The organism is Micromonospora sp. NRRL B-16802 (assembly GCF_001279555.1).
In the GTDB taxonomy this organism is placed as follows: Bacteria; Actinomycetota; Actinomycetes; order Mycobacteriales; family Micromonosporaceae; genus Micromonospora; species Micromonospora profundi.
On record NZ_LGEB01000086.1, the window covers coordinates 336,055 to 429,320 of the forward strand.

A 93,266-nucleotide genomic window follows, 5' to 3' on the forward strand; every position below is an offset into this window, starting at 1 on the left:
GCACCGAGCGGAACCCGGCGTACACGGTGGTGGCCGGCGCGGTCGGGTTGCTGCTCTACCTCTACCTGCTCAACCAGCTGGTGCTGTTCGGAGCGGCGCTCCTCGCCACCAGCCAGAAGGGACGGGTGATCGACCTGGCGGAGGGGCCGCCGCCGACGAACCTCGAAGAGGACACCGATCCGGGTACGCCGGGCGGTGGGGGTTGACGACGTGGAAGGTACGCAGGTGCTGATCTCGGTCGACCAGGATTCCCCGGTGCCACCGTACGAGCAGGTGCGCGGGCAACTCGCCGAGCTGATCGGCGACGGCCGGTTGCCGGTGGGCAGCCGACTGCCCACCGTCCGGCAGCTCGCCGCCGACCTGCGGCTGGCCGCGAACACGGTGGCCCGGGCGTACCGGGAGCTGGAAGCGGCGGGGCTGTTGGAGACCCGAGGGCGCAACGGTACGTTCGTCGCCCCCGGCCGGGACGACGCCCTGGACCGGCTGCAGCAGGCCGCCGCCGGGTACGCGGCCGAGGCACGGCGGCTGGGCGTCCCGCCGGACCGTGCCCTCGCCCTGGTCCGCGCCGCCCTCGACGCCATCCGCCACGACTGAGCGGGACGGGATCGCCCTTCGTTCCACCTCGCTCCACCTCGCCGCAACTGCGCCGATGCATCGAGCAGGTCCCGACGAGGCCGTCGGCGTGGCGGGTGATGATTGTGACGTCGTGGTCTCTTCCGGCCTGGTGTCGGTGGCCTGCTGGAACAGCGCGGCGGCGTCGCTGGCGCCCTGAAACGCCTGATGACTCTCAGGCATATTGATACCTCAGAGTCATCACGCTTATGGCCGACCGCCCCCCGCGGAGGGCGCGCCGGCGTGGCCATCGGTGCCGCCGGCGAACCACGTCGGTCCAGGTCGGCCACCCCGGCTACGTCGGCCATGTCGGCCACCCCGGCTACGTCGGCTACGTCTGCCACGTGGGCCCACGTCGGCCCACGTCGGCCCACCTCGGCCCACGTCCGACGTACGTTAAGGCGAATGACGCCCACCTTCCCGGCGGGAGCGGCAATGATGAGCCGGTGGGCGCACTCATGACACTTGACCTGCCGTCCGACTCGCCGATGCTCGGCCTGCCGTGGATCATCACCTTCGGTCCGCTCGGCGACCTCGACGAGTGGGAGCCGGTGGTCTGCGGGCCGTACGAGCGGCCGCACGCGCTGGCGCTGGCCGAGGCGGTGGTGGCCGACGAGCAGTTGATGGCCGTGGTGGAGCCGCTGCTGCCGGCGCTGTCGCCCGACGAGATCCGCAGTGAGATCGCCGCCGCCCAGGTCGCCGCCGAGGACGAGGCCCGGCAGGCCGAGGGAGCCGATCTGTACGGCGACTTCGAGGACGTGGTCGACGAGGAGTTGGACGCCGAGGCCGACGAGGCGGGCCACGGAGAGCCCACCGAACCGCCGGACGAGGCCGAGGTCCGCGCCGGCTTCACCCGGATCGCGGCGCTGCTCACCGCCAAGTGACAGTAAGGGTTCAGCGGGTCGGTTCGGAGTGCAGTACGCAGAACTCGTTGCCCTCCGGGTCGGCGAGCACTGTGAAACCCTCGGACCCGGTCTGCCCGACGTCCACGGGTCGCGCCCCGAGGCCCACCAACCGCCGTACCTCGGTCTGCGGGTCGGCGTCCGCGACAAGGTCGAGGTGCAGCCGGTTCTTGCCCCGCTTGGCGGTGCCCGAGCCCTGCAACCAGACGGTGGGCGCGGCCCCGGACAGCTGTCCCGACGGCCAGAGCTTCGCGCTGCCGTCGTCGCCCTGCAAGACCTCGTAGCCGAGCGCTGCCGACCAGAACGCGACCATCACGTCCAGGTCCTCGACGTCGATCGTGCACTGGGCGATCCGTACCACCATGAGGTCACCTCCGTCGCGACGGACACCGGCGCCACGCGGACGAATCCGCGTGGCGCCGGTGCACCTCACCCCCCACCACAAGGGGCCGGTACCCCAGTCGCCCGCCGGCGCGGGGCACGGCGGACGACCAGGTCCAGATCGGTTACCCGCTCAGCGCCGTTCCAACCAGGCGGTTGCGTCGACGGGCAGCAGTTGGCCGGAGCCCTGCCCGGTGAGCGGCTCGCTGGCGAGGATCGGCTCGCCGTACCCGTCGATGAGGACTGGTGCGCCGCTGAGGTTCACCACGCAGGTCAGCACTGTCGAGCCGGCGGTGCGGGAGAAGGCCAGCACACCTGGCTCACCTTCCAGCCAGGCGACCCCGCCGGCGTCCACGGCCAGCGCCGGGTGTTCGTGGCGGATCCGCAGGGCGGCCCGGTACAGCTCCAGCGTCGAGCCGGGCACGCCGGTCTGCGCGGCGACAGACAGGGCACGCCAGGTCGCCGGGGCGGGCAGCCAGCTCACCTCGCTGCCGGCTGGCCCGAAGCCGTACGGCGGCAGGTCGCCGCTCCACGGGATGGGCACCCGGCAGCCGTCGCGGCTCTCGCCGGTACGCAGGAATGCCGGGTCCTGCCGTAGCTCGTCGGGGAGGTCGAGGACCTCGGGCAGGCCCAGTTCCTCGCCCTGGTAGAGGTAGGCGGAGCCGGGCAGGGCGAGCATCAGCAGGCTGGCGGCGCGTGCCCGACGCAGCCCTTCGGCGCCGTCGCCGTAGCGGGTGACATGCCGCTGCTTGTCGTGGTTGGACAGCACCCAGGTGGTGGGCGCACCGACCACCTGCGACTCGGCAAGTGCGGTGTCGATCACCTTGCGGAACGAGTCGGCCGACCAGGTGGCGTCGAGGAAGTCGAAGCTGAACGCCTGGTGCAGCTCGTCCGGGCCGATGTAGCGGGCCAGCCGCTCGGGGGTCTCGGCCCACGCTTCGGCGACCGCCATCCGACCGCCCGGGTAGCTGTCCAGGACGGGCCGCCACGTGCGGTAGATCTCGTGGACCTCGTCCTGGTCGAAGTACGGCAGTCGGCCCTTGCCGAGCAGTTCGACCTGGCGCTGGCCTGTCGTCATCGTGCTGAAGCCGACGTCGGGCAGCCCTTCGGCCTTGATCATCCCGTGTGCCACGTCGATCCGGAAGCCGTCCACACCTCGGTCCAGCCAGAACCGCAGCACGTCGAGGAACTCGGCGCGGACCTCCGGGTGCCGCCAGTTCAGGTCCGGCTGGGTCGGGTCGAAGAGGTGCAGGTACCACTGGCCGTCCGCGACCCGGGTCCAGGCGGGGCCGCCGAAGATGCTCTCCCAGTCGTTCGGCGGCAACTCGCCGTGCGCGCCCTGACCGTCGGCGAAGAGGTAGCGCGCCCGCTCGGGCGAGCCGGGGCCCGCGGCGAGGGCGGCGGTGAACCACTGGTGCGCGCTGGAGGTGTGGTTGGGCACCAGGTCGACGATGATGCGCAGGTCGAGGGCGTGCGCGTCGGTGATCATCGCGTCGAAGTCGGCGAGCGTGCCGAACATCGGGTCGACGTCCCGGTAGTCGGCGACGTCGTACCCGCCGTCGACCATGGGGGAGGTGTAGAAGGGGGTCAACCAGAGCGCGTCCACGCCCAGGTCGCGCAGGTATGGCAGGCGCTGCCGGATGCCCTGGAGGTCCCCGACGCCGTCGCCGTTGCTGTCGGCGAAGCTGCGCACGTAGACCTGGTAGACGACAGCGGAGCGCCACCAGTCGTCGTCGGCGTGGGGCAGGGGGGCAGTCCTGATCATTCGAGCAATATGCCGGTCCCCTGCTGCAAGAGTCAAGCAGATCTTGCGTAAGAGAGTTGCGCGCCAGCCGGCGCGACAGCTGTCGAGCCGCGCACCACGAGTTCCGGGCGGAACAGGTATTCCGAGTGCGGGGCACCATGCCCGTTGATCTCGTCCACCAGGGCCCGGACCGCTGCCACCGCCATCGCGGCGACCGGCTGGCGCATCGTGGTCAACGGCGGGTCGGTGAAGGCCATCAGCGGCGAGTCGTCGTAGCCGACCACCGAGAGATCGCCGGGAACGGTCATGCCGCGCTGCCGCGCCGCCCGGACCGCGCCGAGCGCCATCAGGTCGGAACCGCAGACCACGCCTGTGACGCCCCGATCCAGCAGGCGACTGGCAGCCGCCTCGCCACCCTCCACACCGAACAGTGACAACTCGGCAAAGGATCCCAGGTCGGCCTCGGCGACGCCGGCCAGCCGGGTCATCGCCGCTCGCCAGCCAGCCACCTTGCGCTGCACCGGCACGAACCGGTCCGGGCCGGTGATCAGGCCGATCCGCCGGTGCCCGAGCGCCACGAGGTGGGCCACGGCCAGTTCGGCGGCTTCCCGGTCGTCGCAGGAGACGAATGGTGCGCCGATGCCGGGGACGTACCCATTGATCATCACGACGGGTAGCGGTCGGGCGAGCAGCGCCCGGTAGCGGTCATGGTTGGCGGCGGTGTCGGCGTGCAGGCCGGAGACGAAGACGATCCCGGAGACCTGCCTGTCCAGCAGCATCTCCACGTACTCGTCCTCGGTGACGCCGCCGGCGGTCTGCGTGCAGAGCACCGGTGTGAACCCGCTCTGCGCCAGGGTGGACTCGATGACCTGCGCAAACGCGGGGAAGATAGGGTTGTCCAGCTCCGGCACGACCAGGCCGACCAGCCCGGCGCTGCGCTTGCGCAGGCGGGCCGGGCGCTCGTAGCCGAGCACGTCCAGGGCGGTGAGAACGGCCTGCCGGGTCTCCGGAGCCACGCCGGGGCGGTCGTTGAGCACCCGCGACACCGTGGCCTCGCTGACTTCAGCCTGCTGGGCGATGTCGGACAGTCGAGCGCGCATGGCGGCACTTTAGCCCACCGGCAAGTTCTTGCGTGGGCCTCTGCAAGAGCTTCCATAATCTGCAACCTCTTGCTAACGTCCCGGCAACGTGAGAGCAGTGGCGCAGCATCGCTGTGCCGGTTGGCAAGAACTTCCAGAGTTCCCACTGGCGGAGCCGCCCTTCCCCCGGCGGACCCGCCATGACGACAGGAGTACCGATGCGCATCCGTACCGCGGGTGTGGTCGCCCTCTTCGCCCTGGCGCTCGCCGCCTCCGGGTGTGGCGGCGACAGCGACGAACCGGCCGCCAACGAATCCCCCAAGGCCGCCGGCGGCAAGCTGGTGATCTGGGCGGACGACAAGCGGACCGCCGCCCCTCAAGCCGTTCGCCGATGAGTTCGGCAAGGAGAACGGCGTGACCGTCGAGGTCCAGGCCGTCAGCAAGGACCTGCAGACCAACTTCGTCACCGCCTCCCAGCAGGGCAGCGGCCCGGACGTCGTGGTCGGCGCGCACGACTGGATCGGCAACCTGGTCCAGAACGGCGCCATCGACCCGGTGCAGCTCCCGGCCGAGCAGAAGAGCGGCTTCAACGAGACCGCGGTCAAGGCGGTCACCTTCAACGGCCAGCTCTACGGCGTGCCGTACGCCACCGAGAACGTGGCGCTGATCCGCAACACCGAGCTGGCCCCCGACGCGCCGAAGACCATTGAGGACCTGGTCGCCGCCGGCAAGAAGCTCAAGGCCGACAAGAAGGCCAGTGAGATCCTGTGCCTCCAGTCCGGCCAGAACGGCGACTCGTACCACATCTACCCGCTCTACACCTCGGGCGGCGGCTACCTGTTCGGCACGTCGGCCAACGGCGACTACGACCCGAAGGACCTGGGCGTGGGCAAGCCCGAGTCGATCGCGGCCTTCCAGAAGATCGCCAAGCTCGGCGAGAAGGGCGACGGGGCGCTGAAGCGCTCCATCACCCCGGAGAACGCGATCTCCACGTTCACCAGCAAGAAGTGCGCCTACCTGGTGTCCGGCCCGTGGGCCGTCGCCGACGCCAAGAAGGCGAACATCTCCTACGACATCTCCCCGGTCCCCGGCTTCGCCGGCGGCAAGGAAGCCCAGCCGTTCGTGGGCGTGCAGGCGTTCTACGTCGCCAGCAAGGGCAAGAACAAGGCGCTGGCCCAGGAGTTCGTCACCAACTACGTGACCAAGCCCGAGCTGGCCGTCGCGCTGTACAAGGCCGAGCCGCGCCCGCCGGCGCTGACCGCCGCTTTCGACCAGGTGAAGGGCGAGGACCCGGACCTGGCGAAGTTCTCCGAGGCCGGCAAGAACGGCCACGTGCTCCCGGCGATCCCGGCCATGGCCGCGATCTGGGACCCGTTCGGTAAGGCGGAGGCCGCCATCATCGGCGGTGCCGACCCGGCCACGACGATCACCGCCGCCGGCAAGACGATCCAGGGTCAGATCAAGTAATGAGCGCGCCGCTGTCCGGCCCGGGGTCCACGAGGACCCCGGGCCGGGAGCCCGTTCGCCCTGGGCTGTCCCGTACCGCGCGGCATCACGCGCCGATCACCGCGACCGGCCTCGTCGGCAAGGTGATCCTGCTCGGCCTGGTGGCCGGGATCGCGATCTGGGCGGCGTTCCCGCTCATCGAGGCCGAACCTGGATCGGGCTGGGCATCCTGGCGGCCACCACCGCCGGCCTGTACTACCTCTACCTGAGCCGCCGGCACATCCCTGCGAAGTATCTGGTGCCCGGCACGCTGTTCCTTATCGCCTTCCAGGTCGTCCCGGTGCTCTACACGGCGAGCACCGCGTTCACGAACTTCGGCGACGGCCATCGCGGCAGCAAGGACGACGCGATCGTCGCGATCCAGACCGCCTCGGTGAAGCAGGTCCCCGGCTCGACCGAGTACGCCCTCACCGTCGCCACCGACGGTGACCCGGCGACCGGCGCCCTTGTCTTCCTGCTCACCGACCCGAAGACCAAGGAGGTCTTCGCGGGAGACGCGGACGGGTTGCGCAAGCTCGACGCCGCCGACGTCACGGTCAGCAGCCTCAGCGGCAAGATCACCGCCGCGGACGGCTACACAGTGCTGAACATTGGGCAGGCCAGCGGGCGCAGCGACGCCGTCACCGCGCTCATCGTGCCCACCGACGACGGTGCGATCCGCTCCAACGGCCTCACCCGCGCTTACGAGGGCAAGGCCGCCCGGGCGTACGACGAGGCGTGCGACTGCGTCAGAGACAGCGAAACCGGCAGGACCTGGACCGCCGACGAGGAGTCCGGCTCCTTCGTCGCCGCCGACGGCGAGCGGCTCGCCCAGGGCTGGAAGGTCGACGTCGGGCTGAAGAACTTCAGCACAGTGCTCACCGACCCGAACATCTCCGGGCCGTTCTTCGGCACGCTGGCCTGGAACTTCGCCTTCGCGATCGCCTCCACGGGCCTCACGTTCCTGCTCGGCATGGCCATCGCGCTGGCGCTGCACTCGCCCCGGATGAAGGGCACCAACTTCTACCGGGTGCTGCTGATCCTGCCGTACGCGATGCCGTCGTTCGCGATGCTGCTGATCTGGCGGGACATGTTCAACACCGACTTCGGTCTGCTCAACAACCTGTTCGGACTGAACGTGGACTGGTTCGGCGGCACCTGGTCGGCCCGGATCGCTGTGGTGCTGGTGCAGCTCTGGCTCGGCTACCCGTACATGTTCCTTGTCGCCACCGGCGCGTTGCAGGCCATCCCGCGGGAGCTGACCGAGGCGACCTCGGTCGACGGCGCGTCGCCCTGGCAGTCGTTCCGGGCGGTCACCCTGCCGCTGCTGCTGGTGGCGCTCTCGCCGCTGCTCATCGCGTCGTTCGCGTTCAACTTCAACAACGTCAACGCGATCCTGTTCACCACCGAGGGCGGACCGTTCGCGCCGGACAACCCGACGAACGGCGCCACCGACCTGCTGATCACGTACACCTACCGGCTGGCGTTCGGCGCCCAGGGTGCCGAGTTCGGGCTGGCCGCCACTGTCTCGATCTTCATCTTCGCGATCGTGGCGACGGTGTCGGCGATCAGCTTCCGGCGGACCCGCAAACAGGAGGAGGTGTACTCGTGACAAGCACTGTGGACACTCCCACGGCCAACCGTGACCAGGCCGGTCGCAAGCCGGTCCGCCGGACGCGCAAGCGCTGGTTCGCCCAGGTGGGCTGGCGGCACCTGGTCGGCGTGCTGGCGGTGGCGTTCAGCCTCTTCCCGATCCTGTTCGTGATCTCGGCGGCGTTCAACCCACTCGGCACGCTCTCCTCCACCGAGCTGCTGCCCACCGGGGCGTCGCTGGAGAACTTCGTCAACCTGTTCGACCGGACCGCGTTCGGCCACTGGTTCCTCAACTCGCTGCTGCTGGCGGGCGTGGCCAGCTTCGCGTCGATCTTCCTGTCGTCGCTCGCCGCGTACGCGTTCTCCCGGATGCGTTTCTCCGGACGCCGGGTCGGCCTGCTCGCGCTGCTGCTGATCCAGATGTTCCCGCAGTTCCTGGCGATCGTGGCGATCTTCCTGATCTTCACCACGCTCACCGACCTCTACCCGTCGATCGGCTTCAACACCCCGTGGGGCCTGTTCCTGCTCTACATGGGTGGCGCGCTGGGCGCGAACACCTGGCTGATGAAGGGCTTCTTCGACACCCTGCCGAAGGAGCTGGACGAGTCGGCGACCATGGACGGCGCGTCGCACGTGCAGATCTTCTTCCGGATCATGCTGCCGCTGGTAGCCCCGATCCTGGCGGTGACCGGCCTGCTCGCGTTCATCGGGTCGATCAACGAGTTCATCATCGCCAACGTGTTCCTCACCGAACCCGAGTCGAAGACCCTCGCGGTCGGCATGTACGGCCTGGTGGCCGGCGAGCGCAACAACAACTTCGGGATGTTCGCGGCGGGCACGTTGCTCACCGCGATCCCCACGGTGCTGGTGTTCCAACTCCTCCAGCGCTACATCGTCTCCGGGCTCACCTCCGGGGCGGTAAAGGGCTGAGCCTCCTCGGCTCACGCTGCGGCAAGGGCGTCGTGTCGACGTACACCGGAGCGGTTCGGAGGGCGGGCCGCCGCGGTCGGGTGAACCGGCCGCGGCGGGTGACCGCCCCCCTTCCTGTCCGTACGACGCGAAAGGCAGCACCATGCCCCTCCAGGCGCACCACGACGGCTCCGCCACCTACGTCCCCGAGCAGGAGCCCGCGCTCGGGCAGACCGTTCCGGTCTTCGTCCGGGTACCGGCCGGCACCGGCGTCCGCCAGGTGCACGTGCGCACCACGGGCGACGGCGAGCCGCGCTTCTCCGAGGCCGAGATCGACCGCACCGAGGACGGTGACGTGTGGTGGCGGGCCGACGTCGAGGTCCGCAACCCGGTCAGCAACTACCGTTTCCTGCTCGACGGCGAGCACGGCACCCGCTGGCTGAACGCCGCCGGCCTGGCCGACCACGACGTGCCCGACAACGGCGACTTCAAGCTTGTCAGCTACGCCCCGCCGCCGGCCTGGGCGCGGGACGCGGTTATCTACCAGATCTTTCCGGACCGGTTCGCCCGCTCCGCCGCCGCCGACGGCCGCACCCTGCCGGACTGGGCCATCGGCTGCGACTGGGACACCCCGGTCATCGGCCGGGGACCGGAGACGCCCCGCCAGCTCTACGGCGGCGATCTCGACGGCGTCACCGAACACCTGGACCACCTGGACCGGCTCGGGGTCAACACCGTCTACCTCACGCCGGTCTTCCCGGCCCGCTCCAACCACAGGTACGACGCGGCGAGCTTCGACACCGTCGACCCGCTGCTGGGCGGGGACGCGGCGCTGGCCCGTCTCGCCGACGCGGTGCACGCCCGGGGCTGGCGGCTGCTCGGCGACATCACGAGCAACCACACCGGCGATGCCCACGCATGGTTCACCGCCGCCGTCTCCGACGTGAACGCCCCGGAACGCGACCTGTACTACTTCGACCTGCCCGGCGGGGATTTCGAGTCCTGGAACGGCGTCAAGTCGCTGCCGAAGCTCAACTGGGGCAGCACGGAGCTGCGCCGTCGCTTCGCCACCGCCGAGGATTCGCTGCTGCGTCGCTGGCTGCGCCCGCCGTACGGGCTGGACGGCTGGCGGGTCGACGTGGCGAACATGACCGGGCGGCGGGGCGCGGACGCGTACACCCACGAGGTGGCGCGGCTGCTGCGCGAGGTCGTGGCGCAGACCCGCCCGGACGCGCTGCTGCTCGCCGAGCACGGCCACGACCACACCGGCGACCTGGACGCCGACGGCTGGCACGGGACCATGAACTACGTCGGCTTCACCGACCCGGTGTGGTCCTGGCTGCGCCACGGCGACGACCCGGTGCCGAACTTCCTCGGCACCCCGGGCGGGGTACGGCGGCGTGACGCGGGCGCGGTACTCGCCACGATGAACGCCTACCGGTCGCTGGTGTCCTGGCGGTCGTACACCCACTCCTGGCAACTGCTCGGCTCGCACGACTCGGCCCGTATTCGCACGGTGGTCGGCGACGCGGCCAGGCAGGAGGTGGCCGCCGGTCTGCTCGCCACGATGCCCGGTACGCCTGTGGTGTTCGCAGGGGACGAGCTGGGCCTCACCGGCACGAACGGGGAGGGCTCGCGTACCCCGATGCCGTGGCACCGGCCGGAGAGCTGGGACCGGCGCACGTTCGACGCGTACCGGTCGTTGTTGACGCTGCGCCGCGACGAGCCGGCGCTGCGGCGCGGCGGCCTGCGCTGGGTGCACGCGGACGCGGACACGCTCGTCTTCCTGCGGGAGGCGCCGACCTCCACGGTGCTGGTGTTGGCCAGGCGCGGGCCCGGTGCCCCGGTGCGGCTGTCGGGCCTGAAGCCCGGCGACAACATCCAGGGCGGCGCGGCACCCCTGCGCCCCGACACCGAGGGCGCTGTGACCCTCCCCGCCGAAGGCCCCACCTTCCAGGTCTGGCGCCTGTCCTAGCTCCACCCGCTTGCAGCCCTCGCGATCTTGCAGTTTCGGTCGGCTTCTCGTGGTTGTTGTCCCGTATGTCGAGGCAGCAACTGCAAGATCGCGGGGGGAGGTGGGTCACGGTATGGCGGCGGCACGGCGGGGCGACTACTACAAAGCGTCGTTGTTGAGGGACAATGGCCCGCGTGGAAGCTCTTCGACTGATCCTTCTCTACGTCCATCTGATCGGCTTCGCGCTGCTGCTCGGCGGCGGGATCGCCCAATATGTCACCGGCCGGCTGCGGGTCAACGCCGCCATGCTCTGGGGGTCGGTGATCCAACTTGTCACAGGCATCGGACTGTCCGCGCCGCTGCGCGACGGCGACGAACCGGCCCCCGCGAAGCTTGTTACCAAGTTGGTGCTCGCACTGCTGATCTTTGTCATGGTCTTCTTCTCTCGTAAGCGGGAGAGCGTGAACCGTGGCCACTTTCTCGCGATCGTCGGGTTGACCCTGGTCAACGCGGCAGTAGCGGTGTTCTGGCGTTAGTTCGCCAGGCATTGGGGAACCACGGAGAAACGGACGTTCGCGACACCCGCATGGTCGCCGATCTGCACGAGAAGTGATTTGCCGCACCCCAGGGTTACGCCGGGGTAACGGACGTTCAACAGTCGTGCACGATTGGCGGCCGGTGGGTGGGCGCGGGCGTACGCTCCCGTCCGTAACGTGGGACGCCGGCGGCACACGCAGGCCGGCGCAAGGGCTGCCCACCGCGCATGACGCGGTGGGCAATGGGAAGGAGACGTCTTGCGCTCTGTGCGTGGGATGCGGATCGCCTCCGCCTTCGTGGCGGGTGGCCTCGTGCTGGGCGCTGCCGCTTGTGGTGAGGCTCCCGATGACGACAACAACGCCGGTAGTGGCGCCAAGAAGTTCAGCGCCTGCATGGTGACCGACGTCGGCGGCATCGACGACAAGTCGTTCAACACGTCGGCCTGGAAGGGTCTGCAGGAGGCCAAGGCCGCCAACGACAACATCGACATCAAGTACGTGGCGTCGAAGGCTGAGGCCGACTACGAGCCCAACCTGACGCAGTACGTCAACCAGAAGTGCGACTTCATCCTGGCCGTCGGTGGCCTGATGGAGACCGCCACCAAGAAGATCGCCGAGGCGAACCCGAACCAGCACTTCGGCATCGTCGACGGCAACCCGAAGGTGGACAACGTCTACCCGATGCAGTTCGACACCGCCCAGGCCGCGTTCCAGGCGGGCTACCTGGCCGCCGGGATGAGCAAGTCCGGCAAGGTGGGCACCTACGGTGGTCTGCCGATCCCGCCGGTGACCATCTTCATGGACGGCTTCGTCGACGGTGTGGCGTACTACAACACCACGAAGAAGAAGGACGTCCAGGCGCTCGGCTGGAACAAGGAGACCCAGAAGGGTTCCTTCTCCAACGCCTTCGACAAGCAGGACGAGGGCAAGAAGGTCTCCGACGCGCTTGTCGCCCAGGGTGCGGACATCATCATGCCGGTCGCCGGTGGCGCCGGTCTCGGCACCACGAGCGCGGCCAAGGCCTCGGGTGGCAAGTACAGCACCATCTGGGTGGACGTCGACGGCTGCGAGAGCACCCCGGACTGCTCCGCGATCATCACGACGGTCGTCAAGAACATCCCGGGCGCCGTCAAGGAGGCCGTGCTGAAGGCCGCCGGTGGCGACAAGCTGCCGGCCACGCCGGGCTTCGTCGGCACCCTTGCCAACGACGGTGTCTCGATCGCCCCGTACCACGACTTCGACAGCAAGGTTCCGGCCGAGCTGAAGGCCGAGGTCGACAAGATCAAGGCGGACATCGCCGCCGGGACCATCACGGTCAGCTCGAAGGCCCAGCCGGCCAAGTGACAACCGGCCGTCCCATGCGGTGAGATCATCGCAGGGGCGGCTGGACAGGTACGACAGATCCGGCCGCTCCGGCACCGCGGGTGACCACCCGTGGAGCCGGAGCGGCCGATCGTGCGCCACGGTGACCGTGTCGGTCCGACCCGGTCGACCGGCAGCTACGCTGCACCATCGCTCGCACTCCAGGAGGTTGCGCTGAGACTCGAACTGCGCGGCATCACCAAGCGGTTCGGTGATCTGGTCGCCAACGACCACATCGATCTGACGGTGGAGCCTGGAGAGATTCACGCCCTGCTCGGCGAGAACGGCGCGGGCAAGTCGACACTGATGAACGTCCTCTACGGGCTCTACCAGCCCGACGAGGGCGAGATCCTTGTCGACGGCAAGCCGTTGAAGCTGCGGGGCCCGTCCGACGCGATCGGCGCCGGGATCGGCATGGTGCACCAGCACTTCATGCTGGTGCCGGTCTTCACCGTGACGGAGAATGTCATGCTCGGCGCCGAGCAGGTCAGGGGCGGCATCGGCGGCTTCCTGGATCGGCGGCGGGCCCGGCGCGAGGTCACCGAGGTGTCCGAGCGCTACAACCTGCGGGTCGACCCGGACGCTGTGATCGAGGACCTGCCGGTCGGCATCCAGCAGCGCGTCGAGATCGTCAAGGCGCTCACCCGCGACGTCGACCTGCTCATCCTGGACGAGCCCACAGCGGTGCTCACCCCCCAGGAGACCGAGGAGTTGTTGACTGTCATGCGGGCGCTCAAGGCCGCCGGCAAGTCGATCGTCTTCATCACCCACAAGCTCGGCGAGGTAAAGGCGATCGCCGACCGGATCACGGTGATCCGGCGCGGCAAGACCGTCGGCACCGCCTCCCCGGAGGCCAGCCGGGACGAACTGGCCGCGCTGATGGTCGGCCGCAGCGTGCGCCTCACAGTCGACAAGTCGCCTGCCACACCGGGCGAGCCGGTGCTGGAGGTGGCCGGGCTGGTCGTTGACGACGACCGGCAGATCCGGGCCGTCGACGGTGTCGACCTGACCGTACGCGCGGGCGAGGTGCTCGGCGTAGCGGGCGTGCAGGGCAACGGCCAGACCGAGCTGATCGAGGCGATCATGGGCCTGCGCCCGGTGCTCGCCGGCACTGTGAGCCTGAGTGGCGACCGGATCGACGGCTGGACGACAAAGAAGGTGCTCCGCGCCGGCGTCGGCTACGTCCCCGAGGACCGCAGCGTGGACGGCCTGGTCAAGGAGTTCAGCGTCGCGGAGAACCTGGTGCTGGACATCTACGACCGGCCGCCGTTCGGCTCCGGGTTCGCTCTCCGGCCGGACGCGATCGCGTCCTCGGCGAAGGAGCGGATCGAGCAGTTCGACGTCCGTACCTCGTCGGCCGAAGCGTCGGTGGGCACCCTGTCCGGCGGCAACCAGCAGAAGGTGATCGTGGCCCGGGAGTTGTCCCGGCCGCTGAAGCTCTTCATCGCCGCCCAGCCGACCCGTGGCGTCGACGTCGGTTCGATCGAGTTCATCCACAGCCGGATCATCCGCGAGCGGGACGTCGGTACCGCCGTCCTGGTGGTCTCCAGCGAGCTCGACGAGGTGGTCGCGTTGGCCGACCGGATCGCGGTGATGTACCGCGGCCGGATCATCGGCGTCGTCGCCCCGGACACCCCGCGCGAGGAGATCGGCCTGTTGATGGCCGGCATCAGCCCGGACGCCGCCGCCGAGTCCGGCGCGGCACCCACCGCCGACGACCCCGGCACAGCAGGCAGGGGCCCGGCGAGCGCCGACGGCCCCGCGAGCGAGGACGAGGCATGAGCGACGTGAACCCGCAGTCGGGCTCACCGGACAAGGAACCGGCGAGCGAGGCGCAGGCGGCGCAGACCGCGCTCGGCAACACCGAGCAGGCCAGTACGGCAAACACGCCGAAGGTGTCCGAGCCGGAGCCGAAGCCGTCCCTTGGTCGCCTGTTCCTGGACAACCTGTGGGCGGCAAACACCTTCACTGTGACGCTCCTGTCGCTGGTGCTGGCGATCGTGGTCGGCGCGATCCTGATGATCATTTCTGATCCGGACGTGCTCTCCACCTACTCGTACATCACCTCCCGTCCCTCCGACGCGATCAATTCCAGTTGGACGCTTGTCAGCGAGGCGTACTCGAACCTGTTCAAGGGCGCGGTCTTCGACCCGGAGGCGTTCTCCGCCTGGGTCAGCGGCGACGGCGGGTGGCCGGCCGTGCTCGCGCCGATCTCCGAGACGCTCACCTACACCGCGCCGCTGGTCTTCACCGGCCTGTCGGTGGCGCTTGCCTTCCGGGGCGGCCTGTTCAACATCGGCGCCCAGGGTCAGGCCATGATCGGTGTGATCCTCGCGGCGGTGGCCGGCTTCCTGCTGCCGCTGCCGCCCGTGCTGCACCTGCTTGTGGCGGTGCTTGCCGGTGCCCTGGGTGGGGCGATCTGGGGTTTCATCCCCGGCATCCTCAAGGCCCGTGCCGGCGCGCACGAGGTGATCAACACGATCATGCTGAACTACGTGGCCACGTACTTCCTGGCCTGGATCATCGTGCAGAACGGTGTGCAGGACCCGGCCCGTGCGGACGCGATCAGCAGGGCTGTGGAAAGCTCCGCCCAGCTGCCCCGACTGTTCGGCGACAACCTGCGCGTGCACACCGGCATTCTGCTCGCCGTGCTTGCCACCTGGGCCGTCGCCTGGCTGCTCAACCGCTCCACGCTCGGCTTCGAGCTGCGCGCGGTCGGCGCCAACCCGGACGCCGCCCGGACGGCCGGCATCAGCGTCACCAAGACGTACGTCCTGATCATGGTCTTTGCCGGCATCCTGGCCGGTCTGGGCGGCGCGAACATGGTCCTGGGCTCCACCGCGAGCGCGTTGACCCCCCTGGTGATCGCGCAGATCGGCTTCGACGGCATCCTGGTGGCGCTGCTCGGCCGGGTGAAGCCCTGGGGAGTGCTGCTCGCCGCGCTGCTGTTCGGTGCGCTCCAGGCCGGCGGCAACCGGATGCAGTCGTACTCCGGCATCTCGCTGGAGCTGGTGACAGTGCTCCAGGCGCTGATCGTCATCTTCATCGCCGCCCCCGCCCTGGTGAAGGCGATCTTCCAGCTCCGGGCGGCGCGGGCCGCCCGGTTGCAGACGAGCCTGGCGAAGGGCTGGTAACGCATGTCCACCATGGCTGTCCCCGACGTCGCGGTCGCCGCGGTCGACGAGGGCTTCTGGACCCGCAACCGCAAGGTCGGCGCCGTGCTGCTGGCGCTCGGGCTGCTCTCGACAGTGCTCTTCGGCGCGCTCGCCACCGACCAGCAGGCCCGTTTCACGCTCAGCGACGACGCGGCCGGTGCCGCGTTGGAGATCAACGGGACGATCGGCGCGATCCTGTTCGGGATCATCACGATCGCCGCCGGGGCGGCCCTGCTCGCCGACAGGCTGCCGAAACGCTGGTTCCTGCCGGTGCTCGCCGTCGGGCTGCTCGGGTTCGTGCTGTCCTTCCTCTGCTGGCAGGTCTCGGCCGCGCCGGCCGGGCAGAACTTCATGCCGCTTGTCAACATCATCCGGGGCACCTTCATCCTGGCCCTGCCGCTGATCTTCGGCGCGCTCGCCGGGGTGCTGTGCGAGCGCTCCGGTGTGGTGAACGTGGCCATCGAGGGTCAGCTGCTGATGGGCGCGTTCAGCGGTGCGCTGTTCGGCAGCATCTCGGGCAGCGTCTGGGTGGGCCTCGTGGCCGCCGCGATCGGTGGCGCGTTCATCTCGCTGCTGCTTGCCGTCTTCGCCATCCGCTACCTGGTCGACCAGGTCGTCATCGGCATCGTGCTGAACCTGTTCGCGGTCGGCGTGACCGGCTTCCTCTACGAGCGGCTTATGCAGACCGACGCGGAGAGGTACAACAGCGCACCGCGCTTCAGCAACTGGGAGATCCCGCTGCTGAAGGACATCCCGGTGCTCGGGCCGGCGCTGTTCCGCGGCAACATCTTCCTCTACCTCGGCCTGCTCCTGGTCCTGGTGATCCACATCGCGCTGTTCCGGACCCGTTGGGGGCTGCGCACCCGGTCGGTCGGCGAACACCCGATCGCCGCCGACACCCTCGGCGTCAAGGTGCTGCGGGTGCGCTACCGCAACGTCCTGCTGGCCGGCGTGGTCGCGGGCATCGGCGGTGCGTCCTACACGCTGGCCCTCTACTCGTTCACCAAGAACATGATCGGCGGTAAGGGCTTCATCGCGCTCGCCGCGCTGATCTTCGGCCGGTGGAACCCGACAGGCGCGCTGCTCGCCGCGCTCTTCTTCGGCTTCGCCGACCAGCTCGCCACCTACCTCGGCGCGATCAACAGCGCTATCCCCAGTCAGTTCCTGGCCATGCTGCCCTACCTGGCGACGATCCTCGCGGTCGCAGGGCTGGTCGGTAAGGTCCGCGCGCCCGCCGCCGACGGCAAGCCGTACGTCAAGGGCTGAGCATGGCGGCTGCGCCCCTGCCGGCTTCCGGCCTGGGCTACTTCGGCAGAATGGTGACATGACCGACATTGACTGGGAGCTACTGCGCGCCGTCGCCACGGAGGCGATGCGGCACGCGTACGCCCCGTACTCGTCGTTCCCGGTCGGGGCTGCCGCCCTTGTCGACGACGGTCGCGTGGTGGTCGGCTGCAACGTGGAGAACGCCGGGTACGGGGTGACGCTCTGCGCCGAGTGCGGTGTCGTGTCCAGCCTGCACGCCACAGGTGGCGGTCGACTCGTGGCGCTCTCCTGCGTCGACGCCACGGGCGAGCCGTTGATGCCGTGCGGTCGGTGCCGGCAACTGCTGTGGGAACACGGCGGCCCGGAATGCCTCGTCGAGGCGAAGGGCGGCCCGCTGCGGATGGCCGAGCTGCTGCCGCACGCCTTCGGCGTGGAGGACCTGGAGGCGGTCACCGGTGAGACGCCGGTGCCTGTGGTTCCCGAGCGGCTGGCCGCCTGGCGTGGGCGCGGCACCGTCTTCGTACACGCGGACATGTCCGCCGGCCAGCAGGTCTGGACGGCGTACTGGGAGCGGTCGGCAGGCGACGACGCGGGCGCCGAGACCGGTGTGCTGGAGGAGGCGCCCAGCTGGGGCGACCCGGCGGAGGCCATCGCCTGGGGTGCGGCCCGCACCCCCCGGGTCGTGGTGGTGGACGCCACCGGCACGATCTTCTGGGCCGGCGAGGGTGAGCCGCCCGCGGAGATCCCGGTGCGCTGGTCTGCTGCTGGTTGAGCTTGGGGGCGGAGGCCGACCGTGCCCGGCTCCGGGCGGTCAGGCTTGATCCCTCCGCCGGGCACGGTCGGCCCCCGCCCCACATGGCCGGCGGCCGTCGGTCGGGATCTGCAACAGACTAGGGAAGATCTTCTGATGAGTAGTGGTTTTGCTGCTGTTGACGTCATTCGGGCCAAGCGGGACGGGGGCGTGCTGTCGGACGCCCAGATCGACTGGGTGGTCGACGCGTACACCCGGGGGGTGGTCGCCGACGAGCAGATGTCCGCGCTGGCCATGGCGATCCTGCTCAACGGCATGACCGGGCCGGAGATCGCCAGGTGGACCGCCGCGATGATCGCCAGCGGTGAGCGGCTCGACCTGTCGGCGGTACGCCGGCCGACAGTCGACAAGCACTCCACAGGCGGCGTCGGCGACAAGATCACCCTGCCGCTCACTCCGCTCGTGGCGGCGTGCGGCGCGGCCGTGCCGCAGCTCAGCGGCCGGGGCCTCGGGCACACCGGCGGCACGCTGGACAAGCTGGAGTCGGTCCCCGGCTGGCGGGCCGCGTTGAGCAACGACGAGTTCATCACCCAGCTCGGCGACGTCGGCGCGGTGATCTGCGCGGCCGGTGCCGGGCTCGCCCCCGCCGACCGCAAGCTGTACGCGCTGCGTGACGTGACAGGCACAGTGGAGGCGATCCCGCTGATCGCCAGCTCGATCATGAGCAAGAAGATCGCTGAGGGCACCGGCGCGCTGGTCCTGGACGTCAAGGTCGGCTCGGGCGCGTTCATGAAGTCCGTCGACCAGGCCCGCGAGCTGGCCCGCACGATGGTCGAGCTGGGTGGCGCGCACGGCGTACGGACGGTCGCCCTGCTCACCGACATGTCCACCCCGCTCGGCCTGGCGATCGGCAACGCCGTCGAGGTGACCGAGTCGGTCGAGGTGCTTGCCGGTGGGGGACCGGCCGACGTGGTGGAGCTGACGCTGGCCCTGGCCCGGGAGATGCTCGACGCCGCCGGTCTGTCGGACGCCGACCCGGCCGCCGCGCTGCGGGACGGCCGCGCCATGGACACCTGGCGGGCGATGATCCGCGCGCAGGGCGGCGACCCGGACGCCCCGATGCCGACCGCGCCGGAGGTCGAGGTGGTCCGCGCCGAGCAGGACGGGTACGTGGCGGCCGTCGACGCGTACGCCATGGGGGTTGCGGCCTGGCGTCTCGGCGCGGGCCGCGCCCGCAAGGAGGACCCGGTCAGCGTGCCGGCCGGGGTGGTGCTGCACAGGCGGCCGGGCGACGCGGTGCGGGCCGGCGACCCCCTCTACGAGTTGCGCGCCGACGACGCCACGCGGATCCCGGCGGCGCTTGCGGAGGCCGCCCGCGCGGTGCGGATCGCGCCCGCCGCGCCGGCCGCGACGCCGCTTGTCATCGAGCGGATCGGCTGACCCGGGCGGACGGCCGGGCCGGCATGGTGTCGGTCACCGGGGAGCGCTATTGTCGCAGGCCAAGGGGGGACGAGCGGCCCTGAGCCGTCGCGAGCAGACAGGATGATCCGCCGTGACCGTACCTGCCCCCGACCCACGTGAGGTGCGCGAGGCGAGCCTGGACGAGCTGTCCCGGCTCGGCCTGCCGTTGCCGCCGGCACAGTTCCCGCTCGTCTGGGAGCCGGGTGACGAGATCGAGCTACGCCCGACGGTGGAGATCGAGGCGCGGATCGCCGTGCTGCACCTGATCCTGGCCCGCTGCTTCGGGATGCCCCCGCAGGCGGCGATGAGTTGGCTGCTCGGTTCGCACCTGGTGGAGATGGTCACCCCGCCGGAGTGGCAGTTCGTCATGGGCGGCAAGGGCGACCACCGCTCGTTCGTGCTGCACCACGACGCGCTGTTCGCGCTGGCCTGGGTGCTGGGACTGAGCAAGCAGCTCGACCCGACCCTGGCCGTGGACGAGCGGCTTGTCGAGCGGCTGCCGCACATCGCCGACGGTGAGACGTTCTCCCACTGGCGGACGAGGATCCTTGCCGCTCCGCAGCATCCGGCCGACGCGGCAGCCCTGCTCGACCTGCACTACTGCCTGGACTGGGCTTACCTGGAGACCGAGCGGGGTGGCCAGCGTGCGCCGGGGCTCGTCGACGCGAACGCGATCGGCCAGCGGCGCTGGGCGCTGGAGTGGGCGGTGATCCTGCGCGGGCCGTACCACGACGAGCCGCCCGGCTGGGAAGAGGTCGACCTCTCCACCTGAGCCTGCGCTCAGCGGGGCCGGTGGGCGTCGAGGTGGACCGCCACTGTCACCCGGACCGGTTCGGGAAGCGCGGCCAGGCGGGCGGCCAACGCGCCCGGGTCGGTGTGCCAGGCGCTCGGCCCCATCCCGACCAGGGTGGCCACCTCGGTGCGGGTGAGCGTCAGCTCGGCACGGTGCACAGTCGAGCTGACCGGAGTGAAGTGCCCGCCCAGGCTGGCGGCCACCCGGTCGGCCTTGTCCGGGTCCACCCGCAGCAGGTCGAGGGCGTCCACCAGTTCGGTGAGGTGGTCGGCGGCGGGCGTGACCACCAGCAGCGTGCCGGCCGGGTCGAGCACCCGGTGGAACTCCGGCCCGTTGCGCGGCGCGAACACGTTAAGCAGCACGGCCGCCGAGGCGTCGGCGAGGGGCAGCCGCTGCCAGGTGTCGGCGAGCGCAGCGGCCGCCCGGGGGTGCGCGCGTGCCGCGCGGCGCAGCGCCGGCTTGGAGACGTCAAGGGCCAGACCCACGGCGTCCGGTAGCGCCGCCAGCACCGCGCCGAGATACCGGCCGGTGCCGGCGCCGGCATCCACCACAAGGGGGTACGCCCTGACGTCAGGCGCCGGCGCTTCGACCCGTACCCCTGTTGGTGTGTCCCCTGCTCTGCTTACCTCCGCGCAACAGATCTGCCCGGAAACCGGTGCGTGGGTTGAAGCAGAGCAAAGGGCGGACGGCGGGGTCGGTGCCAGCGGCGGCGTGGCCGTCGCACGGAGCCGGACCACAGCCTCCGTCGCGGCGGCGGCGAGTGCGTCCGAGATGACGTCGTAGTGGCCGGCGGCCTGGAAGTCGGCCCGGGCGGCGATCATCTCGGCGGTGTCCCCGACGTGCGGGGCGCGACCGGCGAGCAGGTTCACGTAACCCTGACGGGCGATGTCGAAGCTGTGCCGGCGCGGGCAGCGCAGCGCCCGGGCGGTGCCTGCGGTCACCTCGGCCAGCGGATCCCCGCACACCGGGCAGCGCAGCCGTTCGAGGATGCGGAGGTCCACGTCAGGCCGCCGAGCTGTATCCACGAACCGAGTCTAGGCCGGTCCTGTCCCGACCCAGGAGGGTCGCTGACTAGGGTCTGAGCATGGTCGCAACTATCCGGTACGAGGACATCGTCAAGGCTCCGAAGGCACTGCTGCACGACCACCTCGACGGTGGCCTGCGGCCGGCGACGATCGTCGAGCTGGCGGCGGAGGTCGGCCACGAGCTGCCCACCACCGACCCGGAGGCGCTCGGGCGCTGGTTCGTCGAGGCCGCCGACTCCGGCTCGCTGGAGCGCTATCTGGAGACGTTCGCGCACACAGTGGCGGTCATGCAGACCGCGCCGGCGCTGCGCCGGGTGGCCCGTGAGTGCGCGCTGGACCTGGCCGCCGACGGGGTGGTCTACGCCGAGGTGCGTTTCGCCCCGGAGCAGCACCTTGAGCAGGACCTGAGCCTCGACGAGGTGGTCGAGGCGGTCCTCGCCGGGTTCGCCGAGGGCACCGCGCTGGCCGTCGAGGCGGGCCTGACCATCCGGGTAGGCACCCTGCTCACCGCGATGCGGCACGCCGCCCGTTCCCAGGAGATCGCCGAGCTGGCGGTGCGGCACCGGGACGCCGGGGTGGTCGGCTTCGACATCGCCGGCGCCGAGGCCGGCTTCCCGCCCACCCGGCACCTGGACGCCTTCGAGTATCTCCAGCGGGAGAACTTCCACTTCACCATCCACGCCGGTGAGGCGTTCGGCCTGCCGTCCATCTGGCAGGCCATCCAGTGGTGCGGCGCGGACCGGCTCGGGCACGGCGTGCGGATCGTCGACGACATCACCCCCGGCGGTACCCCGGTGCTGGGCCGGCTGGCCGCGTACGTCCGCGACAAGCGGATCCCCCTGGAGCTGTGCCCCTCGTCGAACGTGCAGACCGGCGCGGTGGACTCGATCGCGGACCACCCGATCGGCCTCCTGCGGGACCTGCGGTTCCGGGTCACCGTCAACACCGACAACCGGCTGATGAGCGGCACCTCCATGTCGCGGGAGATGTTCCTGCTGGCCGAGACGTTCGGCTACGGCTGGCGGGAGTTGCAGTGGTTCACCATCAACGCGATGAAGAGCGCCTTCATCCCGTTCGACGAGCGACTCCGGATCATCGACGAGGTGATCAAGCCGGCGTACGCGAAGCTGCTGGCCTGAATCGTTCAGGCGTGCGGGTGGCTGGCGAGCAGGCCGGCCACCCGGTGCAGCACCTCCCGGGCGCGGGCCGCCTCCGCGCCCAGCCCGGTCTGCCGGCGTAGCACCGCGGGCTCCGCCCGCAGCAGCGCCACTCCGCGCCGGAGCAGCACCCGAGGTGCCTTGCGCTGCTCGGCCAGATCCCTGGCGAGCCGGCGTAGGAAGGTAGCCCCGCGCGGCCGGCGCAGCGCGTACGCCCCGGCGAGCAGCCCTCGCCGACGGCACTCCTCGACGATCTCGGCGGCGAAAATCCCTTCGGCCACGAAAAGTGGCGATCCGTCGACTTCAAATGCCCGAGTGGCCACCCGACGATCAGCGCCGATCGCATAAACCGGCACATCGGCTCGACCTTCGCGGGCGAGTCGCGCAATCGTATCGACGGCCGTCCGGGCGTCCCAGGACTGCGGCGAATCCCAATCCACCTGCCCGTTTCGACGGGGCAACGTAGGGTCATCGCCGTTCTTGTAAAAGTCGTCCAGACACAGCACCGGGAGGCCGGTTTGCCGTGCTATGTACGACTTTCCGGAGCCAGACGGGCCGGCGAGCAAGATAACGCGGTACTGATGTTCCATTACCTTCAGTTACTCCGACCAGACGGACTGCGATCAAATCGTATCAACATCTCATCACACCTCCCGCAGGTGACAACCTGGGCTTTCTTCTTGCCGGGCGTCGTGATGGAATCTCGGGGGTCCGACCCGCCGGGTCGGTCGCTGAGCGTTGCCCGGGGCAACGCGCTGAAGCTGTAATCGCGAGGGCGGTGACGTGAGCAAACGGCCAAAGACGGCGGGCTCCTTCCTGTCGCGGCTAGGCCGGCCGGCCAGCCGGCTCCGGGACATGCCGATCTGGTCCAAGCTCGGTCTCATCATGATCGTGCCGACCATCGCCACGGTCGTGGTGGGCACCAGTGGTCTCGTCGACCACCTGGAGACGCTCAACAACGCCGACCGAGCCGGCGACCTGGCCAGTCTGTCGAGCTACTCCGGTGCTCTGGTCGACACACTGCAGGACGAGCGGACCACCGCCGTGCTGCTGTTGCAGGCGACCGGCACGCAGCCGAAGGCGCAGTACCAGGAGGCGTACAACCGGGTGAACACCCGGGTCGACCAGACGACCGGCCCCTACCGCCAGCAGCGTGGCCAGCTTGAGGACCTGCCGGGCAGCCTCGACGGCCTGCTCAGCGGCATCGACCAGAGCCTGAAGGACCTGCCGGGTGTCCGCAGCCAGGTCTTCAACGGCAAACTCAAGCTCGCCGAGGCCGTCCAGGCGTACGAGGGTCTGATCAACGACCTGCTCTCCATCCGTGACTCGGCCACCCAGCTCGCCGGAAACAACGACCTGAGCGACCGGATGCGGGCCGTCGCGGCCGTCGCCCGGGAGAAGGAATTCCTCGCCGTCCGCCGGGTCGTCGTGCACCGCGCACTGGGCGTCCAGGGCGGGCAACGGTTGACCCCGGCCCTGCGCACCGACTACATCGCCAGCGGCACCGGCCAGCAGCAGGCGCTGCAGAGCTTCAAGGCTGTCGCCAGCCCCGACGAGGCCAAGTTCCACGACCAGACCGTCGCCGGCGGTGACCGCCGCGAGGCGCAGAACTACATCGGCTGGATCGACGGCAACACCACAGGCGACATGCGCGGGGCGCCGTTCGGCCCGGACCAGTGGGACTCGGCCATGACGGCCAACGCCAAGCTGATCCGCAACGTCGAGTCGCAACTCGACCGCGACGTGGTCACGAAGGCCAACGACCTGCGCGCGGACGTCCAGCGCCAGGTCTTCCTGGAGACCGGCCTGCTGCTCAGCATGCTGCTGCTGGCCATCCTCTTCGCGTACCTCGTCGCCCGCTCGATGGCCCGATCTCTGCGTGAGCTGCGCCAGGGTGCCCTCTCGGTCGCCCAGTACGGTCTGCCGCAGGCGGTGGCCCGACTCCGTGACCCGCAGGTCGTAGGCCAGCTCTCCCCGGTGCAGTTGGCCAACCAGATCGCCGAGCCGCTGCCGGTCCGCAGCAAGGACGAGTTCGGCCAGGTGACCGAGGCGTTCAACGCCGTCCACCTGGAAGCCGTCCGGACGGCCGCCGAGCAGGCGACCCTGCGCGCCTCTGTCGCGACGATGTTCGTCAACCTGGCCCGCCGCTCGCAGATCCTTGTCGACCGCCTCATCGGTCACCTCGACCGGTTGGAACGCGGCGAGGAAGACCCGGACCGGCTGGCCGAGCTGTTCCAGCTCGACCACCTGGCCACCCGGATGCGCCGTAACGACGAGAACCTGCTCGTGCTCGCCGGCGCCGACTCCACACGCGTACAGCGCGAGCCCGCCGCGCTCATCGACGTGCTGCGCGCCGCCCAGTCCGAGGTCGAGCACTACACCCGGATCGAGTTCGGCGTCATCGACCGCGACATCGAGGTCGCCGCACACGCGGTGAACGACCTCGTGCACCTCGTGGCCGAACTGTTCGACAACGCCACAGCGTTCTCCCCGCCGGACTCGCAGGTGATGGTCGAGGCCCGCCGGGTCGGCGACCGCGCCTCGCTCTACGTCGAGGACCGCGGCATCGGCATCAGCCGCGAGCAGTTGAACGACCTCAACGAGCGGCTCGCAACGCCCCCGCAGGTGGACGTCGCCGTGTCCCGGATGATGGGCCTGGTCGTGGTCGCCCGGCTGGCATCGCGGCACGGGGTCCGCGTCGAGCTGCGCCCCGGCAACGATCGCGGCACGGTCGCCGAGGTGACCCTGCCGACCTCCGTGCTGGTGCCCCGGGCGCTGTCCGGCCGGCCGCAGCAGCCGCCGGCCCTGCCCGCTGCCGGCCAGCAGTACGGTGGGCCCCCGCCCGGTCTCGGCGCCCTGCCCGCGCTGGGCAACGGCCCCCGCCCCGGAGAGTCCGGCAACCAGGTCACCCTGGGCGGCCGACCGTTCGAGCCGGCCTCGCGCAACGGCGCCGGCACGCCCGCCAACGCCGGCGCGTACGGGTCGATGCCGGCCTGGTCCGACCTGACCGGTGCCAGCGCGTCGAACAGCGTCAACGGCGGCGACGGGTTCACGCCCCGGTCGGCAAACGGCCAGCAGATCGACCCGCTGCCGCAGCGCCGCGCCGGTGACGAGCCCACGACCACCGGCCAGCAGCCGGGGATTCCGCGGCAGTTGCCCAGCAGCCCGGAAGCGCGCCCGTACTCCGCGCCGCCGGTCTCCGCTCAGCCGTACTCCTCCTCGCCGGTCTCTTCCTCGCCGGCCTCCGGCCAGCCGTACTCCGGGCACCCCTACTCGGGTGCGCCGTACGGCAGCCCGCCGGTGTCCGCCGCGCCGGCCTCCGGCCAGCCCTACGGTGGCCCGCCGGTGTCCGCGTCGCCGGTCTCGGCGTCGCCCGCCTCGGGGCAGCCGTACTCCGGTCAGCCGTATTCGACGCCGCCGGCCTCCGGCCAGCCGTACTCGGCGCCGCCCGCCTCGGGGCAGCCGTACTCCGGTCAGCCGTACTCGGCGCCCCCGGCCTCCAGCCAGTCGTTCAGCGGCTTCACGCCCCGGTCCGCTCCGTCCGCACCCGCCTCCAACACCCCCGCGCCTCCGGCCTGGCCTCCGGTTCCCGGCGCGGAGCGGGACGCGCAGACCCCGCCGGTGCCCGAGCGGCTCGCCGCCGCCCTGGACATGACGACGGAACTGCCGCGGATGCCGCGCGCCGAGCAGCAGGCCGCTGCCGCCCAGCCGCAGGCATCGCCGGCCCCGGTCACGCCCGCGCCGGCCCAGAACCGTCCGGCACCCCAGCAGCCGCAGGCCCAGAACAGGCAGCGGTACGCGGACGAGACCATGGAGCTGCCGATCTTCCGGGAGCTCGAGTCGGCCTGGTTCCGTACCCGCCGTCCGGGTTCCGAGGAGGCGGCAGAGGTGGCCAAGCCGGCGGCGAACGGCGGCGACGCGACCCAGCAGTTCGCAACGGTCGAGGCCAAGGCTCGGACAGTCCACAAGACATCACCCGGGACGACAGGTAACACACCGATGGCAGACACTCCGAGCACCGGAGGAGCGCCGCGGGACAACGGGTCGACAGCGAACGGGGGCGCACGCCCCGGTCTCGCCGAGAGCCTGCCGAACCGCCGGCCCCAGCCGCAGACAAACGGCTGGCAGACCGCCGCCGACGACGGCTGGCGTGCCGCCTCGGCAGCGGCCAGCGCGGTCCCGGTGAACGAGACCACCACGACCGGTCTGCCGAAGCGCAAGCCGATGGCACAGTTGGTGCCGGGCGCGGTGGAGAAGCCCGCCACCTCGGTCCAGCGGCGTTCCCCGGAGGCGGTCCGTGGCCTGCTCTCCGCCTACCACCGGGGCGTGCAGCGAGGGCGTAGCACCTCGGACAACCCGACCAGCCCGGAGGCGACTCCGGGAGGGCAGCAATCCTCGCAGTCTGGCTCAGGCTCAGCGGCCGGGAGCGGGCAGAAGGAGCAAGAAGGATGACAACTACGCAGGATCTTGGTTGGCTGCTTGCCAACTTCGCCGACCGGGTGCCCGGTGTCGCGCATGCGGTCGCCGTCTCGGCGGATGGCCTGCTTCTCGCGTCGTCACGGGATTTGCCGCGGGACCGGGCCGACCAGCTCGCCGCGATCGCATCCGGTCTGGTCAGCCTCACCCAGGGAGCAGCCCGCTGCTTCGAGGGCGGGGCCGTACTCCAGACCGTTGTGGAGATGGACAACGGCTTCCTGTTCCTGATGTCCATCTCGGACGGTTCGTCCTTTGCGGTGTTGGCCGCCCGCAGCTCCGACGTGGGGCAGGTCGGCTACGAGATGGCGCTACTGGTCGACCGGGTGGGCGACGCCCTGACCCCGCAGCCGCGTGCGGCCGCGGGCATGCTGGGCTGACGTCGCACCGACTTGAGGTCGGCGCAACTGCAACGACAACAACGACGAGTTCCACCGGTGGGAGCCGGTATCGGGTGCGAAGGAGGTGAGCGGCGACATGGCCGATCGTGACGAACCGACCGGAGCGTTGGTCCGTCCATACGCCGTGACCCGTGGTCGTACCCGCCCCCGGCTTGATATCGCGCTGGAGGCGCTCGTCGAAACGACGGTGCGTGGTCGGACCGCTGCCCATGGCAACGGCGGTCAGGGCCGCGAACACCAGTACATCGCCGCGCTGTGTGACGGACGCGTGCAGTCGCTCGCTGAGATCGCGGCGCGGATGCAGCTCCCGCTTGGTGTGGCCCGGGTGCTCATCGCCGACATGGCGACGGACGGCCTGGTCGCGGTCCACGAGCCGACCATCCTGGACGACTCCGACGACGCGGTGGGCACTGAACTGCTGGAGAGGGTGCTGAGTGGACTTCGCAGGCTCTGACATGTCGCACCGCCCGCCGAACCCGAGCGGGCGCGTGACGTCGGCGAAGATCGTTATTGCCGGTGGGTTCGGCGTCGGTAAGACGACGCTGGTCGGCTCGGTCTCGGAGATCACGCCGCTGACCACTGAGGCCATCATGACCTCCGCTGGCGTGGGCGTCGACGACACCCGGCAGGTGCCGGGCAAGACGACGACCACGGTGGCAATGGACTTCGGCCGGATCTCGATCGACCGTGACCTGATCCTGTACCTGTTCGGTACGCCGGGTCAGACCCGATTCTGGTTCATGTGGGATGAACTGGTCCGGGGCGCGATCGGCGCGGTCGTGCTGGTGGATACCCGCCGGCTGGCCGACTGCTTCGCGGCGATCGACTTCTTCGAGCACCGGCGGCTGCCGTACCTGGTGGCCATCAACTGCTTCGACGGGATGCAGTACCACGACCCGCAGGATGTCCGGGACGCCTTGGCGATCTCGAGCGACGTGCCGGTGGTGGCCTGCGACGCCCGTAACCGGGAGTCGACGAAGCACGTGCTGATCTCGCTTGTCGAGTACGTGCTCACCATGCGCCGTACGCGCGCCGTCGCTCCGGCCTGACCGGGACGATCCCGCGCCCGGTGGTGGCCCTGGCTGCCACCGGGCGCTGAGTGCTGCCCGGGCCCGCCCCTCGTGGGTCTACGCAACGTAAAAGAGATCCTGGAAGGAAGTCGCCCCCTGCGGGGCCACCTCTTTCCAGGATCTCTTTGCGTGTGGTGGGGTGAACTTGGTCAGGACTGGTAGCCCGCGGAGCGGTACTCGTACTCGTGGTCGTCGTCGCGGTCACCGTGATCGCGGCTGAAGTCCCAGCCGCCGGCGGCCTCGCGACCCGGTCGGCCACCCACCGCGAACCCGCCGATCTCCTGCCCGCGACGCCAGCCGCGGAAGTAGCCTGTGGTGTTTTCTGCGAGGCTGGCGGCGTCGCGCACTATCCGCAGTGGACGCTCCTCGCGCAGCGGGGAACCAGGGACGAGGTTGGCCTGCGGCACCCGCTTCGGCAGCCCGGCGTTGGTCTCGGCGCCAACCGACGGCCGGGCGGCCTGCTCGGCGGCCTGCCAGCCCGTGTCTGCGGTGGTCGACCAGTCCAGATCGGACTCCTCGGCGTGCCCGACGAACCAGGCGGACTTGGCCTGCGCGAAGATCAGCAGGTCGCCGTCACCCTCGTCAGCGACCGGCGGTGGCCGATGCTCGACAGGGGGCGCCGGGCGGTGCTCGGGGGCACGGTCGGCACGCGGTGAGGGGCGGTCGTTGCGGGCGGCCTGCTCCCGGTCGACGAGCCGCAGCGGCGGCGTCTCCAGGCGCGGGTCGGTCGACGGGTTGAGCCCTTCCCGCAGCGCCCGGTCAGCCAGCGGCGGCGGCTCGACAAGCCGCAGCATGGGCGGCTCCTGCGGCAGGTCGTCAGCCAGCCACGGCGGGGTGACCCGACCGTCGGCCCGACCCGGATCGGTCGGGGATTCGATGCCCCGCCCGCCACCGTACGAGTAGGCGGCCGGGTTGTTCGGCGAGCTGTCGGCCGGGTCCTCCGGGTTGTTGACCAGAGGCCAGTTCGCCCGGGAGCCCGGAGGCGCCTGCTGCTCCTGGCCCGGCCGGGGGGCGGGCACCGGGATGCTGAGGTCGGTGGCGCTGAACCCGCCGGTGTGCGGCTCCTCGATGGGCCGCTGGTGGCTCGGTCGCTCGCCGTTGGTCTTGGGACGCGGCGGGATGACAGTGCGCTGCCGTTCGGCCCGCGCGTTGTTGATCGCGGCGGTGGTGAGGGTCGGCCGGAACGGCTCGCCCGCCTCGGCCGGCGGCACGGTGCCGCGCTGCGCTGGAGCGATCGGGGTGATCCCGGGCGGCGGAGGCGGTGGCGCGGAGACCGGGCGGTTGGTCGGGCCGTCGATCCGGCTCGGGGTCGGCTCGGCCCGCCCGGGAGGTGCCGAAACCGGCGGGCCGGCCATCGCAGCCGGGGCGATGGGCGCGGGTGCGACAGGAGGCGGCGTGACCGGAGCAGGGGCGACCGGCGGCGGCCCGAGTGGGCGCGGCGACGCGAGCGGGGCGCTGCCCGGGGCCGGCTCGGGACGGCTGCGCCGGCCGACGACAGGCGCCGGCTGGGGTGTCGGGGTCGGTCGGACGGCACGCAGGCCGGTGCCCGTGTTGGTCAGGCCGGGCAACTCGTTAGCAGAGTCGTCATGGCGGGCGGCGGCCCGGCGGCCCGGCGTCGGGGCGGGCGTCCGCACCCGTGAGCTGAGGGCGCTCACCAGCGCCTCGCAGCCGGCATCACAGGCCCGTACGGAGGCGACGGCCTGCCGGACCGTCTCGGCCACGGCGGAGGTGAGTGCCCGGTTGACGGTGGCGCGTCGCGGCGTCTCCGAGATGGCGACCCGCAGCGCGGTGACCGCCTCGTTGATCTCTTCGGCGTCGGCCACCCCGTCCGATGCGAGGTGCGCGGCGATGGCGTCCGCGGCGACGGACACCTCGCGGCCGCGGGCGACGGTGCCGCCGAGCATGCCCGGCTCGGGCAGCGCGTCCAGCACCGCCAGTGAGACCGGCTCGGCCGGGTCCGGGTAAGCCCGCAGCGCGGCCGGGTAGAGCTCCCGCAGCACCTCACGCAGCGCCACGGCGGCGGAGTGCCGGCCGCTGGCCAGAGCGGCGTGCGCGGCGAGCACCTGCTTGTAGCCGGCGAGGTCCCGGGGTGCCGGCAGTGTGACGGCGGAGAGTGCGCCAGCCTGCAACGCGCGGGCCAGGCCGACGGCACGACGCTCGGCCGGCGGTGACTGCATCTCCTCAAGCGAGTCGTCGTCGGCGAAGCGCTCGGCGAAGTCGTCCACCAGGTCGTCGTCCGCGATCGCCAGGGGACGACCCGCCGCGCTCAACAGCGAAGTGACAGTGTTGTCATCGCTGTCGGCGGCGATAGCCGCACCGCTCGGCCCGCCCGACCGCTCCACGAGCAGCGCGACGAGCTGGGCGTAGCCAGCCGCGTCGTCACCGATCTCGCTGACATGCAGCAGACGGCCTGCGTCATCGACCACCGCGGACGTCAGCGTCGACCTGGCCGGGGCCGGTCGGTCAGCCGAATCCGCCGAGGCCAGACCGCAGTACACGCGCACGAGCGCCAAGGCGTCGTCCTCCTCCCGGGACAGGTCTTCCTACTGCCAGCAACTGATGCTCCCCGGTACGGGTCAGTCGCGCCAGTCCACGACCGCAGAGATCTTGCCGACAATCGTGCGCCAACCCAGACTTGCGGTTTGTGCCCCGATTTTTTTCAACCGTCGCCGGCCCATGAAACCGCCGATGCCGCCGTTGACGGTCGCCCGCAGGGCCTCGTCAAGGTTGTCGAGGCTGGAGCCGGCGGAGAGCATGTCCAGGACCGCTGGCAGCTGCAACGCGTACGACAGGTCGCGGGCGACCTCGCCGGCCTCGATGAGCAGTGTCGAATCCCAGGCGTCGTGCCCGCCGCGCAGGTTTTCCACAACGAGGTCGAGTTCGTAGGTGTCCTCGTCGAGCGGCACGATGTCGGCCGGCTCGACCCGTTCGGACAATTCATTCCAGCTGTCCAGTTGGGACAGATCATTCGGTGCGCCGGAACGGATGAAACTGACCAACGACTCGGGGGTCTTGAACAGCAGCAGCTTGCCCCGGTGGCTGAGGAAGACCGGCACCTCCTCGTCGTCCGCCTCGTCGGTGTCGTCCTCGTCCTCGTCCGCGTCGTCTTCGTCGGCGGTCGCGTCGGCGTCCGTGGTGCCGCTCCGGCGACGGCGTGACGGCTCGGTCTCGTCGTCGTCGGCGAACTCCTCGGCGAGGTCCTCGTCGAGGATGACGACGGTCTCGTCGTCTTCCTCCTCCTCGATGACCTGACGGCGGGCGAGGAACGGGTCGTCCTGGTCGCGTTCGGTCACGTCGGTCGGTGTCAGCGACCCCGCCGGCCGGTACGCCCGCAGCGTGAAGCCGGTGCCGGCGGGCAGGGCGATCTCCACCGGGTCGATCCGCAGCTCTTCCCACAGCGCCCGGTTGGCCGCGGCGCGGGGGGTGTCGTCGGCCTCGTCGGCCTCGTCGGGCTCGGCCGTGCCGGTGGTGTCGTCGAGCTCGGGCTCGTCGGCGTCGGGCCGTTGGGGCGACTGGCGGGCCACGCTGACCTCCGTGTGCTTCGGGTTGCTGACCCGCCGGCGTCTCGGACCGACGAGTGACTCTGGGCACATACCCTAGTCGGCGGCTCGGGAAGCTTGGAGCCCGCACCCCGTCGGCCGCTCCACGAACGGCTCGGGCCTGCGAGTGTGCGGCGGTGGCGCACAGGGCGCGCGACAAGTAGCGTTGCTACGCATGAAGGCCCAGTCGCTGCACGGCCATCTCGACGCGCTTCTCCTCGCCGTTCTCGAACAGGGCGCTCTGCACGGCTACGCGATCATCGAGTCGCTGCGCGCCCGCAGTGACGGCAGCCTCGACCTGCCCACCGGCACCATCTATCCGGCGCTGCGCCGCCTGGAGCGCGCCGGGCACGTGGCGAGCACCTGGAGCACCGTCAACGGGCGGGAGCGGCGCACGTACCAGCTCACCGACTCCGGCCGCCGGGCACTGGCAGGTGAGCGGGCCGGGTGGCAGGAGTTCCGCGTGACGGTCGGGCGGTTCCTCGACCCCGGCGCCGCCCCCACCACTCCGGCCTGAACCGCACCGGGCCGCGGTCAGCGGGCGACGGTGGCCCGCAGCCAGCCGCGTGCCGCGCGGCTCAGCGAGAAGTACGCCCCGCCGGCCAGCACCAGACCGATGATCATCGGCGGCCAGGTAAGCGCCGCGTCCCACATACCGAGCGACCAGCCGAAGAGCGCCCCACCGGTAAGCATGCCGAGCACCAGCACGCCCGTCAGACCGGTGCCCACCGCACGTTGCGCGACCGCCACGCCCGGCCGGGTCGACCGGGCACTCGCCGCCACCACCAGCAGGCCCGCCACCGCGAGCAGCAGCGCGCTCATCCAGATCCAGTCGACGGACTCGGCCAGCAGCCGGTAGGCGAACGGCGGAGGCCCGCCGGCACTCCAACTCGACCCGTGCCAGGTCAGGTCGCCGGCCACCACCGCCACGCCGGCCACGGCCAGCATCCGCAGGGAGAGCCCGCGCAGGGCGGCCACCGCCAGCTCGGCCTGCCAGGAGGGCAACAGCTGCGCCGGCGAGCCGAACTCGGCCACCGCCCGGCGCTGCGCCTCCGTGGGCGGCACCCCGTTCTCGCGGTACGCGTCGACGACGTCCAGCAGATCGTGCCGCGCCTCGGTCAGCAGGTCGGACTTCAGCCGCGCCGGCCCGTGCAGGCGGGAGGCCAACTCTTGCAGGTGTTCCTCCACCAGGACGTCCTCGGCGCGTGGCATGGCACCACCCTGCCACGGGCGCCGACCCCCGACGTCAGGGAGAACCCTGGTCCGTCCCCGAACCGGGTCAGGGGGCGAGCGCCAGGTACCCGCGCTCGGCCGCCGCCTGGAGCAGCCACTGGTCCCGGTACCAGCCGGGCACGGCGACCAGCTCGGCGTGCCGGCCGCGTTGGATCACCCGGCCACCGTCCAGGACGACGATCTCGTCCAACTCGGCCAGCCCGCTGAGCCGGTGACTGATCAGCAGCACCGAATGCCCGACGGGAGTGGCGGCGAGTGCGGAGGCGAGCACCGCGTCCGCGGCGACCGGGTCCAGCCCTTCGGTGGGCTCGTCGAGCACCAGCACCGGCGGCGCGGCCAGCAGGGCCCGGGCCAGCGCGAGCCGCTGCCGCTGGCCGCCGGAGAGTTGACCACCCTCCTCGCCGACAAGGGTGTCCCAGCCGGCAGGCTGGGCGCGTACCCAGTCGAGCAGGCCAGCGGCGGCGGTCGCGGCGGCCAACTCGTCGTCGCTCGCGGCGGCCCGGCCGAGCAGCAGGTTCTCCCGCACCGTGGCGTGGAAGACGTACGCCTCGGCGAGCAGCCCACCGACAGTGCGGGGCAGCTCCTCCTCGGCGTACGTGGACAGGTCGCGCCCGGCCAGTGTGACCCGGCCGGCGGTGGGACGGACCGCGCCGGTCAGCACGGCGGCCAGGGTGCTCTTGCCGGCGCCGCTCGGACCGACGACAGCGATCCGCCGACCGGCCGGCAGGTCCAGGTTCAGCCGGTCCAGTGCGGGTGCGGCACCGGCCCGGTACCGCACGGTCAGGTCGGTGAAGCGCAGCTCGTGTGGAACGGCAGGAGCGGCACCACCTTCCGCGTCAGCCGTCAGGGCGTCGACGGGTCGGGAGGTCGGCGTTTCGGCGTCGAGCAGGGTGGCCACCCGGGCCAGGCCGGGCCGCAGTTGGGTCCACTGTCGGGCGGCCGCGACCAGTGCCAGAGCCACCTCGACGGCGGCCAGCGAGCCGACGGCCAGCACGCCGACCAGCACCCCGCGCACGTCGGCGGCCAGCGCGACGAGCACCACGGCGGCGGCTGTCGAGCCGGCGACAAGCACCCCGACCGCGTCGACCGCGAACCCGGTGGCGGCCAGCCGGCGTTCCAGCCGGGCGAGCCGGCCGGCACGGTCCTCTGCGGCGCGCAGCGCGGCGTCGGTCGCACCGAACGCGGCCAGGTCGGCGGCGCCGTGGGTGAGGTCGACGGCGTCGGTGGCGAGCGCGCCCCGCAGCGGGGCGACCTCTGCCGCGCTGCGCCGGGTGACAGCTGTGGCCAGCGCCGGCAGCGCCACCCCGGCGACGAGCAGGCCGACGGCGAGCACGGCGGCGGCCGGGGGCGAGATGAGCGCCGCCCCACCCACCGCCAGTACGCCCACCAGGGCCGCCGCCGAGGCAGGCACCAGCACCCGCAGCAGCAGGTCCTGGACCGCCTCGACGTCGGAGACCAGTCGACTGAGGATGTCCCCGGAGCGCTGCCCGGTGGTGCGGCGGGCGGCGAGGGTGGCGAACACCCGGGCCCGCACGTCGGTGATCATGCGGAGCACCGCGTCGTGCCCGGCGAGCCGCTCGGTGTAGCGGAACACGCCCCGACTGATGGCCAGCGCACGTACGGCGACGATCGCCACCGTGAGCCGGTCCAGCGGAGGCTGACCGGCGGCGCTCATCAACAGCCAGGTGGCCGTGGCCATCAGGGCGAGCCCGGCGAACTCGGTGGCGGCGGCGAGCAGTCCCGCACCGACCAGCCGGCCCAGGTACGGGCGGGCGAACCTCAGCACCGCCCGCTCGGCGGCCACCCGCCCGGCGGGGAGCGCGTCGCCGCCGTCGGTCGTGCCGCTCGCCGGTGGCGCCGGTGCCGTGCTCATCGGGCCACCTTCGGCGTCGGTGCGGGCGTCAGTTCGGTGACCCGGCCGTCCTCGATGCGCAGGATCCGGTCGGCGTCGGCAAGCAGCGCCGGCCGGTGCGCGACAAGCAGCGAGGTACGTCCGGCGACCAACCGGCGGGTGGCGTCCAGCACCACCGCCTCGGCGGCCGTGTCCAGCCGTGCGGTGGGTTCGTCGAGCAGCACCACAGGGGCGTCCCGCAGGAATGCCCGGGCGAGTGCGACACGTTGCCGCTGGCCGCTGGACAGGCCGTGCCCGCGCTCGCCGAGCAGCGTGTCCAGCCCGTCCGGCAGGCCGGCCACCACGTCGTCGAGCGCGGCGTCGCGTACCGCCGCCGCGAGCGCCTCCGGTGGGGTGTCCGGAGCGCCGAGCCGGATGTTGTCGGCAAGCGATGCGGCGAAGAGGTGCGCCCGCTGCGGCACCCAGGCGACCTGTCGACGCCAGGCGTCCGGGTCTGCGGTGGCGAGGTCGACGCCGTCCACGGTGATCCGGCCACTGGTCGCTGTCACGAAGCCGAGCAGCAGGCCGAGCAGGGTGCTCTTGCCGGCGCCGCTGGGTCCGATGACGGCGATCCGCTCGCCGGGCCGGATGGTCAGTGTCACGTCGCGCAGCGCTGTGGTCCGCTCGTACGCCACTGTCACGGCCTCGAACCGGATCTCGCCGCGACCGTGCGGGGTGGCGGCGCCCTCGCTGGCGCGGGGGGCCGCCGGGGCGGCCGAGACGGTGAGCGCCTCGTCCAGCGCGGTGAGCCCCTCCATGCTGGCGTGGAAGCGGCTGCCGGCGGCCCGCAGTGGCAGGTACGCCTCTGGGGTGAGCAGCAGGATCAGCAGCGCGGTCTGGAGGGCCAGCCCGCCGCCGAGCAGCCGGATGCCCACCGGCACGGCCACCAGGGCCACCGACAGGGTGGCGACCAACTCCAGCACCAGTGCGGAGAGGAACGCGATCCGCAGCGTCTTCATCGTGGCCACCCGGTGCCCGTCGGCCATCCGGCGGACCACCTCGGTCTGCGCCCGCGCCCGGCCGAACGCCCGCAACGTGGGCAGCCCGGCGACCATGTCCAGGAAGTGCCCGCCCAGCAGGGAGAGCCGCCGCCACTGGCGCTCGGTGGCAGCCTGCGCCTGCCAGCCGAGCAGCGCGCCGAAGATCGGGATGAGCGGCAACGTGCACGCGATGATCACCGCCGAGCCCCAGTCGGCGAAGACGACCCGAGCCAGCACCGCCACTGGCACCGTCACGCTGAGCACCAGCTGCGGCAGATACCCGGTGAAGTACGCGTCCAGCGCGTCCAGTCCTCGGCCGGACAGGGTGGCGAGCTGACCGGCCCGCTGGCCGGCGACCCAGGCCGGGCCGTGCCGGCCCACCGCCTGGAACAGGTCTGCCCGCAGCGTGGCCTTGACGGTGGCCGCGACCCGCGCGGAGACCGTGCCCTGTGCCCAGACCAGCGCCGACCGGGCGGCGACCGCGACCACGAAACCCGCAAGCGCCCGGCTGTTCAGCTGCCCCTCGAAGGCGGTTGCCAGCGCCGACGCCAGCGCGGTGGCCTGCGCGACAATCAGCCCGGCGGCGAGCACGCCCAGGAGCGCGAGCACGGCAAGGTCGCGCCGGGCCGCGGGGACCCGGCGCAGCAGACGCGGGTCGAAGGGACGGCGGTTCACCAGTACACCGGTGCCCTGCCGTCGGTCCGTCCCCGGAAAACCCACCAGCACATCGCCTGGAAGCCTAGTAGGGCCGGCAGCAGCGGTAACGCCACCCAGCCGAGCAGCCTCAACGTGGGTGTGCTCGCGGCGGCGTCGGCCACCGTCAGCGAGGCGGCCGGGTCGGTGGTCGACACCAGCACGTAGGGCCAGAGCGCCGCACCGACAAGGGCCACGGGCAGCGCCAGGGCGGCGCCGGTGGCGATCAGAGCCCACCCCGGCCGCCGCCGCGCCAGCGCCGCACGGGCCACCAGCAACGCACCCACGAGCAACACCGGCAGGAGTACGCCAAGCGCCGGTCGCTGGACGGTGTCGCGTACCCGAGCGGAGAGCAGGCCCACGACGGTGGCCAGGGCGACAGCGGACAGCGCCACCGGGACAAGCCGGCGGGCCGTGCGGCCGACCACTGCGGCGTCGGCTGCCGGCAGCCGCAGCGTGAGGAACGTCGCCCCGTGCACCGCGACGAGGGCGAGCATGGCCAGGCCGGCGGTGGCCGCGAAGGGGGTGGCCAGGTGGGACACGCCTGCCACGTGGCCGTCAGCCTGGCGGGGTACGCCCTGGAGCAGCGCGGCCAGCAGCACACCCCAGCCCAGCGCGGCGAGCATGCTGCCGACGATCACGACCCGGTCCCAGCGGGCGCGGACGCGCTCGTCGGCTGACCGGCTGCGCAGTTGCACCCCGGCGGTGACCAGGACGACACCGACGAGCGCGCCGGCGCCGGCCGGATAGCAGCCGGAGAGCAACTCGCCCTCCAGCAGCGGGAACGCGCCGAACAGGATGCCGACGGTGGCGACCAGCCAGACCTCGTTGCCGAGGAAGAACGGGCCGAGGGCAGTGAGTGCGCCGCGCCGACCGGCCGGCCCGATGCCGCGAGCCAGCAGCAGCCCCACGCCGTAGTCGTAGCCAGCGAGCACCAGGTAGGTGGCGAAGAAGAGGCCGAGCAGGGCGTACCAGGCGAGGTCCACGGTGATCTCCTCAGAAGAGGGCGGGTTCGGGGCGGGCCGGCTCGCTTGACGGTGCCGGTGGACGGCCGAGAGCCGGGTCGGCGGCGCCGCGTGCCGCGTGCCGGGCCAGCAGCACCCAGTTGGTGACGGCGAGGGTGCCCAGCAGGAGGCTGAAGCCGATGAGCGAGGTGAGCATCACGGGCGCGCCGACAGGGGAGACCGCCTGCTCGGTGGGCAGCAGTCCGTACGCCACCCAGGGTTGGCGGCCGACCTCCCGGGCGATCCAGCCGAGGATGACCGCGACGAACGGAAGCGGCAGGGCGAGCAGGGTCAGCCACAGCGGGAAGCGCAGCCGGATGATCCAGTCCCGGAAGAGCAGGGGGAGCAGGAGCCAGACGCAGCCGAGGGCCAGGCCGATCAGGATCATGAAGCCCAGCCCGACGTTGGCGAGCACCGGTGGTGCGTAGTCGCCCGGGCCGAAGCGGGCGGTCCACTCGGCGACGAGTGCCTGCGCCTCCGGGCCCTGCCCGAACTTCGTGGGCTGCACCGAGCCGACGGCCCCGAACTGGGCGAACCCGAAGCCCTGCACCAGCGTGATGGCAAGTGCCGCGGTGACCAGGCCGATCCGCAGCGAAGTGCGGAAGAGCAGGAAATCGGGGGTACGCCGGATCAGGTGCCAGGCGCTGACCGCTGCCATGAGCATGCCGCCGACCAGCAGCGCGGCCGACACCACGTGCCCGAACGCCATGCCGAGGCTGGGGTTTGTGAGCAGCGCGCCGAAGTCGGTGAGGTGGGCGATCCCGTCGCGGACCTCGTAACCGACAGGGTTCTGGAGCCAGGAGTTGGCCACCATGATCCAGAACGCTGAGGCGTACGCGGTGAGCGCCACGCCCCACAGCAGCGCGAGGTGGACGCCCTTGCGGAGCCGGTGCCAACCGAAGATCCACATTCCGAGGAACGTGGATTCCAGGAAGAACGCCACGAGCGTCTCGATGGCCAGCGGCGCGCCGAAGACGTTGCCGACGTAGCGGGACAGGCCGCTCCAGTTCAGCCCGAACTGGAACTCCATCACGATGCCGGTGGCGATGCCGAGCACGTAGTTGATGACGTAGAGCTGGCCCCAGTAGCGGGTGAGTCGCTCCCACTTCGGGTTGCCGGTGAGCACCCAGGCCGTCTGCATCCCGACCAGCAGGGTGACAAGCCCGAGCGTGACGACCACGAACAGGAAGTGGATCGAGGTGGTGGTGGCGAACTGCAGGCGGGCGAGGAGCAGCGTGTCCATGGCCGGCTCTCCGTAAGGTGTTGGCTCCCTTGTCGTAGGAACTCTACACGTAGCGTCGCTACCTATCAGTGCCGGCTACTACAAGAAGTCGTACAGCGGCGGTTCGGGGCAAGATCGTGCTCGATCCTGGATGAAGTGGCCTCGCGCGCCTGGAACGCGGCGGGGCGAGCGCGGCGCGCGGCGGGTCAGCTCAGGAAGAGGCTGATCGGCAGGGCTACCAGGGTGGCGGCGACGGCCAGGGCGGTGCCGCCCAGGATCCGGGGCGGGCTGTCGCTGATCAGGAGGCGCTGAACGCGTACGTCAAGGTCCCGATCGCCCATGCCGAGCGCGCCGGCCGGGGTGATGCGGTGGCCGGCGGCGGCGAACCTGCGCAGCGCGCCCGCCAGTGGCGCTTCGGCGTGCAGTTCGCGTGCCTTGTCGTCGGCGCGCATTTCGACAAGCAGGGCGACCCTCTCGTGCGCGTCGCGTACCCAGCCGAACCAGGGCAACGCCCGGCAGAGCGCGGTGAACGGCAGCAGCACCAGGTCGTGCCGCTCGTTGGCGTGCGCGCGCTCGTGGCTGAGCACGGCGGCCAGCTCGGCCCGGTCCAGCAGGCTGAGCGTGCCTGCGCTGACCACCACCTGCGGCCGGACGCCCGGGAGGCAGTACGCCGCGGCACTGGGGTGGTCCAGTACGAGTGCGCCGGGTGCGGCGGGGTCGTTGCGGGCCACGAGGGTGAGCAGGTCCCGGTGCCTGCGCTGAGCGAGGACGGCGCCGTGGATGCTGCGCGCGGTAGTGGCGACGAGCATCGCCCCGATGCCGATGCCCACACCAACTCCGGCCAGGTGGAACGCGGTCTCGCCGGCCGGCAGGGTGCCATGGACGAGGTCGCTGGCCAGGGCGAGCAGTGCGCTCCCGGTCGGCAGGTCGTACGCGGACAAGCCGAGCGCCATCGGCAGGCCGATCGCGGAGAGGCCCAACGCCAACCCGACGGCCTGCCAGCAGATGATCGCCACCCGAGGGCTGCGCCACGTCCAGGTGGAACGGGCCAGCACCTGAGCGGTCAGATAGCAGGCCAGCATGGTGGCGGCGAAATGCGCGGCGTACGCCATGGCGCGTCTACCGCTCCGCTGCCTCGCCGGCCGGTCGCCGGCCAGTCGGCCCGTCCACCCGGTCCGTCAACTCCGTGGCCGTCCCGCCCTGGTCGCCGCCGGTGGAGCCCGAGCCGGCCTCGGTCTCCAGGGCTGCCCGAAGCACCTCGGCTTCGGTGCCGGTCACCGAGCGGGCGAAGCGCACCAGCGCCGCGTCCCGGCTGCCGCCCAGGTCGAGGGCGTCGAGCATGAGCTGGGCGATGTGCGCCTCACGGCTGGCCGCGGGTCGGTAGCGCCAGGCCCGGCCCTCCCGCTCCCGCTGCACCATGCCCTTGCCGGCCAGTCGATCCAGCACGGTCATCACCGTGGTGTAGGCCAGTTCACGGCCGTCGAGAGCGTCGGCCACCTCGCGCACGGTCACACCGTCCGACGTACCGGGGACCACGTCCCACAGCACGTCCATCACCGCACGCTCAAGATCACCCAGCCGAGTCACGCGCCAATCCTACCCTCGGTAGTAGACCCCGCCCACCCCGCACACCGGGGAACGCAGAACAGCGCCCGAAGACCACCACTCCAAGGAGCCAGCGCGCCACTGAAGCGCCAAGATCGACCACCGAAACGGACCCGGCCCAGGTCAGGTTTTCCGGGGGAGCCCGCCCACGCGGGGATCAAGCCTGACCGCCCGGAGTGGGCGGGCTCCCCCGGAAAACCAGAAGGCCGAGACCGCATCACACCCCCTTGGGGTGCCACACCGTCTTCGTCTCCAACAGAGCGGTCATCCGGGTCACGCCAGGATCGGCGGACCAGTCGACCTCAGTCGACGCCGGCCGGAGCACCCGCTTGAGGTTCTCCGCGGCCTTGACCTCCAGGTCGGTGGCGAGCGAGGAGTTGCTCACCCCGGTGAGGTCGATCGCGTTGACGTCCATGTGGGCCGCCAGCGTCGGCGCGGTTTCGGTGATCGCGCCGGTGAGGATGTTGACCACCCCGCCGGGCAGGTCGGAGGTGGCAAGCACCTCGGCAAGGGTCACCGCAGCGAGGGGCTCGGTCGCGGAGGCCGCCACCACCACGGTGTTGCCGGTGACGATCGCGGGAGCGACCACACTGACCAGGCCGAGCAGCGCCGGGCGTTCCGGGGCCACCACCGCGACCACGCCCGTCGGCTCGGGCGCGGACAGGTTGAAGTAGGGGCCGGCGACCGGGTTGGCGCCGCCGTACACCTGGGGGAGCTTGTCGGACCAGCCGGCGTACCAGACCCAGCGGTCCACAGCGGCGTCCACCTCGTCGCCGGGCACGCCCAGGGCGACGAACTGCTCGCGGCGGCCCTCAAGCATCTCGGCGACCCGGTAGAGGATCTGACCCCTGTTGTACGCGGTCGCGCCGGCCCAGCCCTTCACGGCGGCGCGGGCGGCGACCACCGCGTCCCGGGCGTCCTTGCGGGAGGCCAGTGACACATTCGAGGACTGCACGAGATACGACCGTCCCGACTCGCTGCGCGGGAACTTCCCGCCGATGAAGAGCTTGTACGTCTTGCGTACCGCGACCCGCTCAGACATTGAGGTAGCCCTCCAGCCCGTGCCGGCCGCCCTCGCGACCGTAGCCCGACTCCTTGTAGCCGCCGAACGGCGAGGTGGGGTCGAACTTGTTGAACGTGTTGGCCCAGACGACTCCGGCGCGCAGCCGGTCGGCCATCCACAGGATCCGGGAGCCCTTGTCGGTCCAGATGCCGGCCGACAGCCCGTACGGCGTGTTGTTCGCCTTCTCGACGGCCTCGGCAGGCGTGCGGAAGGTGAGAACCGACAGCACCGGCCCGAAGATCTCCTCGCGGGCGATGCGGTGCGCCTGGGTGACCCCGGTGAAGATGGTGGGCGCGAACCAGAAGCCCCGGTCGGGCAGCTCGCACGGCGGCGACCAGCGCTCGGCGCCCTCGGCGGCGCCGGCGTCGGACAGCTCGCGGATCCGCTCCAGCTGGGCGGCCGAGTTGATGGCGCCGACGTCGGTGTTCTTGTCCAGAGGGTCGCCGACGCGCAGGTGGGCCATCCGGCGCTTCAACGACTCCAGCACGCGGTCGGCCACGTTCTCCTGGACCAGCAGCCGCGAGCCGGCGCAGCAGACGTGCCCCTGGTTGAAGAAGATGCCGTTGACGATGCCCTCGACGGCCTGGTCGATGGGCGCGTCGTCGAAGACGATGTTCGCGGCCTTGCCGCCCAATTCCAGGGTGAGCTTCTTGCGGGTGCCGGCCACGGACCGGGCGATGGCCCGGCCGACCTCGGTGGAGCCGGTGAAGGCCACCTTGTCCACGCCGGGGTGCTCGACAAGCGCGCGGCCTGTGTCGCCGGCGCCGGTGACGATGTTGACCACGCCGGCCGGCAGGTCGGCCTGCTGGCAGATTTCGGCGAACAGCAGCGCGGTAAGCGGGGTGGTCTCGGCGGGCTTCAGGACCACTGTGTTGCCCGCCGCGAGCGCCGGAGCGATCTTCCAGGCCAGCATGAGCAGCGGGAAGTTCCACGGGATGACCTGCGCGGCGACCCCGACCGGCTGCGGGTTCGGGCCGAACCCCGCGTACGGAAGCTTGTCGGCCCAGCCCGCGTAGTAGAAGAAGTGCGCGGCGACAAGCGGCACGTCGACGTCGCGGGACTCCCGGATCGGCTTGCCGTTGTCGAGTGACTCCAACACGGCCAGCTCGCGGGAGCGTTCCTGGATGAGCCGGGCGATCCGGTACAGGTACTTGGCCCGGTCCCGGCCCGGCATCGGACCCCAGATCTTGTCGTACGCCGTGCGCGCGGCGCGCACCGCGCGGTCCACGTCCTGTGCGCCGGCCTCGGCGATCTCGGCCAGCACCTCCTCGGAGGCGGGGTTGATCGACTTGAAGTTGCCGCCGTCGGCAGGGTCGACGAACTCCCCACCGATATACAGCCCATAGGCGTTCTTGATTTCCACCACCGAGCGGGACTCGGGGGCGGGTGCGTATTCGAACATCGGCTCTCAGTCCAGTGTGAAGTAGTCGGGACCGGAGTAGGTGCCGGTCGTCAGCTTGGTGCGCTGCATCAGCAGGTCGTTGAGCAGGCTGGAGGCGCCGAAGCGGAACCAGTCGGGGTCGAGCCAGTCCGCGCCGACGGTCTCGTTGACCATCACCAGGTACTTGATCGCGTCCTTGGTGGTCTTGATGCCGCCGGCCGGCTTCACGCCGACCTGTCGCCCGGTGGCCTCGCGGAAGTCGCGGACGGCCTCCAGCATCACAAGGGTCACCGGCAGCGTCGCCGCGACCGGGACCTTGCCGGTGGAGGTCTTGATGAAGTCGCCGCCGGCCAGCATTGCCAGCCAGGAGGCGCGACGCACGTTGTCGTACGTGGCAAGCTCGCCGGTTTCCAGGATCACCTTGAGGTGGGCGTCCCCGCAGGCTTCCTTGGTGGCCACGATCTCGTCGTAGACCTCCTTGTAACGGCCGGCCAGGAACGCGCCCCTGTTGATCACCATGTCGATCTCGTCGGCGCCCGCCGCGACGGCGGCCCGAGTGTCGGCGAGCTTGACCTCCAGAGGCGCCTGGCCCGACGGGAAGGCGGTCGCCACGCTCGCCAGGTGCACACTGCTCCCGGCCAGCACCTCGGCGACGTACGGGACCATGGCCGGGTAGACGCAGACGGCCCCGACGTGCGGGCAGGACGGGTCGGCCGGGTCGGGGCGCAGCGCCTTGGCGGCCAGCGCGCGGACCTTGCCGGGGGTGTCCGCCCCTTCCAGGGTGGTCAGGTCGACCATGCGGATCGCCAGGTCGATGGCCTGCGCCTTGGCGGTGGTCTTGATGGAGCGGGTGCCGAGCTGCGCCGCCCGCTGCTCCGCGCCGACCTGATCCACGCCGGGAAGGCCGTGCAGGAAGGTCCGCAGAGCGGTCTCGGATCGTCCCAGCTCGGAGAGGTCCGACCGGGCCGACGTCGTTGTCGCCGTCATGTCTCGAAGTCTACGCACGGAACGACCCTGTGATTTTGCTCACGCCTCCCGGGCTGGGCGACCCGGGTGAGCGGCGTCGCTGGTCCGACCGCGCCCGCACCACCGCCGCGGTCCGCCCGGTAGGTTGAGCGATCGTGGACGTACACGTCATTGACCACCCGCTGGCCCAGTCCCGGCTGACCGCCATGCGGGACGCGCGCACCGATTCCTCGACGTTCCGGGCGGCGCTGCACGAACTGACCACCATGCTGGTGTACGAGGCGGCGCGCTCCTTCCCCGTCGAGCAGTACCCGGTGCAGACGCCGGTCACCGGCACTGTCGGCACCCGGCTGGCGAACCCGCCGCTGCTGGTGCCCGTGCTGCGGGCCGGCCTGGGCATGGCGGACGCCGCGCTCGGCCTGCTGCCGGAGTCGTCGATGGGTTTCGTCGGCCTGGCCCGCGACGAGGAAACCTACGAGCCGCGCGCCTACATGGAGTCGCTGCCCCGGGAGCTGGCCGGCCTGCCTGTGCTGGTGCTCGATCCGATGCTCGCCACCGGCGGCTCGCTGGAGCACTGCTGCCGGCTGCTTGCCGACCGCGGATGCACTGACATCACGGTGCTCTGCGTGCTCGCCGCGCCTGTCGGCATCGAGCGGCTGGAACGCTCCGGCCTGCCGCTGCGCCTGGTCACGGCCTCGATCGACGAAGGGCTCAACGACAGCATGTTCATCGTCCCCGGTCTCGGTGACGCCGGTGACCGCCAGTTCGGCGGCATGCCCCGGTTCTGACGCGCCACCCGGTCGGTGGTGGGTGCCGGCGGGTTCGCGCGCGGTGGTGCGCGAACCCGCTAGCGTGTGCGGCCATGACAGGTGTTGCGCTCGCCGAGGAGTTGCTGCTACTCGCCTACGACGACACGACCGGCAAGGCGACGATGCCGCGGATCAGCCTGGACCTGGGCATGGCCGCTGCGGTCCTCATCGAGTTGGCCCTGGCGGGCCGGCTCGCGTACGCCGACGGGGCACTGACGGTCGTCGACCCGACGCCCACCGGCGAGCCGGTCACCGACGAGGTGCTGGGCCGGATCGCCGCCGACACCCCGCACACCCCGGCCTCCTGGGTGCAGCGCCTGCGGCACGGCCTGCGCGACCGGATCCTCGGTGACCTGTGCCGGCAGGGCGTGGTGCGGGACGTCGACGAGACCGAGCTGGGCTTCATCCACGTCCACCGCTACCCAGTGGTGGACGCCTCCGTCGAGGCCGACACCCGGCAGCGGCTGACCGAGGCGCTGACCGGCTCGGTGGCACCCGACGAGCGGACAGCCGCACTGGCAACCCTGGTCGTGGTGCTGCGGATGGAGTCGGCGCTCGGCATGAGCGGCGACGCCGCCGCCGACGCCCGCCGGCGGCTGGAGGAGATCGCCACCGGCGCCGGCTTCTCCGGCGAGGTGAGCATCGACGACTCGGTGGTCCGCCCGTCGGTGGGCCTGGTCGTGGCAGCCCTGGGTCGGGCCGTCGACCAGGCGCTCGGTCCGCGCCGCTGACTGTTAGGAAGGGCCCCTTTCTATGCACCAGGCGTTAGTAAGGGGCCCTTCCTTGCACTAGAGGCCGAGGGCGGCTGCGATCTCGGCTCGGAGCTGCGCGATCGCCGCGCTGGCGCGGGCGCGTGCGGCGGTGACGTCGCCGTCCGGCACCGGCTCCACCACCTCCAGGTACGCCTTGAGCTTCGGCTCGGTTCCGGAGGGGCGGATCACCACCCGCGCGGTGGCGGTACGCAGGATCACCACGTCCGACTCCGGAAGCAGGTCCCGGACGCTGTCGACGGGCTGACCCAGCAGGACTGTGGGGGTGGCTGCCCGGATCCGGGCCATCGCGTCGGCGATCACCCGCAGGTCGTCCACCCGTACGGAGAGCTGGTCGGTGTGGTGCACACCGAACTCGGCGGCCAACTCGTCCAGCCGGTCGGCGAGCGTACGGCCCTGCGCCTTGAGCCCGGCGGCCAGCTCGGCCACGGTCAGCGCGGCAGTGATGCCGTCCTTGTCCCGGACGTGCGCGGGGGCGACGCAGTAGCCCAGCGCCTCCTCGTAGCCGAAGACCAGTGGCGCGCTTCCGCCACCCGCGCGGACGATCCACTTGAAACCGGTAAGGGTTTCGTCGTAGGGCAGGCCACGGGCCGCGCACATCGCCCGCAGCAGCGACGACGACACGATCGTGGTGGCGTAGAGCCCTGTCACGCCGCGTCGCATCAGGTGGTCGGCGAGCAGCACGCCCACCTCGTCGCCGCGCAGCATCCGCCAGCTCTGCCCGCCGTCGCGGATCACCACAGCGCAGCGGTCCGCGTCCGGGTCGTTGGCGATGGCGAGGTCCGCACCCGTCGAGTCGGCCAGCGCGATCAGTCGGTCCACAGCACCCGGCTCCTCCGGGTTGGGAAACGACACGGTCGGGAACTCCGGGTCGGGTTCGGCCTGGTCGGGGACCACACCGGGGACCGGAAAACCGGCCCGGACGAACGCCGCCGTGAGCACCGCGGCACCCACCCCGTGCAGAGGGGTGTACGCCACCGACAGGTCCCGTGGCCCGTCCGGGTCGATGACCGCTGTGGCGCTTTCGACGTACGCGGCGATCAGGTCGTCGCCGAGGACCTCGCCGGCCCGGCCCAGCGGCACATCGATGAGGGGGCCGACGGCCCGGATGGCGGCCTCGATGCCGGCGTCGGCCGGCGGCACGATCTGCGCTCCGGCACCCAGCTCACCACCCAACTCCGCGCCGAGGTAGACCTTGTAGCCGTTGTCCTGCGGCGGGTTGTGGCTGGCGGTGACCATCACGCCGGCCACCGCGCCGAGCTGGCGCACCGCGTACGCCAGCACGGGGGTGGGCAGCGGTCGGGGCAGCAACAGCGCCGGTCGGCCGGCGCCGGTGGCCACCTGCGCGGTGCGCTCGGCGAACTGCCGGGAACCGTGCCGGGCGTCGTACCCGATCACCAGGGGGCCGGTGCCGCCCTGGGCGGCGAGCCAGCCGACCAGCCCGGCGGCGGCCTGGGTGACCACGGCGAGGTTCATGCCGTTCGGGCCGGCCCGGAGCGGGCCGCGCAGACCCGCGGTGCCGAAGGTCAGCGGGCCGGCGAACCGGTCGGCCAACTCGGGGGCGCTCGCCGGCAGCCTGTCGATCACCGCCGTCAGCTCGTCCCGGGTGGCCGGGTCGGGGTCGTCGGCCAGCCAGCGCCGAGCTTGCTCGTGAATGTCGTCGATGTCAGAGGTGTCCGCCGCCATGCCCCTTGATAGCACGGCGGCGGATCAACGCTGTCGGTTCCCTCGGCTCAGCCGTCGCCGGTGAGCTGGAACGTCCGCACCATCTCGTCGAAGATCGGCTTGCTCTCGGCGAACTTGGTGTCGGTCGAGGTGAGGTAGAACGAGTACGCCTTGCCGTCCTGCGCGACGCCCCGCCAGATGCCGTGCCGCATGGCGTCGCCCTCACCGCAGGTGTACTCGAATTCGGCGGCCGGCTTGCTGGCCAGCTCGGTCTCGGTGGAGGCGATCTGGTTGTACGGCTTGACGCAGGACGTGCTCCTGGTCTTGAGGCCGTTCTCGGCCGTCTCGGCCCACCGGGTGGAGCTGCTGGACCACTTCTCGGTGATGATCCGCACCTTGCGACCGCTGTCCTCCGGGTCGATGTAGTCGGTGTACGAGCCGCCGGTGGCCTTCTTCCAGCCCTTGGGCACCATCACCTGGATGCCCCGCGCGACGTGCTCCTGCATCTCGACACTGGGACCGGCCGCAGCCGACGGGGTGGGCTGCGCCTGCGGGGCTGTCGGTGCGGGGTCGTCGCCGCCGGAGAACACCAGCACGCTGAGCAGCAGCACCAGTGCCAGCCCGCCGGCCGCGGCGAGCTGCACCTTGCGTGGCCAGCCCTTGACGGTGCCGACCAGCTGACCACCTGTGGCGCGGACCTTGTCGAGAGCGCCGCCGCTCGGCGCGGTGGACGGCGTCGTCCAGGGCTGACCGGTGCCGGGCACCGACCACTGGTTGCCGCCGCCGTAGGTGCCGCCGACGCGCTGGGTGGCCTCCGACCCGCCGTACGGGACCTGCTGGGTGGCATCGGCTCGGCTGCCGTAGGTGACCCGCTGGGTGGCGTCCGGGTGTGCGCCCGCGTCCACCCGCTGGGTGGCGTCGGCGTTGCCGCCGTAGGTGCGACCACCTGCGGGACGGCCGGCGGAGGGCATCGCGCCGGTGGGCGTGTGCAGCGGGCCGGCGAGCGCGTCGGCGCTCGTCTCGTCGAGCCCGGCGGCGGAGGCGGCGGCCGGCTGGGGGCGTTCGCCCTTGCGCAGCGAGGCCAGCCGGTCGGTGAGCGACTCGTTCGGGGCGAGCATGGCCCGGCCGCCGATCTGCTTGTCCGGCTTCGACTCCTGCGCGGCGGGCAGGGCGATCGGCGCGGGGCGCTGCTGCACCGGCACCACGGCGTACGGGTCGGTGACCGAGTGCACGGCGGTGGCGGTGCTGCCCAGCGGGCCGGCGAGCAGTTCGCGCAGCATCGCCCGGGAGGTGTGCACGTCCAGCCGCCGGGCCGGGTCCTTCTCCAGGAGGCCCATCAGCACCCGGGTCAGCGGGCCGCTGCGCTGCGGCGGGGCCGGCGGATCCTCGACAACCGCGTGCATGGTCTCGATCGGGTCACCCTTGTCGAACGGGGGACGCCCCTCGACGGCGGTGTAGAGCGTCACGCCCAGCGAGAACAGGTCGCTCGGCGGGCCGAACTCCTGACCCATGGCCCGCTCGGGCGAGATGAAGTGCGGCGAGCCGAGCACCATGCCGGGGGTGGTGAGCTGCACGTCGGTGGGCATCCGGGCGACACCGAAGTCGGTGAGCACGCAGCGCCCGTCGGTGCAGATCAGCACGTTGGCGGGCTTGACGTCGCGGTGCAGCACACCGATGGCGTGCGCGACCTCCAACGCGCCGAGCAGCGCGATGCCGATCTTGGCGACCGCGCGGGGGGCCACCGGCCCGTCCTCGATGACCATGTCGGCGAGGCTGCGGGCGTCCAGCAGCTCCATCACGATCCACGGGCGACCGGCCTCGGTGACCACGTCGTACACCTGCACCACGGCGGGGTGCTGGATGGCTGCGGCGGCGCGGGCCTCGCGCAGTGTGCGTTCGTACATGGCGTCGCGGTCGCTGGGGGCAAGGCCCGGGGGAAGGACCACCTCCTTCACCGCCACGTCGCGGCGCAGCAGGGTGTCTGTGGCGCGCCACACCGTGCCCATGCCGCCGTTGCCCACCGCGGACCGCAGCGAGTACCGGTCACCGATGGTGGTGCCGGGCGCCGCTCGTCCGCTGGCGGGACTTACCTGTCCGCCGCTCCACGTCGGGATCTGAGTCACAGAAAAGCCACCGGGGGAAATCGAGGGGGGCTGGGACACAACCCCCCTATCTTGCTGGTTCCGACGCCCGATGCGAAAGCCGACGCGGCGGACGTTTGGTGAAGTCGACAGATCGTGCTTGTCCGTTCACCTCCCGTCGACCGGTCGAGACGCAGTGTGCGGTATCCCTCACCCGGTGGGACGCCGACGCGCCATACCATCCGGAGATGAGCGAATGGCGGCCAAGCGAGTCCGGGTTTCCGATCAACGCCGTCTACACGGCGGCCGACCTCCCGGAGGACCTGGATTCCCGGCTGGGAGGCCCGGGCGAGTTCCCGTACACAAGGGGGGTCTACCCCACGATGTACACCTCCCGTCCGTGGACCATGCGCCAGTACGCCGGCTTCGGCACCGCCACCGAGTCCAACGCGCGCTACCACCAACTGTTGCGGGCCGGCACGATGGGCCTCTCGGTCGCCTTCGACCTGCCCACGCAGATGGGCTACGACTCGGACGACCCGATCGCGCACGGCGAGGTCGGCAAGGTCGGCGTGGCCATCGACTCCATCGAGGACATGCGGCTGCTCTTCGCCGACATCCCGCTGGACAAGGTCTCCACCTCGATGACCATCAACGCGCCCGGCTCGGTGCTGCTGCTGCTCTACCAGCTCGTCGCCGAGGAGAACGGGGTGCCGGGCGCCGCCCTCAACGGCACCATCCAGAACGACATCCTCAAGGAGTACATCGCCCGGGGGACGTACATCTTCCCGCCGAAGCCGTCGCTGCGCCTGGTGGCCGACACGTTCGCGTACTGCCGCAAGGAGGTGCCGAAGTGGAACACGATCTCCATCTCCGGCTACCACATGGCCGAGGCCGGTGCCACGCCCGCGCAGGAGATCGCGTTCACCCTGGCCAACGGAGTGGAGTACGTGCGGGCGGCGCTGGCCGCGGGGCTCGCCGTCGACGACTTCGCGCCCCGGCTGTCGTTCTTCTTCGTGGCCCGCACGACGCTGCTGGAGGAGGTGGCGAAGTTCCGTGCCGCCCGGCGGATCTGGGCCCGGCTGATGCGTGACGACTTCGGCGCCAAGGATCCGAAGTCGATGATGCTGCGCTTCCACACGCAGACCGCGGGCGTGCAGCTCACCGCCCAGCAGCCGGAGGTGAACCTGGTTCGGGTGGCGGTGCAGGGGTTGGCCGCTGTGCTCGGCGGCACCCAGTCGCTGCACACGAACAGCTTCGACGAGGCGATCGCGCTGCCCACCGAGAAGGCTGCCCGGCTCGCGCTGCGCACTCAGCAGGTGCTGGCGTACGAGACGGACCTGACGGCCACCGTCGACCCGTTCGCCGGCTCGTACGTGGTGGAGGCGATGACGGCTGAGATCGAGGCCGCCGCAGTCGAACTGATGGAGCGGGTCGCCGACCACGGTTCGGCAGTGGACGCCATCGAGGCCGGGTTCCAGAAGCGGGAGATCGAGCAGTCCGCGTACCGGATCGCCCAGGAGATCGATTCCAGCGAGCGCGTGGTGGTGGGGCTCAACCGGTTCACGGTGGACGAGGAGGAGCCGTACGAGCCGCTGCGGGTCGACCCGACGATCGAGGCGGCGCAGGCCGACCGGCTGGCCCGGTTGCGCGCCGAGCGGGACGCCGACGCGGTGACCCGTGCCCTCGCCGAGCTGCGGGCCGCCGCCGAGGGGTCCGACAACGTGCTCTACCCGATGAAGGAGGCGCTGCGGGCCCGGGCCACGGTGGGCGAGGTCTGCGGAACGCTGCGCGAGGTGTGGGGGCTGTACCGGCCCAGCGACCGGTTCTGACCGAGTCCCGATCGCCCTCGGGGTGTGCCGAAGCGACTTCGGGGGTACGCCGACCGGGTGCACCGTGACGCACATGGTGTGCGGTCACGGTTTGCCGTCGCATGTGAGCGTCCTAATCCGGTCGTTGCGGAGTGTGGTCGGTTAATTGTCGGAGTGTCAGTTCATCACCCCGACTAATGCGACAATTCGCGGCAAGGGCGTGTGAGTGGGACCCCCGCTCACTGTCGCCGGTTTTGATTACGCGTTGTAGGAGGTGAGGGGGCGGATGACAGCGTTCGACAGTGATCTACCTGCTGTCTCACACATCTCCGAGCGTCCTCAGCAGGGCATACGTGACGCTGCGCGGTCTGATCATCACCGTAACGAGGTTGCGCAGCGTCACCGCCGGAGGTCTAGGCTGTCTGCTGTCCCCGATGATCCATCCATCTCCAGTAATCGAGAATTCGACGTGACGAGTGCGTTGACGCTGCCCAATGGCGGCCAGCTGGCGTCGTCCTGGACGGACGCGCCGCCCGGTTCCCAGCCGCTGCCCCGCGACCTGGAGCACCTCCTCGCGCTCCGGGTACCCGGGCTGATCGCCACGCGCCGTCACATCCACTCGCACCCCGAGCTCTCCGGCACCGAGTTCGAGACGGCCGCCCTGATCGCGCGGGAGCTGTCGCTGGCCGGCCTGCAACCCCGGCTACTGCCCAAGGGCAACGGGGTGATCTGCGACATCAACGGCCGCCCGGACGGGCCTGTCGTCGCGCTGCGCGCCGACATCGACGCCCTGCCGCTGCACGACACCAAGGACGTGCCCTACCGCTCCACGGTGGAGGGCGTCTGCCACGCCTGCGGCCACGACGTCCACACCACGATCATGCTCGGCGTCGGCATGCTGCTGGCCCAGCTCGCCGACCTCGGAGAGCTGGACGGCCGGGTCCGGCTCATCTTCCAACCCGCGGAGGAGATCCTGCCGTGCGGCTCGCTTGAGGTCATCGAGGCCGATGGTCTGGACGACGTCGTGCAGATCTTCGCGCTGCACTGCGACCCGAACCTGCCGGTGGGCCAGATCGGCCTGCGCGTCGGCCCGATCACCGCGGCGGCCGACAACGTCACAGTCCGGCTCACCGGGCCGGGAGGGCACACCGCCCGCCCGCACCTGACCGTCGACCTGGTCGACGCGCTCGGCCGCCTGATCACCGAGGTGCCCGCCCTGGTCAGCCGCCGGGTGCCGGCAAACAGCGGGCTGCTGTTGGTCTTCGGCCACGCGTCGGCCGGCACCCGTTACAACGTCATCCCCTCCGAGGCGTCCGCCTCGGGCACCCTGCGGGTGATGGACCGGGACACCTGGGAGCAGGCGCCCAAGATCGTGGCTCAGGTGGTGCGGGACGTGATCGCCCCGACCGGTGCCACCGTCGACCTGGAATACCTGCGCGGTCGGCCGCCGGTGAGCAACGACTCCCGGGCCATCCAGGTGCTGACCGCCGCCACCACCGCCGCGCTCGGCCCGGAAGGCGTTGCCGAAACCCCGCAGAGCATGGGCGGCGAGGACTTCTCCTGGTATCTGGAGTACGTCCCCGGCGCCCTCGCCCGCCTCGGCGTGGGCCGTTCCGGCCCCAACGTCGACCTGCACCGCGCGTCCTTCGACGTGGACGAGCGGGCCATCCCGGCCGGCGTACGCGTCATGGTGCAGACCGCGCTGCGGGCACTGGCGGCGGCCCGCTGACCGGTGCAGTGAGCGCCGGGGTCTTCCGCCGCCTGCGCAGCACCAGCAGCAACACCACAAGCGGTACGCCGAGCGCCACCAGCCACGGCAGCAACGCCCCCAGCACGGTGAGCAGGACGGTCATCGAGGCGACGAACGCCTTCCAGCCGCCCTTCAAGCCGACCAGGAAGCCGGTCTCGGCCTTCTCGTCGCTTGTCTTCGCCGCCGGCCCGGCAAGCGAGACGGTGATCGTGGAGAGAGCCGTCAGGTCGGCCAGCCGCCGCTTCTTGGCCTCCAGCGAGGCCAGGTCCGCCTCCCGACGACCCAACTCGTTCTCCAGCGACACCAGGTCGGCGATCGAGGTGGCCCGGGCCAGCAGCCGGCGCGCGCTGTCCACACGCGCCCGCTGACTGATGATCCGGGCCTCCAGGTCGACGGTCTCCTCGGTGACGTCGCGAGTGTTGATGTCCCGGCTCTGCTGCCGGCCGAGCTTCGCGATCTCCTCCACCACCCCGGAGAACTTCGCCGCCGGCACCCGCAGTTGCAACTCCGCCTCGGCGTCCGCATCGGCGCTACGCCGCACGTCCCCGCCGATGAAGCCGCCGGCCCTGGTGACCACGGCGGTGACCTCGCGGGCAGCCGCGTCCACATCGGTCACCTGCACCCGCATCGCTCCGGTGTAGATGATCGCTCGCTGGTCGACCCGTAGGTCCGGAGCGCCGGCCCCGGCCGCCCCCTCCGCGTCGGTGCCGCTGTTCTTCTCCGCCGCTCCGCCCTCCGCGACGGCCCGCTCTGGCGCCGAGGCCGCCGAGTCCCGCGCGCCGCTGTCGTCGGCACCGCACCCCGCCATGGCCAGTGTCGCCGTGAGTGCCATCGCCGTCAGTAGTGCGCCGCGACGCCGTCCTGCCTGTCCGTCCATCCCCGCTCCCATCGTTGTCAGCTGGTGTGGCGATACCTCGGACGTGGCGCGCCCGCCGGCTGGTTCCGGCAGACTGCGCTGAGGACATCACGATTCGATAGTCGAGGAGTCACGATGCGGCTCACCAAGTACGCGCACTCCTGCCTCCGGGTGGAACACGACGGGGGAGTGCTCGTTGTGGACCCTGGGGTGTTCAGTGACCCCCAGGCGTTGGAGGGCGCGGATGCGGTGCTGATCACCCATGAACACCCGGACCACATGGACCTGGCAGCACTGCGTCTGCACCTCGACAGGCGGCCGGTGCCGATTCACGGGCCGGCCTCGCTCGCCGGCACCCTTGGCGACGCGGCCGAGGCGCTGAGCCCTGTCGCTCCCGGTGAGTCGTTCACCGCCGCCGGGGTCCCGATCCGCGCATACGGCGGGCGGCACGCGGTGATCCACCCGGACATCCCGGTGATCGACAACATCGGCTACCTGATCAACGACGTCGTCTACCACCCCGGCGACTCCCTCGTGGTGCCGGAGGAGACGCCTGTCGACACGCTGTTCGCGCCGATCCACGCCCCCTGGTCGAAGTTCTCCGAGGTCGTCGACTTCATCCGGGCGGTCGCCCCGCGCCGCGCGTACGCCCTGCACGACGCCCTGCTCAACGACAACGGGCTGACTGTGCTCAACCGGCAGTACTCGGCCCTGTCCGGCACCGAGTACCAACGTCTGGAGCCCGGTAGCCGGGTGGACGTCTGACGCGATGCCCGGCCCGTCCTCGGAGCTGGTGCAGCAGCTCTACCGCACCCCACCGGACCGGTTCGTGGCGGCCCGGGACGCCGCCGTGGCCGAGGCGCGGCGGGCCGGCGACCCGGGCACCGCCCGCCAACTGGCCCGGTTACGCCGCCCCACCGTCGCCGCGTGGCTGGTGAACCTGCTCGCCATCCACCGTCCCGAACTTGTCGCCGACCTGGTCCAGCTCGCCGACTCGTTGCGGGTCGCGCAGCGGGAGCTGCGCGGGTCCCGGCTGCGGGAGCTGTCGGCCCAACGTCGGGCGGTGGTCGGCGCGCTTGTCGCCGAGGTCCGCAAGCTCGCCGCGGCCGAGCCAGAGGCACCGCCGGCCAGCCGGCTGCCGCTGGGCGAGGTCGAGGCGACACTGAACGCGGCGCTCTCCGACACCGAGGTCGCCGAGCAGGTCCGGGCCGGACGGCTGCTGCGGTCGGCTCACTACGCGGGCTTCGGCGAGGTGCCCCGACCGCAACTGCGGCTGGTCACCGGCGACGACGACGAGCCAGAACCGGAACCTCGCCCCGTCGCCCAGCGCACACGCGCCGCAGGCCCTCGCGCCGACCCGGCCCGGGAACGTGCCGCGCAGGCCGAACGCGCGGCGCAGCGGGCGGCCCAGGCCGAGCGGGCACGGCGGCGTCGCGCACTGGACCGGGAACTGGACCGCGCCCACGCCGACCAGCAGCGGGCCGAGGCCGATCTGGCCGAGGCGACCGGGCAGGAGCAGGACGGGGTCGCCGTCCTCGACGGGATCGAGACCGAGCTGGCCGAGCTGGAGCGGCGGCGGGCTGTCGCGGAGCAGGATCTCAGCCGGGCACGGCTGGCCCGGCGGGCGGCTGAGCGGGCGGTGACTGTGGCCCGCCGACGCGCGGGCGAGGTAGAGGCCGCCGTCGAGGCGCTGGTGGCCGAAGAGGGGGATGCGGACGCGGGTGGTGGCGCGGCAGACTGACAATCGATGGACGACGACGAACGGGGCCGCCGCGTTCCGGCCGGGGCCGCCGCTGGCGTGCCGAGCCGTCTTCCGGGGGTGCCCGGATGACGCCGGAGCAGCTCGCCGCCGCCAGCAAACCCGTCGTCCTCGATCTCGGTGACGCGTTCAGCAGATGCCCGAGCACGCTTCGCCGGGCCCGGCTGCTCGGCATCTCCGGCTGGGCGTTCTACATCAGCGGCCGGGCCGGAGCGCTCGGCGACGTACGCGCGGAGACAGCCGCCGCCGCCATCGGCTTCGTCGCCCCGGACGCGGTCGCCGACGGGTGGGACGCGGCGGCCCGGGTCCTCCCGCCGGCCGACGTGGCCGCCGCCAGCCTCGCCGAGTGCTGCCGGTGGGGGACGGAACGGTTGGGCGCGCTGCCGGGAGCCGAGCGGCTGGCCGGGCTCGTCGAGCAGGCGGTGGTCGCCGCGAACGCCAGTGGGATGCCGCTCTTCGCCGCCTGGCGGGCCATGCCGCTGCCCGACCTCTCTCCGGGAGCCCGGAGCGCCGCCGGGCTGCGCGTGCTCCGCGAACACTTCACCGGCGCGTACCTGCTGGCGGTGCGCGCCGCCGGCATGACGCCGCTGGAGGCGGTGCTGGCCGGGCCGGAGGGGGTGGCCGGCGCGGTGGCGTGCGGCTGGCCACAGCCGTACCCGCCGATCGGGCCGCTTGTGCGTCGGCGGCTCTGGGCGGAGGCGGTGACGAACCGGTTGGCCGCGCCCGCGTTCGCGGCACTCGGCCCCGGCGACGGCGCCGAACTTGTGGAGTTGCTGCACCACACCCGCTCCGCCCTCGCCTGAAAAGGACGTTGTCGCTGGCGGCCCGATCCGGTGCGGTGCGAGGTCAGCCGGCCCAGGCGGGGCTAGGCTAAGGAATTGGCTAACCGATGAGGTGCGCCATGTCGGGTGAGGCCGTGCACTACAACATGCACGACGCCAAGACCCACCTGTCGCGCATCATCGAACGGGTCGAACGCGGCGAGGAGATCATCATCGACCGGGCGGGCACCCCGGTGGCGAAGGTCGTGCCGCTGGTGCGGCGCGCCAACCGCACTGCGGTCGGCTCCCTCGCTGGGCAGGTGGATCTCTCGGGCGACCGGGATTCATCCGAGACCAACGCTGAGATCGCCGCAGACTTCACCCGGTGACGTACGCCCACGCCATCGTCTGACAGGGACGGTCCCGACCTGGCCTGGCGAAAAATGGGCGGCACCCTCGACGGTCGGCTGTCAGGATGTGCTGCCGTGACGCTTCCCGCTGGCTGGACCGCGCGCCGGCCCACCCTCGACGACGTACCGGCGATCCTCACGGTCGTGCACGCGGCCGACACCTTCGCCATCGGCCATCCCGACTTCGACGCCGAGGACGTGGAGGCGTCGCTGACCGCCCCCTATGTCGATCCGACCCGCGACTCCTGGCTGGCCGTGGATCCGGACGGCACAGTGGTCGGCTGGGCGACGGTGGACAATCCGACAGGGGTCGGCCGGGAATTCGTGGAGGTCTACGTCGACCCGGACCGGGCGGGCATCGTCCGCGCGCCGCTGCTGGCCCGACAACTCGACCGGGTCGCCGAGCGCGCCGCCGAGCGAGGGCTGCCGGCGCTCACCGTCCGGTGCGCGGTCTTCGCACCCGAGCGCGACTGGGAACGGACACTGCGCGATAGCGGGTTCACCCTCGCCAAGCGGTACGTCCGGATGAACCGCTCGTTGGCCGACCTGCCGGCCGAGCCGCCTCTGCCGGCCGGGGTGACAGTGCGCCCGGTCCGACCCGACGACGAGGCCGAGTTGCGGGAGTTCCACAGGGTCCACGACACCGCCTTCGGCGACACCCCGGATCACGAGCCGTTGTCGTACGAGCGGTGGAGTGCCCGCATCGGCGACGTGACGGCCTGGGACGAGTGGTTCGTCGCCGAGGTGGACGGGGTGCTCGCCGGCGCGTTGCAGTCCTCCGACCAGGGGCTCGACCAGCAGGAGGGCTTCGTGCGGAGCCTGTCGGTGCTGCCCGCGTACCGTCGGCGTGGGGTGGGTGCGGCGTTGCTGCGCCGCGCGTTCGCCCGCTACGCCGAGAAGGGCCGGCTCTCCGTCGGCCTGGGTGTGGACCTCACCAACCCGACCGCCCCGGTGTCGCTCTACCGCTCGGTCGAGCTGCGGGAGACCTGGTGGAGCGACATGTACGAGCTTGTGGTCCCTGCCGCCGGTGTGTGATTGACGACGCTCGACCGGCCCGCCGACCAGCCCGACCGGTGACGGTTGCAGACTGTTCGGGTGCGAAAGGCGCTCAGAGGCTGCGGGGGGACCCGGTCAGGCCGAGGCGGTGCCGGTGGGACGGGAGCGAAGCTCGGTGACGTAGTCGTCAGGGGCACCCGCCTTCTCGGCGGCGTTCGCGATCTCGGAGAGGTACCAGGCGGTCGGCAGCCCGCCCTCGTAACCGTCGAACACGTAGATCCACGCGGTCACGTCACCGTCGAGGGTGGAGATCCGGACGTGCAGCTTGCGGTACGTGCCGGCGGCCACCCCCTCCAGCTCGTCGAGCTGGGCCGCGTCGTACGGATCGATGTCGTAGATCGCCACGAACACGCGGTCGCCGGGGGACTCGACGACGGTGGTCACCGCGCCTTCCCAGCCGATGACGTCCTCACCGGCGAAGGTCAGCCGCCAGCCCTCCAGCCAGCCGGTGCCCACCATCGGCGAGTGCGGGCAGTAGGCCCGCATCCGGGCTGGATCGAGGTTTGAGCCGTAGGCGGCGTGATGACCCACGGCGATGACGATAGCCCGGCGGACGGGTGGGGGAGAATACGACTGTGCGTGTCGGACGCGTTCGGGAGAAGAAAGTCACTGTGAGCATCAACGAAGGGCGAACGCTGTGAGCCGGATCGTGATCATCGGCGGTGGGCCGGCCGGGTACGAGGCGGCGCTTGTCGCCGCCCAACTGGACGCCGATGTCACCGTGGTGGAGGCCGACGGCGCGGGCGGGGCCTGCGTGCTGTCCGACTGCGTGCCGTCGAAGACGTTCATCGCCAGCTCGCAGGTGGTCACCGGCTACCGGGACACCGAGGAGTTCGGGGTGCACTCGGACGGGCTGGAGGCGGTCACCGTCGACGCGCGGGCCGTACACGAGCGGGTCAGGCGCCTGGCGCTGGCGCAGTCCGCCGACATCCACGCCAAGCTGCTCAAGGCGGGAGTCACCTTCGTGGCCGGCACCGCCCGGCTGGGCGAGGACGCCCTCGGGCACACCCACATGGTCATCATCACCCCGGCCGACGGAGGCGAGGAATACTCGATCGCCGCGTCCACCGTGCTGGTGGCCACCGGCTCGACGCCCCGCCAACTGCCGACGGCCGTGCCGGACGGCGAGCGCATCCTTACCTGGCGCCAGGTGTACGACCTGCCGGAGCTGCCCGAACACCTGATCGTGGTGGGCTCCGGTGTCACCGGCGCCGAGTTCGCAAGCGCGTACCTGGCGATGGGGGTCCAGGTCACTCTGGTGTCCAGCCGGGACCGGGTGATGCCGCACGAGGACGCCGACGCGGCGTCGGCCATCGAGCGGGTGTTCCGCAACCGGGGCATGACGATCCTCAACAACTCGCGCGCCAACGCGGTCCGGCGTACCGCCGACGGGGTGGAGGTGGAGTTGTCCGACGGCCGCAAGGTCGCCGGTTCGCACGCGCTCATCGCGGTGGGCTCGATCCCGAACACCGCCGACCTGGGCCTGGCCGAGTACGGCGTGGAGCTGGGCCGGGGCGGCTACGTCACTGTCGACAGGGTTTCCCGGACGAACGTTCCCGGCATCTACGCCGCCGGTGACTGCACAGGTGTGCTGCTGCTGGCAAGCGTCGCCGCCATGCAGGGCCGGATCGCGATGTGGCACGCCCTCGGCGAGGCGGTCCGGCCGCTGCGGCTGCGGACGGTCTCGGCGAACGTCTTCACCGACCCGGAGCTGGCCACCGTGGGTGTCTCGCAGGACGAGGTCGACGCGGGCAAGATCCCGGCCCGGCCGGTGATGCTGCCGTTGTCCGGCAACGCGCGGGCCAAGATGGACGATCTGTCCGACGGCTTCGTGAAGCTGTTCTGCCGGCCGGCGAGCGGGCAGGTGATCGGCGGTGTGGTCGTCGCGCCGAAGGCCAGCGAGCTGATTCTGCCGATCACGCTGGCGGTGGAGAACAACCTGACGGTCAACGAGCTGGCCCAGACGATCACGATCTACCCAAGCCTCTCCGGCTCGATAACAGAAGCGGCCCGCCAGCTGATGCTCCACGAGCTGGAATGACCCGTGCTCTCGTCGATCATGGAGTTGTGGTGGCCGGTTTACGCCGGCACACCCCTTTTGCGGGGCACCACAACTCCATGATCGACCAGGGGGCGGGTTTGGAGCACGGCCAGGGTCGCTAACACAGCTACCTCGGTCAGGATCAGCAGGCGTTCTATCAGGCCCAGCAGGACTCGGTCGCCGGGGTAGGCGGACCAGATCATCGCCGCCGCCAGGGTCAGGCTGAGCGCGACCAGGGCACGAATGACCCCTGCGGCGGGTGCCACGTCGGGCCGGCGGGCGAGCAGCCAACCGGCGGCCGGCAGCGCCAGGAAGGCGACCACCGAGGCGTACCGGTGCAGGTAGGCGGCGGTGGTCATGGCGGTGCCCGGGTCGTTTGTCGGCACCACCGCGGCCAGCAGCAGCCCTGCCACCCACGCGACGAGCAGCAGGTCAGTGGCCCGGCCGGCCCGTGTACGCGGGCGGGGCGGGCCGGTGCGGCGCAGCCCGTACAGCAGCGCGACGCTTGCGAGCGCGAGCACCACCATCGCGGCGTCGATGACGCCACCCCTGTCGGAGACGGCGAAGTCGCTGATCGTCAACGTCCACGGGTCGAGGTGGTCGACCTCGAGATGGCCGATCACTGTGAGCAGGGCCGCGAGGGCGATCCCGCCGAGGGCCAGCAGTCCGGTGTTCCGGGTTCCAGGCATGACCCAGCCTGTCGCCGGGAGCACCCGAGCCGGATCCGGGACAGCCACCGACATGGCCCCCAGAAACCACCCCTAGAGGCAGCTTCGTCGATCTTGCACTTTCGGTCGCCGTTCTGCGTGCTTCGCGCCATTCGTCGGGGCACAAAGTGCAAGATCGCGGGGGATTGGGGCGGCGGCGGTGCGGGCATGGCGGGCGTTGATGAGCGTCATCGCCCATCCTGCTGCCGCGAAGCCGGCTGCCGCTGCGGCGGCGATGATGGCCAGGCGCCACGCCGACTGGGTGAGTGCCGTGCCGCCCAGGTGCCCCACCATCGCGCCGTAGGTGGCCCAGCCCAGCGCGGCCACGCCCTCGTAGAGCAGGAACAGCCTGTACGGGTACCGGCTGCGGCCGGCCGAGAAGCACGCCGCCATGCGTCCCCCGGGCACGAACCGGCAGAGCAGGAAGACCATCGGCCCCGGTTGTCGCAGACCCTGCGTGACCCTGCTGGCCATCCGCCGGGCACGGCTCAGTTCGCTGTGCCGGGGTGCCCGTCGATCCGGTGCGCTTCGGCCGAGCAGGTAGCAGGCCAGATCCCCGACGAAAACGCCAAGCGCGCCGACGGCGATGATGACCGGCAGGCTGAGGCCGCCGTACACGGTGAGCGCACCGCTGGTGATCATGATGAGCTGGGTGGGGATCACCGGGACGAAGGCGTCAGCGATCAGCAATCCGAGCAGCACCAGGTACGCCCACGTCGGTGACGCGACGTCAGTCAGTAGTTCGGGCACGCCTGCCACCTCGCCGGATGCGGCCGATTGTGTGTGTCGAGCCTGACGTCGTGCCCGGCGTCACCGTGCACGGCCCCGTCCCGTCGTGACCGTCGACACCACAGGCCACCCAGTTACAACGAGTTGAACCATCTTTAGGTGACGCCTCCAGGGTTGACGCACGGCGTCCGAGGCGGTCGGCGGATCGGCCCTCGTCGGCGTACCGTTGTCGGCGCGGCCGAGCCCGTCGGGTCCCCCGTTCCTGACGACTCGGGTTGCCCCGGGCCGCCGGCGGGTCCCGCGCCGGCGGCCCACCCCCTCTCCGACTGCCGCAAAACCCTGTGCGTCCTGCACCGCAGGGGCGGTAGCGTCGCCGCATGCGCAGCGCGGTAGTGATGACCACGACGCCGGGTGTCCCCGGCGTGCCGCTCTGACGTAACCACAGTCGACAAGGCCCCGGGGCGATCCGCCCCCGAGGGCCGCGCGGCGTTCGGAGTCCAGGTCGCCCCCGGGTCGTACCCGATCCAGGAGCGCGACATGATCGACCACCGAAGGCTTGGCCGTGAGTTGGACCTCTTCGTCTCCGATCCGCTTGCCGGGGCCGGCCTGCCGATCTGGCTGCCGGCCGGTGCCGCCGCCCGGCACGCCGTCGAGGAGTACGTCCGTGAGTTGGAGCGCCGGTCCGGCCACCAACACGTCTACTCGCCGCCGCTCGGCAAACGCGAACTGTTCGAACTCTCCGGGCACCTCGGCTACTTCGCCGACGACATGTTCCCCCCGATGCGACTGAGCGCCGACGACGAGGTAGTGCTGCGGCCCGCGCTCTGCCCGCACCATGCGCTTGTCTTCCGCGCCCGGGGTCGCTCCTACCGGGAGCTGCCGCTGCGGATCGCCGAGCTGGGCGGCATGTACCGCTCGGAGCGCTCGGGAGTGCTCGGCGGGCTGTCCCGGGTCCGCGCCATCTCGCTCAACGACGCGCACACCTTCTGCGCACCGGACCAGGTCGGCGCCGAGGTCGTCGAGATCCTCAGGCTGATCCGCGCCGCGCACGCCGCGCTCGGCGTCCGTCCGGCCGGCTTCCGACTGTCGGTGCGCGGACCGGCCGGCAGGTACGTCGGCGACGACGCGCAATGGTCCTACGCCGAGAACCTGCTCCGAGGCGCGCTCGACGGTGCGGAGTACGTCGAGGTGCCGGGCGAGGCAGCCTTCTACGGTCCGAAGATCGACATCCAGATCGTCGACGCGGCCGGCCGGGAGTCGACCATCTCCACCATCCAACTCGACTTCGACAAGCCGGAGCGGTTCGACCTGTCGTACACCGATTCCGACGGCAGCCGGCGTCGCCCTGTGATGGTGCATCGCAGCCTCGTGGGCAGCATGGAGCGGCTGTTCGCGTACCTCATCGAGGTGCACGAGGGCGCCTTCCCGGCCTGGTACGCGCCGGTCCAGCTGGCGCTGCTGCCGGTGGGCGACGAGCAGGCCGGCGCGGCGGCCGAGCTGGCGCGGCGGGCACTCGACGCCGGGCTGCGGGTCGAGGTCGACGTGGCCGGCTCGCTGGGCGCCCGGGTACGGGACGCGGCTCGCCGCCGTATCCCGTACCTCGGGGTGTTGGGCTCTCGGGAGGTGGCCGACGGGCGGTTGGCGCTGCGCCTGCGCGGCGGCCGTGCTCTGGATCCGATGCCCGTCGCCGACGTGCTCGCCCTGATCAGCGGGCAGGTCGCCGCCCGCGCGGCCGACCTGCTGCCGCCGGGCTGACCCGCCCGCCGACTGCGGTGTGCACACGGCCGGCCGCCCTCAGACCGACGCGGGCTGCGCGGTGGGGGCGGCCGGCTCCTCGTCGACCACCGCCCCGGTGAACTGGGATCGGTAGAGCCGGTGGTACGCGCCCTTGGCGGCGAGCAGTTGCTCGTGGGTGCCCTGCTCGACGATGCGACCGTTCTCCATCATGAGGATCAGGTCGGCGTCGCGGATGGTGGAGAGCCGGTGCGCGATGACGAAGCTTGTCCGGTCCGAGCGCAGCGCCGCCATCGCCCGCTGGAGCAGCACCTCGGTGCGGGTGTCCACCGAGCTTGTCGCCTCATCGAGGATCAGCAGGGACGGTTCGGCGAGGAACGCCCGCGCGATGGTGATGAGCTGCTTCTCGCCGGCGCTGACGTTGCTGCCCTCCTCGTCGATGACAGTGTCGTAGCCGTCGGGGAGGCTCCGCACGAACCGGTCCACGAAGGTGGCCCGGGCCGCGGCGAGGATCTCCTCCTCGGTTGCGTCCGGCCGTCCGTAGGCGATGTTGTCCCGGATGGTGCCGCCGAAGAGCCAGGTGTCCTGGAGCACCATGCCGATCCGACCGCGCAGGTCGTCGCGGCGCATCGTGGTGATGTCCACCCCGTCTAGGGTGATCCGTCCGGCGTCCAGCTCGTAGAAGCGCATGACCAGGTTGACGAGTGTGGTCTTGCCGGCGCCGGTCGGCCCGACGATGGCAACCGTGTGACCCGGTTCGGCGACAAGCGACAGGTCGTCGATCAGCGGCTTGTCCGGGTCGTACCGGAAGGAGACGTGCTCGAACTCGACCCGCCCGTGCGGGTCGCTGACGCGGGCCGGCGCGACAGGGTCGGGGCTCTGCTCGTCGGCGTCGAGCACCGCGAAGACCCGCTCGGCCGAGGCCACCCCGGACTGGAGCAGGTTGGCCATCGAGGCGAGCTGCGTGAGCGGCTGGGTGAACTGGCGGGAGTACTGGATGAACGCCTGCACGTCGCCGAGGCTCATCGTGCCCGATGCCACCCGCAGCCCACCGACCACGGCGATCGCCACGTAGCTCAGGTTTCCGATGAACATCATCGACGGCATGATGATCCCGGAGATGAACTGGGCGCCGAAGCTTGCCCGGAACAGCTCCTCGTTCTTGGCGTGGAACGCGGCCTCCACCTCGCGCTGCCGGCCGAAGACCTTCACCAGCTCGTGACCGGTGTACGCCTCCTCGATCTGGCCGTTCAGCTCGCCGGTGTGCGTCCACTGCGCGATGAACTGCTTCTGCGAGCGCTTCGCGATGCGCTGCGTGACGAGCACCGACAGCGGCACCGCGACCAGGGCCACCAGGGCCAGCAGTGGCGAGATCCAGAACATCACACCGAGTACGCCGACGACTGTCAGCAGCGAGGTGAGCAGCTGGCTGAGGGTCTGCTGGAGGCTTGTGGAGATGTTGTCGATGTCGTTCGTGACGCGGCTCAGCAGCTCGCCGCGCGGCTGCTTGTCGAAGTAGGGCAGCGGCAGCCGGTTGAGTTTCTCCTCCACCTCGGCGCGCAACCGCAGCACTGTGCGCTGCACGACGCCGTTGAGCAGCCAGCCCTGCCACCACGACAGCAGGCTCGCCGCCAGGTAGAGCCCGAGCGCCAGCAGCAGCACCCGACTCAGGGCGCTGAAGTCGATGCCCACCCCCGGCACGACGTCCATCCGGGCCAGCATGTCGGCGAAGCTGTCGTTGCCGCTGGCGCGAGCCGCCGCGACGGCCTGCTCCGTGGTAGTGCCCGCCTCCAGGTTGCGACCGATCACGCCGTTGAAGATCAGGTCGGTTGCGTGGCCGAGGATCTTCGGCCCGGCCACGCTGAACCCGACACTCACCACCGCGAGGGTGATGATCGCGGTGAGGTGCAACCGGTGCGGGCGTAGCCGGCCGAGCAGCCGCCGCGCGGACGGTCCGAAGTTCATCGACTTCTCGGCGGGCATCCCGGCGCTCGCCCAGTGCGGTCCGCCGGCCGGGCGGCCCGGCGGCAGCCGTTTCGGCGCCGCCGCGTCGCCGCCGGGTTGCTCCGCGCCGGCTGCCGGCGTCCGTTCGTCGCCAGCCGGCTTCTGCGTGGGTACGGCCAAGGTCCGCGGCTCCTCGCGCTCGCTCATGCCGGCACCTCCGCCGTCTGCTGGGAGGCCACGATCTCGGCGTACGTCGGGCAGGTCTGCACCAGCTCCGCATGTCGTCCCACTCCGACGACTCCTCCGTCCTCAAGAACGATGATCTGGTCGGCGTCGACGATCGTGGACACCCGCTGGGCCACGATCACCACTGCGGACCGCGCGGTGACCGGGCGCAGGGCTGCCCGCAGACGCGCGTCGGTGCCGAGGTCGAGCGCGGAGAACGAGTCGTCGAAGAGGTAGATCTCCGGCTGGCGGACAAGCGCCCGGGCGATGGCCAGGCGTTGCCGCTGCCCGCCGGAGACTGTGCTGCCGCCCTGGGCGATCGGGGCGTCCAGGCCGCCGGGCATCTGGGCCACGAACTCGCTGGCCTGGGCGATCTCCAGAGCCGCCCACAGCTCCTCGTCGGTGGCGTCCGGGTTGCCGTAGCGCAGGTTGCTGGCGACCGTGCCGGTGAACAGGTACGGCCGCTGCGGCACCAGGCCGATCCTCTTCCACAGCTCCTCGGGTGCCATCTCGCGGACGTCCACGCCGTCGACAAGCACCGCGCCGCCTGTGACGTCGACCAGGCGGGGGATGAGCGACAGCAGTGTCGTCTTGCCGGCGCCGGTGCTGCCGATGATCGCTGTGGTTGTGCCCGGGGTGGCCCGGAAGGAGATGTCCCGCAGCACCGGGTCGACGGCGCCCGGGTACTGGAACCGCACGTCGCGCAGCTCAAGCTCGGCCCGGGTGGGCAACTCGGTGACCGGCTCGGCGGCGGGGACCACCGACGAGTCGGTGTCCAGCACCTCGATGATCCGCTCGGCGCAGACCGCCGCGCGGGGCACCATCATCATCATGAAGGTGGCCATCATGACGGCCATCAGGATCTGCATCAGGTACTGCAGGAAGGCGGTGAGCGCGCCGACCTGGATGGCGCCTGCGTCCACCCGCTGCGCGCCGAACCACAGCACTGCCACGCTGGAGACGTTCAGCACCAGCATGACCACCGGGAAGATCATCGCCATCAGTCGGCCGGTACGCAGCGCGGTGGCGGTCAGGTCGGCGTTGGCGACGGCGAAGCGATCCGTCTCGTACGGCTCACGGACGAACGCGCGAACCACCCGGATGCCGGTGATCTGCTCGCGCAGCACCCGGTTGACCGTGTCGATCCGGGTCTGCATGAGCCGGAAACCCGGCACCATCCGGCGGATGATCGCGCTCAGCACGATGGCCAGGACCGGCACGCTGACAAGCATCAGCCAGGAGAGCCCGATGTCCTCGCGCAGCGCCATCACCACGCCGCCGACGCTCATGATCGGCGCGGCCACCAACATGGTGCAGCTCATCAGCACGAGCATCTGCACCTGTTGCACGTCGTTGGTGTTGCGAGTGATCAACGACGGCGCGCCGAACCGGGCCACCTCGCGGGCGGAGAAGCGGTTGACGTGGCCGAACAACCGGGCGCGTACGTCCCGGCCGAAGCCCATGGCGATCCGCGCGCCCAGGTAGACGGCGGCGATCGAACAGATGATCTGGATGAGGCTGACCAGCAGCATCCAGCCGCCGGTGCGCACGATGTAGTCGGTGTCGCCCTGGGCCACGCCCTGGTCGATGATGTCCGCGTTGAGGCTGGGCAGGTAGAGCGAGGCCATGGTGCCCACGAACTGGAGCAGCACCACCGCGAGCAACGGCCGCCGGTAGGTGCCCAGTTGATCGCGTAGGAGTCGGATCAGCACGCCGGGTCCCCCGATCCGGTGGTGTGTGCGGTCATCTGCGGGTCGTCCGCGTTGGCGATGACCTCAAGGAGGAACTCGCGGATCACCTGGGCCTTCGCCGGGTCGGCGTCGACGGAGGTGAGCGGGCGTCCGGAGTGCATCAACGCGCTGAGTGCTGCCACACGTTCCCGCCCGGCGGGGGTGATGGCGAGTCGAACGCTGCGCCTGTCGCTGTCGTCACGCTGCCGCTCGACCAGACCGTCGCGGGCAAGCGTGTCCACGATGCCGGTCAGTGTGGCCGGGCGGACGAAACACCGCTCGGCCACCTGCCGGTGCGGCAGCTCGCCATGTCGGGCGAGCGTCATCAGCGTCACCATGCCGGCCTGGGTGAGGCCGTGGTCCTCGGCGAGATAGCGGTTCCACTGTTGCCCGACGAGGTGCCCGGCGACCACGAGCAGTCGGCCGAGCGGAGCGTCCTGGAGGGTCACGAGTTTCACCCAAGCAGGTTAGCTCCCTGATAGTCAGGTCCCAAACGAATTCCCCAAACCCTCGCGCCCCACCCCGCTCCGCGCCGCGCCGCGCCCCTCCTCCGCGCCAGCCCTCTCCTCCGCCGACCCTCTCCTCCGCAGTGTCGATCATGGAGTTGTGGTGGGCGGTTCACCCATCAGTGCCCCTTTTGTGAGGCACCACAACTCCATGATCGACGCGGGAGACGGGCGGGGACGGCGGAGGCGGGCGGGGACCGGGGCGGGGTTACCAGCTCGTGGGCAGCGGCATTCCCTCGGTGAAGCCGGCGGCGCTCTGCACGCCGACGATCGCCCGCTCGTGGAACTGCTCCAGGTTCCGTGCCCCCGCGTAGGTGAAGGCGCTGCGCACCCCGGCGATGATCTCGTCGATCAGGTCCTCGACGCCGGGCCGGGCCGGGTCCAGATACATGCGGGCCGACGAGATGCCCTCCTCGAACACCGCCTTGCGGGCCCGGTCGTACGCGCTGTCGTCGGCGGTACGGGCGCTGACCGCGCGCGCCGAGGCCATCCCGAAGCTCTCCTTGTACCGTCGACCGTCGGCCTCGGTGTACAGGTCACCGGGCGACTCGCAGGTGCCGGCGAACCACGAGCCGATCATCACGTTCGACGCGCCGGCCGCGAGCGCCAGCGCCACGTCGCGCGGGTGCCGTACGCCGCCGTCGGCCCACACGTGCCGACCCAGCGCCCGGGCCGCCGCCGAGCAGTCGAGCACTGCGGAGAACTGCGGGCGGCCCACACCGGTCATCATCCGGGTCGTACACATGGCACCCGGCCCGACGCCGACCTTGATGATGTCGGCGCCCGCCTCGACCAGGTCGCGTACCCCCTCGGCGGTGACCACGTTGCCGGCCGCCACCGGGACGCCCGGGTCCAGCTTCCGGACCGCCCGCAGCGCCGAGATCATCCGCTCCTGGTGGCCGTGCGCGGTGTCCACGACAAGCGTGTCCACCCCTGCCTCCAGCAGGGCGCGGGCCTTGCCGGTGACGTCCCCGTTGATCCCGACCGCCGCGGCGATGCGCAGCCGGCCCTGGTCGTCCACCGCCGGCGTGTAGAGGGTGGCGCGCAGCGCGCCCTGCCGGGTCAGCACCCCGACCAGCCGGCCGTCGGCGTCCACCACGGGGGCGAGACGGCGCCGGCCTGCGGAGAGCAGGTCGAAGCCGGTACGCGGGTCCGCGTCCGCCGGGACGGTGTGCAGCGCTGTGGACATCACGTGCCGCAGTTGGGCGAACCGGTCCACGCCCACCGTGTCCGCCTCGGTGACCACACCCACCGGTCGCCCCGCCTCGTCGACCACGATCACCGCGCCGTGCGCACGCTTCGGCAGCAGGTGGATGGCATCTCCGACGGTCTCGGTCGGGCCGAGGGTGATTGGCGTGTCGTAGACCAGGTGGCGCTGCTTGACCCAGGCGACGACGTTCGCGACCACCTCGATCGGGATGTCCTGCGGGATCACCGTGATCGCGCCCCGCCGGGCCACCGTCTCGGCCATCCGCCGCCCGGCGACAGCCGTCATGTTCGACACCACGAGCGGAATCGTGGTGCCGGTGCCGTCACCGGTGGACAGGTCGACGTCGAGGCGGGATCCGAGGTCGGAGCGGGCCGGCGCCATGAAGACGTCGGTGTAGGTCAGGTCGTGCGCGGGGGCCGCGCCGTGAAGGAAACGCACCCGGCCATCATTCCCGCCTCCGGCAATCCGCGCCCACGACGGTGCCGCAAACCACCCCCGCGACGTGCTCCGCGCGGCCGGCCAAAGCGTTAGGAAGGGCCCCTTCTTATGCACCAGGCGTTAATAAGGTGCCCTTCCTTTCAGGCGATGGTGCAGATCGGGGCACCGGCGGTGATGACCGCGCCCACCTCGGCGCTGAGCCCGCTGACAGTGCCCGCCTTGTGGGCGTGCAGCGGCTGCTCCATCTTCATGGCCTCCAGCACCACGACCAGGTCACCCTCGGCCACCGTGTCGCCGTCCGCCACCGCGATCTTGACGATCGTGCCCTGCATGGGCGAGGTGAGCGCGTCACCGCCGACCGCTGCGCCACCCTTGGCACCACCGCCACGACGGGTCGGCTTGCGGGCAGCGGGCGCGGCTGCGGCCGTACCCCCGCCGAAGCCGGCGGGGAGGCTGACCTCGAGGCGCTTGCCGCCGACCTCGACCACGACGGTCTCGCGTTCGGCCGGCGCCTCGGCGGCGCCGGCAGCGGCGGCGAACGGCGGCACCGTGTTGTCGAACTCGGTCTCGATCCACCGGGTGTGCACGCTGAACGGCTCGGCGGTGAACGCCTCGTCGCGCACCACGAGCCGGTGGAACGGCAGTGCGGTGGCCATCCCGTCGAGCACCATCTCGTCAAGTGCGCGGCGGGCGCGCTCCAGCGCCTCGGTCCGCGTCTCACCTGTGATGATCACCTTGGCGAGCAGCGAGTCGAAGTTGCCGCCGATCACGTCGCCGGCCGAGATGCCGGTGTCGACACGCACCCCCGGGCCGCTGGGCAGGCGCAGCGCCGTGACAGTGCCAGGCGCGGGCAGGAAGTTGCGGCCCGGGTCCTCGCCGTTGATCCGGAACTCGATCGAGTGCCCGCGCGGCGCCGGGTCCTCGGTGATCCGCAGCTTCTCGCCGTCGGCGATGCGGAACTGCTCGCGGACCAGGTCGATGCCTGCGGTCTCCTCGGTGACCGGGTGCTCGACCTGGAGCCGGGTGTTGACCTCCAGGAAGGAGATGGTTCCGTCCACGCCGACCAGGTATTCCACGGTGCCGGCACCGTGGTAGCCGGCTTCGCGGCAGATTGCCTTGGCGCTGTCGTGGATCTGCGCCCGCTGGGCGTCGGTGAGGAACGGCGCGGGTGCCTCCTCGACAAGCTTCTGGTGGCGTCGCTGCAACGAGCAGTCGCGGGTGCCCACCACGATCACGTTGCCGTGCTGGTCGGCGAGGACCTGCGCCTCGACGTGCCGCGGCTTGTCCAGGTACCGCTCGACGAAGCACTCGCCCCGGCCGAACGCCGCGACCGCCTCCCGGGTGGCCGACTCGAAGAGTTGCGGGATCTCCTCCATGGTGCGGGCCACCTTGAGCCCGCGCCCGCCGCCACCGAAGGCGGCCTTGATCGCGACCGGCAGGCCGTGGTCCACGGCGAACGCCATCACCTCGTCGGGGCTGGCCACCGGGTCGGGGGTGCCGGGCACGAGCGGAGCGCCCGCCCGCTGGGCGATGTGCCGCGCGGTGACCTTGTCGCCCAGGTCGCGGATCGCCTGCGGGGTGGGGCCGATCCAGGTGAGCCCGGCGTCCATGACCGCCTGGGCGAAGTCGGCGTTCTCGCTGAGAAAGCCATAACCCGGGTGTACGGCGTCAGCGCCGGCCCGTGCGGCGACGTCGAGCAGCTTGTCGATGCGCAGGTACGTGTCGGTCGCGCTGTCCCCGCCGAGGGCGAACGCCTCGTCGGCCAGAGTGGCGTGCAGGGCGTCGCGGTCGGAGTCCGCGTACACCGCGACACTGCTCAGGCCGGCGTCACGGCAGGCGCGGACAACCCGGACAGCGATCTCTCCGCGGTTGGCAATGAGTACCTTGCGCACCTTTGTGACTCCTCCCGGCAGGTTACTGACCGGGAGTTTAGCGGTCACGCAGGAAACCCTAACGGTCGCTCAGTGTGGGATGCCGCACTGTTGACGTAGGCCCTAGTCAAACTTGTCTATTACTCTTATTCAGTGTCTGCAACTCGGATGATGATTCTCGGCCTGGTGCGGTGGATGCAGCCCGTGCACGGCTACGACGTGCGCCGTGAGCTGCTGAGCTGGGGTGCCGACAAGTGGGCGAACGTGCAGCCCGGCTCGATCTACCACGCCCTGCGCAAGCTCACCGAGGAAGGGTTGCTGCGGGCGGTGGCTACCGAGCAGGTCGGTGCCCGCCCGGCGCGTACGACCTATGAGGTGACCACCAAGGGTGACGACGAGTTCGAGACGTTGCTGCGCAACCTGTGGTGGGGCCTCTCGGAGCCGCTGGACCCGTTCTCGGCGGCGTTCTCCTTCCTGCCGGCGATGCCGCGCTCCGAGGCGGCGGCTGCCCTGCGTAACCGTGCCAACCTGCTGCGCGCCAACGTCGCCTCGATGCGTGCCTCGATCGAGTCGGACTGGATCCGCAACGCCAAGCCGGTGCATGTCAGTTGGATGTTCGAGCTCTGGGCCGCGCGCGCCGAGGCGGAGCTGAGCTGGTGCGAGCGGATCGCGGAAAGAGTGGAGTCCGGAGTGTCGTACCTACCTGCTGAGCTGGAGAGCGCGGAGGGTTGGCCAGGGTGGAGAGACGGCGAAGAGCGCCCCGATCCCAACGCGCATTAATCAACATTGACTATAAGAGTTATATCTCGTTAGCCTGCTGACAAGCACATCGGGGGAGTGCGCCGCCCGGCGTCGTCCCTCTCGACAGCCGGCCCGGCCGGCCCGGACGACCAGGAGTAGAAATGATCGAGACCAGGGGGCTGCGGAAGTCGTTCCGCTCCCGCGCGGGTCGAGAGACGAAGACGGTGGACGCCGTACGCGGTGTCGACCTCAAGGTCGCCGAGGGCGAGATATTCGGCTTCCTCGGCCCCAACGGTGCCGGCAAGACCACCACCCTGCGGATGCTCGCCACGCTCATCGAGCCCGACGGCGGCGACGCCACGATCGCCGGCGCCGACCTGCGGAAATCTCCCGCCGAGGTGCGCCGCCGGATCGGCTACGTCCCGCAGGGCGGCAGCACCTGGGACGAGTCCACCGCCCGCGAGGAGTTGGTGCTGCACGCCCGGATGTACGGCATCAGCAAGGCCGACGCGCAGCGCCGCGCCGCCCGCGCGCTTGCCGCCTTCCAACTGACCGAGTACGCCGACCGCAATTGCAAGACCTACTCCGGCGGCCAGCGGCGGCGTGTGGAGATCGCGCTCGGCATCATCCACGAGCCGAAGATCGTCTTCCTGGACGAGCCGACGACCGGCCTCGACCCGCAGAGCCGCGCGCACATGTGGGACGAGATCCGGCGGCTGCGCAGCGACGGCATGACGGTCTTCATCACCACGCACTACCTCGACGAGGCCGACGCGCTCTGCGACCGCATCGCGATCATGGACAACGGCGAGGTCGTCGCCGAGGGCACCCCGGCCGAGCTCAAGCGCGAGATCTCCGGCGACGTGGTGCTCGTCGGGCTCGACCTGGCCGCCACACCGCAGGCCGCCCAGGCGCTCGACGGCGAGCCGTACGTCAACAAGCTGGAGACCGCCGACGAGGGCGGCCTGCGTCTCTACGTCGACGAGGGTGCCACCGTCATTCCGCAGGTGCTGCGCCGACTCGACCACGCCGGGCTGGAGCTGCGCTCGATCGAGCTGCACCGCCCCAGCCTGGACGATGTCTTCCTGACCAAGACCGGCCGCTCGCTGCGCGAGTCCTGACCACCGGAGAGACGACTCATGAAACTCGCCCGTGACACGTGGCTGATCTTCGAACGACAGACCCAACTCCTGCTGCGCAACCCGGTCTGGGTCTTCGTCGGCGTGTTCCAGCCGGTGATGTACCTGCTGCTCTTCGCCCCGCTGCTCAAGCCGGCACTCAACGCGCCCACCCAGGCCGCCGCCTACAAGATCTTCGTACCGGGCCTGCTGGTGCTGCTTGCCATCTTCGGCGGCCTGTTCCAGGGCTTCGGCCTGATCGCCGAGCTGCGCGCCGGCATCATCGAACGCTCCCGGGTCACCCCGATCAGCCGGCTCGCCCTGCTGCTCGGTCGTTCGCTGCGCGACGTGGTCTCGCTGCTCGTGCAGGCCGTCATCATCACCCTGCTGGCGCTCCTGTTCGACCTGCGGGTGTTCATCGGTGACCTGCTGCTGGCGTACCTGATGCTCGCCCTGATCGCCCTCATGACCTCGGCCGTCTCGTACGGCGTCGCGCTCAAGGTCAAGAGCGAGGACGCCCTCGCCCCGCTGATGAACACAGTGGCGCAGCCCGTGCTGCTGCTCTCCGGCATCCTGCTGCCGCTGACCTTCGCACCCGGCTGGTTGCAGGGCATCGCCGACTGGAACCCGTTCTCCTGGGCTGTCGACGGCACCCGGGCGCTGTTCGCCGGTGACCTGGGCAGCGACAAGGTCTGGCAGGGCCTTGCCATCACCGCCGTACTCGCAGCCCTTGGCGTCTTTTGGGCAGCCCGCCAGTTCGCCCGCAGCGTCCGCTGACGCGCAGGTTCTCGGGGTGCCCTGTTGGTGGTTCGGGGCACCCCGATTGCCGCGTGGTGGTGGCGTTCCTCAGTGCACCCGGGCGAGAGTCAGGCCGTCCGCGATCGGCAGCATCACCGGGTCCACCCGTACGTCGGCGAGGACCTCGTCGTTGAAGGCGGCGATGGCCCTGTCGCTTTCGTCCTGCGGGGCGATCACCCGGCCGCCGCGCAGCACATTGTCCACAGCGATCACCCCGCCGGGGCGCATCCGCGGCACCAACTCCGCCCAGTAGACCGGGTACCCCGTCTTGTCCGCGTCGATGAACGCGAAGTCCAGGTGACGCTCGTGCGGCAACTCCCGCAGCCGGTCGGCGGCCGGGCCGATCCGCAGGTCGATCCGGTCCTGCACGCCGGCCCGAGCCCAGTAGCGCCGGGCGATGCCGGTGAACTCCTCGGAGATGTCGAAGCAGGTCAACCGTCCGCCGTCGGGCAGACCCCGGGCGATCGCCAGCGACGACAGCCCTGTGAACGTACCCACCTCGACCGCCTGCCGTACGTCGAGCAGCCGGGTCAGAAAGGTCAGAAACGCGGCCTGCTCCGGCGCCACCTGCATGGTCGCCTGGTCCGGCAGCACCGACCGGGTCTCCTCGGCCAGATCCCGGATGATCTCATCAGGTGGGGCGCCGTGCGCGACCAGGTACGTGTGCAGCTCGTCGGTGAGCGGGATCGACTTAATGGTCATGACCGGACGTTACCGAGCGGCTCGACCGATTGACCGCCCGGCGCGACCTTTGTCCACAAGTCGGTGATCTGTAGGCCCAACTCGGCGAGAAGACGACGCAGCAACGGCATCGACAGGCCGACGACCGTCCCGGGATCACCCTCGATCCGCTCCACGAACGGCCCACCCAACCCGTCGATGGTGAACGCGCCGGCCACCGCCAGCGGCTCCCCACTGGCGACGTACGCGGCGATCTCGTCGTCGCTGATGTCAGCGAAGTGGACAGTGGTCGAAGCGACTGCCTCCGCGCGTCGCCCGGCCGCCATGTCGATCAGGCAGTGCCCGCTGTGCAGGACCCCGCTGCGCCCTCGCATCCGCTGCCAGCGCCGGGTGGCGTCCGCCGGATCGGCAGGCTTGCCGAGGATCTCCCCGTCGAACGCGAGCACCGAGTCACACCCGATCACCAGCGTCCGCTGGTTGGTGCTGGTGCTGGTGCTGGTGCTGGTGCTGGTGACGGGGCCGGCGCTGAGGCCGGGGTCCGGGCTGGCGCTGAGGCCGGGGTCGGTGCCAGGGCTGGGGCTGGTGGGCGGGGTGGACGGGCTCAGCCTGGTCAACACCGCCTGCGCCTTGAGGCGTGCCAACTCCAGGCACAGATCCTCGGCCCGGTCGGTCACCACCACCGACTCGTCGACCCCGCTGACCAGCACATCCGGCTCAATACCGGCGGCCTGGAGCGACTTGCGACGGGCAGGGCTGGCCGAAGCGAGCACAAGACGGAGCGGCAGAGAATCAGACACCCGCCCGACGTTACCGCCTCTCCCCGCGACGCCCGCATGGTCGACACGGGTGCCGCCTGCCGGTGCCAGGCCGGAAAACCCTCTTGATCGACTCGGGTTCCTTGAAATCGCGGTGTCTGTGGGATAGCCCGATTTCAAGGAACCCGAGTCGATCACCACGTCAGCGACTGATCCTCGGCGGCGGATCGTCGCCACGACGCCGACGGCGCAGCACCATCACCCATGCGACACCGGCGGCCACGATCACGCCGAGAGTGACCAGGCCACGCATGGTCGCTGGGCCGTCATCACCCGGCTGGGCAGCGGCCGTCGTACTCGCCCCGCCCCCGGCCGGAGCGCTCACCGATTCAAACCCCAGTGGGGGTACGTCTGCCGTCAGCGCTGCCACTAGGTCGATTACCCCATACCCGTACTCGTCGTCCCGCCCGGGCGGACCCTTGTCGATGGCGGTAGCGGTGAGCCGGTGCGCTACCTCCTGCGCGGGAAGGTGCGGATACTTCGACCTGATCAGCGCCGCCGCCCCGGCGACAATCGCCGTCGCGTCAGAGGTGCCGGTGCCTTTGCGGTACTTGCCGTTGATGCTCGTACTGTAAATATCAACAGCCGGCGCAACAACATCAATCTCCGACCCAGTAACTGCGATCGCCGCGTGATTTCCCCTTCTGTCGACTCCGCCCACGGCGAGGACGCCTTCTTCGCTTGCTGGATAGCCAACCTCTGAGTCGGTTGGGCGGTTGCCCGCAGCGGCCACAACAAGAATATTTGAGGATATTGCTGCCCTGATCGCACTCCTGAGGCGAGGGCTTGAACTACCTGCACTTGAAATGTTGATGATGTCCGCGCCTGAGGATATAGCATATTCTATCGCCTTGGCCAAGTCATCCGAGCTACTTCGGTTATCGGAAGTAGATGACATGACTGGCAGGATCTTGGCTTCCGGAGCGATTCCACGGGCGCCCTGATCGTTGTTTTGCCCATGCGCAGCGATAAGCCCTGCCATGCCGGTGCCATGGCTATTCTGGTCGCCTTTACCATCCCCGGTTCCGCCGCTGACAATGTCGATTCCCGGAAGAAGGTTCCGCACCAAGTCAGGATGTGGATAGACGCCCGTGTCGGGTATTGCCACTATAACTCCGCTTCCTTGACTGACTTCGAGCGCCTGGTCGGCCGCAAGCGACGTTAAGTGCCATTGATCTGTCCGAACTGATCCGGGGCTGCCGGAGAGTGTCGCAGCTTGCGAAGTCGCAATTGCTGCGCTCGCCCCGAGGGTGCTCGCGACAAGAGTCGTGATAATTACTAGAGTGACGCGGATTGCCGGAGGATTCACCGGCCAATGCCAATGGCTGGACCAGGGTCTATAGGGCCATCTTCTTCGGGGGATCGGACAACTGGGTCAACCCCCTGCCTGGTCCTCCAAGGGTTGTCCGGGTCCCAACGACTTGGCTCCGCCGTATGGTCGTCGTGCCTACCGGTGCGACCGGTGCGACCGGTGCTGCCCATGAATCCAGGGCTTCCATAGCCGGGTAGCCCGCCGGTCGGAGGCAGCCCATTTGAAACGGAGAAGCCTTTTCCCCCAGACGGGCGGGATCCGGCCCCGCCGGTAGGTGACGTTCCCGCCCCGCCACCTCCTATCACGCCGCCAATCGGATTGACTCGACGTGGCGAACCGGCGCTGGCGTCAGGGCGGGGGAGGGGTGTTGCGGGTTGCCCTCCGATAATTCCGGCTGGAGGACCCCCGCGATGTGAGTCCCCCAACGTAGATCGAAAAGAACGATCCGGCCTGTTGGGGTTGGGTGTTCCGATCGAGCCCTCCTGCCGTCGGAACCCCCTAGGTCCAAGAGGTATTGGTGAAGTTGCAACGGGCTGCGACACCGACGGTGCGGGTGGTGGTGATCCGGTTGTCGGGAAAGTCGTGCTTGGCGGAATGGATCCGACTCCGGCCCCACCAAGGATTGGACCCGGTCCAGGCGCCGTTGGCATTGACGGCGGGCTGGCGCCGCTCGGTACATTATTGGTTGGGGTCTTAGTATTGGCTGTTGTCGCCGGGATGGGCACCGGGATGATGGGTGGAATAGTGGGTGCCGACGCGGTGCTGTAGACATCTGAGTTTGAGATGTCTCTGCCGGATTGTTGGGGCGGAATCGCTGGGGGTTTTTGGAGCGTGGCTTGGGCTTGTTGGAGTTCCCCGCTCAGGCTGAACATCATCGCCCGCGCCCGCACATTCAGCCGCTCCAGCTCCGCATCGGTCACCGGCGACTCGGTGGCCCGGTTACCCATGACCGCCTTGGGGTCGGCGGCGATCTCCTCGAACGCCTGCTTCTGCTGGAGCTTGGCGGCGTACTCCTCGTGGACCTGGCGGAGCGCGGCGCGGGTGGTGCCGATGGCCTGGGTGGCGGCGGACAGCGCCGTGTAGTTGGCTGCCGCTGCGTCGTGGGTGTGCCGCACCTTGTCGATGAGTTCGTCGAGTTGGGCGAGGTATGTGCTGGAGGCGGCGCTGGTCGCGGGCGGCCAGGCTTCGGCGAGGCCGCGACGGTATTCCTGGAGGCGGCCGAGGTGAATCTGGGCGAGGTCGCAGACCTTGCGCCAGCCGGCGACCTGCTTCCAGTGGTTTGTGGTGTCGTGGTCCTGGAGGCACGCCCACATGCTGTTGACGTCCATCAGTTGCCAGTCGGTGAGGCCTGAGGTGCGGCCGCTGCCCCGTTCGATCACGGTAGGACCACCGGCCTCTGGCTGTCGGGGCCTGTGGGGTCGCTCAGTGTCGGTGTTCGGCTGCCGTGCAGGGCGGTGCTCGGGTCGGCGAGGGCTCGCTGGACGTCCGAGGCGCGTGCTGCCGAGAAGGCGTCGGAGTCGGCGTACTGCGTGGCGACCCGGTCGGCGACGGCGGCGAGGTGGCCGGTGGCGCCCCGGACGGCGTACACCATGTCGGTGGTGGCTTGCTGCGTCTCGTGGTGGGCGTGCAGGAAGGTGACCAGTTCGACGAAGGCGTCGCAGGGGTTCGGCACTTTCGCGGACATGTCGTCGGCGATGTAGGACAGGTGGGGCGCGTAGTTGCCGTGGACCTCGGCGGCGAGCCGGTCGGCGAACTCCCGGAGTTGGCGGATGTCGGCCTCGATGCCGCCGTAGTTGCGCAGCCAGGGCGCTGGCGCGTCCTCTTCGGGGATCATCGATCCTCCCTACCGTCACGGCACCGTTTCCCTGAGTGAGATTAACGGCTCCGCTCGCCCCTGGCAGCCCCGCCAGGCGACCGTGTCAGCGCGGGAGGCCGGCGGTGCGCCACGTGGTGCGGGCGGCCGGGCGTCCGCTGCGCGCCCAGGCGGACGTGGCCACCGGCGCGGGGGTGGCGGAGGGGCGGGAGCGGACGACGATCGCCCCCACCAGGGCGGCCAGTTCCTCGGCGGTTGGCACGCCGCGGACGACCCGGAACAGTGGCTGGTCAGCAGACATGCCGCCAGGGTACGCGGCCCGAAGTCACGGGAAGCGCACAGTGGCGTGCCGGCGGTGTGAGCGTCGGCGGGTCCGGGTACCGTCACACCGATGTCGAACGCGCTTCCCCAACTCGTCGCTGACCGATACCGGCTTCTGTCGCCGCTCGGCCAGGGTGGCATGGGCCGGGTGTGGAAGGCGCGCGACGAGGTGTTGCACCGGGACGTCGCGATCAAGGAGTTGGTGCCGCCGCCGGGCCTCACCGACGAGGAACGCCGCGAGATGCGGGAGCGTTCGCTGCGTGAGGCGCGGGCGATCGCCCGGCTCAACCACGTCAACGTGGTGCGCATTTTCGACGTGCTGCGCACGGATGGCGACCCGTGGATCGTCATGGAGTACGTGGCGTCGAAGTCGTTGCAGGACACTCTCGCCGAGGACGGCCCGGTCACGCCGGCCCGCGCGGTCGAGATCGGGCTCGGCGTGCTGGGTGCGCTCAACGCGGCCCACAAGGCGGGCGTCATGCACCGCGACGTCAAGCCCGGCAACGTGCTGCTCGGGGACGACGGCCGGGTCGTGTTGACCGATTTCGGTCTCGCCACCATCCCGGGCGACCCCAACGTGACCCGCACCGGAATGGTGCTCGGTTCGCCTGCGTACATCTCTCCGGAACGCGCCCGGGAGGGCACCGCCGGGCCGGAGGCCGACCTGTGGTCGTTGGGCGCGACGCTGTACGCGGCGGTGGAGGGCAAGTCGCCGTACGCGCGGCCGTCGGCGATCGCCACGCTGGCCGCGTTGGCCACCGAGCCGATGCCGCCGCCGAAGAACGCCGGCCCGCTCAAGCCGGTGCTCAACGGGCTGCTGCGCAAGGATCCGAACGAGCGGATCACCGCCGAGGTGGCGGAGCGGATGCTGCGCCGCGCCGGTGGCAGGCGGTCGCGCGGGATCTCACTGCTTGATGGCGTACGCCGGCCGGGGCCGAACGGTCCGCGCGAGCCGCGCCCGCCGCACGTGCCGGTACCTCGGCCCGCCGAGGACACCGCTGACCGGTCGGTGTCGCCGCCGGTCGCCGCTGCTGCGACGTCCGCCGCCGCCGCCGCGGCCGCGGCCGCGGCTGCCGATGCCTCGCCGACGGCCGTCGTCGGGTCCGGTGCGGACGCCGACCCGACGGCCCTGGTGCCGGCGGAGCCGACCGCGACGATCGCCGGCCCGGCCGCCGCCGAGGCCGATCCGACGGAGAAGGTCGCGGCCTCGGGCGACACGACCGGTGTCGGTACGTCGTACGACGACGAGCCGACAGCCGTTGACGGCTCACCGGTGGCACCGGAGCAGCGCAAGCGGTCGACGCCAACCTCGGTGATGCCTCCGGTCGGTCCGGCGGGGCGCGCGGCGGTGCCGCCCTCGACGGGTGACAAGCCGAGCAACACCCGGCGCAATCTGCTGATCGGGGCCGTGGTGGCCCTGCTGCTCATCGCTCTCGTGGTGATAGTGCCGCGGCTCGGCAGCGGGGACGACAACGAGACACCGCAGGCCGAGCCGACCGGGGCCGCCGCCGCGACGTCCGCACCGGCGCCGACGTCGGCTCCCGCCGTGCCGCCGCCCACAAGCGCAGCGCCCAGTCCGACGGCATCGGCCACCCCGTCGGTCGACCCGAACGCCCTGCCGGCGGGTTGGAAGCTGCACAAGGACCCGGCCGGCTTCACTCTGCCGATCCCGGACGGATGGGTGCGTAAGCAGGTCGACGGCAGCACTGTCGTCTTCGACGAGGCCAATGGGCCGGGTGAGCTGCTGGTGCAGTGGACCTCGACGCCGAAGAACGACGCCTACAAGGACTGGCAGAGTATCGAGCCGGACCGCAGGAAGTTCGTGAACAACTACCAGAATCTCGGCATCAAGCGCTGCAACTTCTGGAAGACCTGCGCCGACTGGGAGTGGCTGGAGACCCGCGACGGGCAGCGGATCCACGTCCGTAACCGTGGGTTCGTGACGGCCAGCAACCGGGGCTACGCCCTGCGGTGGGAGATCGCGGAGAAGGACTGGCAGGCCAACCTGCCGAACTTCGACCGGATCGCCGCGGGCTTCGTGCCCGACCGCACTGATTGATCTGCGGGATTCGCGCCGGGGCGAAACCGTTTCGCATGACCTTGCGTCGTTCGGGGTATCTGACCCTCGACGACGGAAGGAGGTGCGACATGGGTCACCGACGGAGGGACGCCCGGCCCCGGCTGGCACTGTGGATGCTCGTCGCGCTCGGCGACGCGGTTCTGCTGCTGGTCAGCGTGGGAATGCCGGTGCTCGTCGCGCTGGTCGGCGTCGTGACAGTGGCCGCATTCGGGGTTGCTGCGTGGCGGCTCAGCCGCAAGCCTGCTCTGGCCCGTGAGGACGCACCTGTGGTGCCGGCGATGAGCCGGCGGCGGGCCTGACCTGATACTGGCGAAAGTGGCGGCAGCAGGACCGATTGTCAACCCTGTGGTGACAGCCGATCCCGCTGCCGCCAACCGCCTCCCCAGGCGAGTTCAGGCGGATCAGGCGGACTGACCCGGTCAGGCCGTGTTGTTGGCCAGCGCGATCAGTCGGCTCCGGTCACCGTTCCAGTAGTTGCGGTCCACGTTGCCGCTGATCCCGGAGACGGCGCCGGTGCTGGTGTACTGCCAGAAGCTCCACACAGGTGCGCCGGCCGGCAGCGTACCCGGCGCGCTCGCCCAGCGGGCCAGCCACAGCGGGTGGTTGCCCCACGGGCCGGACCAACTGCCTGTGCACTGGTTCCACCAGCTCGTGGTGGTGTAGATGACGGCGTACCGGCCGGTGCGGGAGCGGTAGGTGTTCAGGAAGTCCTGCACCCAGTTGCGCATCGCGGTCGTGCTGAGGCCGTAGCAGTAACCGCCGCTGTACGGGTTGCCCTCGATGTCCAGCGCGGCCGGCAGGGTGCGGCTGTCCGCCGACCACGCGCCGCCGTTGGAGGCCAGGTAGTTGGCCTGGGTCGAGCCGGCGGAGATGTTCGGGCGGGCGAAGTGGTACGCCCCGCGGATCACCCCCGCGTTGTACGCGTTGACGTAGTTCGCGTTGAAGTTCGGGTCCTTGTAGCTGGTGCCCTCGGTCGCCTTGATGAACGCGAACTGGATGCCGGCGTTACGGACGCTTGTCCAGTTGATGGAACCCTGGTAGCGGGAAACGTCGATGCCGGGCGTGGTTGCCGCGGCCGCCGGTCCGGCGGTCGCGACCAGAGCCGTCGCCGCGGTGGCGAGGACGGTGAGGCTGGCCGCGAGCACGCGGCGCAGCGGTGATCTGGTACGGGCCATGAGTGCCTCCAAGGACGCAGCTATTGATGCCCATCTTTGGAGCTAAGTGCCCTAGATCGCAAGCCCCATAGAAGAAACTTTCATCGACGGCGCAGTGCATGCCGTTTACGGCAGCCCCACACCGTACGAGCCGGTGGCCGGGCATCGACACCGGAGCGCCGCCGGTAGGCTCGCGCCCCATGATGTCGATCGACGGACTGGGCGAGAAGTGGGACACGCTGTTCGGCGCGCAGCCGGACCCGCCCCCACTGCTGGTGCTGATCACCGCCGCCGTCGCGCTGGTGGTGGTGTCGACGCGGCTGCCGTGGCGGATCGCCCGTAACGCCATCACCATCGCGCACGAGGGCGGGCACGCGCTCGTCGCCCTGCTCACCGGCCGGAAGCTGCGCGGCATCCGGCTGCACTCGGACACCTCCGGGCTGACGCTGTCCGCCGGCCGTCCCACCGGGCCAGGAATGATCCTCACCCTGCTCGCCGGTTACGTCGCCCCGCCGCTTGTCGGGTTGGCAGGCGCCTGGCTGCTCGGCGGCAACCGGATCACACTGCTGCTCTGGGTCGCGGTCGTGCTGCTGCTCGCCATGCTGGTCATGGTCCGCAACGCGTTCGGCGTGGTGTCGTTACTCGTCACCGGCGCAGTGGTGTTCGCCGTCTCCTGGTACGCCACTCCGCAGGTGCAGGCCGCGTTCGCGTACGCCGGGGTGTGGTTCCTGCTGCTCGGCGGCGTGCGGCCTGTGGTGGAGCTACAGCGGCTGCGGTCGCGCGGTCGGATGCCCGCCTCGGACGCCGACCAGCTCGCCGGGCTGACCCCGTTTCCGGCCCTCTTCTGGGTGGGCTTCTTCGCACTTGTCAACATCGCCGCCCTGGTCGCCGGTGCCCTGCTGCTCGCCGGCCCGATCCTCACCGACGCCGGCTTGACCATCTGACCCGACGCCCGGAACGGAGTGTCCGGCGTAGATGGTCTGCTGACCAGGGCAACCGATTGACCTTCCCGGCGCGTGTTCCCTGCGACCGACACGGGGAGGTAGCGGGGTGCCGGACGTCGACGGGTTCGACGAGTTCTACCGCGGAAGCCGGCAACGGCTGCTCGGTTTCGTCTACGCGCTGACCGGGGACCGGGTCGAGGCGCAGGACGCCGTGCAGGAGGCGTACATCCGTGCCTGGCAGCGCTGGTCGACCGTCGGCAGGTATGACGACCCCGAAGCGTGGGTACGGGTGGTGGCCAGCCGGGTCGCTGTCAGCCGGTGGCGCAGCCTGCGCAGCCGCGCCCGCGCGTACCTGCGGCACGGGGCCGTCGAAGCCGTCCCCGGTCCGGGCACCGACACCGTCGAGGTGGTCGCCGCCCTGCGTCGGCTGCCCGAGGAGCAACGCACCGCCATCGCCCTGTACTACCTGGTCGGTATGCCCGTCGCCGACGTGGCCCGGGAGACCGAGGCCCCGGTGGGCACCGTCAAGGCCCGACTCTCCCGGGGGCGCGCCGCGCTCGCCGGCCTGCTCGCCGTCTCTGACCTGGAGGAGGCAACCGATGCGTGACGACATGACGTTCGTCGAACGGGTCCACCGGGACCTGAACGACGTGCGGTGGGCGGAGCCGCAGGAGATCCGGGCCCGGGCCCGGCGGCGCAGCCGGCGTACGGCCACGCTGGCGGCGGTCGCGGTGCTCGCGGCGCTGACCGGCCCGGCGTACGCCCTGACGGCCCGGACGACGACACCGGCCGAGACGGCGGTGCCGATACCCTCCGGAACCATTGCCAGCGCGGGGGACATCCCACAGGAGTCGCTGCTGACGCCGAGCGAGGTTCCCGTCGTCACCGGTGTGCAGCTCGGCGACGCCGGCCTCGGTGAGGTCGTCCGGCTGGACCCGATGCTGCAACGGTGCGGCGACGACCGCGGCGTACCGGAGGTGCGCGCGTACTCCCGCTATTCGCGGTCGCAGACCCTGCTGTCACCGACCACCGACGGCGGCGGGCCGGTGCGCGCGGAGCTCAGCCAGGACGTCTACCGGCTCGACCCGGCCGAAAGCGGCCAGCTCTTCGCCCAACTGAGGGCGCTGCTCGACGCCTGCCGCAAGTGGCACTACGCCGGGTCCATCACTGTCGACGGCGAGACGATGCCGGCCGAGATCGCCCACTCCTGGGAGACGGCGGCGAGCAACTTCGCCGGCGACGAGTCGATCCTGATGCGGCACGTGCCATCCGCCCCGCTCGGCCCGCCCGCCGGAAGGAAGCTGCGGCCCGGCGGACGGGTCGACACCACCCTCGTGCTCCGGGTGGGCGACCTGGTCACGGTGCTGGTGCCCGGCATCAACCTGAGCCTGAGCGACACGGACCTCAAGGCACTCGGCCGGGCTGCCGCCCAGCGGATGTGCGGCGCCGCCGTCCCCTCCTGCTGACAAGTCGCCCCTGGCCACGGCCAGGGGCGACTCGGCAGGTCAGAGCGGGATGTTGCCGTGCTTCTTCGGCGGGAGGGTCTCGCGCTTGGTACGCAGGACGCGCAGCGCCCGGACGATCTGCGTGCGCGTCTCGTGCGGCGGGATCACCGCGTCGATGTAGCCACGTTCGGCGGCCACGTACGGGTTGGCCAGGGTGTCCTCGTACTCCGCGATCTTCTCGGCCCGGACCGCCGCCGGGTCCTCGGCGCCGGCCAACTCCGACCGGTAGAGGATGTTCACCGCGCCCTGCGCTCCCATCACCGCGATCTGCGCGGTCGGCCACGCGAAGTTCAGGTCCGCGCCCAGGTGCTTGGATCCCATCACGTCGTACGCGCCGCCGTACGCCTTGCGGGTGATCACGGTGACCTTGGGGACTGTCGCCTCGGCGTACGCGTAGATGAGCTTCGCGCCGCGGCGGATGATGCCGTCCCACTCCTGGCCGGTGCCGGGCAGGAAGCCGGGAACGTCCACGAAGGTCAGCACCGGGATGTTGAACGCGTCGCAGGTGCGGACGAACCGGGCGGCCTTCTCCGAGGCGGCGATGTCAAGGGTGCCGGCGAAGTGCATCGGCTGGTTGGCAACCACGCCGACCGGGCGCCCCTCGACGCGGCCGTAGCCGACCACGATGTTCTGCGCGTAGAGCGGCTGGACCTCCAGGAACTCCCCGTCGTCGAGGACGTGCTCGATGACCTTCTGGATGTCGTACGGCTGGTTGGCCGAGTCCGGGATCAGCGTGTCCAGGTCCCGGTCCTCGTCGCTGATCTCCAGCGAGGCGGGGGCCTCGACCACTACCGGCTCGTCGAGGTTGTTCGACGGCAGGTACGACAGCAGGGCCTTGACGTAGTCGATCGCGTCGTCCTCGTCGGAGGCGAGGTAGTGGGCGTTGCCGCTGCGCGCGTTGTGCGTGCGGGCCCCGCCCAGCTCCTCCATGCCGACGTCCTCGCCGGTCACCGTCTTGATCACGTCCGGGCCGGTGATGAACATGTGCGAGGTCTGGTCGACCATCACAGTGAAGTCGGTGACCGCGGGGGAGTAGACCGCGCCGCCGGCGCAGGGCCCCATCACCAGCGAGATCTGCGGGATCACGCCGGAGGCACGGACGTTGCGGAAGAAGATCTCGCCGTACAGGCCGAGCGAGACCACGCCCTCCTGGATGCGCGCCCCTCCGGAGTCGTTGATGCCGACCACCGGGCAGCCGATCTTCATGGCGAGGTCCATCACCTTGACGATCTTCTCGCCGAAGACTTCGCCGAGCGAGCCGCCGAAGACCGTGAAGTCCTGGGCGAAGACGCACACCTGCCGGCCGTCGACGGTGCCGTAGCCGGTGACCACACCGTCGCCGTACGGCCGGCTCTTCTCCAGCCCGAAGGCGGTGGAGCGGTGGCGGGCAAGTTCGTCCAGCTCGACGAAGGAGCCCTCGTCGAGCAGCATCTCGATCCGCTCGCGGGCGGTCTTCTTACCTCGCTTGTGCTGCTTCTCGACCGCACGAGCCGACCCGGCGTGCACCGCCTCGTCGACCCGGCGCTCCAGGTCCGCCAGCTTGCCCGCCGTGCTGTGGATGTTGGTCCCGGTCTCGGTAGTCACCCTGGGAATATAACGATGGTTAAGGGCAATGCGGCTGTGCAGTACGCCTCACTGTCGCCGCTGCCAGCGCCGTAGGCTGGCGGAATGCCCGGCTCCCCGTACACCGATCTGGACCGCCCACCGCTGTCGGCGGCCCGGCTGCGGCGCGCGCTTGTCGCGCCGCACGGCCCGTGGGCCAGGCTGGAACTGCGCACCGAGACGGGCTCCACGAACGCCGACGTGGCCGAGGCGGCGGCGGCCGGCGAGCCGGAGGGTCTTGTCGTGGTCGCCGAGCGGCAGACCGCCGGGCGCGGTCGCCGCGGCCGAGTGTGGCAGTCGCCGGCACGGGCCGGGATCGCCACAAGCGTCCTGCTGCGGCCCGGGGATCCGGTGCCGGACCGCGGTTGGCCGGCGGTGCCCACCACGGGGTACGGGTGGCTGCCGCTGCTGGCCGGCGTCGCGCTGGTCGAGGCGGTGGCCCGGCTGGCCGAGCTGGAGGCCGCTCTGAAGTGGCCAAACGACCTGCTGATCGGCGACGCGAAGTGCGCAGGAGTGCTGGCCGAGGCGGTGCCGGGAGGTGCGCCCGCCCAGCCGCCGGCCATCGTTCTCGGTATGGGCCTCAACGTGACGTTGCGCGCCGACGAGTTACCCGTGAACCCGACCGGGCTGCCGGCGACCTCGCTGCAACTGTCCGGCGCGGCGGCCACCGATCGGGACCCGCTGCTGCGGGCACTGCTGCGGGCGCTCGCCGACTGGTACGCCCGCTGGCGTTCCGCTGGCGGAGACGCCGTGGCCAGCGGCCTGCGCGACGCCTACCTGGCGTCCTGCGCCACAGTCGGCCGCGAGGTGCGCGTCCTGCTTCCCAACGGCGACGAGGTGACCGGCACCGCCACAGGCGTAGACCCAGGTGGCCAACTCCTACTGACAACCCCCGCCGGCAACCAAGCAATATCCGCAGGAGACGTCCTCCACGTGCGCTAGCGCTCCTCGCCGCCCTCCGTCTTCGCCGCGATCTTGCAGTTGTTGTCCGGGCGGATCGGGCGAAGGCCGCGAAACGGTGACCGAAAGTGCAAGATCGCGGAGACTTCGGGTGGGCCGCGTGGCGGATGCCGTCGGAGCCCCTGGGGGGTTTACCGTCTGCACGGCAGACAAACGGCGATGGAGGTTTCCGTGGCGTTTCCCGAAGACGTGCTCACCGAAGACGAGCACGTCGTGCTGCACCTGCACCCGCACTGGAAGGCGTTGATCCGGCCGATCGCGGTGCTGGTGCTGGCCATCGCTGCGGTGGTGGTCGGTGTGCTCATGCTGCCCCAGAGCGGTGGTGGTTCGATCGCGCTGGCCGTGATCGGTGCGATCGCACTGGTCGCGGTGCTCTGGTTCGGGCTGTGGCCGTTCCTGGTCTGGCGCACTACGCACTACCTGTTCACAAACGAGCGGGTGCTGCTGCAACACGGTGTCTTTTCCCGCGACCGGCGGGACCTCCCGCTCACCCGGGTCAACGACCACTCGATGAGCCAGCGCTTCATCGAGCGTCTTGTCGGATGCGGCACGCTCACCATCGAGTCCGCAGGTGAGCGCGGCCAGTCGGTACTCGTCGACGTGCCGGGGGTCAGCCGGGTGCAGACCACCCTGTACGAGCTGATCGAGGCGCAACACGACAAGCACTCGCTGGGTGACGGCGAGATGCGCGACATCCTCGCCGACATGCGGGAGGGCAAGCCGCTGCGCGACCCCACCAGCTGATCCGACAGTCCGCGACCGCCCCGGCCGACGTGCCGGGGCGGACCGGTCAGGGGGCGTTCCGCCCCCGTCAGTGGGGAGTTTTCGTCCCGGCGCGGTCGCTGTCCGGGCGGGGGGCCGGGACGCCTTCGGACCGTCCGGCCTGGGCCGCGCCGACTCCGGGCCGGCTGGTTTCTGCCGTGCCGCCCTCAGGCTGATCGGTTTCCGCCGGGCCGCTTCCGGGCTGGGTGGTCTCCGTCGGGCTGCCTCCGGGCTGGCTGGTCTCCGTCGGGCTGCCTCCGGGCTGGCTGGTCTTCGTCGGGCTGCTTTCGGGCGTTGGCTCCGCCGGGCGCAGCGCGAACCAGCCACGGAAGCGGGTCCGCATGACCTCCTGCTCCGGCCGATTGTCCGGACCGAGCCTGAGCATCGTGCCGGTGAGGCTGACGGTGCCGAGCCCCGGGCGGGCCGTCGACGGTCGGGCGCCCATCACGTCCACTCGGACGGCGAGGCGGTCTCCGGCGCGTACCGGGGCGAGCCACCGCAATTCCTCCAGGCCGGGGGAGGCGTCGGCCGCTGCGCGGGACAGCAGGTGATCGACGTACGCCCGCATGAACAGGCTCACCGTGTAGAAGCCGCTGGCGATCACGCCGCCGTGCCGGCTCGCCCCGGCCAGGGCGCTGTCGACGTGGTACCACTGCGGGTCGAAGCGGCGGGCGAACGCCAGCATCTCGTCCCCGTCCACGGTCACCGTGCCGAGGTCGACGGTGAGCCCCGGAACGAGGTCCTCGAAGAACAGCTCGGCGGGCGCCCCCGTGCCGGAGCGGGTTTCAGGAGTCGTCACCGGCGGGGCGCGCGACGGGTGCCGGCGTGCAGCTCCGCGGCGAGTTCCGCGGACAGGTCCGCGGGGACGCCGGGGGTCAGCGGTGTGTGTCGTCCCTGGGCTGGAGCGCCGCCGGCCGGGCCGGGAGCGGCCTCCGGGCGGTCACTGGACTGTGCCTCTTCCAGCTCGGAGACGGATTCGGCCAGCTCGGCGATCGGGTCCATCTCGGCCATCGTGTCCCATTCGTCGCGCGGGATGCTGTGCCAGGTGGATTCGGGCTTGGCGTCGGGCTCGACAGGTGCGATGGGCTGGAAGACGAAGGTCCGGTACGACCAGAAGCGGAACAGCGTGGCCAGCAGGACGCCGACGGTCTTTGCCACGTTCAGTGCCAACAAGCTGTTCATGCCGAGGCCGTACTTGGCGGCTGCCAGTACGCCCAGCTCGATGAGCAGGCCCGTCGCGTTGAACAGGAAGAACAGGACGTACTCGCGCCGAAGTGCAGATTTCGGGCGATCCCGGTACGTCCAATGGCGATTCATCAGATACGACGTGATCGTCGCAACGATCGTCGCGATGACAGTCGCCTTCAACTGACCGTCGGCAAAGACGGTAAGTGCAAGGGCATTGAACACCGCGTAATTGATGACGGTGTTGATGCCACCGACGATGCCGAATTTGAGCGCCTCGTTGATGAACTTCTGCCAGCGCTCAGGCAGCAGACGGACAAGACGCATGCGAAACACCTTAGGTCAGTCGATGAAGCCGGCGGTCACCGGCCGGACGGGGTGGGCGGCAGGTCACGCCCCGTAGTCGCGGTCGTGCTCCCCCTGCGGAACGGGCTGACTTCCCGCTTCGACGAAGACGAACCGCCGGTAGGACCAGAAGCGAAACAACGTGCCGAGGCCCGTGCCGACCACGAAGCTCGCGATGTTGTCGGCCAGCTGCGTCTGGAACACGGCCGGCCAGATGCTGCCGAGCCCGTAGCGGCTGACCGCCAGGCAGGCCACCGCGATGCCGAGGCCGACGGCGTTGAAGAAGAAGAACAGCGCGTACTCGCGGGCCGGGTTGTTGCGCTGGCGGTGCCGCCAGGTCCAGAACCGGTTGCCGAGGAAGGCGAATGTGGCCGCGATCACCGTTGAGATCGTCTTCGCGGTGATCTGCTCGACCCCACGCGCTGTCGTCAGGTAGTTGAACAGGGCGAAGTCGATGAGGAACGCGATCCCGCCAACCGTGGCGAACTTGCTCAGCTCGCGGACGAGGTGACCGAAGCGGTCGCGCAGTGCGCGGACCAGACCAGGTCTGGTCTGCCGGGGACCCGGTTGCTCCCCGGTCATTGTGGCGGCCACAGGCCGAGCCTACCGGCTGCCGACCAGTCAGAGGGGGAGCAACGCGAGTCGACGCCGTCGCTCGGGCTGCCCTGTCGCCGGGTGTGCGCCGTTGAACGCAGCGTAACCAATTCGCAGGCTTGAGGCGGCCCGGAACGGGAATCCGCGAACCGGTCGGCGAGGCGGGTCCACGGCCCGACCGCAACGCACGTCGGCCGGGGCGCACGACAAGATTTGCGTGAAACTGCGCAGGAAAGCGGGTATCAGCTCGTGATACCGCAGCTAAGCCGTACCTTGTGCAGTTCTTCACAACCAGTCCCACTGACTCGGAAGGCTGCCCGGTTTACGCTGAGGCCAATCCCAGGTTTCCACGAAGGCGACGCATCGGCGCCGCTGAGACTCGTGCACCCCATAGATCGGTCAGCGTCGACCACAAGGAGATGTGTCATGGTTGCTCCGGCTGTTGTGCGGGGTATCGATCAGGCCCCGACATCCCATCCGAAACTGCTCGCCTGGGTCCGTGAGGTGGCAGAACTGACCACCCCTGACCGGGTGGTCTGGGTCGACGGATCCGATGAGGAATGGCGTCGCCTCACAGACGAGCTGGTCGATGCCGGCACGCTCGTCCGACTGAACCCCGAAAAGAAACCGAACTCGTTCTACGCGCGTACCGACCCGACGGACGTCGCCCGGGTCGAGGAACGCACCTACATCTGTTCCGTCGACGAGGCGGACGCCGGCCCCACCAACAACTGGATGGCGCCGGCCGAAATGAAGCGGACGATGACGGACCTGTACCGCGGCTCGATGCGCGGTCGGACCATGTACGTCATCCCGTTCGTCATGGGTCCGGTCGAGGCCGAGAAGCCCATGTTCGGTGTCGAGATCACCGACAGCCCGTACGTGGTCGCGTCCATGCGCATCATGACCCGGATGGGCGCCAAGGTCCTCGAGGCCATGGGGGACCACGCGGACTTCGTGCACGCGTTGCACTCGATCGGCGCCCCGCTCGCCCCAGGCGAGCAGGACGTGGCGTGGCCGTGCAACGAGACGAAGTACATCTCGCACTTCCCGGAGACGCGGGAGATCTGGTCGTACGGCTCCGGCTACGGCGGCAACTCGCTGCTGGGCAAGAAGTGCTACTCGCTGCGGATCGCCAGCGTGATGGGGCGCGACGAGGGCTGGCTCGCCGAGCACATGCTCATCCTCAAGATCACCTCGCCGGAGGGCAAGGTCTACCACATCGCCGGCGCCTTCCCGTCGGCCTGCGGTAAGACCAACCTGGCCATGGTGGAGCCGACCATCCCGGGCTGGAAGGTCGAGACCATCGGCGACGACATCGCTTGGATGCGGTTCGGCCCGGACGGCCGGCTCTACGCGGTCAACCCGGAGTACGGCCTGTTCGGCGTCGCGCCCGGCACCGACTGGAAGACGAACGCCAACGCCATGCGCACGCTGGACCGCGGCAACTCGGTCTTCACGAACGTGGGCCTCACCGACGACGGGGACGTCTGGTGGGAGGGCATGGGCGAGCCGCCGGCGCACCTGATCGACTGGAAGGGCAACGACTGGACGCCGGAGAGCGACAGCCTCTCCTCGCACGCCAACAGCCGGTTCTGCACCCCGATCACCCAGTGCCCGATCCTCGCCGACGAGTACTTCGACCCCAACGGCGTACCGATCGACGCCATCCTCTTCGGTGGCCGCCGCAAGGACACGATCCCGCTGGTGACCGAGGCCCGCGACTGGGTGCACGGCGTCTACATGGGTGCCACGCTGTCCTCGGAGACCACCGCCGCCGCGTCCGGCGCGGTCGGCGTGGTCCGCCGCGACCCGATGGCGATGCTGCCGTTCATCGGCTACAACGCCGGTGACTACTTCCGGCACTGGATCGAGATGGGCAAGGGCACCGACGGCGACGAGTCCAAGCTGCCGAAGATCTACTACGTCAACTGGTTCCGCAAGGACCCGGACGGCTCGTTCCTCTGGCCCGGCTTCGGGGAGAACTCCCGGGTGCTCAAGTGGGTCGTCGAGCGGATCGAGGGCACGGCCGACGCGGTCGAGACCCCCGTGGGCATGGTGCCGGCACCCGACGCGCTCGACGTCGAGGGCCTGGACATGACCCCGGAGGACGTCCGGATCGCGCTCAAGGTGGACCCGGACGAGTGGCGCAACGAGTTGCCGCTGATCACCGAGTGGTTCGAGAAGTTCGGTGACAAGCTGCCCGGCGTGCTCTGGGCCGAGCTGGACGCCCTGCGGGCCCGGCTGGACGCCGCGCAGCCCCAACGGTAGGTGTGAAAACCGCCCGTCACGGGCATCATCGGATTCCATGAGGACGGCCGCCGAGACCGAGGTCCGGCGGCCGTCCGCCGTCCGGGCGCTCACCATCCTGCTGGCGACCACGGCGGCGGCCACCGTCGTGGTCGAGCTGATCAATTGGTGGTACGCCCCGGAGCAGGGCTTCGGTCTGGCCGTACGCACCGGCTGGGCGATGCTGCGCTCGTTCGGCTTCCTGCTGCTGATCGGACACGTGCGCCGGGGTCGGACGCTGGCCCGCCCGTTCGGCCTGATCCTCGCCGTCACCACAGTCTTCGCTGTCGGCCGGCTGATAGTGCCCCGGCAGGGGGTGCCGCCGCTGCCCGGGCTGCTCGGTTTCGCCGTACTCACCGGGCTCTGTGTGGCGGTCGTCTGGCTGCTCTACCGCTCGTCGGCGCTGGCCGGGCACCTCGTCCGGCACCGGCAACGGCTTGTCATCGACAGGGCCGGAATCTCCTGGCGGGAAACCCCGCCGCGCCGGCCGGAGGCCAGCGGCTGGCTGCTGACCAGTAGGGCGGCAGCGTTCACCTACAGCCCGCTGATGCTGGTGCCGGCACTTGTCGCCGGCGGGTCCATCCTGGACGGTCGGCTGTCCGCCGTACCCGCCGTGCTCTTCTGGTTCTGCGCGGGCATCACGGTCAGCTACGCGGTGCTGTTCTGCACCGCGTTCCTGATGCGTGGCAAGCAGTGGGCGGGCCGTCTGCTTGTCGTCGTCACGGTTGCTGTCCTCGCCGTGGACCTGCCGCTGTGCTGGTGGCTGCTCGGCGTGGACGGCCTGGTCCGTGACGGCGCCCCGCTACTCGCCGCAGCCACCCTGACCCTGTACGGCCTCCACCGAGCATCCCGAGCCCCCGAAGCACCCCCAACCTAAATCCACCTCGCGCCCCCGCGCCCCCGCGCCCTCGCGCCCTCGCGCCCTCGCGCCCTCGCGCCCCCGCGCCCTCGCCCTCGCCCTCGCGCCCTCGCCCTCGCCCTCTCCGCGCTCGCTCTCTCGCTCGTCGATCTTGCACTTCCTGCCCGGTACTTAAGGCATGAAAGGCGCAAACCGGCGACACAGAGTGCAAGATCGCGGGGGAGTGAGCCCGTCTCCGCGCCCCGAGGGCGTCTGGTTCGCTCCGCCCTCGGCCGAGCGTCCGAGCGCCCCGCCCTCGCTCGGCTGACCCGGTCCTGCCGTGCTGGATCGACCCCGCCTGGCCGTGCGGCTGCCCGCTCGGCCGCTAGCCCGCCTCGCCGCCTAGCCCGCCTAGCCCTCCTCGTCGCCTCGCCGTCTCGCCGCGTCGATCATGGAGTTGTGGTGGGGGATGAAGGTGGCCAACCAGGATAAGGCAGGCACCACAACTCCATGATCGACGTGTTGGGCTGGGCGAGGTCGGGCGGGGCGAGGTCGGGCGAGGCGAGGTGGGGCGGGGCGAGGTGGCCGGGCGGGAGTGGGTGGATGGGTGAACCGGGTGGGCGAGCGGGGTTGGCGGGTCGTTTGGATCGGTTGGTTTTCGGTGGGCTGGTGCAGGATGACGGGTGGTGTCGGTCACAGGGGATCGGCTTGAGTTGGTTGGGGTGGGTGGTCGGCGGCGGGCGGTGGGCGAAGAGATGCAGTTCAGCCTGCGCTGTCGCCCAGCAGCGGTGACCGGGGCGAGATCGGAGCGGGGCGGATCGGAGCGGGGCGGATCGGGGCGGATCGGAGCGGGGCGGGCC

At 70.7% G+C, this 93,266-nt stretch carries 80 protein-coding genes and 4 pseudogenes (1 of these 84 running past the window's edge); 45 read left to right on the top strand and 39 right to left on the bottom strand.

The genetic code is table 11. The annotated features are described in order from the left end of the window. From ADK66_RS24755 to ADK66_RS24765, 3 genes are all read left to right on the top strand, one after another. Positions 1 to 206 carry the 3' portion of a YihY/virulence factor BrkB family protein gene (locus ADK66_RS24755; RefSeq protein ID WP_053659272.1) on the top strand. It extends 718 nt beyond the left edge of the window, so only the last 206 of its 924 coding nucleotides appear in the window; its start codon lies beyond the left edge, outside the window; the stop codon is at positions 204 to 206. A 4-nt stretch (positions 207 to 210) separates the two neighbouring features. After that, positions 211 to 594 carry a GntR family transcriptional regulator gene (locus tag ADK66_RS24760; RefSeq protein ID WP_231640177.1) on the top strand — a complete coding sequence of 128 codons (384 nt, stop codon included), beginning with the start codon at positions 211 to 213 and terminating at the stop codon, positions 592 to 594. A gap of 464 nt (positions 595 to 1,058) precedes the next feature. Further along, positions 1,059 to 1,496: a hypothetical protein gene (locus tag ADK66_RS24765; RefSeq protein ID WP_053659274.1), complete on the top strand. Its 438-nt coding sequence runs from the start codon at positions 1,059 to 1,061 to the stop codon at positions 1,494 to 1,496. A gap of 10 nt (positions 1,497 to 1,506) precedes the next feature. Here the strand turns inward: ADK66_RS24765 and ADK66_RS24770 are convergent, their stop codons facing one another. From ADK66_RS24770 to ADK66_RS24780, 3 genes are all read right to left on the bottom strand, one after another. Continuing rightward, a complete protein-coding gene (locus ADK66_RS24770) occupies positions 1,507 to 1,878 on the bottom strand; it encodes a VOC family protein (protein ID WP_053659276.1) in 372 nt (123 codons plus the stop codon). A gap of 150 nt (positions 1,879 to 2,028) precedes the next feature. After that, positions 2,029 to 3,660, bottom strand: a complete 1,632-nt coding sequence (locus ADK66_RS24775; RefSeq protein WP_053659278.1) for a glycoside hydrolase family 13 protein — start codon at positions 3,658 to 3,660, stop codon at positions 2,029 to 2,031. A 32-nt stretch (positions 3,661 to 3,692) separates the two neighbouring features. Continuing rightward, positions 3,693 to 4,739 (bottom strand): LacI family DNA-binding transcriptional regulator, encoded by a 1,047-nt coding sequence (locus ADK66_RS24780; protein WP_053659280.1) that lies wholly within the window; start codon positions 4,737 to 4,739, stop codon positions 3,693 to 3,695. Between the two features lie 197 nt (positions 4,740 to 4,936). Here ADK66_RS24780 and ADK66_RS24785 point away from each other — a divergent pair. From ADK66_RS24785 to ADK66_RS24840, 12 genes and pseudogenes are all read left to right on the top strand, one after another. After that, positions 4,937 to 6,185, top strand: a pseudogene (locus ADK66_RS24785) (maltose ABC transporter substrate-binding protein). Beyond that, positions 6,185 to 7,815, top strand: a pseudogene (locus ADK66_RS24790) (ABC transporter permease subunit). Before ADK66_RS24785 ends, ADK66_RS24790 begins: the two co-directional pseudogenes overlap by 1 nt. After that, positions 7,812 to 8,726 (top strand): sugar ABC transporter permease, encoded by a 915-nt coding sequence (locus ADK66_RS24795; protein WP_053659282.1) that lies wholly within the window; start codon positions 7,812 to 7,814, stop codon positions 8,724 to 8,726. The pseudogene ADK66_RS24790 and the gene ADK66_RS24795 overlap by 4 nt, the downstream one beginning before the upstream one ends. Before the next feature lie 142 nt (positions 8,727 to 8,868). Then, positions 8,869 to 10,680, top strand: coding sequence for a glycoside hydrolase family 13 protein (locus ADK66_RS24800; protein ID WP_053659284.1), 1,812 nt, complete (start codon positions 8,869 to 8,871; stop codon positions 10,678 to 10,680). 173 nt (positions 10,681 to 10,853) lie between these two features. Next, positions 10,854 to 11,195: a hypothetical protein gene (locus ADK66_RS24805; protein WP_053659491.1), complete on the top strand. Its 342-nt coding sequence runs from the start codon at positions 10,854 to 10,856 to the stop codon at positions 11,193 to 11,195. A 276-nt stretch (positions 11,196 to 11,471) separates the two neighbouring features. Then, positions 11,472 to 12,539, top strand: coding sequence for a BMP family protein (locus ADK66_RS24810; protein ID WP_053659286.1), 1,068 nt, complete (start codon positions 11,472 to 11,474; stop codon positions 12,537 to 12,539). Between the two features lie 90 nt (positions 12,540 to 12,629). Then, positions 12,630 to 14,339, top strand: coding sequence for an ABC transporter ATP-binding protein (locus ADK66_RS24815; protein WP_312877384.1), 1,710 nt, complete (start codon positions 12,630 to 12,632; stop codon positions 14,337 to 14,339). After that, positions 14,336 to 15,691 carry an ABC transporter permease gene (locus ADK66_RS24820; protein WP_053659288.1) on the top strand — a complete coding sequence of 452 codons (1,356 nt, stop codon included), beginning with the start codon at positions 14,336 to 14,338 and terminating at the stop codon, positions 15,689 to 15,691. Before ADK66_RS24815 ends, ADK66_RS24820 begins: the two co-directional genes overlap by 4 nt. Before the next feature lie 3 nt (positions 15,692 to 15,694). Continuing rightward, a complete protein-coding gene (locus tag ADK66_RS24825) occupies positions 15,695 to 16,978 on the top strand; it encodes an ABC transporter permease (protein ID WP_053659290.1) in 1,284 nt (427 codons plus the stop codon). Positions 16,979 to 17,036: 58 nt separating this feature from the next. Further along, positions 17,037 to 17,750, top strand: a complete 714-nt coding sequence (locus ADK66_RS24830; protein WP_053659292.1) for a cytidine deaminase — start codon at positions 17,037 to 17,039, stop codon at positions 17,748 to 17,750. A gap of 135 nt (positions 17,751 to 17,885) precedes the next feature. After that, positions 17,886 to 19,169: a thymidine phosphorylase gene (locus ADK66_RS24835; protein WP_053659294.1), complete on the top strand. Its 1,284-nt coding sequence runs from the start codon at positions 17,886 to 17,888 to the stop codon at positions 19,167 to 19,169. Positions 19,170 to 19,281: 112 nt separating this feature from the next. Continuing rightward, a complete protein-coding gene (locus ADK66_RS24840; protein ID WP_053659296.1) occupies positions 19,282 to 19,962 on the top strand; it encodes a DUF4272 domain-containing protein in 681 nt (226 codons plus the stop codon). 8 nt (positions 19,963 to 19,970) lie between these two features. On the opposite strand, the gene ADK66_RS24845 is transcribed toward ADK66_RS24840, so the two are convergent. After that, positions 19,971 to 20,984 (bottom strand): putative RNA methyltransferase, encoded by a 1,014-nt coding sequence (locus tag ADK66_RS24845; RefSeq protein ID WP_053659298.1) that lies wholly within the window; start codon positions 20,982 to 20,984, stop codon positions 19,971 to 19,973. Between the two features lie 83 nt (positions 20,985 to 21,067). Here ADK66_RS24845 and ADK66_RS24850 point away from each other — a divergent pair, with 83 nt between their 5' ends. Next, entirely contained in the window at positions 21,068 to 22,147 is a 1,080-nt protein-coding gene (locus ADK66_RS24850; RefSeq protein ID WP_053659300.1) for an adenosine deaminase, read from the top strand. Positions 22,148 to 22,152: 5 nt separating this feature from the next. Here ADK66_RS24850 and ADK66_RS32440 read toward each other — a convergent pair whose 3' ends face one another. Beyond that, entirely contained in the window at positions 22,153 to 22,446 is a 294-nt protein-coding gene (locus tag ADK66_RS32440; protein WP_231640178.1) for a hypothetical protein, read from the bottom strand. Between the two features lie 502 nt (positions 22,447 to 22,948). On the opposite strand from ADK66_RS32440, the gene ADK66_RS24860 reads away from it, so the two are divergent. The 4 genes from ADK66_RS24860 (at position 22,949) to ADK66_RS24875 (ending at position 28,088) form a co-directional block, all read left to right on the top strand. Continuing rightward, positions 22,949 to 26,617, top strand: a complete 3,669-nt coding sequence (locus tag ADK66_RS24860) for a sensor histidine kinase (RefSeq protein WP_053659303.1) — start codon at positions 22,949 to 22,951, stop codon at positions 26,615 to 26,617. Next, positions 26,614 to 27,018, top strand: a complete 405-nt coding sequence (locus tag ADK66_RS24865) for a roadblock/LC7 domain-containing protein (RefSeq protein WP_007455462.1) — start codon at positions 26,614 to 26,616, stop codon at positions 27,016 to 27,018. The genes ADK66_RS24860 and ADK66_RS24865 overlap by 4 nt, the downstream gene beginning before the upstream one ends. A 97-nt stretch (positions 27,019 to 27,115) precedes the next feature. Beyond that, positions 27,116 to 27,493, top strand: coding sequence for a DUF742 domain-containing protein (locus tag ADK66_RS24870; RefSeq protein WP_053659305.1), 378 nt, complete (start codon positions 27,116 to 27,118; stop codon positions 27,491 to 27,493). 1 nt (position 27,494) lies between these two features. Then, entirely contained in the window at positions 27,495 to 28,088 is a 594-nt protein-coding gene (locus ADK66_RS24875; RefSeq protein ID WP_007455465.1) for an ATP/GTP-binding protein, read from the top strand. Positions 28,089 to 28,258: 170 nt separating this feature from the next. On the opposite strand, the pseudogene ADK66_RS32775 reads toward ADK66_RS24875, so the two are convergent. The 3 genes and pseudogenes from ADK66_RS32775 to ADK66_RS24885 all read right to left on the bottom strand — a co-directional run. Beyond that, a pseudogene (locus ADK66_RS32775) lies at positions 28,259 to 28,726 on the bottom strand (transposase); the annotation flags it as partial. Between the two features lie 281 nt (positions 28,727 to 29,007). After that, positions 29,008 to 30,646: pseudogene (locus tag ADK66_RS24880) on the bottom strand (transposase); the annotation flags it as partial. Between the two features lie 39 nt (positions 30,647 to 30,685). Beyond that, on the bottom strand, positions 30,686 to 31,702 hold the full coding sequence (locus ADK66_RS24885) for a hypothetical protein (protein WP_053659310.1): 1,017 nt from the start codon (positions 31,700 to 31,702) through the stop codon (positions 30,686 to 30,688). A gap of 121 nt (positions 31,703 to 31,823) precedes the next feature. Here ADK66_RS24885 and ADK66_RS24890 point away from each other — a divergent pair, with 121 nt between their 5' ends. After that, positions 31,824 to 32,165, top strand: a complete 342-nt coding sequence (locus ADK66_RS24890) for a PadR family transcriptional regulator (protein WP_053659312.1) — start codon at positions 31,824 to 31,826, stop codon at positions 32,163 to 32,165. 17 nt (positions 32,166 to 32,182) lie between these two features. On the opposite strand, the gene ADK66_RS24895 is transcribed toward ADK66_RS24890, so the two are convergent. From ADK66_RS24895 to deoC, 10 genes are all read right to left on the bottom strand, one after another. After that, on the bottom strand, positions 32,183 to 32,860 hold the full coding sequence (locus ADK66_RS24895) for a permease prefix domain 1-containing protein (RefSeq protein WP_053659314.1): 678 nt from the start codon (positions 32,858 to 32,860) through the stop codon (positions 32,183 to 32,185). Between the two features lie 67 nt (positions 32,861 to 32,927). Continuing rightward, complete coding sequence (gene cydC, locus ADK66_RS24900; protein WP_053659316.1) at positions 32,928 to 34,754, bottom strand: thiol reductant ABC exporter subunit CydC; 1,827 nt, start codon at positions 34,752 to 34,754, stop codon at positions 32,928 to 32,930. Continuing rightward, on the bottom strand, positions 34,751 to 36,427 hold the full coding sequence (gene cydD, locus ADK66_RS24905; RefSeq protein WP_053659495.1) for a thiol reductant ABC exporter subunit CydD: 1,677 nt from the start codon (positions 36,425 to 36,427) through the stop codon (positions 34,751 to 34,753). The genes cydC and cydD overlap by 4 nt, the downstream gene beginning before the upstream one ends. After that, entirely contained in the window at positions 36,424 to 37,431 is a 1,008-nt protein-coding gene (locus ADK66_RS24910) for a cytochrome d ubiquinol oxidase subunit II (protein WP_053659318.1), read from the bottom strand. Before ADK66_RS24910 ends, cydD begins: the two co-directional genes overlap by 4 nt. A 10-nt stretch (positions 37,432 to 37,441) precedes the next feature. Further along, positions 37,442 to 38,692 carry a cytochrome ubiquinol oxidase subunit I gene (locus ADK66_RS24915; RefSeq protein ID WP_053659320.1) on the bottom strand — a complete coding sequence of 417 codons (1,251 nt, stop codon included), beginning with the start codon at positions 38,690 to 38,692 and terminating at the stop codon, positions 37,442 to 37,444. A 185-nt stretch (positions 38,693 to 38,877) separates the two neighbouring features. Further along, the gene (locus ADK66_RS24920) at positions 38,878 to 39,783 is read right to left on the bottom strand and encodes a M56 family metallopeptidase (protein ID WP_053659322.1); all 906 of its coding nucleotides are present in this window, start codon (positions 39,781 to 39,783) and stop codon (positions 38,878 to 38,880) included. Between the two features lie 7 nt (positions 39,784 to 39,790). Further along, positions 39,791 to 40,258, bottom strand: a complete 468-nt coding sequence (locus ADK66_RS24925; RefSeq protein ID WP_053659324.1) for a BlaI/MecI/CopY family transcriptional regulator — start codon at positions 40,256 to 40,258, stop codon at positions 39,791 to 39,793. 235 nt (positions 40,259 to 40,493) lie between these two features. Next, a complete protein-coding gene (locus ADK66_RS24930) occupies positions 40,494 to 41,318 on the bottom strand; it encodes an aldehyde dehydrogenase family protein (RefSeq protein ID WP_053659326.1) in 825 nt (274 codons plus the stop codon). After that, a complete protein-coding gene (locus ADK66_RS24935) occupies positions 41,311 to 42,741 on the bottom strand; it encodes an aldehyde dehydrogenase family protein (RefSeq protein WP_053659328.1) in 1,431 nt (476 codons plus the stop codon). Before ADK66_RS24935 ends, ADK66_RS24930 begins: the two co-directional genes overlap by 8 nt. 6 nt (positions 42,742 to 42,747) lie before the next feature. Continuing rightward, positions 42,748 to 43,707, bottom strand: a complete 960-nt coding sequence (gene deoC, locus ADK66_RS24940) for a deoxyribose-phosphate aldolase (RefSeq protein WP_053659330.1) — start codon at positions 43,705 to 43,707, stop codon at positions 42,748 to 42,750. 134 nt (positions 43,708 to 43,841) lie between these two features. On the opposite strand from deoC, the gene upp reads away from it, so the two are divergent. Beyond that, positions 43,842 to 44,474 carry a uracil phosphoribosyltransferase gene (gene upp, locus ADK66_RS24945; RefSeq protein ID WP_053659331.1) on the top strand — a complete coding sequence of 211 codons (633 nt, stop codon included), beginning with the start codon at positions 43,842 to 43,844 and terminating at the stop codon, positions 44,472 to 44,474. A 74-nt stretch (positions 44,475 to 44,548) separates the two neighbouring features. Beyond that, positions 44,549 to 45,226 (top strand): GPP34 family phosphoprotein, encoded by a 678-nt coding sequence (locus tag ADK66_RS24950; RefSeq protein WP_053659332.1) that lies wholly within the window; start codon positions 44,549 to 44,551, stop codon positions 45,224 to 45,226. A 57-nt stretch (positions 45,227 to 45,283) separates the two neighbouring features. Here the strand turns inward: ADK66_RS24950 and ADK66_RS24955 are convergent, their stop codons facing one another. Together ADK66_RS24955 and ADK66_RS24960 are read right to left on the bottom strand one after the other, a co-directional pair. Next, positions 45,284 to 46,951 (bottom strand): phospho-sugar mutase, encoded by a 1,668-nt coding sequence (locus ADK66_RS24955; RefSeq protein ID WP_053659333.1) that lies wholly within the window; start codon positions 46,949 to 46,951, stop codon positions 45,284 to 45,286. 47 nt (positions 46,952 to 46,998) lie between these two features. Next, positions 46,999 to 49,053, bottom strand: a complete 2,055-nt coding sequence (locus tag ADK66_RS24960; protein ID WP_053659334.1) for a serine/threonine-protein kinase — start codon at positions 49,051 to 49,053, stop codon at positions 46,999 to 47,001. Between the two features lie 206 nt (positions 49,054 to 49,259). Here ADK66_RS24960 and ADK66_RS24965 point away from each other — a divergent pair, with 206 nt between their 5' ends. Both ADK66_RS24965 and ADK66_RS24970 read left to right on the top strand, forming a co-directional pair. Then, a complete protein-coding gene (locus ADK66_RS24965) occupies positions 49,260 to 50,843 on the top strand; it encodes a methylmalonyl-CoA mutase (RefSeq protein WP_053659335.1) in 1,584 nt (527 codons plus the stop codon). Between the two features lie 448 nt (positions 50,844 to 51,291). Then, complete coding sequence (locus tag ADK66_RS24970) at positions 51,292 to 52,551, top strand: amidohydrolase (protein ID WP_053659337.1); 1,260 nt, start codon at positions 51,292 to 51,294, stop codon at positions 52,549 to 52,551. On the opposite strand, the gene ADK66_RS24975 is transcribed toward ADK66_RS24970, so the two are convergent. After that, positions 52,508 to 53,470 carry a DUF4349 domain-containing protein gene (locus tag ADK66_RS24975; protein ID WP_197281632.1) on the bottom strand — a complete coding sequence of 321 codons (963 nt, stop codon included), beginning with the start codon at positions 53,468 to 53,470 and terminating at the stop codon, positions 52,508 to 52,510. The two genes, ADK66_RS24970 and ADK66_RS24975, sit on opposite strands and share 44 nt — an antisense overlap. Before the next feature lie 93 nt (positions 53,471 to 53,563). Here ADK66_RS24975 and ADK66_RS24980 point away from each other — a divergent pair, with 93 nt between their 5' ends. From ADK66_RS24980 to ADK66_RS25000, 5 genes are all read left to right on the top strand, one after another. Next, complete coding sequence (locus ADK66_RS24980; protein ID WP_053659340.1) at positions 53,564 to 54,193, top strand: MBL fold metallo-hydrolase; 630 nt, start codon at positions 53,564 to 53,566, stop codon at positions 54,191 to 54,193. A 4-nt stretch (positions 54,194 to 54,197) separates the two neighbouring features. Beyond that, complete coding sequence (locus ADK66_RS24985; RefSeq protein WP_053659342.1) at positions 54,198 to 55,169, top strand: hypothetical protein; 972 nt, start codon at positions 54,198 to 54,200, stop codon at positions 55,167 to 55,169. A gap of 86 nt (positions 55,170 to 55,255) precedes the next feature. Then, entirely contained in the window at positions 55,256 to 55,990 is a 735-nt protein-coding gene (locus ADK66_RS24990) for a hypothetical protein (RefSeq protein WP_053659344.1), read from the top strand. 98 nt (positions 55,991 to 56,088) lie between these two features. Then, on the top strand, positions 56,089 to 56,337 hold the full coding sequence (locus tag ADK66_RS24995; protein WP_053659347.1) for a type II toxin-antitoxin system Phd/YefM family antitoxin: 249 nt from the start codon (positions 56,089 to 56,091) through the stop codon (positions 56,335 to 56,337). 96 nt (positions 56,338 to 56,433) lie between these two features. Further along, a complete protein-coding gene (locus ADK66_RS25000; protein ID WP_053659349.1) occupies positions 56,434 to 57,393 on the top strand; it encodes a GNAT family N-acetyltransferase in 960 nt (319 codons plus the stop codon). A 96-nt stretch (positions 57,394 to 57,489) separates the two neighbouring features. On the opposite strand, the gene ADK66_RS25005 is transcribed toward ADK66_RS25000, so the two are convergent. Continuing rightward, entirely contained in the window at positions 57,490 to 57,945 is a 456-nt protein-coding gene (locus tag ADK66_RS25005) for a gamma-glutamylcyclotransferase (protein ID WP_053659351.1), read from the bottom strand. Between the two features lie 106 nt (positions 57,946 to 58,051). On the opposite strand from ADK66_RS25005, the gene ADK66_RS25010 reads away from it, so the two are divergent. Continuing rightward, complete coding sequence (locus ADK66_RS25010; RefSeq protein ID WP_053659353.1) at positions 58,052 to 59,455, top strand: NAD(P)H-quinone dehydrogenase; 1,404 nt, start codon at positions 58,052 to 58,054, stop codon at positions 59,453 to 59,455. A 38-nt stretch (positions 59,456 to 59,493) separates the two neighbouring features. On the opposite strand, the gene ADK66_RS25015 is transcribed toward ADK66_RS25010, so the two are convergent. Together ADK66_RS25015 and ADK66_RS25020 are read right to left on the bottom strand one after the other, a co-directional pair. Continuing rightward, positions 59,494 to 60,144: a DUF998 domain-containing protein gene (locus ADK66_RS25015; RefSeq protein ID WP_053659497.1), complete on the bottom strand. Its 651-nt coding sequence runs from the start codon at positions 60,142 to 60,144 to the stop codon at positions 59,494 to 59,496. A 72-nt stretch (positions 60,145 to 60,216) separates the two neighbouring features. Further along, a complete protein-coding gene (locus ADK66_RS25020; RefSeq protein WP_231640179.1) occupies positions 60,217 to 60,912 on the bottom strand; it encodes a DedA family protein in 696 nt (231 codons plus the stop codon). Between the two features lie 516 nt (positions 60,913 to 61,428). On the opposite strand from ADK66_RS25020, the gene thrS reads away from it, so the two are divergent. Beyond that, positions 61,429 to 62,646 carry a threonine--tRNA ligase gene (gene thrS / locus ADK66_RS25025; RefSeq protein WP_053659499.1) on the top strand — a complete coding sequence of 406 codons (1,218 nt, stop codon included), beginning with the start codon at positions 61,429 to 61,431 and terminating at the stop codon, positions 62,644 to 62,646. Positions 62,647 to 62,685: 39 nt separating this feature from the next. Here thrS and ADK66_RS25030 read toward each other — a convergent pair whose 3' ends face one another. The 5 genes from ADK66_RS25030 to ADK66_RS25050 form a co-directional block, all read right to left on the bottom strand. Beyond that, a complete protein-coding gene (locus tag ADK66_RS25030) occupies positions 62,686 to 64,776 on the bottom strand; it encodes an ABC transporter ATP-binding protein (RefSeq protein ID WP_082377643.1) in 2,091 nt (696 codons plus the stop codon). Further along, positions 64,773 to 66,506, bottom strand: a complete 1,734-nt coding sequence (locus tag ADK66_RS25035) for an ABC transporter ATP-binding protein (RefSeq protein ID WP_053659354.1) — start codon at positions 66,504 to 66,506, stop codon at positions 64,773 to 64,775. The genes ADK66_RS25030 and ADK66_RS25035 overlap by 4 nt, the downstream gene beginning before the upstream one ends. Beyond that, entirely contained in the window at positions 66,500 to 66,982 is a 483-nt protein-coding gene (locus ADK66_RS25040; protein WP_053659356.1) for a MarR family winged helix-turn-helix transcriptional regulator, read from the bottom strand. Before ADK66_RS25040 ends, ADK66_RS25035 begins: the two co-directional genes overlap by 7 nt. Before the next feature lie 256 nt (positions 66,983 to 67,238). Then, positions 67,239 to 68,678 (bottom strand): GuaB1 family IMP dehydrogenase-related protein, encoded by a 1,440-nt coding sequence (locus ADK66_RS25045; protein ID WP_053659358.1) that lies wholly within the window; start codon positions 68,676 to 68,678, stop codon positions 67,239 to 67,241. Positions 68,679 to 68,818: 140 nt separating this feature from the next. Next, positions 68,819 to 70,570 carry a biotin carboxylase N-terminal domain-containing protein gene (locus ADK66_RS25050; RefSeq protein ID WP_053659360.1) on the bottom strand — a complete coding sequence of 584 codons (1,752 nt, stop codon included), beginning with the start codon at positions 70,568 to 70,570 and terminating at the stop codon, positions 68,819 to 68,821. Between the two features lie 147 nt (positions 70,571 to 70,717). On the opposite strand from ADK66_RS25050, the gene ADK66_RS25055 reads away from it, so the two are divergent. The 3 genes from ADK66_RS25055 to ADK66_RS25065 all read left to right on the top strand — a co-directional run bounded on the left by ADK66_RS25055 (position 70,718) and on the right by ADK66_RS25065 (position 73,185). Further along, on the top strand, positions 70,718 to 71,329 hold the full coding sequence (locus ADK66_RS25055; protein WP_053659362.1) for a PadR family transcriptional regulator: 612 nt from the start codon (positions 70,718 to 70,720) through the stop codon (positions 71,327 to 71,329). Between the two features lie 122 nt (positions 71,330 to 71,451). Beyond that, positions 71,452 to 72,411 (top strand): ATP-binding cassette domain-containing protein, encoded by a 960-nt coding sequence (locus ADK66_RS25060; protein WP_053659364.1) that lies wholly within the window; start codon positions 71,452 to 71,454, stop codon positions 72,409 to 72,411. A gap of 18 nt (positions 72,412 to 72,429) precedes the next feature. Continuing rightward, positions 72,430 to 73,185, top strand: coding sequence for an ABC transporter permease (locus tag ADK66_RS25065; RefSeq protein WP_053659366.1), 756 nt, complete (start codon positions 72,430 to 72,432; stop codon positions 73,183 to 73,185). 69 nt (positions 73,186 to 73,254) lie between these two features. On the opposite strand, the gene ADK66_RS25070 is transcribed toward ADK66_RS25065, so the two are convergent. From ADK66_RS25070 to mycP, 3 genes are all read right to left on the bottom strand, one after another. Then, positions 73,255 to 73,908 (bottom strand): O-methyltransferase, encoded by a 654-nt coding sequence (locus tag ADK66_RS25070; RefSeq protein ID WP_053659368.1) that lies wholly within the window; start codon positions 73,906 to 73,908, stop codon positions 73,255 to 73,257. Continuing rightward, positions 73,905 to 74,684 (bottom strand): nucleoside triphosphate pyrophosphatase, encoded by a 780-nt coding sequence (locus ADK66_RS25075; protein ID WP_053659370.1) that lies wholly within the window; start codon positions 74,682 to 74,684, stop codon positions 73,905 to 73,907. Before ADK66_RS25075 ends, ADK66_RS25070 begins: the two co-directional genes overlap by 4 nt. 160 nt (positions 74,685 to 74,844) lie before the next feature. After that, positions 74,845 to 75,933, bottom strand: coding sequence for a type VII secretion-associated serine protease mycosin (gene mycP / locus ADK66_RS25080; RefSeq protein WP_053659503.1), 1,089 nt, complete (start codon positions 75,931 to 75,933; stop codon positions 74,845 to 74,847). A 917-nt stretch (positions 75,934 to 76,850) separates the two neighbouring features. Between mycP and ADK66_RS32780 the strand changes: the two genes are divergently transcribed. After that, positions 76,851 to 77,366 (top strand): hypothetical protein, encoded by a 516-nt coding sequence (locus tag ADK66_RS32780; protein ID WP_157552895.1) that lies wholly within the window; start codon positions 76,851 to 76,853, stop codon positions 77,364 to 77,366. A gap of 23 nt (positions 77,367 to 77,389) precedes the next feature. On the opposite strand, the gene ADK66_RS25090 is transcribed toward ADK66_RS32780, so the two are convergent. Together ADK66_RS25090 and ADK66_RS25095 are read right to left on the bottom strand one after the other, a co-directional pair. After that, positions 77,390 to 77,848 (bottom strand): hypothetical protein, encoded by a 459-nt coding sequence (locus tag ADK66_RS25090; RefSeq protein WP_053659375.1) that lies wholly within the window; start codon positions 77,846 to 77,848, stop codon positions 77,390 to 77,392. Positions 77,849 to 77,933: 85 nt separating this feature from the next. After that, positions 77,934 to 78,128, bottom strand: coding sequence for an acyl-CoA carboxylase subunit epsilon (locus ADK66_RS25095; RefSeq protein WP_053659377.1), 195 nt, complete (start codon positions 78,126 to 78,128; stop codon positions 77,934 to 77,936). A 90-nt stretch (positions 78,129 to 78,218) separates the two neighbouring features. Between ADK66_RS25095 and ADK66_RS25100 the strand changes: the two genes are divergently transcribed. Continuing rightward, positions 78,219 to 80,207 carry a serine/threonine-protein kinase gene (locus tag ADK66_RS25100; protein WP_053659379.1) on the top strand — a complete coding sequence of 663 codons (1,989 nt, stop codon included), beginning with the start codon at positions 78,219 to 78,221 and terminating at the stop codon, positions 80,205 to 80,207. 89 nt (positions 80,208 to 80,296) lie between these two features. Further along, positions 80,297 to 80,527 carry a hypothetical protein gene (locus tag ADK66_RS25105; protein ID WP_053659381.1) on the top strand — a complete coding sequence of 77 codons (231 nt, stop codon included), beginning with the start codon at positions 80,297 to 80,299 and terminating at the stop codon, positions 80,525 to 80,527. A gap of 120 nt (positions 80,528 to 80,647) precedes the next feature. On the opposite strand, the gene ADK66_RS25110 is transcribed toward ADK66_RS25105, so the two are convergent. Continuing rightward, positions 80,648 to 81,403: a GH25 family lysozyme gene (locus ADK66_RS25110; RefSeq protein ID WP_053659383.1), complete on the bottom strand. Its 756-nt coding sequence runs from the start codon at positions 81,401 to 81,403 to the stop codon at positions 80,648 to 80,650. 179 nt (positions 81,404 to 81,582) lie between these two features. On the opposite strand from ADK66_RS25110, the gene ADK66_RS25115 reads away from it, so the two are divergent. The 3 genes from ADK66_RS25115 (at position 81,583) to ADK66_RS25125 (ending at position 83,792) form a co-directional block, all read left to right on the top strand. Next, a complete protein-coding gene (locus ADK66_RS25115) occupies positions 81,583 to 82,326 on the top strand; it encodes a M50 family metallopeptidase (protein ID WP_053659385.1) in 744 nt (247 codons plus the stop codon). 106 nt (positions 82,327 to 82,432) lie between these two features. Then, on the top strand, positions 82,433 to 82,933 hold the full coding sequence (locus ADK66_RS25120; RefSeq protein WP_053659387.1) for a sigma factor-like helix-turn-helix DNA-binding protein: 501 nt from the start codon (positions 82,433 to 82,435) through the stop codon (positions 82,931 to 82,933). Then, a complete protein-coding gene (locus tag ADK66_RS25125) occupies positions 82,926 to 83,792 on the top strand; it encodes a hypothetical protein (RefSeq protein ID WP_053659389.1) in 867 nt (288 codons plus the stop codon). Before ADK66_RS25120 ends, ADK66_RS25125 begins: the two co-directional genes overlap by 8 nt. 39 nt (positions 83,793 to 83,831) lie before the next feature. Here the strand turns inward: ADK66_RS25125 and ADK66_RS25130 are convergent, their stop codons facing one another. Beyond that, positions 83,832 to 85,415, bottom strand: a complete 1,584-nt coding sequence (locus ADK66_RS25130; RefSeq protein ID WP_053659390.1) for an acyl-CoA carboxylase subunit beta — start codon at positions 85,413 to 85,415, stop codon at positions 83,832 to 83,834. A gap of 84 nt (positions 85,416 to 85,499) precedes the next feature. Between ADK66_RS25130 and ADK66_RS25135 the strand changes: the two genes are divergently transcribed. Next, positions 85,500 to 86,375: a biotin--[acetyl-CoA-carboxylase] ligase gene (locus tag ADK66_RS25135; protein ID WP_053659392.1), complete on the top strand. Its 876-nt coding sequence runs from the start codon at positions 85,500 to 85,502 to the stop codon at positions 86,373 to 86,375. Positions 86,376 to 86,564: 189 nt separating this feature from the next. Next, positions 86,565 to 87,137 (top strand): PH domain-containing protein, encoded by a 573-nt coding sequence (locus ADK66_RS25140; protein WP_053659505.1) that lies wholly within the window; start codon positions 86,565 to 86,567, stop codon positions 87,135 to 87,137. Positions 87,138 to 87,204: 67 nt separating this feature from the next. Here ADK66_RS25140 and ADK66_RS30990 read toward each other — a convergent pair whose 3' ends face one another. The 3 genes from ADK66_RS30990 to ADK66_RS25155 all read right to left on the bottom strand — a co-directional run bounded on the left by ADK66_RS30990 (position 87,205) and on the right by ADK66_RS25155 (position 89,267). Further along, a complete protein-coding gene (locus ADK66_RS30990; RefSeq protein WP_157552898.1) occupies positions 87,205 to 87,954 on the bottom strand; it encodes a MaoC/PaaZ C-terminal domain-containing protein in 750 nt (249 codons plus the stop codon). Then, a complete protein-coding gene (locus tag ADK66_RS25150) occupies positions 87,951 to 88,667 on the bottom strand; it encodes a GtrA family protein (protein ID WP_053659395.1) in 717 nt (238 codons plus the stop codon). Before ADK66_RS25150 ends, ADK66_RS30990 begins: the two co-directional genes overlap by 4 nt. Positions 88,668 to 88,730: 63 nt before the next feature. Beyond that, a complete protein-coding gene (locus tag ADK66_RS25155; protein ID WP_053659507.1) occupies positions 88,731 to 89,267 on the bottom strand; it encodes a GtrA family protein in 537 nt (178 codons plus the stop codon). Between the two features lie 438 nt (positions 89,268 to 89,705). On the opposite strand from ADK66_RS25155, the gene ADK66_RS25160 reads away from it, so the two are divergent. Together ADK66_RS25160 and ADK66_RS25165 are read left to right on the top strand one after the other, a co-directional pair. Next, entirely contained in the window at positions 89,706 to 91,550 is a 1,845-nt protein-coding gene (locus ADK66_RS25160; RefSeq protein ID WP_053659397.1) for a phosphoenolpyruvate carboxykinase (GTP), read from the top strand. Between the two features lie 37 nt (positions 91,551 to 91,587). Continuing rightward, complete coding sequence (locus ADK66_RS25165; RefSeq protein WP_053659400.1) at positions 91,588 to 92,445, top strand: hypothetical protein; 858 nt, start codon at positions 91,588 to 91,590, stop codon at positions 92,443 to 92,445. Positions 92,446 to 93,266 lie beyond the last annotated feature (821 nt).

Excerpts from the sequence above, each read along its gene's own strand:
- ADK66_RS24885 (WP_053659310.1), bottom strand. The coding sequence starts at position 31,702 with ATGTGCCCAGAGTCACTCGTCGGTCCGAGACGCCGGCGGGTCAGCAAC.
- ADK66_RS24935 (WP_053659328.1), bottom strand. The coding sequence starts at position 42,741 with ATGTTCGAATACGCACCCGCCCCCGAGTCCCGCTCGGTGGTGGAAATC.
- ADK66_RS24870 (WP_053659305.1), top strand. The coding sequence starts at position 27,116 with ATGGCCGATCGTGACGAACCGACCGGAGCGTTGGTCCGTCCATACGCC.
- ADK66_RS25070 (WP_053659368.1), bottom strand. The coding sequence starts at position 73,908 with ATGACCATTAAGTCGATCCCGCTCACCGACGAGCTGCACACGTACCTG.
- ADK66_RS25055 (WP_053659362.1), top strand. The coding sequence starts at position 70,718 with ATGATGATTCTCGGCCTGGTGCGGTGGATGCAGCCCGTGCACGGCTAC.
- ADK66_RS24930 (WP_053659326.1), bottom strand. The coding sequence starts at position 41,318 with ATGTCTGAGCGGGTCGCGGTACGCAAGACGTACAAGCTCTTCATCGGC.
- ADK66_RS24965 (WP_053659335.1), top strand. The coding sequence starts at position 49,260 with ATGAGCGAATGGCGGCCAAGCGAGTCCGGGTTTCCGATCAACGCCGTC.
- ADK66_RS24820 (WP_053659288.1), top strand. The coding sequence starts at position 14,336 with ATGAGCGACGTGAACCCGCAGTCGGGCTCACCGGACAAGGAACCGGCG.
- ADK66_RS25160 (WP_053659397.1), top strand. The coding sequence starts at position 89,706 with ATGGTTGCTCCGGCTGTTGTGCGGGGTATCGATCAGGCCCCGACATCC.
- ADK66_RS24990 (WP_053659344.1), top strand. The coding sequence starts at position 55,256 with ATGACGCCGGAGCAGCTCGCCGCCGCCAGCAAACCCGTCGTCCTCGAT.
- ADK66_RS24890 (WP_053659312.1), top strand. The coding sequence starts at position 31,824 with ATGAAGGCCCAGTCGCTGCACGGCCATCTCGACGCGCTTCTCCTCGCC.
- deoC (WP_053659330.1), bottom strand. The coding sequence starts at position 43,707 with ATGACGGCGACAACGACGTCGGCCCGGTCGGACCTCTCCGAGCTGGGA.
- ADK66_RS25015 (WP_053659497.1), bottom strand. The coding sequence starts at position 60,144 with ATGCCTGGAACCCGGAACACCGGACTGCTGGCCCTCGGCGGGATCGCC.
- ADK66_RS24770 (WP_053659276.1), bottom strand. The coding sequence starts at position 1,878 with ATGGTGGTACGGATCGCCCAGTGCACGATCGACGTCGAGGACCTGGAC.
- ADK66_RS24980 (WP_053659340.1), top strand. The coding sequence starts at position 53,564 with ATGCGGCTCACCAAGTACGCGCACTCCTGCCTCCGGGTGGAACACGAC.
- ADK66_RS24800 (WP_053659284.1), top strand. The coding sequence starts at position 8,869 with ATGCCCCTCCAGGCGCACCACGACGGCTCCGCCACCTACGTCCCCGAG.
- ADK66_RS24780 (WP_053659280.1), bottom strand. The coding sequence starts at position 4,739 with ATGCGCGCTCGACTGTCCGACATCGCCCAGCAGGCTGAAGTCAGCGAG.
- ADK66_RS24995 (WP_053659347.1), top strand. The coding sequence starts at position 56,089 with ATGTCGGGTGAGGCCGTGCACTACAACATGCACGACGCCAAGACCCAC.
- ADK66_RS25110 (WP_053659383.1), bottom strand. The coding sequence starts at position 81,403 with ATGGCCCGTACCAGATCACCGCTGCGCCGCGTGCTCGCGGCCAGCCTC.
- ADK66_RS24810 (WP_053659286.1), top strand. The coding sequence starts at position 11,472 with ATGCGGATCGCCTCCGCCTTCGTGGCGGGTGGCCTCGTGCTGGGCGCT.
- ADK66_RS24865 (WP_007455462.1), top strand. The coding sequence starts at position 26,614 with ATGACAACTACGCAGGATCTTGGTTGGCTGCTTGCCAACTTCGCCGAC.
- ADK66_RS25105 (WP_053659381.1), top strand. The coding sequence starts at position 80,297 with ATGGGTCACCGACGGAGGGACGCCCGGCCCCGGCTGGCACTGTGGATG.
- ADK66_RS25135 (WP_053659392.1), top strand. The coding sequence starts at position 85,500 with ATGCCCGGCTCCCCGTACACCGATCTGGACCGCCCACCGCTGTCGGCG.
- ADK66_RS25095 (WP_053659377.1), bottom strand. The coding sequence starts at position 78,128 with ATGTCTGCTGACCAGCCACTGTTCCGGGTCGTCCGCGGCGTGCCAACC.
- ADK66_RS25030 (WP_082377643.1), bottom strand. The coding sequence starts at position 64,776 with ATGAGCGAGCGCGAGGAGCCGCGGACCTTGGCCGTACCCACGCAGAAG.
- ADK66_RS24825 (WP_053659290.1), top strand. The coding sequence starts at position 15,695 with ATGTCCACCATGGCTGTCCCCGACGTCGCGGTCGCCGCGGTCGACGAG.
- ADK66_RS25100 (WP_053659379.1), top strand. The coding sequence starts at position 78,219 with ATGTCGAACGCGCTTCCCCAACTCGTCGCTGACCGATACCGGCTTCTG.
- ADK66_RS25125 (WP_053659389.1), top strand. The coding sequence starts at position 82,926 with ATGCGTGACGACATGACGTTCGTCGAACGGGTCCACCGGGACCTGAAC.
- ADK66_RS24895 (WP_053659314.1), bottom strand. The coding sequence starts at position 32,860 with ATGCCACGCGCCGAGGACGTCCTGGTGGAGGAACACCTGCAAGAGTTG.
- ADK66_RS24850 (WP_053659300.1), top strand. The coding sequence starts at position 21,068 with ATGGTCGCAACTATCCGGTACGAGGACATCGTCAAGGCTCCGAAGGCA.
- ADK66_RS24835 (WP_053659294.1), top strand. The coding sequence starts at position 17,886 with ATGAGTAGTGGTTTTGCTGCTGTTGACGTCATTCGGGCCAAGCGGGAC.
- ADK66_RS24875 (WP_007455465.1), top strand. The coding sequence starts at position 27,495 with ATGTCGCACCGCCCGCCGAACCCGAGCGGGCGCGTGACGTCGGCGAAG.
- ADK66_RS25155 (WP_053659507.1), bottom strand. The coding sequence starts at position 89,267 with ATGACCGGGGAGCAACCGGGTCCCCGGCAGACCAGACCTGGTCTGGTC.
- ADK66_RS24775 (WP_053659278.1), bottom strand. The coding sequence starts at position 3,660 with ATGATCAGGACTGCCCCCCTGCCCCACGCCGACGACGACTGGTGGCGC.
- ADK66_RS24915 (WP_053659320.1), bottom strand. The coding sequence starts at position 38,692 with ATGGACACGCTGCTCCTCGCCCGCCTGCAGTTCGCCACCACCACCTCG.
- ADK66_RS24830 (WP_053659292.1), top strand. The coding sequence starts at position 17,037 with ATGACCGACATTGACTGGGAGCTACTGCGCGCCGTCGCCACGGAGGCG.
- ADK66_RS24950 (WP_053659332.1), top strand. The coding sequence starts at position 44,549 with ATGACAGGTGTTGCGCTCGCCGAGGAGTTGCTGCTACTCGCCTACGAC.
- cydC (WP_053659316.1), bottom strand. The coding sequence starts at position 34,754 with ATGAGCACGGCACCGGCGCCACCGGCGAGCGGCACGACCGACGGCGGC.
- ADK66_RS25150 (WP_053659395.1), bottom strand. The coding sequence starts at position 88,667 with ATGCGTCTTGTCCGTCTGCTGCCTGAGCGCTGGCAGAAGTTCATCAAC.
- ADK66_RS25065 (WP_053659366.1), top strand. The coding sequence starts at position 72,430 with ATGAAACTCGCCCGTGACACGTGGCTGATCTTCGAACGACAGACCCAA.
- ADK66_RS24985 (WP_053659342.1), top strand. The coding sequence starts at position 54,198 with ATGCCCGGCCCGTCCTCGGAGCTGGTGCAGCAGCTCTACCGCACCCCA.
- ADK66_RS25115 (WP_053659385.1), top strand. The coding sequence starts at position 81,583 with ATGATGTCGATCGACGGACTGGGCGAGAAGTGGGACACGCTGTTCGGC.
- ADK66_RS24920 (WP_053659322.1), bottom strand. The coding sequence starts at position 39,783 with ATGGCGTACGCCGCGCATTTCGCCGCCACCATGCTGGCCTGCTATCTG.
- thrS (WP_053659499.1), top strand. The coding sequence starts at position 61,429 with ATGATCGACCACCGAAGGCTTGGCCGTGAGTTGGACCTCTTCGTCTCC.
- ADK66_RS24955 (WP_053659333.1), bottom strand. The coding sequence starts at position 46,951 with ATGGCGGCGGACACCTCTGACATCGACGACATTCACGAGCAAGCTCGG.
- ADK66_RS25165 (WP_053659400.1), top strand. The coding sequence starts at position 91,588 with ATGAGGACGGCCGCCGAGACCGAGGTCCGGCGGCCGTCCGCCGTCCGG.
- ADK66_RS25090 (WP_053659375.1), bottom strand. The coding sequence starts at position 77,848 with ATGATCCCCGAAGAGGACGCGCCAGCGCCCTGGCTGCGCAACTACGGC.
- ADK66_RS25060 (WP_053659364.1), top strand. The coding sequence starts at position 71,452 with ATGATCGAGACCAGGGGGCTGCGGAAGTCGTTCCGCTCCCGCGCGGGT.